This is a genomic window from Aliinostoc maniaoense, from assembly GCF_058172895.1.
In genome coordinates, this window is sequence record NZ_CP187952.1 from 4,208,402 (window position 1) to 4,323,744 (window position 115,343).

Below are 115,343 nucleotides of genomic sequence, written 5' to 3' on the forward strand. Positions count from 1 at the left end.
TAATTTATTGAATTTTTTGTTTTGGTTGATAATTGCTTTAGCTGTGGCGATAGTAATTTGGCGTTTATGGCGAGAATTTAGCCCTTATTTATATGCGTGGCTGGGAACTAACGTTAATTCTGTTAATTATCGGTCAAGGGTATCTACTGAAAATGTCTCAATCACAACTTTATTAGAGCGATCGCAAAAATTGTACAGTCAAGGTAACTACCGTGAAGCCTGTCGTTGTCTGTATTTAGCGATTTTGCAACATTTACACGATACCAAAATTCTCTTGCATCAACCTAGTCGCACTGATGCCGAATATCTACAATTGCTCAGATCATCTAGTCAAACTCCCATTCAACCCTACGAAACTTTGATTACGACTCATGAACAATTGTGTTTTGGCAATGGGGAGATGTTACCAGAAAATTATCAACAGTGTCGCCAAGCTTATCGGGAGATTACAGACAAATGAAATCCTCAAAACGTCAAGTTTGGTTAGGTGCGATCGCCATCGTCGTTATAGTTATATTAAGCTTTATTTCTGCTCCCAGCACTAAACTTTACATAGGTTCTAGCTATAGCCGCGCCCCTGATGGTTATGGTGCTTGGTATGCTTATATGCAGCAGCAAGGAACAAATATTCAACGTTGGCAAAAACCCCTAGAAAAACTCAAAACCGAAAAACAACCCGTTACCCTGCTGAGAGTGATGAGTTATTTAAGACAACCAGATTTATTACCTGATGAGCAGGAATGGTTAAAACAAGGCAATCATTTAGTAATTTTAGGTGTGCGATCGCGCGTTAGTCAAGCTGACTTTCACACCTCCCCAACATCACCAGTAGGCAAAGTCAAGATTGCTACACGCCGACGTTATCAAAAAGCCCAACCAGAAAACATTTCTTTAAGTGATAATTTCGGAGCTATAGTTTGGCATGATACATACAAACAAGGTAAAATCACCTTTGCAACTACTCCCTACATAGCCGCCAACGCCTACCAAGACGACTTAAATAATTTTCAATATCTAGCCAGTTTAGTTAACCAAAAAGGCAAAAAATTATTTATAGATGAATACATTCACGGCTACAAAGACGATGATATCAAACAAACAGAAGGTCAAACCAACCTCATTGATTATTTAGCCAAAACACCTTTATTACTCGTCTTAGTGCAGATAGGTATTTTATTGTTAGTCTTGATTTGGTCACAAAATCGCCGTTTTGGTCAACCAACAGCCTTACAGACACCAGTAGTAGATAATAGTGAAGCATATATCCAAGCTCTAGCAGGAGTATTACAAAAAGCCGAAACCAGCGACTTTGTAATTGAAATGATTGGCAAAGAAGAACAATTACAACTCCAAAAAGCCCTAGGCTTAGGCTCAGTCCCCCTAGAACCCCAAACCTTACTCAACCTTTGGGTAGAAAAAACAGGTAAAAACCCATTAGAGTTAGACACAGTATTAAAACTACAAACCCGCAAACGCCGACTAAGTCAGCAAGAATTATTTAACTGGCTAGCAAAATGGCGAATAATTAAAAAGGGTGTAGGGGTGTAGGGGTGTAAGGGTGTAGGGGTGTAAGGTTGTAGGGGTGTAGGGGTATAAGGGTGTAGGGGTGTAGGGGAAGAAAAAAGTGTTTCTTAGATTAAAAACAAATTAAACAAGCACAACAACAGGCTCAACGCGCCCAAAAGTTGGCAGAACAATTAAAAGCGTTAGGAATAGATCCTGATAATTTAGGTGAATGAGAAGAACTGCCAACAACATCAATTGCATTAGTCACAAAACTGAATCGTGTGGTGACTAAATCAATTGCATTAGTCACAAAACTGAATCGTGTGGTCACTAAATCAATTGCATTCGTCACAAAACTGAATTGTGTGGTCACTAAATCAATTGCATTAGTCACAAAACTGAATTGTGTGGTCACTAAATCAATTGCATTCGTCACAAAACCGAATTGTGTGGTCACTAAATCAATTGCATTCGTCACAAAACTGAATTGTGTGGTCACTAAATCAATTGCATTTGTCACAAAACTCAATTGTGTGGTGACTAAATCAATTGCATTAGTCACGAAACTGAATCGTGTGGTCACTAAATCAAGCTAATTCGTAATATTCGCAAAGCGAGTTCGCGGAGCGTTACGCAGTAAAGCAAGCTACGTAATTCGTAATTCGTAATTGGGCATTGAAAAATAATCTACCTTGTCTCCCTTGTCTCCCCTGTCTACCTTGTCTCCCCCTGCCTAGGCTGTTGACTTTGTTAAAATTTGGGCGGTTTTTAGTAATTTTGTACGCGATGTTTAATTTGTGCCTCAAAGCCTTCTCAAAACACAGTTTCAGCCATCGTAACTACGCACATTTTTTGCATGGACAAAATCCCAAAAAAGGTACAGAGTCAACAGCCTACCCCCTGCCCCCTGCCCCCCTGCCTAGGCTGTTGACTTTGTTGAAATTTGGGCGGTTTTTAGTAATTTTGTACGCGATGTTTAATTTGTGCCTCAAAGCCTTCTCAAAACACAGTTTCAGCCATCGTAACTACGCACATTTTTTGCATGGACAAAATCCCAAAAAAGGTACAGAGTCAACAGCCTGCCCCCTGCCCCCTGCTCCCCTGCCCCCTGCTCCCTGCCCCCTGCCCCCTGCCCAATTTGTCATAATTTATGCAAAGTTAAGGAACACACTGAGGTGAGAACAGCCATAATTGAAAGCGATTTTGACACTCTCCCCTTTGTGCCATCAAAATTTATGAGTGAAACCCATCAAGTCCTAATTCAGCTGGGCGAAAAGCTTAACCAAATCATTGTCGGACAATCTACCTTAGTACAGCAATTACTCATAGGACTATTATCAGGCGGACACATTATTTTAGAAGGTGTGCCGGGAACTGGTAAAACTCTCCTTGTGAAAGTATTAGCTCAACTCATCCAAGCTGAGTTCCGTCGGGTGCAACTCACACCAGATGTTTTACCTTCAGATATTACCGGGACAAATATTTTTGACTTAAATAGTCACAGTTTCACCTTGAAGAAAGGGCCTGTATTTACGGAAGTCTTATTAGCAGACGAAATTAACCGCACTCCCCCCAAGACACAAGCAGCTTTATTAGAAGCAATGGAAGAAATGCAAGTTACCTTGGATGGTGAAAGCTTGCCATTACCGGATTTATTTTGGGTGATTGCGACACAAAACCCTCTAGAATTTGAAGGGACTTATCCTTTACCAGAAGCGCAACTAGATAGGTTTTTATTCAAGCTAGTAGTAGATTATCCCGACCAAACTGCCGAAAAGCAAATGTTATTAAATCGTCAGAGTGGTTTTGCTGGAAGACGTTTAGAAATTAACCGTTTGCAAGCAGTAACAACGGTAGCAGAAATTTTACAAGCAAGACAAGCAGTTAAAAGCATTCAAGTCTCAGAGGCAATTATTGACTACTTATTAGCATTAGTGAGAACCTCGCGCCAGAATGCTGATTTAGCTTTGGGTGCATCACCCCGCGCTGCCGGTGCTTGGTTACAAACTTCCCAAGCTGCCGCTTGGTTAGCAGGGCGAGATTTTGTCACCCCAGATGATGTTAAAGCAGTTGCCTTACCTTTATTGCGCCATCGTTTAATTCTCAAGCCGGAAGCAATGTTAGATGGTTTACAAATTGATACTGTAATTGCTTCAGTCATGAACCAAGTACCTGTACCAAGGTAAGTAGGTTGGCGTTAAAAATTGTCGTTGGGATAAGGCAGGGGGCTTAATTAATTCAAAATTCAAAATTCAAAATTCAAAATTAGGGGGCAGGAGAGACAGGGGAGACAGGGGAGACAAGGGAGACAAGGGAAAGAATTTTAGATTTTAGATTTGGGATTTTAGATTGAAATCCAATCCAAAATTGAAAATCCAAAATCCAAAATTGAATTGCCCAATGCCCAATGCCCCATGCCCAATTTTTAATGAGTGTGAAAATCGAAGTTCTTAAGCATTTCCAGAAACTTGGACACAGCAGGAATATGTAAACAATGAGATAAAACTGCTATTCCTATGACGGTTTCTAAAGGTTGGGGTAAGCTATATACTTGCACTTCTGGAGGAATCGCTACAACTGCTAAATGTGGTAGGATGGCTGCGCTTAATCCTTGATTGACTAAATTGACAATGGTAGATTCATCTTGAATATTGCTTTTGGTATGAATGAAGGGTGCTACTTGCTTTAAGTGATCATGTAAAGCTTGTTCACCGGGTAAGCAAGTCAAGATAACTGGTGAATACCCTTCTATATCTTCCCAAGTAATTTTTAAATTGCTAATTTTGGCTGTTGGTGGGAGTAAAACTATATACTCATCCCGCATAATTTCCCACACTTTAAATTCATCGCTTGTAGGCAGATAAGTAATACCTAAATCAGCACGTCCATCACGTAAACATTGTTCTGCTTCAAGGTAAGAAAAACATTCGATAATGGTGACACAAACATCTGGGAATTGGTCATGAAACTGTGCGATCGCTTTTGGTAATAAATGAGTAGCTACACTGCGAAATGCTGCTATCCTGACATGGCCGCCACGCAAGCCTTTATGGATGTTGGCTTCTTGCTGCATCATCTCTAGATGCTGCATTGCTTGACGAGCATGATGTAAAACCCTCTCCCCCGCAGGTGTCAAAACTGCACCATAACGACCTCTAGCAAATAATGGTACACCTAGTTCATCCTCTAAAGTAGCGATCGCATGACTAACTGCCGGTTGAGTAAGTTGTAATTCTAAAGCTGCTTCACTGAAATTGCCGCGCTCCGCTACTGCAACTACGGCGCGAAGTTGGGAAATTTTCATGGACAATCTATGAGGTTAAATTTATACAATAATTTACTTGATTCCTATTCCAAATGAGTTTGAGAAAATTTGTTCCTGCCTGTATCCTTAATTTTCTTCTTAATACAAACTTTCTTGCAGTCATCTTAACTAAATAACAACCAGAAATCATCTTATGCAAGATGATATTAGATGTCTACAATCTAAAGACATAGAAACACCTAATACCATAATATTGATAAATAATCGCTGCCAGGAATTTCTACTAAAATTCCGGCAAGAATTACTAAAAATATTGCTGTTATATCTCAACAAAATTCATGTTAATCAAATAATTAATCATTAAACCGAGAAGAAAATCCACACCACTTTTACCTCCCGTAGTTCATACAGCAGATTCGATGTTTATGAGGTAAAGTAACTGATGGAAAAAGTAATAGCGTTTCTTGATGAAGATGCGCTTTATTCTGTACTGTAGAGACGTTGCATGCAACGTCTCTACATCATTTATTTGGCGCAAATTGATAGAGAATTAGTATAATCAGTAAAAAAATTAGATTATTTATTACTCATTACTCACTACTCATTACTCACTACTCATTACTCACTACTCATTACTCATTACTCATTACTCATTACTCACTACTCATTACTCACTACTCATTACTCATTACTCATTACTCATTACTCATTACTCATTACTCATTACTCATTACTCATGGTGTACGTCACTTACTTCAAAAGTGCTGTATGTACTCAGTGGAGTTACTAAACCATCAATACTAACAATATTTTTCTGTTGTTGATAATCTTTAACTCCCTGTTCTCCTTTTTTATCTGCCCAATTGACTAAAGTATCTCGTTGACCTTTATATTCATAAAGTGGCACACCAAAACCACAGGATGTCTGCACTCGTTCTACATCAACAACAATAATTTGACGAGTTCCCGGAATTGGAGGAAACAAAGCATACAAGGAATCCCAATCAGGGGAACTTGGTAAAATTGTCTTACCCTTGCCATAAAGACGTAAAATACAAGGGGGTTCTTCAAAAGCGCAAAACATCAAAGTAATCCGCCCGTTTTCTGCTAGATGGGCTGAAGTTTCGTTACCACTGCCTGTTAAATCAAGATAAGCGACTTGATGGGGAGAAATGAGGCGGAAACAATCTAATCCTTTAGGTGAGAGATTAACATGACAATCAGCACTTAAGGGTGCAGAAGCCACAAAAAATATTTGTTGAGTGGTAATAAACTCTTGCAGTTGTGGTGTAATACAGTCAAAAACTTTAGCCATACACTCAAAAAATAGAAAGTAGGGGATGATGAAGCTAGAAGTATTTTAAAGTGCGATCGCTAACTACTAAGTAGAATGAGGTAAATAATTAGAGGTTTGTAGTGAGAACTTTAGTTCTCTCTTCGAGACGCTCCGCGAACAAATAAGGACTAAAGTCCTTACTACAAACTCACTAGTTGCCTAACAAATCCGCTAGCATTCTATCAGGGGTAAGCCATAACATCAAAAAATCATGACTGATATTACTAAGACTCACAAAAAAGGCAAGTCTTTACCGCCAAAGCTGATCATTGGCATGGGAAAATTTGTTTGGACAACCCTTTGGCAGATCATGATGTCAAAACTTGCCCCCCGAAATCAATCAGGTGAGTATATTCGTCCTCCTAGCGAATTTAGGCATTTTATTCAATCTAGTGAAAATAGCCCCTATCCACCAGCAAGTGGACGTTATACCTTGTATGTAGGCATGGGTTGCCCTTGGGCGCACCGCACCCTAGTAGTTCGCGCCTTAAAGGGACTAGAATCAACTATATCAGTATCTGTAGTTTCTCCCTCTGCGGTTTCCGGTGGTTGGGTATTTGACACCCCAGAGGAAAATTGTTCTACTCTGGCTGAATTATATGCCCTAGGTCAACCCGGTTACAATGGACGCTCTACAGTGCCGGTATTATGGGACAAGCAAACTCAAACCATTGTGAATAATGAGAGTGCAGATATTATTGTCATGCTCAACTCTGAATTTAATCAGTTTGCTGTAAATCCTACCCTCAACCTTTACCCAGAGGAGTTAAAACAGAAAATTGACTCTTGGAATGAGAAAATTTACACCTATGTCAACAATGGAGTTTATCGTTGTGGTTTTGCTCAAACCCAAGCCGCTTATAACCAAGCTTGCGAGCAGCTATTTATCACTCTTGATGAAATTGAAGCGGTATTAGCTCATAGTAAATATCTTTGCGGTGAGCAGGTAACATTAGCGGATGTGCGACTATTCACCACTTTATTCCGGTTTGATATTGTTTATTACGGTTTGTTTAAATGTAACCTTCGTCGCATCCAAGATTATGAGTATTTGAGTGTATATTTACGTAATTTATATCAACTCCAAGGTGTCGCTGATACTTGCGATTTAGAAAGTGTCAAACGAGATTACTATGGAAATCTTTTCCCCCTCAATCCTGGTGGCATTATTCCTTCTGGCCCTGATATATCATACTTAAATTAAGCCGTGAAAAATATACATAGATAGTTTGTAATGTCTAAAGAATTTACCATTGGTAGTAAAGTCCGAGTTGTTACCTTGCCGCCGTATCTCAAAACAGCCGATCCCATGCCCATGTTACGCCCTGCTGATATCATTCAAGTAGGGGAAGAAGGTATAGTTCTTGACCGTCGTCCTGGTGGATATTGGGGTATTCGGTTTGCTAAGGGAGCTTTTCTTTTAGATAGTCAATATCTCGAAAGTACAGAGCCGTTAGCAAGTGATGATGGTAATACTGAGTGAGGGGCAGGGGGCTAATTAATTCAAAATTCAAAATTCAAAATTCAAAATTACAGAACTTTGGCGAGGGAGACAAGGGAGACAAGGGAGACAAGGGAGAATTTTTTCTTAATTCCCTAGTTCCTCATCCCTAATTCCCAGTACCCATTTTTTAGACAAGAATTGTAAACTTATGTAAAGTTGTCAATCTTGTCTATATCATGATTTTTCGTCGCCATTTTTTGAACATCTTATTAGTTAGTTGTTTTGCGGTGATTAGTTGGTTAAATTTTGCCCCTGTTGCTCATGCACTTGGCGGTACACTCCCAGCAATTAATCAACCTGCACCAGACTTTACCCTGCCGACAAATACAGGTGATGGTAAACTTGCTCTGTCTGATTTGCGTGGTAAGTGGGTAGTACTTTACTTTTATCCCAAAGACTTTACTTCTGGTTGCACTATTGAAGCTCGTCGGTTTCAGCAAGATTTACCAAAATATTTAGAGAAAAATGTGGAGATAGTTGGTGTCAGTGCTGATGATATTGATTCCCATGCTGAGTTTTGTGATTCTGAGGGGCTAAAATTTCCTCTTTTAGCTGATACTACTGGTGCTGTCAGTAAAGCTTACGGTTCTTGGTTGGGATTTTTATCCATGCGTCATAGTTTTATTATCGACCCCCAAGGCATCCTGCGGGAAACTTTTGTTAAAGTTAACCCTACTATCCACAGTACAGAGGTTTTGGCAAGGTTGGAGCAGTTACAATCTCAAGCTTCGTAATGAGTAATCAGTAAATATTAAGTAGGGTGTGTTACGGCTATGTAAGGATTTGAAGGTTTTACCAAATGATATGTAGCCGTAACGCACCGTATAATATTGGTGCGTTACGGCAAGTTGAATACATGGGTGATGTTTTAAATCTTATCGCTGCCGTCACACACCCTACGTCTACATCATTACGTCTATATCACTGATATCGTCATTTATATCTGCTTGGTGCGTGACGGCAAGTTGAATATATGAGTGATATTTTGAATCTTATCGCTGCCGTCACACACCCTACTTGAAGGGATTGTGTCACAATTTAAGATTTAATATTATTTATGTCACAATTGAGGAAAAGATTATATATCCCAATTCCCAGCAAGCTATAACTTGTTTCATAGTTTGTCAAATGTTGTCTAACTGCTATCGTGATATCCGGTTGTTTAGATTTGATGAAAAAACTGGAGATGTATATATTTTGGCAGGTGAGGACATACAAATTATCGTACCCTCTCATGAACCTTGGAGGTTTGTAGATGAAACCGAACTTTGAACAGATGAGTGTACCTGAGTTAAGAAAATATGTCTTAGCACACCGTGATGATATGGAAGCTGTGCGTGCGCTGTTTCATCATCCTAGTCTAAAATGGAAAACTATGCCTCCACTGGCTACAGCAGATGGAACACGAGTAGAGGAAAATATTCGCATAGCTGACGAAGTGATTAAACAGAGAATTGATGCGGGAAATAGTGACGATAAATAAGGCGTTACCGAGATAATTTAGGTTAATTTTTCTGTGTTTAACTCAATATGCAAAAAAGCTAACTCCAGACTCATAACTGGAATCGCCAGATTTTGATGGTTTTGTCTTAAATACCACTAGCTACGGTGATTTTATCCCGGTTCAAATTAATGATATCTGCTTGGTGCGTGACGGCAAGTTGAATATATGAGTGATGTTTTAAATCTTATCGCTGCCGTCACACACCCTACGTCTACTATACTTTGGTTACTCGTAATGAAAAAGATTTTGATCGGATAGAGATTATGGTTTTTAATCCTTTTGCAGAAACATGAGATTAAACCATTGCCAATTGCTATACTCACGTCTTGCACCTCGGTTAAAAACCGGGTTTCTTGCAAATCCCTCAGCTTAAAACCTTAATCTTTCGTTCAGAAACCCGGTTTTTTAGGGCTTTTTAGAATGGTGCAAGATATAAGGGCAATTCATACTTTCGCGCATACTCAAATCCTCACACTGCCGTAACACACCCTACTTAATATTTACTTTATAAATAGGCTCTTATATCTGTTTGGTGCGTGACGGCAAGTTGAATATATGGGTGATGTTTTTAATCTTATCGCTGCCGTCACACACCCTACGTTACTGAAAAAGTAAAGATTTATATTGCTTTTGCAAGATTAGCTTGGAATTTTTCAGATTCATTGATAAGATATACCCCAAATAACCACAGAACCTTGAAAATTTAATTCAAAAGTTTCCTATTACTTCTGTAAATTTTTGTTGCAGAAATGGCATTCGTGGGGGTAGGGCGATCGCTCAAACTCTGATTATTTCGTAGACCCCCGCGAATCGCTTGCTGTGCAAGGGTTTGAGTGGGTTAAACAGGTAGGTTATTATCAATAATTTCAGCTTGTTGACAGGTAATTTACACCCCCCGCAAAAATGACCCTTTCAAACTCAGTCACAGTAAGGTTTCTATAAAGGCAGGGTTTTCCACTTATTCCCCTTCACGGGGACGGAAACAGGAACACCTGCAAATGCAGGGGCAGAAACAACAAAAGTTTTCCACTTATTCCCCTTCACGGGGACGGAAACCGTACCATAATGAAAATCTCCTTATGAGATATAAGTTTCTAGTTTTCCACTTATTCCCCTTCACGGGGACGGAAACGTTTCCAACACAGATGTTAAGGAACTCGCTGCATCGGGCGATGTTTTCCAATTATTCCCCTTCACGGGGACGGAAACAACTTGAGTCATGGCTGAGAAAAAGGATAAAGAAACCTGTTTTCCACTTATTCCCCATCACGGGGACGGAAACCTTATAAACAACAAGTGGTATAATTACCCTAACTCAATGTTTTCCACTTATTCCCCTTCACGGGGACGGAAACATCGCTGCTTCATCAATGGCGTTTTTATCCGCCGTGTTTTCCATTTATTCCCCTTTGCGGGGACGGAAACCTGCTGTATCACCTAAGAAAAAGTTCATGGAGAGTGTTTGATTTTTCTACTGTATGGGAAACTAAAGTTAGAAACAATGGTCTTAGTGTGTGATAAAAACATCTCTAAAGATGTGCATCTGAGATTCTGTTAGATATGAAAAAACCACTGGCTTTATTTTCCTTGGGTTTGGGAATTGCACTTTTCAACCCGTTACCAATCGCTGTGAGTCAGGTAACACCCCAACCATCAGCACCACCATCTCAGGTAACGCCAGCGTTAAAACGAGTTGATATTGGTACTTGTCAACCTGCGCGTGCTTGTTTGGGTTGGGATGAGCAATTATTTTTTGGTCATGGCAGTTTAAAACGCGATCGCCAATCTCTATTAAAATCAATTGACAATAGTTTGAGTTATTTAAATACACCAAAAGCGATCGCAGCTTATAATAATTACCCTATCAAAGAAATCACCCTCGATAGAGTACGCCGCAGTTTAAGACGCTTTCGCCAGTTGGTAGCTACAGCCAAATCCCCTGCACAATTGCAAGCATCTGTTAGGCGTGAGTTTGCATTTTATAAATCAGTGGGTGATGATAATCAAGGTAGAGTCAAGTTTACTGCTTACTACGCACCGATTTATCAAGCCAGTCGCACCCGCACCGCACAATACAAATATCCCATTTATCGCCTACCCGCAGACTTTGAGCAATGGCCTAAACCTCATCCTAAACGGGTGGAATTAGAAGGAGTAGACGGCTTATTGGGGAAGAAAAGCCGATTAAATGGTTTAGAAATGTTTTGGTTACGCGATCGCTTTCAAGCATACATGATTCACATCCAAGGTTCAGCCAAACTTAACTTGACTGATGGAACTCAAACTAGCGTCGGCTTTGTACGCGGAACAGATTATCCTTGGACAAGTGTTGGCAGATTGTTATTTCAAGATGGCAAACTCTCCAAAGAAGAATTAAATATGCCAGGAATTATCCGTTATTTCCAGAAAAACCCCAAATCAATGGATAATTATCTACCACGCTGGGAAAGGTTTATTTTCTTCAAAGAAACGAGAGGCGAACCAGCTACAGGTAGTATTAGCGTGCCGCTAGTACCAGAACGTTCCATTGCGACAGATAAATCGATTATGCCTCCTGGGGCGTTAGCAGTAATTAATGCTACATTTCCCTATCCTGAACGGGGTAGAAAATTAGTCAATCGCAGAGTCAGCCGTTTTGTTTTAGATCAAGATACAGGCAGTGCTATCAAGGGGCCTGGCAGAGTAGATTATTTTTTAGGCTATGGTGACTTAGCAGGCGATCGCGCAGGCATTACGGTTACTACTGGTTCTATTTACTACCTCCTGTTAAAATAAATTCCAATTCGTAATTTTTAGCTCAGTAATAAGTAGTGAGTAATAAGTAATAAGTAATGAGTAATGAGTAATGAGTAATGAGTAAATTTATTACTCATTACTCATTACTTTTCCCAATCACTTGCTATACCTCATCAACATCAAATCTGCTGTAATTACGAATTACGAATTACGAATTACGAATTACGAATTACGAATTTGCCCCATATGCTGACTATCAAGACCTTGTTTAATCCATTTCAGACATTCATATTCTGATTTAAATAGTCTTGGTGCTGCAATGTTGTTTAACAACTCTGGTGGGTAATGATCGTAAAAATATCTGCCATTTTCATGGAAGAGGATGATTAAATTTTTACGATAAACGTAGCGAGATTGAAAAATATCTCGTTGACTAATAAAATCTCCATTTTGATCTATATGTTCTTTAGCAATCTCAACAATATTGCTACTGCTATTGCCGTAGATTTTTGCAGGATTATCTGTTTTATGAAACTGGCTTTTGCGTCCCACTTCTGACAAAAGTTTATACGAATAAATTTCGTACTGGTCTGCTTTGCCAAAAACAAATGGAATGATGAGATATCCTTTATGTGAAACCGAATTTTCATAAAGAAGACGACTCATCTGAACCTCCTTTGATATAACAGCTTCAACAGCGATTAGCTCAATAGTCTGCATCATCAAGTTGCAGAGTTGTTGAACAACTTTTTAGTAAATTTGACAAGAGGGGTGTCACCCCCTTTTTTGATGATGATAGTGAATAAGTTCTAATCAGAAAAAGATGACAATCACCATTATCTCTTTTTTTTAAATTACTCTTGATGAGATATATTGCAAAAGTCAAAAAACCATGAATTTAAATATGGTGATATGTATAGTAGTTGATAGTTGATATTTGAAAAAATTGAAAGTTTTTTAGAGGATTCCTAGTTGATTTTGGAACAGATATGCAGAGGAGGCAAATTGCAGTGTGGATTTTCCTCCGGTAATATTGCCGTTGTGTTATACCCTTTCTTGATGTAGCTTGCCTGGCGTAGCCATAGATGCAATTTATGCTGTACTGTAGAGACGTTGCATGCAACATCTCTACATCATTTATTTGGGGCAACTTCATACAGAATTGGTATTAGTAGCGAGAGTACAGCACCTACCACCAAGGCACTTGGTGCGTTACGGCTTATGCCTAACACACCCTACTGAACTGACAGAGTATAAAATACTTCAAATTTAATTGCGAGATTTTAACTTAGACCAACCAAGCCTTTGTCAAAAGACTACAATTTTGGTGGTAGCTACCCAGAAAAATATGTGTAACACTAAGAAGCTACCTCAAGCTATTTTAAAACGGGAGGTCAGGGAATGGCGATCGCCACTATCAATCCCGCCACTGGGGAGACGCTCAAAACCTTTGAGGCACTCAATGATACAGAAATTGCTGCTAAATTAAATTTGGCACAACAGGCTTTTGAAAATTACCGTCATACGAGTTTTAAAGAACGATCGCAGTGGTTAAATACAGCTGCGTCAATTTTAGAGCAAGACAAGGCTGATTTTGCTCAACTCATGACTATTGAAATGGGCAAGCCTTACAAAGCTGCGATCGCAGAAGTGGAAAAATGCGCTGCTGTGTGTCGTTACTACGCTCAAAATGCTGCCGATTTCTTGGGTGATGTGTCGGTAAAAACTGATGCTAGCCATAGTTTTGTGCGGTATCAACCTTTGGGTGTTATTCTCGCGGTGATGCCGTGGAATTTCCCATTTTGGCAGGTGTTTAGATTTGCTGCACCGGCACTGATGGCGGGAAATATCGGCTTACTCAAACACGCGTCTAATGTCCCCCAATGTGCTTTAGCAATTGAAGATATTATGCGCCGTGCTGGTTTTCCTGAAGGTGCATTTCAGACTCTATTAATCGGTGCGGCGCAAGTTGCCGATTTAATGGCAGATGACAGAGTCAAAGCTGCCACCTTAACCGGCAGTGAACCCGCAGGCGCATCGCTGGCGGCGGCGGCGGGAAAACAAATTAAAAAAACAGTTTTGGAATTAGGTGGAAGTGATCCATTTATTGTGCTAGAAAGTGCTGATTTAGCAGCAGCAACAGCAACAGCAACCACCGCCAGAATGTTAAATACTGGACAATCTTGTATTGCTGCCAAACGCTTTATTGTTACAGAAGCGATCGCTGATCAATTTGAGAAATTACTATTAGAAAAATTCACAGCCTTGAAAGTTGGTGATCCCATGCTTCCCGACACCGATTTAGGCCCCTTAGCCACACCAGGGATTCTGCAAGATTTAGATCAACAAGTACAAGCTGCCGTTAAAAGTGGGGGAAAAGTTTTAACAGGTGGACATCCTTTAGATATGCCTGGCAACTTTTATCCACCAACAATTATCATAGATATCCCTGCTGACTCACAAATTGCCCAAGAAGAATTTTTTGGGCCAGTCGCTTTATTATTCCGTGTGCCAAATATAGATACTGCGATTAAACTAGCAAATGCTACACCCTTTGGTTTAGGTGCGAGTGCTTGGACAAATAACGATCAAGAACGCGATCGCTTAATCACAGAAATCGAAGCAGGTGCAGTATTTATTAACGGCTTAGTTAAATCTGACCCCCGGCTACCATTTGGTGGTATTAAACGTTCTGGGTATGGCAGAGAACTAAGCATTCAAGGCATACACGAGTTCGTCAATGTTAAAACTGTTTGGGTTAAATAAATATTGGGAATGGGGTTAAGGGCATGGGGCATAGGGTATTAGTTAAACTACCTTGCCATCCCTAACAGTTCTTTAATTTTGAATTTTGAATTGATCTGTCCCCAGTCCCTAATACAAGTAATGAGGAATGGAAAATGAACACGGCAGAATTGTTAGTCAAGTGTTTAGAAAACGAAGGTGTCGAATATGTTTTCGGACTCCCTGGAGAAGAGAATTTACACGTATTAGAAGCACTTAAACATTCATCTATTAAATTTATTACTACGCGCCATGAACAGGGAGCAGCTTTCATGGCGGATGTCTACGGACGTTTAACTGGCAAAGCTGGAGTATGTCTTTCTACCCTTGGCCCGGGGGCAACAAATTTAATGACCGGTGTTGCAGATGCTAACTTAGACGGTGCGCCATTAGTAGCAATTACCGGACAGGTGGGAACAGATAGAATGCACATTGAATCCCACCAATATTTAGATTTAGTGGCAATGTTTGCCCCTGTAACTAAGTGGAATAAACAGATAGTTAGACCGAGTATTACACCAGAAGTAGTGCGAAAAGCCTTCAAGCGATCGCAAACCGAAAAACCCGGTGCTGTCCATATAGATTTACCAGAAAATATTGCTGCCATGCCCGTAGAGGGCAAACCATTACATAAAGATAATATCGAAAAAACCTACGCTGCTTTTGCTAGTATTCGCGCCGCCGCCGCCACCATTTCCCAAGCAGTAAATCCGATAATTTTAGTCGGAAATGGTGCAATTCGCGCTCAAGCTAGCGATGCTGTCACACAATTTGCCACCCAAATGAATATTCCCGTGGCTAATACTTTCATGGGTAAAGGTGTGATTCCTTACACTCATCCTTTAGCCTTATGGTCAGTGGGATTACAACAAAGAGACTTTATCACCTGTGGTTTTGATAATACAGATTTAGTCATTGCCATTGGTTATGACTTAATTGAATTTTCCCCTAAAAAATGGAATCCTGATGGTAAAATCCCCATCATCCATATTGGGGCAAATTCCGCCGAAATTGATAGCAGTTATATTCCCAAAGTAGAAGTTGTGGGAGATATTTCTGATTCTCTCATGGAGATTTTAAAAGTAGCAGATAGACAAGGTAAACCCAACCCCTACGCTATTAGTTTACGTCCAAACATTCGCTCTGATTATGAACAATATGCCAACGATGAAGGCTATCCCATCAAACCCCAAAAATTAATTTATGACTTGCGCCAAGTCATGGGGCCAGATGATATTGTGATTTCCGACGTAGGCGCGCATAAAATGTGGATTGCCCGCCATTATCATTGTCATAGCCCCAATACTTGCCTAATTTCCAATGGCTTCGCCGCAATGGGGATAGCAATTCCTGGTGCTTTAGCCGCCAAACTTGTCTATCCTAACCGCAAAGTTATCGCCGCTACCGGCGACGGTGGTTTTATGATGAATTGCCAAGAATTAGAAACAGCTTTGCGTGTAGGTACACCCTTTGTCACCTTAATTTTTAATGATGGTGGCTACGGTTTAATTGAGTGGAAACAAGAGAATCAATTTGGTAAAGGACAATCATCTTTCGTGCATTTTGGCAATCCAGATTTTGTCAAATTAGCTGAAAGTATGGGCTTAAAAGGTTATCGAGTAGAATCTACTTTAGATTTAATTCCTATCCTCAAAGAAGCCTTAGAACAGGATGTGCCTGCTGTCATTGATTGCCCTGTAGACTACAGAGAAAACCGCCGCTTTACTCAAAAAGCCGGTGAATTAAGTTGTGAACTCTAAATAGTTAAACGTTCTTACTAAGGACTTTAGTCCTTTCTTGAGAAATACAGCAGACTTGTTGAGTAATACAAATTTCATGTGAAGTTGCACACTAGATCCCCATCCACGACACTGAGGGAGTCGGGAAACCCTTTCGGTAGTTGCTCATAGTAGGGTGGTTTCATACGAAAAAAGAAAAATCTATAAGTTTTGATTTTTCGTTTTGTAGCCGAGATTTTGACCCCTCTCCAAACCTCTCCCCCACGGGGAGAGGCTTTGAAAGCTAGGTTTATTTTTTTCTCTGGTTGTATGAAACCACCCTGATTTTTTAAGGGCTAGGGGGGATCAAGTCACATTTTGCACTCAACACAAAGATGTGTGTACACAGTAGCCCTGCTCCTCCGCAATTGCTCGACTTGGGCAAAGCCAAGTGAAGCAATTGCTCTCCTCCTCTCCTGCACGGGTGAACGAAATTTTGTGTGGGATTTCTAGCTAAGTATCCAAAAAATTACCCTCCCCACACTCCCCACACCCCCCACACCCTACACCCTACACCCTGCTCATGGCTGGTTTGATGTCATTTGAGTCACTTCACCTTTAGTTTATCTTAAGTATTTATTAGTGTAAAAAAATGTGATACTTTAACCCTAAATATGTGTTTTTAGGCATTAAACTCTAGATAGTTTTCAGACATTGTGTAAAAAATGTTGAGGTTTACTTATCTGTATTAGCTGTATTTTAAATACATGATGATGTCAAAATACGGTCAACTAATTTAAAAATCTATAGGAATCCTATTTGACCTGGGAAAAACTGCTTTCCTATTTTCTGTTCCCTAACTAGACAAGTAAGTTGAGAAATCAAGGCGGACTACTATACACATCAACATATAGAGTAAACCAGTTGTTTGATTATGACTTATATTAAAAATGCCTTTCAAGAATTTTTCTTGACCCTGCCAGGTTTTGACCAATTGCCAGCCACAGAGATCAATAATTTATTAGAGCGAATCCAAGCATTTCGCTATCGGATTGGGCAAAAAATTATTAGCAAAGAAATAATTCCCGAACGGTTAACAATTATTTATGAAGGGCAGGTGCGGTTGTTGGGATTTGATCCCCAAACGCAAATGCCCAATACCCTGAAATTGATGCAACCAGGGGAAATTATTGGTGAAATTGGGTTATTGCGTCAGGTGGGTTGTGAAACAGCGATCGCTTCTACCGATGAAATGATCGGTTTAACCTTAGATGCTAGTGAATACTTGCGGCTGTTATCTACTTATCCTGCCTTTGCTAAAGCTCGTCAACAACCCACTCACCTAGTAGAAGTATTTGATATTCTGGCTTCACAGGTAGCAAACCAAGCCAGCGTCATCAATAATCTAGATGAATTAGCTCAACAAGCTTGGCAACAAGCCAAAATCCAATATCTTGCGCCAGGAAGAAATTACTTTCATCAACTAGATAAAGACAGCGTTTGGTTTGTCAGTAGCGGCACAATTAAAGAATTTCCCATTGGTTCTCGACTAGAACCGAAAGATGGACAAGAAACAATCATCGTCAGAGACGACTATCCGGCGCGATTACTGGGTTTAGCACCATCAGATTTATCATTTCTAGAAAGTAGTAGTCTTCAATCGCCATTGGCTATTAGTAGCAGCCCAAGCAACATCAGCACCACCCTAGAAATTCCCTACGCTGCCGAAGAAGACTATCCCCAGTCGTCAAAGTCCTCAGCTAATGTCCAAAAAAACCGCCAAAAATTCCCCTTTTTCGGTGGTAAAGGCGAATTAAATAGTACCTTTGCCTGCTTTCAAATGCTCACGAAGCATTTACAAATTCCCTTGCGGCGGGAAGTGGTGCGTCGCCTCTTATCTGAGCAAATCAAACGCCAAGGAACGATTTCTTTCCCAGCTTGTGCTTACATAGCAGAGTTAATTGGACTCAAAGCCAACTTAGTAGACATACCTGCAAGTGCAATTTCTCGCCTCCCCACACCAGCAATAGTGCGCTATGGCGATGGTTATGCGGTGTTATTCGCCGCCGATGCTCATCAGATAGTTTTAGCTGTACCATCCCAAGGGATAGTGCGCTGCAAACCCAGTCAGATAGTTGAACATTTAGAAGTTGTAGAAAATAGTTTTCCTCCCCAAGTCAGGGCATTACTATTAACTCATACCAAAGAAACACCACAAGAAAGGTTTGGCTTACGATGGTTTATTCCTTACTTGTTCCGTTATAAAAGGGTGCTGGCTGAAGTCTTTTTTGCATCATTTTTTGTACAGTTGGCACAGTTAGCTAACCCTCTAGTTATTCAGTTAATTATTGATAAAGTCATCGTCCAAAATAGCATCAGTACTCTAAATATTTTGGGGATGTTGTTGTTAGTAGTAGGGATATTTGAAGCTGTACTCACTACCTTAAGAACTTACTTATTTGTTGATACCACCAATCGGATTGATATGGGTTTAGGATCACAAATAATTGACCATTTATTAAGGCTACCACTGCGCTATTTTGAAAAGCGGCCTGTGGGTGAGTTGTCTACACGCATCAACGAATTAGAAAATATTCGGCAGTTTCTGACAGGTACAGCTTTAACAGTTGGTTTAGATGCCGTATTCTCGGTAGTTTATATCATTGTCATGCTGTTTTATAGTTGGCAGCTGACCTTGGTAGGTTTAGGTACAATTCCCATCTTTATAGTTATTACCTTAATTGCCTCCCCTACCGTTAGTAGACAGTTACGTAATAAAGCTGAACGCAACGCCTCCACTCAATCCTATTTAGTTGAGGTGATGTCTGGGATTCAAACAGTCAAGGCGCAAAATATCGAATTGCGATCGCGTTTTTCTTGGCAAGAGCGATATGCTCGTTATGTAGCGGCTGGATTTAAAACTGTTGTCACCTCCACCTTGGCTAACTCTACCGGTGACTTTCTCAATAAACTCAGTAGTTTATTAGTGTTGTGGGTGGGTGCTTATTTAGTCCTGCAAGGAGAATTAACCCTAGGGGAATTAATCGCCTTTAGAATCATCTCCGGTTATGTGACAGGCCCCATCTTACGCCTAGCTAGACTCTGGCAAAACTTCCAAGAAACAGCCTTATCTCTGGAAAGATTAAGCGATATTGTCGATACACCCCAAGAAGCAGAAATTGACCGCTATAATATCCCTCTACCAGAAATTCAAGGCTCTGTAAAATACGAAAACGTCTGCTTTAGATTTAATAGTGGCGGGCCATTGCAACTATCCAACGTCAACCTCGAAATTCCCCAAGGTAAATTTATCGGCATCGTTGGGCAAAGTGGCTCAGGCAAAAGTACGATGATGAAATTGCTACTACGGCTTTATGACGTAGAGTCCGGCAGAATTTTAATTGACGGTTACGACATCGCCAAAGTAGAACTATATTCCCTGCGTCGTCAAGTCGGTGTTGTTCCCCAAGAAACCCTGTTATTTGACGGTACAGTTCAAGAAAATATTGCCCTGACTAATCCCGATGCTACCACCGAAGAGATTATTGAAGCCGCGCGGATTGCTGCTGCCCATGAATTTATTATGACCTTACCGAACGGTTATAATACCAGAGTTGGAGAACGGGGTGCAGGGTTATCTGGTGGACAAAGACAAAGAATTGCGATCGCTCGTTCCATCCTCCAACGCCCAAAACTATTGGTTTTAGACGAAGCCACCAGCGCATTAGACTATCCCACCGAACGCCAAGTCTGCCTTAATCTCGCCAACGCCTTTAAAGGTAGTACAGTATTCTTTATTACCCACCGTCTCAACACCGTTAGTCATGCAGATGCGATCGTAGTCATGGATGCAGGCAAAATCATCGAACAAGGTAGCCATCAAGAACTGATGGCAGCAAAAGGTCATTATTTCTACTTATATCAACAACAAGAAGTGAATTTGTAGCCAGTCAAGTCGCTTCCCTCCAATTCAAAATTCAAAATTAAAGACAGCCACCCACTCATAGGCGGGGCTTGAACCCAACAAGCATTTTTCTTTCCTTCTGCCTTCTGCCCTCTGCCCTCTGCCTTTCTTTGTCAACCCTCAACAGTCAACCATTCCCAACTACTATGACTCAACTTAACGCTAATAATGGTAACGGCAAACAAGACAAAGCGATCGCCATCGATGCGCCAGTGATCACATCTGCTGCTAAGGGTAAAGATCAAGGATCAATTAAAAGCTACCATGAGGAATTTGACCAATCCGTTGTATTGCGTCAATCGCCTGTGTGGTCGCGTACTATCATGGTGACATTGATGGTATTAGCTTGTTTTGGGGTTACTTGGGCATATTTCGCCAAAATTGAACAAGTAGTACCCGCCACTGGTCAATTAAAACCAGAGGGAACAGTTAAAGAAGTACAATCACCAGTTAACGGAGTAGTCAAAGAAGTACATATCAAAGATGGCGATAAAGTCCTCAAAGGAGATTTATTAATCACCTTTGAAACCTCTGCAACTATTGCCCAATTAAATTCTTTAAATAAAATTCGCAGCACTTTAATTCAAGAAAATCAGTTATATCGTCAACTAATGAACTCTAGTTCAGGAATTAATTCGGAATTAGCATTTTCTAGAGTTAGATTGCCAAGAGATGCAGAATTTTTATTAAAAAGTCGGGTGGCTTTAGTTGGAGAAAATGAATTATTGCGTACTCAACTAAGAAACTCCATTACAGGTATAGGATTAGATCGTGATGAACAACAACAACTAGAAGTTGCTCAAACAGAACTAGATACCCGTGCCACTGCGGCACGCTTAGAAGTTGCCAAAATTGAAAAGCAACTATCTCAAACTAAAGTCAAACTCCAAGATACACAAGCAAGTTTGGCTATTCAACAGAAAATTTTAGATAAACTCAAAATCCTCTCAGAAGAAGGTGGCATTTCTCAGCTACAGTACCTCAACCAACAACAACAGGTACAAAACCTCACAGCAGAAGTAGAGCAATTAATTGAAGAAAAGAAACGCCTGGAATTTGATATAGAGAGAGGAAAACAACAAGCTTATAATACAGTTGCTGTTACTAATAAAAGCATTTTAGAAAAGATAGCAGATAATAAGCAACGTATTGCTGATATTGATAGCCAATTTATGAAAATTGTGCTAAATAACGAACAAAACCTAGCCGATGTCAATAGTAGAATTTCCCAAGCTCAGTTAGATTTAAAATATCAACAATTACGCGCCCCCGTCTCAGGAACTGTTTTTAATTTACAAGCAAAAAGCCCCGGTTTTGTGGCTAATCCCACCCAAAAAATCTTAGAAATTGTACCCAATGATAAATTTATCGCTGATATTTTTATCACCAATAAAGATATTGGTTTTGTCCGAAAAGGGATGAAAGCCGATGTCCGCATTGACTCATTCCCCTTTAGCGAATTTGGTGATATTAAAGGGGAATTAATTGATATTGGCTCAGATGCACTACCACCAGATCAAACATATCAGTTTTATAGATTCCCTGCCAGAATTAGCTTAGATAAGCAATATCTAGAAATTAAAGATAAAAAAATCGCTTTACAATCAGGTATGTCCCTGAGTGCTAACATCAAAGTAAGAGAAGAACGAACAGTAATGAGTTTATTTACTGAGTTGTTTACTAATCAAGTTGAGAGTTTGAAAAAAGTAAGATAGGGTAATTCGTAATTCGTAATTCGTAATTCGTAATTCCGCTACGCGGAAGGAAGCAACGGGCAACAGGGAAAACAACTGACTTTTCACGGCATCTCGAAAAACCCTCTCTAAAGACGCGGAGCGGCTACTCTACAAGAACGCTAAGAGCGAACTCGTTAGAGTACCTCTCCCCTACCAATGTAGAGACGTTTCATGAAACGTCTCTACATATTCCCCATTCCCTACCCAAGCCCTAAAAAACTGGGTTTCTGAACGAAAGATTAAGGTTTTAAGCTGAGGGATTTGCAAAAAACCCGGTTTTTAACCGAGGTGCAAGACAAGGGCGATCAAATTTTGTTACCAACGATATCTTAAATTCGCAAGCCCATAATTATTAAATCCCGTTCTACTCCATCTAGTTCTGCAACTTGGGGTAAATGTCCCCACTTTGTAAAGCCTAAAGATTGAAATAACTTTAAACTTGGTTGATTGTGAGCAAAAATAAACCCCAATAAAGTTTTTAAACCTAATTTGGGACTTTCATGAATTGCTGTAGCTAACAGTTGCTTTCCTAAGCCGCGCTGATGGAAAGGTGGGGCAATATAAATACTAATTTCAGCCGTTGCATGATAAGCTGGTCGTCCGTAAAATGATTGGAAACTCAGCCAACCAGCAATTACGCCATCTTGTTCGATTACCCATAAAGGACGTACATGAGGCGATCGCCCCTGAAACCAAGCGCGGCGACTTTCTACAGAAACAGGTTCTAAATCAGCAGTGGCAAGGCGGCTAGGAATTGCCGCATTATAAATTGCTACGATTGCAGATAAGTCAGTCTCATTCGCATGACGGATGGTCATTGCTGGGGTTTTCACGAAAATTTTGATCAAAGATTCACAAATAATACAGCTTTCATCACCATAATTCTATGTCTCCTACAGTAATTATCACAGGTGCTTCTCAAGGAATTGGTAAGGCAACAGCATTGTTATTTGCTCAAAAAGGTTACGATGTGGTTTTAGCGGCTCGGAACAGCGAACGTTTACAGGTGGTAGCGGCTGAGGTGCAAAAATTAGGGCAGAAAGCACTACCTATCCCTACAGATGTCAGCAAAGTTGAACAGGTAAACGATCTGATACAAAAAGCTTTAAATTTTTATCCTCACATTGATGTACTGGTGAATAATGCTGGTATCTGTATGACAGGGCCAATGGAATATACCTCATTGGCTGATTGGCAACAGATGATGGAGACAAATTTTTGGGCTTATCTGTACACAATTCAAGCTTTGTTACCTCATTTTCTCCAAAGAGGTATGGGAACAATAGTAAATGTGGGTTCTATCGGGGGGAAAGTTCCGTTACCTAATATGACTGCCTACTGTACCAGTAAATATGCAGTTACAGGTTTAACAGATACTTTACGCCTGGAATTAGAGCCAAAAGGTATTCATGTGTGTGCAGTACAACCCAGCATTACCAACAGCGATTTTATGGAGCGATCGCAATTTCGGGGTAAAGATGAACAAGAAGCGCAAAAGTATCGCCAGCAAATGAGCGATGTCTTAACTTCTCAAATAGCCAGTCAGCCGCAAGATGTAGCGCAAGCTATTTGGGATGTAGTGAAAAATCGCAAAGATGAGGCGATCGTTGGTTCAGGCTCAATTCTCGCCAATATTTACCGATTTTTTCCAGCTTTAACCCAACGACTGATGCAGCGATCGACATCAAATTAAATCAATTCGCAATTCACAATGGATTGTTGGTGCGTGACGCTATCAATCTCATGACTACGTTCAAATACTTTCGTAGCGTCACACACCCTACATAACTACTGCACCCACAAGGGGATGGAGTTTCCCGTTGCTTTCAATAAATCATCTTTTGGTTGTAATTTTGTCTTTTAAAATTATGCTCTAAATTAGAGAACTTACTAATTCATTTTTACCTATAGATAGAGTTAATCTTGATTGTCGGTCATTACCATTAATCAAGTGATTAATCTATTTTTTATGACTAAAAATTATCATGAACAGCAACAGAATGAATATACTTCTATAGATATTGAAATTTACCAATTTATCAATAAATTCAAAATTGGAGTTTGGTTTTTTGGTATTCCCTCTTGGATTTTTGGCATAACCGATAGAAGTATGGCAGCTTTTGCTGATGGTTATGTATCTCCTATAGAACTTGTACAATTGTTGATCACATCTTTCTTTTTTATAACTTGGCTGTATTTAAAACCAGCAGATAAATTTGATCAAAATATTGATATTAACGAAAATAAAGGATATTTGTGTCTATCTCAAGGACAGATAAAGAAAAGGCACATGATTAGTCAAGAGTATATTTTGCCTTTTCCTTATCTGTGTCAAATTTATCATCTTTTAAATCTCAAGCATTTAGAAACTGTTCACAATTTCAGTTTAAATAACTTGAAAGTTTTGAATGTTAGTGATTTTCAAACCACTAATATTGGTGGTGTCATCAAATTTGAAACCCTGTTAGATTCTCCTGTTAATCCTCTAAAAATTTGGAGACAGCCTGTAGTTGAAGTTGATTTAATATTACATAGTCCTCATACTATTGAATTAAGTATTCCAGTTTATAATAATAAAAGAATAATTGTCATATTTTATGCTTTTCCATTAACGGAGAAAGAACACCGATTATTTATAGAGATTTATAGTGACCTGAAATGGCCTAAACCAATATTGCAAATACTTTTGCATTTTGCTTCTTGCTTAACTCTCTTTGAAGATTTACCTTATCTGCGTAAGTTGGCTGAACTAGATATTGAGCGTTTATTTAAATTGAGTCGGTTATCAAAACAAGCGAATATGTTGCTGTTTAAAAGATTTGTGGAACTATATGGCTCAAGTCGAGAAAACATGAAATTAATTGAAGGTGGCGATTGAAAGGTTCGTAGTCAGGACTTCAGTCCTGATTGTTCTGACTACAGCGATCATATAACCTGCGGCGATCGCTAAGACTAAAAAACCGGGTTTCTGAACGAAAGATTAAGGTTTTAAGCTGAGGAATTTGAAGACTAAAAAACCGGGTTTCTGAACGAAAGATTAAGGTTTTAAGCTGAGGAATTTGCAAGAAACCCGGTTTTTAACCGAGGTGCAAGACTTTTTTCTCTGTTGAGAAACTGTTATGCTGAGAAAAATCAGTATAATCTCGCAATATTATTGTTAAATTATGGAAGCAGTAACATTAACAGCCGTAGGAACTGCGATCGCTACTATAGTTTTAACTAAGGCTTTAGAAAAAACAGGCGAAAAGCTGGGAGAAGCAGCAATAGAAAAAAGTAACGAGTTAATTGCAAAGCTACGCCAAAAAAATAAGCTGCCCTTATTAGCGAATACGTCAGAGGAAGACACACAGCAGCCGTTAGATTATGGTCAAGCTGTGTTGGAATTGAAAGCCGCAGCCGATAAAGATGACGATATTGCTCAATCGGTGCGCGAAGTAGAAGCCACAATCAATCAAGATAAATCCCCCAAAGCAGAGGAAATTCAAAAATTAGCCGCAGAAATTCAAGCGCAGCCAGCAGTTGTTAATAACTTTGCCAAGTTAGCAGAAAGTATCCAAGCTGAAAAAGGGGCAATGGTTGCCCAACAAATCACAATTGAGGAACAGCACAACACATACAACTGACTACAGTCGCCCGGACAGGAACGGGTAAAGTTAAATCCTGAAATACCGCAAAATTTACCCCTGAGTGGGGTAGTGAAATTTGTCGGACGTGATGAAGAACTGCAACAACTCCATCAACTTTTGCAGGAAAATAACCAAGTAGCCATTGCGGCTATTTTGGGAATGGGTGGACTGGGTAAAACAGAACTCGCCTTGCAATATGCCATGACACAGCGCGAAAACTACAAAGGTGGACTGTGCTGGTTACAGGCGAAAGTTGAGGATGTGGGGGTTCAAGTGGTGCGGTTTGCCAGAACTCAGCTTGATTTAAAGCCACCAGAAGAATTTGATTTACCTGAACAAGTACAATACTGCTGGCGGAATTGGCGTGAGGGTAATGTGCTGCTGGTGGTGGATGATGTTACAGATTACCAGCAAGTCAAACCTTACCTACAGGGCGTATCTTCCAGGTTTAAAGTGTTGATGACTACGCGCAAAAAGTTGGGTGCAGCTATCAAGCAATTACCTTTAGATGTATTACAACCAGATGCAGCCTTGGATTTGTTACGGTCTTTGCTAGCAGAAACACCAGGGCGAATTGAGAGAGAATTAGATGTAGCAAAACAGTTGTGTGAATGGCTGGGGTATTTGCCTTTGGGTTTAGAGTTGGTGGGGCGATATTTGGCGAAAAAACAAGATTTGTCCCTATCGAAAATGATGGGGCGATTAAAGCAAAAGCGACTAGAACAACCTGCAACTGTCAACCCAGAAGCCGATATGACAGCACAACGGGGAATAAAAGCCGCCTTTGAGTTGAGTTGGCAGGAATTAGCAGAGGATGATCAGTTCTTAGGCTGTGTACTCAGTTTATTTGCAGCCGCACCCATACCCTGGAACTTTGTAGAACAGTGTTTAACAGATAAAGATGAGGATGAGTTAGAAGAAATTCGGGATGATAAATTATTGAATCTGCATCTACTCCAGCGCAAAGGTGAAGGAATCTATCAACTACATCCCCTACTGCGGGAATTTTTCCAATCTAAGTTTACAGGTGTAGAACAAGCAGAGGAATTTAAGCGATCGTTTTGCGGTGTAATGTTAGCAGTTGCTAAAAAAATTCCTCATACTCCTACCCTTGAAGAAATTAACGCTGTTTCCTTTGCAATATCACACATAGCTGAAGTAGCAAACAATCTCATTCAATACCTCAGTGATGAAGATTTAATCTGGCCTTTCCTCGGCTTGAGTCGCTTCTATGCAGGACAAGGGTTATATACCCAAGCCGAACCTTGGAATCAACAGTGTTTATCAACAGTACAAAACCGCTTGGGAGACAATCATCCCTCAGTCGCCACCAGCCTCAACAACTTGGCATATCTCTACTATTCTCAAGGAAAGTACGACCAAGCCGAACCCCTGTATCTCCATGCTTTAGAACTTTTGAAACGTCTGCGGGGAGACAATCATCGTCATGTCGCCACCAGTCTCAACAACTTGGCATATCTCTACTATTCCCAAGGAAAATACGACCAAGCCGAACCCCTGTATCTTCAAGCTTTAGAACTCAGACAACGCCTGCTGGGAGACAATCATCCCGATGTCGCCACCAGCCTCAACAACTTGGCAAATCTCTACTATTCCCAAGGAAAGTACGACCAAGCCGAACCCCTGTATCTTCAAGCTTTAGAACTCAGACAACGCCTGCTGGGAAACAATCGCCCCGATGTCGCCACTAGCCTCAACAACTTGGCATTACTCTACAAATCTCAAGGAAAGTACGATCAAGCCGAACCCCTGTATCTCCAAACTTTAGAACTCAGACAACGCCTGTTGGGAGACAATCATCCCGATATCGCCCAAAGTCTCAACAACTTGGCAGGACTCTACCGTTCCCAAGGAAAGTACAACCAAGCCGAACCTCTGTTACTCCAAGCTTTAGAACTCAGACAACGCCTGCTGGGAGACAATCATCCCGATGTTGCCACTAGCTTCAACAACTTGGCATTACTCTACAAATCTCAAGGAAAGTACAACCAAGCCAAACCCCTATATCTCGAAGCTTTAGAACTCAGACAACGCCTGCTGGGAGACAATCATCCCGATGTCGCCAACAGCCTCAACAACTTGGCAAATCTCTACAATTCCCAAGGAAAGTACGACCAAGCCGAACCCCTGTTTCTCCAAGCTTTAGAACTCAGACAACGCCTGCTAGGAGGCAATCATCCCGATGTTGCCCAAAGCCTCAACAACTTGGCAAATCTCTACAATTCCCAAGGAAAGTACGACCAAGCCGAACCCCTGTATCTCCAAGCTTTGAATATTTGGGAGCAAAGTTTAGGAGCTAATCATCCTAATACTGTGACTTGTCGTGAGAATTTAGCAAATTTACGCGATTCTCTCTCATGAGAACACAAAAATTTACCTTCCCAACCTCATCAATCAAGCTTTTATCTCCAAGTTTCCTGTTTTGAACTCAAAGTTTCATGTTCAGAACCCGAACTTTCGTGTTGCAAACGAGAATGTTCCTGTTTTTAACTCAAGTATTCTTGTTTCCAGTGAGAACGTTCTTGTTCTAAACGAGAATGTTTCTGTTTCAAACGAGAATCTTCCTGTTTTCAGTGAAAATGTTCTTGCTGCAAAGGAGAATCTTCTAGTTCTGAGGTTGAATGATGGTGTTTTGAATATAGCACTTCTCGTTTGTATGCAATACACTGCTATAAAAAACTGACCTAAACTTAGTCAAACTAGGTTTAGATGTAGGTTGGGTTGAGGGACGAAACCCAACACCTCAAAGCCTTGTATATGTTGGGTTTCACTTCGTTCTACCCAACCTACGCATCTGGGAAACACCAAAAAATAAATTATCCCAAATTGATGGTTGGGTAGGGTGCGTCAGTATGAATAATTTCTGAGTATAGTTAGGTTCTATCGCACTGACGCACCCTACAATTTGGATATTTTTTTATCTGGAAGTCCCCTGCGCTACTGTTTGTGAGAAATGCGGCTTTACTCCCCTTCCCTTGTAGGGAAGGGGTTGGGGGTTAGGTCTGTATCTGACTGAATCACCGCAAACGCTGATTCTAACGCCTGTATGCGGCTTTCCACCTGATGAATTTGGGCTGACAAGGTGAAAGAGGACTCATGGTTATGCTGACAGAATCGCTGCAAGTCAAGCTGGGTAATGCGCCGTTCCACTTGTCCACGGGTAACGACTATCCAAACATGACGATGATGTGCGATCGCATCTTCTACTATAGATTCAATTGCTAGGGCAGCTGTTACCCCGATACTAGGAACTTCACTCAAATCTAAAACTAGTGCATGATAGTTCTGCACCATTAACACCCTGCGGGAAAGACTTTTAGCTGCCCCAAAGCTCATTGGCCCTCCCAATTTCAGCAGTAAAATCTCCCCTGCCGCTTGGGTGAGGATTTCTTGCTCAGTGGGAGTAAGATTATGATTTCCTGTAGAGTCAGTAATAACTTGAATATTATCACTTTGAACATCGGTTAAGCGTTTAATTGTCAGTACATTGGCAATAAACGCGCCTACTAGTACCGCCGTAATTAAATCTACAAATACCGTTAAAAATAACACCAAGTACATTAATCCCGTACCTTTCAAAGAAAGACGGGGCGCACGTTTGATAAATCCCCAATCGAGAATATCAATACCTACCTTTAATAACAGTCCCGCCAACACTGCATTAGGAATCTGTGCTGTTAATGGACTTGCCCAAAACACAACTAACAGCAGTACCAAAGCATGAATCATCCCAGATAAGGGTGTTTTCCCCCCAGCTTGGACATTGACAACTGTCCGCATGGTTGCGCCTGCACCGGGTAATCCGCCAAATAACCCCGCTAACATATTGCCAATTCCTTGCCCTATTAATTCCTTGTCAGAATCATGCTGAGTACGGGAAATATTATCAGCTACCAAGGAAGTTAACAGCGAATCTATCGATCCCAACACCCCTAACATCAACCCATACCTGAGCATATCTGCTAACTCGCGGAGATTAAAGGTAGGCTTGTGGAAAGTGGGGAATCCGCTAGGAATCTTCCCAATGCGTGCTATATTGGCATCTTTGAATACCACCACTGAAATAATTGTTACCGCCACCAATGCTAATAAAGGGGACGGGATAATCCGATTTAGTTTGGGTGGAGCAGCGAAGACAATGATCAAAGTCAGCAATCCCAGCCCGACAGCCACCCAGTTAGGATTACTTAGGTAGGCGGGTAGTTTTTGCAGAGTTGTGACTACGCCACCCGTGCCGGCATAACCCAACAAGGGGGGTAATTGGAGGAAAATGATAATTACACCAATCCCTGACATGAAGCCAGAAATGACGGTGTAGGGCAGGAGGGTGATATATTGTCCCAGACGCATCACCCCAAACAGGATTTGCATTAGTCCGCCCAACATGACAACGGTAAATGCAATTTCTAACCCCGTATCGGGATAACGCCCCATCAAGGTAGCAATCACGGTTGTTACTACCACAGTCATTGGCCCTGTGGGGCCAGAAACTTGGGCTGGTGTTCCCCCAAACAGAGCCGCAAAAAAGCCGACGATGATCGCGCCATAAAGTCCGGCGATCGCTCCTGCACGGGAAGCGACACCAAAGGCTAGGGCTAAGGGTAGAGCCACAATCGCCGCAGTTAAGCCCCCAAATAGATCGCCGCGCCAATTGCGAAAGTGAATTTTGTTGATAGGGTTAATGGACACCGCATTATTACTCTCAATTAGAATTTTTGATCAACGAAAGACCAGTACGGGAATATTGCTGCTGCGTAGAATTTGAGTTGTGGTGCTACCAATAATCAAATGACGAATGCGGCTATGTCCGTAAGCCCCCATCATCAGTAAATTAATGTTGTTTTCTTGCACATATCGAGCGATCGCTTTTTCTGGTTCACCTTCTAGGAGGCTACAAATCGGCTCAAATCTAGCTTTTTGCAACCATTGTTTAGCTTCATTCAGTCTTGTAGATGCTGTTTGTTCTGAGTTACTTTTAGCTACGGTCAGTAAATGTACTTCTAAACTTTGAAAGACAGGATAATCTACTAAAAATTCTAGTATTTTCTTCCCAGTTAAACTAGCATCATACGTTACTAAAATGCGATCAATTATTTTAAATTCGCGGGGAGTAACTAAGCACGGCTTACTACTACTACGAATAATCCGATCTAAATTTGCCCCTAAATGTCCCGATGCAAAATCTGCGGCTTCTCCCCGTTTACCTAAAACAATTAAGTCATGATTCTCTGCAAATTCATGAAAACAATCTACTAAAAATCCTGTTTTATTCGTTAACTTAAAATCTTCTATACCCTCAGCTTTAAGAGTTGCGGCAGCATTTTGTAAAATCAATTTTGCCCGTTGATTATTCAACTTGGCTTTTTCATGTTCTAAGTTAACTAAATCATGCAGTAATTGTTCTGAAGCTCCCAGCCCAATGCTACCACTTAAGTTACCAGTAGAAACTACTTTTTGGCTGCGAATATCAGTGACAAATAAAACATTAATTTTGGCTTGGAATTGACTAGCAAACCAAGCTCCATATCGATATACATTTTCAGCATAAGCTGAACCATCAGTACAAAGTAAAATATTTTTCATGGTGGTTTTAGCCCCTGTTAAGCAAAGGATGTAAAGGCAATCTACTGTTTATTCACAGCATCAGATTTTTGATGGGGTGCTAATTTATTTAGCAAGGTAGCACTCGCTGCATTCAGCCCAATTAATTTTACTTCTGCCCCATTGCGGCGAAATTTTAATACAGCTCTATCAAGTACCTCTACAGCCCCTTGATCCCAGAGATGAGCATGAGTTAAATCAATAGTGACGCGCTCCACCAGTTCTGTAAAATCAAAAAATCCGAGAAATTCATCTCTAGATAAAAAGAAAATTTGTCCCGCTACTTTATAGATGCGATGTGTACCATCTTCACTTAGCACTTTATCGACAAATACCAATTGAGCAATCTTGTTAGAGAAAAATACTGTACTCATAACGATACCTGTGACTACACCAAGGGCAAAATTACGGGTGAAGATTGTCACAAACATCGTCGTTAACATCACAGCCGTTTCCGTGCGGGGAATGCGGGGGATATTTTTAAAAGATGTCCAGCGAAATGTCCCAATTGACACCATAATCATTACAGCGACTAATGCGGCCATGGGCATTTGTTTCACCCAATCCTGTAAAAATAAAATGGCAATTAATAGGAACACTCCAGCCGCCAGGGTTGATAATCTCCCCCTGCCGCCAGATTGGACATTAATCACCGATTGCCCAATCATCCCACATCCAGCCATGCCCCCAAAAAATGCCGTAACTATATTTGCAATCCCTTGCCCTTTAGCTTCTTGATTTTTATCGCTGGGGGTATCTGTGAGTTCATCTACTAGTGAAGCGGTTAAGAATGAAGCCAACAAACCCACGATCGCCAATGTTAAAGAATAAGGCAGAATAATCTTTAATGTTTCTAGAGTTAACGGCACTTGGGGCAAAGCAAAACTTGGTAATGCAGTCGGTAACTCTCCCATATCCCCCACTCTGGGAACTTTTAGCTTGAGTGCGATCGCAGCTATAGTCATCACCGCCAACGCCACTAAGGGAGAGGGAACTGCTTTAGTAAAACGCGGCAGAATGTAAATAATCCCCAAGGAAAGGAGAGTCAATATATATACAGTCGGGGGAACATTCGTCAGTTGGGGTAACTGGGCGAGGAAAATTAACACCGCTAGGGCATTAATATAACCAATCATCACCGCCCTAGGCACAAATCTCATTTGACGGCCTAGTTGCAGGAATCCAAACACAACTTGAAAGACCCCGGTTAACAACGTGGCGGCGAATAAATACTGCAAATCATGATTTTTGACTAAATCAATCATCAACAAAGCCATCGCCCCTGTAGCGGCGGAAATTGACCCAGGCCTACCGCCTAAAAAGGCTGTCATGACGGCGATAATAAATGAGGCATATAGCCCCACTTTGGGATCAACCCCAGCAATAATTGAAAAGGCGATCGCCTCTGGAATGAGTGCTAGTCCCACAACTGCACCCGCCATAATGTCTCGCTGAGTGTTAAAAAACCACTCTCGCCTCAAAATTGTTCGGTTCAATTTTCCTCCTATCTCCGCTTATTTATCGAAAGTTGGCAGTGTGTAATTCACACCTAAAATAGCCCATTTGTCAATTTAATTTAGTAATTAATAATTCGTAATTTCCTGTTGTAAGCTGCTCTGATTACGAATTAACGCCGTGTCCAAGTTTCTCTCAAACCTAACCCCCAACCCCTTCCCTACAAGGGAAGGGGAGCAAGATTTAAAGCCTTTCTTTCATCTAATTTTGAGGTAATTTGGTTGATTTTCTAAGCTCGTGCTAGTAAAGGAGCAGCAGCTAAAAGAGTTTGGGTGTAGGGATGTTGTGGGTTAGCAAAAATTTCTTTTGTTGCACCCAGTTCGACAATTTTACCACCGTGCATAACGGCAATGCGATCGCACAAAAATCTCGCTAACCACAAGTCATGGGTAATAAACAAATAAGTTAACTCAAACTCATCTTTTAATTGCAACATCAAATCCAGCACTTGCGACTGGACACTTGCATCTAACATACTCACGGGTTCATCGCAGATTACTAGTTTAGGACGAGTAATGAGCGCACGGGCGATCGCTACCCGTTGCTGTTGTCCCCCAGACAAGTCAGATGGGTAACGTTGATAATATAATTCTGGTGGTGTTAAGCCGACTTTCTCCAACATCCATAAAACTTGTTCTTTGGCTTTCGCTGCATCAGCTAAATTGTGGATTAATAAAGGATCACCGATACTTTGTCCGACTGTCATCGCTGGGTTAAGACAAGCGTGGGGATCTTGAAACACCATTTGAATTTGTCGCCGGGAAGCACGAATTTCTTGACGCGACAGTTTAGTTAAATCCTGTCCTAAAAATTCCACTTTGCCAGATGTGGGACGAATTAACTGTAAAATTGTCCGCGACAGTGTACTTTTACCGCATCCCGATTCACCAACTAATCCCAGAATTTCCCCTGGATATAATTCCAGATTAATCCCATCTACTGCTTTGATGGTTTGACTTTCTCCCTTAAACAATCGCTCAATAAAGTTAGGCTCGATGGTGTAATACTGCTTCAGTTCAGTGACTCGCAAAATTGGGGACTGGGGACTGGGGACTGGGGACTGGGAAATATTTTCAGTCCCCACCTCATCAACAGATTGAATATGTAACGCTGCTTGCAATAGCGATCGCGTATACTCATGCTGGGGATTCTTAAACACCGCATCAGTAGTACCCATCTCTACCATTTTGCCTTGGTACATTACCCCAATGCGATCGCAATACTCTGCCACCATTGCTAAATCGTGAGAAATTAGTAGCAACGCCATATTTTCCTCACTACAAAGACGGGTTAATTCTTGTAAAATTTGGGCAGAAACCGTCACATCTAGACTAGTGGTAGGCTCATCTGCGACAATTAATTTAGGATTGAGGAGAAGGGCTAGTGCGATCGCTACCCTCTGACGCATCCCCCCGCTAAACTCGTGGGGATACTGATTCCACCGACTCGCCGGAATTTTCACTTTCTCTAAAGTCGCCAGTGCTTTTTCCTTGGCTTCCTTAGCTGATAACTCTGGTAAATGCGCTTGCAAAGTTTCAATACAGTGATTCCCAATCGTCATCAGAGGATCAAGTCGCGTCATCGGATCTTGGAAGATTAATGCTACAGCCTCCCCCCGAAATTTCCGCAATTGAGGCAGAGTTAAATCAAATACCGATTCCCCTTGAAATGTTACCCGCCCTTCCACACGGCTAGAACTTGGTAATAGACGCATTGCCGCCCGCCCCAAGGTAGACTTACCACAACCAGATTCACCAACCAACCCCATTCTTTCCCCAGGTTGCAATGTAAAAGATACGTCATCAACTGCCCACTGTATTCCTTCGCCACTACGCTGGGGATAGGCGACGCGCAAATTTTCGATACAAAATAAGTCTTTACTCATAGTTTAGTTATCAGCCCAAAGGCACTAGCTGGGATAATTTTAAATTTAAGTTAGTGTATCAAATTCTTCACTAGACTACTGCCCATAAATAAAATAGATCCCAGACTTGTAGGAAAAGTCCGGGATCTTATTTCTGAAAACTTATTTAACTTATATCTTGCACCATTCTCAACAAGCCTAAAAAGACCTAAAAAACCCGGTTTCTGAACGAAAGATTAAGGTTTTAAGCTGAGGGATTTGCAAGAAACCCGGTTTTTAACCGAGTTAATTTGAGTGCAAAAAAGCTAATTATCTGGCTTGTCTGATAAAAATTACTTGACAATTACTGCCACCGTAACGCTGACAGGTGCTAACAGCAAACCTTTCTGCTAAAGCTTGGCTAGTTCCCCATCCTGTACCATAACTACCATCAGCACCTACAGCTAACGCACCCCAAGCATTTTTGAACCATAGAGGAACTGTGCAATCTTCAGCCTGACTATCACGTACACAATTCTTCAAAGCCCCATTAATAGCTGCTTGCTTGGAAGTAGCAAGTGCTGATGAGTAAGTTTGGGTAGAAGGAGAGTAAGAAATTGCCCCAAATACGTTTCTAGATTGTGCATTGGCAGACTGAGTTACTCCTGATAATAAGGAAAATACTGTCAGGGCTGCTAATACACTTTTCTGAAAATAGTTTTTCCGCATTATGCCTTAATTCCCAAATTATATAAGTGAAGTCTATTACTGAGAGAATCGCTACTATACCCTGGTGAGTATTACAACTATTATTAGCTAAATTCACTAGCTTCTGGATTCGCATTTATACTAATTTTTATATAAAGGTGTCATTTATAAAATCATCAATTTTATTTAATTCTTATGTAGAAAAATAAGTCTCCAAAAAACAAATTCCTTGTTGTCAGCATTTAGTTTTGGTTTTTTGATTTGTTGATTCTATTGCGAGAAAGTACGGAGGTGCGTACAAGTATTAAAATAGACAATATTAATTGTAATCAAACATTAGCTCATAGCGGTAGGAGTATCAAATGCAACTCTTTAAGAAGTATTTAGCTGTGATGCGATCGCCCATAGTAATTTTATATCTTGAACAATCAACTGTTCAATGTCAAACCTAAGCAATAACACTGATTTTAGGAACAGCAAAAAATAAATTATCCGAAATTAATCATTGGGTAGGGTGCGTCAGTATGGATAATTTATGAGTATATTTATGTTCTATCGCACTCACGCACCTTAGAGTTTGGATATTTTTTTATCTGAAAGTTCTTTACCGAATCAGCATAACAACAATAAAATCTCATTTCTGTATATTTTTAATATGTTTCCAAAGCTAGATATTCAAGCAATACTTTTTAAATTATTTTCTCGAATATTTAAACTGCGTCCATCTCAGTTAATCACTGTTACAGTTGTACTAACTCTGTTCTTATTTGTACCTCAAACATGGATTACTTGGCGAGCTTATCATAATTTTAATCAAATCATTAATCATGAATTAAAACTACAAAATCTCAGTGACCAAATTAAGTATTACGATGAAGTTTTAACAATGTCAGCCCGGATGAATGCTGCTACAGGTAATTCTATTTGGGAAACAAGATATCGTAAATTTGAACCTTTACTAGATGCGACAATTAAAGAATCTATTCGACTCGCACCCCAAGCTTATGATAGTCAAGATGTTAAAGAAACCGATGCGGCTAATCAACGCTTGGTTGCAATGGAATATAAATCTTTTGAATTAGTTAAAAAAGGACAAACCCTAGAAGCAAGAACACTTTTATCAGGACTAGAATACGAGTCTGAAAAACAAAACTACGCATCAGGCGTTAAAAAAATTAATCAGCGCATTTCTAGTTTAATAGAAAATAGAGTCTTCCAATATCGCAGATACCTACTATGGTCAATTGGGTTCTCATTTACTAGTTTAGGTTTTCTTATCCCTTCATGGTTTTTAGTGTTGCGTTTATTAAAAAAATATTTGAAAACTAGCAATTTAGCCCAAAAAGTACTAAAAAACGTCAATTATGAATTAGAATTGCGTGTAGAACAAAGGTCAGAGGAACTACGAAATAAAAACACTGAACTTACTCAAACATTGCAACGACTACAACAAGCTCAAATCCAATTAATTCAGACAGAAAAAATGTCTTCATTAGGTGAAATGGTAGCTGGTATTGCCCATGAAATAAATAATCCTATCACTTTTGTTAAATGTAACATTAAGTATGTTAAAGAATATTCATCAAATATATTAAAACTGATAGATAATTATCAGCTACATTATCCCCAACCTCCAGATGATATTCAATCACAAATTCAAGAAATTGATTTACAATTCATCCAAGAAGATTTTATTAAAATACTAAAATCTATAGAAATTGGCACTGATAGAGTTGAAAATATTGTCAAATCTCTACGTAATTTTTCCCGCCTAGATGAAGCAGAAATCAAAGCAGTAGATATTCACGAAGGTATTGATGGTACTTTAATGATTTTATCTCATCGGCTCAAAGCTATAGATAAACAGCCAGCAATTTCCATTATTAAAGAATATAGTTTATTACCATTAATTGAATGTTATCCTGGTTTACTCAATCAGGTATTTATGAATATTCTTGCTAATGCCATAGATGCTTTACATGAATACAACTTGCAACGCACAACTGAAGAAATTAAAAATAACCCCTCTGTAATTCGTATTTGTACCCATCAACTCAATCAATCTTGGATACAAATAAGGATTATTGATAATGGTATAGGTATTCCAGAAAACATTCGTGAGAAACTATTTGATCCATTTTTCACAACTAAGCCAGTAGGCAAGGGTACAGGGTTAGGATTATCAATTAGTTACCAGATTATTGTCGAGAAACATTCTGGAAAGCTGTATTGTAATTCCACTCAATATAAAGGTATAGAATTTATCATTGAAATTCCCATAACCCAGCGTTCAACCTAAAACCATCAACTCCACGAAAAAATACTCCGCGCACCTACCCTGCGGGTTTCGCCCTTGGCGGTATGCGCCTACCTTAGCTAGCCTCTGCGTTAAATTTTCACCCTCGCCAAATTTTTGGGAACTATAAACTTACAGTCTTGTTATCCAGCAACACTGTAAAAATTTGCTTAATTTATCTATCCAACATTGGAAATGTATGATCTACATCCTGTAGAAGCATTAATCACTGTGAATAGGAGGGGACAAGGTTGTGAAGCTTTTCTGGAATACAACATTTTACGCGATATTTTGGCTGTGGAACTTAACATTTTTGATGTTTGTCTATTTTGGCATCCTCCCTTGGATAGCTGTGCCATTATTCCAAGCTACCGTACAAGGTGAAATCCCCGCCGAATTTTCTCTAACGTTAGTTGCCTTAATCGCCATACCAACAGTTTGTTCAATTATTGGTGGCAAGTTCTTAATCAAAAAACCTCTACAACTTATCCGCTTATTTTATGGCGTAGAAGCACCACTATTTGTTTTGTGTTTACTACGTTTATTTGTAATTCGGGAATTAACACCAGCTAGCACTCAAATTCTTGCCACAATTAGTATTTGTATTTTGGCATTTAGCGGCGAATTATTTTTTGGTTATGCTTCTAGAAGGAAAAACTATCTGCAATGGGTGCAAATGGTAGCACATACTTTAATGTTGCTGTTTGGCATTTATGCAGGTGTGATTTTACTATTTTATGCCTTGCCCTTAGCTGTGTTGTTGCTGCAAGAGTTCATTAAATTTGAGTGGTTGAAAGCTTTACCTTATGTGTTTACTAATTTTTGGGAAGTGACTCTTGGCTTACTAATGTTAACTTTTAGTGCCACTTTCTTTATTTTCATGCCTTCAGCACTAGCAGCCATGTATGTAAATTCTGGCTATAGAATTTTACAAGCTTTTGCTAGAGACTACGGAATTAAAAAGAGTATAGCTGGTGCTAGTGCTGTTTTAATTGCCTTTGTCATTAGCTTTGTATCCTTACAACAACAACCGCAAGTTTTAGCTTTTTCCCTATTAGGAAATGCTACCAATAATGATAGCGATCGCCAAACTATTCTCACCAAATCAAATCAAATTCGTGATGGTTTAGTTAACGCTTATTTATCTTCTTATCGCTACCTCAGCAGTAGAGAAGAAAATAATCATATCAGTGCCATGTATCAGCAAGTTTTAGGCTTGAATAAAGGTGTAGCTAATAATATCCAAAATAGCTATAACTTCCTCATGTCACCATTTTTATATGATGGTACAAGTAAAGATAGTGATAAAGCCGAAAAACTTTATGCAGAATTTTTTGATACACCACTCCAAAAAGCTGAAAAAGCAGCCGTGAGTCATGCTGTCCAATCTACATTTAACCAGCAAGAAGTCAAAGCCGGGTTATTAAATATCAACGAGAAAAAAGTTTGGTTAGCATCACAAAAAGTCACAGTTAAAGAACATGGTGATTGGGCGGATGTAGAATTGTACGAAGTTTACAAAAACCAAACTCCAGAAGTACAAGAAGTTTTTTACTCCTTTTCTTTGCCTGAAAGTGCTGTAATTACTGGGTTATGGTTGGGAGATACTAACAAATTATCCCAACGCTTTGCTTTTCGGGTTTCCCCCCGTGGTGCTGCCCAAAAAGTGTATAATTCCCAGGTGAGAAGACAACGCCCTATAGATCCCGCTTTACTAGAACAAGTAGGGACAAGACATTATCGCCTCAGAGCCTTTCCCATTCCTCCCAACAACGTACAGCAAATTCAGGGACAACCACCACGCCCTACAGAAATGCACCTTTGGCTAACCTACAAGGTGATGGCTAAAGATAAAGGTTGGGCAATGCCGAATTTAGGAGAAAAACGCAATATTTTCTGGAGTCAAGATACTAAACGCACCCGCAACGGTAAAACCTTGAAGTTGCAACAAGATGCTTGGCTAGAAACATTTGTCCCTGCCAGTAGGAAGATACAACCTGCACTGCATGAAGTAAATTTAGAAAATGGGGATCAAATTGTCATTAAGCCTTTATCCTCAAAAGATTACTCCTTACCCAAAAATCAACGCATTGCCTTAGTTTTAGATACTTCCCGTAGTATGGGCAACCATATCAAGGAATTATCGCAAACTTGGGATTGGTTAAAACAGCATGGCTTTGCAGACAAAGATTTAACTAATAATGATGCCGATTTATACATCAGCGTTGCTAAGGGTGCAGCCCCCACAAGGCTAGATGATATCCAACAATTTCAAGCTGAAAAAACTACCTTTTACGGTACGCTGCAACCCCAACAAATGCTGGAACAGTTTAATCAACTGCGTGGTGATACAGCCTATGATGCAGTGTTACTGATTAGTGATGAGGGGAGTTATGAGTTATCCCGCAAGAATAAGACTGTAGTTGCTGCACCTGCACCTTTATGGATGGTGCATTTAGGTGGACTACCAGCAGCATACAACGATGGCATCATTAAATCTATGCAAGATACTGGCGGTGGTGTGGGAGAAGATATCGCCGAGGTATTAGGAAGAATTACCACCAAATCAGCGTTAGGTGATTCTGTAGTAAGTGTAGTAGATAATTATGCGTGGTATGTGCAGAAAAATGCTACCGCAGACGTAAATAACCCTCAACAGTCAGCAGATTTACAACCATTAGCCGCCCGACAATTGATTTTAAGCTTGAGTAAACAAATCAAATTAGACAACCTCGAAAGCTTAGATGCAATTCACGCTATCGCCAAAAAATATCAAATTGTTAGCCCATACTCTTCCATGTTGGTATTAGTCAACGATGAGCAAAGACAATTACTCAAAGAAGCCGAAGCCGCAAGCGATCGCTTTGACCGTAAAGTAGAAGATGGTAAAGAAAATCTCACTAAACCCAATAATCCCTTTAAAACCAGCGTCCCCGAACCCTCCGGTGGCTGGTTTTTAGTTATTGGTGCAGCCGCTATATTCATTCTGAAACGGCAAAAGATTAGGGTATAGGGCATTGGGCATGGGGCATGGGGTATGGGTAGACAAGGTAGACAAGGTAGAATTTATTTCCCCTACACCCCTACACCCCTACACCCCTACACCCTCATTCCTGTGTCCCCTGTTACAGTACGGACTGACAATATTGAATTAAAAAGTCAGTTATTAGGGTGCGTAAGTATCAGAAAACCTAACTACTAAATCAAGCAACTATGGAAATATACCTAAACGAATCCATAGTTGGCGCGCCATGATTTGTGGCTGACTGTTCATTTCCAAAGCGTGAACAGTGACTCTACCAATAGAAGTTATGCCTTGAATATTTCCCGATTCTATATCTGCTAAAAAATGATCACTCCATTTATCTTGTCGCGGATGAAAAAACCGAACTTCCATATTTGATTGGGGATCATTTCCACTAATTCGAGTTCCCTTGCGAAGATTACAGGAGCGACAAGCAAGGGCTAAATTGGCATCAGCATCTGTACCTTTTCTGCAAAGCGGAATAATGTGTTCAACTTCAAAGGCAAGATTAAAAATCAATTCAGGCGCATGACAATATTCACAACGATGATTAGCCCGGTCTGCAACTAAGTTATAGTAGGGATTCATGGGCTGATTTGTTGTAGTAGAGATGCTGTCCGTGCTGTAGAAGCTCTGAGTTCAGCATCGACAAGACTGTCTAATTCTGCTTGTTCTTCACAAGAAAGCTCTTGTCCTTTGTCGCGTGCTGTGCGCCATAAACTCATCAGTTCAGATAAGCGTTTTTGTTGCTCGGCACTAAAAAACTGATCAGGGCGAAAACTTTGAATAACCAACAAAGCACTAAATTCAGTTTCACCTAACTCAGCAGTTAAAGCATCTAGAGCTTGTCCCGCAGTTTTACATACAGAAGACTTATCACCAGCGATCGCTTGATAACATTTCTCACCACTAGCATCTGATATCGGCAAGATAAAAACTGTAGTCATACATTCTATTCCTGCTCAACCCCTAATTGTAGCACCAAAAGACTAGCTAATAGCTCATTGGCTAATATTTAGCCTACACCCTGCCCCCTGCCTCACTGTGTCCCCTGCCCCCTGCCCCCTGCCCCCTGCCTCACTGTGTCCCCTGTTGCAGTACGGCCTGACAATATTGAACTAAAGTAGAAAGGCGATCGCTAATTGTTTTGAGTCTGGTTTGCACTGTCGATGTTTGCCGCGCCCCTTGCAGAAACATCACATCTACTTCCAACAGGCGCAACTGCTTACTCATCTCTGTCTGGTAAGATTGTTCTCGTGAGTTGGCATTTACACCTAAAGGAATAATTTCTTGCCCAAAGAATTTTTGCAAGGCGGAGACACGCTCTTTGAGTTCAGGCGTACTAACTTGAAGATTGCTAATATCTGTACGCAATTGTTCAAGTAAATTTACTAGTGATTGATATTTATCAGAACTTAAAGACATTCACTGCTATTTAAGATAGTATTAATGTCAAGAAAATTTTCTTCTACAACCATCTATCTTACGCTCTCAATTGTACTCTCAGCCTCAAAACCTGCTTTGAGGCTGTGTTTGCCATCTACATTATTTCACAAATATGATCATGAAAATCCGTAGTGGATGAGTACCATAGGCATATAGGACATCATCCTAATACCAATTTTCTCCCCCACCAAGACAGCAACATCACCCACATGATGATGCTGGTAGTTGCATCTATTCTTCATTTATCTAGAGACCACCTCTTGTATTGTATGAGCAGTATAGCTATTAGTTCCCCAACTGATCTTTCCCTTCCTGAATGGCTCAAGAAATGTTTGCGGGAAACATCAGCCCAACACAACCCAGCCGCAGATGATCGCCTTTATAGTGATAACACGTTAATCTGTCGGGCGTTTGAATTTGCCTATGAGCTACATAAAGGTCAATATCGCAAGTCAGGAGAATTATATATTAGCCATCCTGTGGCTGTAGCAGGCTTGCTGCGCGATTTAGGAGGTAGTGCTGCTATGATAGCAGCTGGATTTCTCCATGATGTAGTGGAAGATACAGATGTCACAATTGAAGAGATAGAACAGCGATTTGGCGCGGAAGTGCGTCAATTGGTGGAAGGTGTCACCAAGCTTTCTAAAATTAACTTCAAAAGCAAAACTGAAAGTCAAGCCGAAAACTTTCGCCGGATGTTTTTGGCGATGGCGCAGGATATCCGGGTAATTGTAGTCAAGTTAGCAGACCGTTTGCATAATATGCGAACTCTGCAATATATGTCAGAAGACAGCCGCCGCCGTTCTGCCCAGGAAACTAGAGATATCTTTGCACCTTTAGCTAATCGCTTGGGGATCTGGCGGATTAAGTGGGAATTAGAGGATTTAGCTTTTAAGTATCTAGAACCGGAAGCTTTCCGTCAAATGCAAAAGTATGTAGCCGAAAAACGCGATTCACGGGAAGAAAAATTAGTTAAAGCTACGACAATTTTACGGGAACGGTTACATCAAGCGGGAGTTCGTTGTTTAGATATTAGTGGTCGCCCGAAGCATCTGTATAGCATTTACCAGAAGATGCAGCGACAGCAAAAAGAATTTCATGAAATTTATGATTTGGCAGCCCTACGGATTATTGTAGAAACAAATGAGGAATGTTATCGGGCTTTAGCTGTCGTTCACGATGCTTTCCGTCCCATCCCTGGCAGATTTAAAGATTACATTGGCTTACCTAAACCGAACCGCTATCAATCCTTGCATACAGGCGTTATTGGCTTAACTGGTCGCCCTTTAGAAGTACAAATTCGCACAATGGAAATGCACCGCATTGCGGAGTACGGGATTGCAGCCCATTGGAAATATAAAGAAACGGGCGGATCTAATAGCCAACTGACAACTAGTGATGAGAAATTTACTTGGTTGCGGCAACTGTTGGAATGGCAAAGCGACATGAAGGACGCGCAAGAGTATCTTGATAGCGTTAAAGATAATTTATTTGAAGATGATGTTTATGTCTTCACCCCTAAGGGGGATGTTATTTCTTTAAATCCAGCTTCCACAACTGTAGATTTTGCTTATCGTATCCATACAGAAGTAGGAAACCACTGTGCAGGAGCGCGGGTAAATGGCAGAATTGTTCCTCTGTCAACACGACTACAAAACGGGGATATTGTCGATATTATTACCCAAAAGAATAGCCACCCCACTTTAGATTGGCTGAATTTTGTCAGGACTTCTACCGCGAAGTATCGGATTAAACAATGGTACAAGCGATCGCGCCGGGAAGAAAATGTGGCGCGCGGGCGAGAGTTATTAGAAAAAGAACTAGGTAAAACCGGTTTTGACAATCTGCTCAAGTCAGAATCTATGCAGACCGTATCAGAAAAATGCAACTATCATAGTACAGAAGATTTACTAGCTGGTTTAGGCTACGGGGAAATTACCTTAAATTTAGTGCTAAATCGTTGGCGAGAAGTAGTCAAAGCCCAAGAACCAACAGCAGAAGTCATCCCCTTAATACCAAAAGAGTCATCCACACCCAAAACCCATCCAACTACCTCCCGCTCTACAGACTCCCCCATTATCGGCGTAGAAGGGTTAGTATATTATCTGGCTGGTTGTTGTACCCCCATACCTGGAGAACCGATTATTGGGGCAGTTACCAGGGGTAGAGGAATTTCCATCCATCGTCAAGGATGTCATAATTTAGAATCAGTAGAAGGCGATCGCTTAGTGCCAGTCAGCTGGAATCCCACTGTGGAAAATAGTGGTCGTCCCCACACCTACCCAGTCAGTATTCAAATTGAAGCCCTCGATAGAGTCGGCGTACTAAAAGATATTCTCTCCAGATTAAGCGACCAAGGGATTAATGTCCGTCATGCCCAAGTCAAAACATCCATTGGTCAACCAGCATTAATGGACTTAGGAATAGAAATACGCGATCGACCCCAACTAGAACAAGTATTCACCCAAATTAAAAAAATGAGCGATATCCTCAACATCCGCCGCGTCGGCCAAACAGAAGATTGATTAAAGGTTTGTAGTGAGAACTTTAGTTCTCTCTGCGTTCTCTCCCTTCGCGGAGCGTCCCGCAGGGAACAAATAAGGACTAAAGTCCTTACTACGAACTCAATGCGAGTCTTTTTAAATGAATTAACACAACTTGTTCTAATTAGTATTATGAAATCCCAGGATTATCTAATGTTTTGATCTGTTGTAAAATTTGTTCGACTTGATAAACTCTCTCGTTTCTGTTTTGAGATTTAAAGATGCTTAATGCTTTTTCAAAGGAAACTCGTGCTTGCTCCTTTTGATTTGTTTGCCATAATGCCTGACCATAATTAACCAATGCTTCACCATAATCAGGATTAATTTCTAAAGCTTTTTTATATTCAGCGATCGCATCTTCCCAACGACTTTGACTAGCATAAACTACACCAATCCCATTATAAGCTAAGGCATATTTTGAATTGCGGCGAATTGCTTCTCTGTAGGCACTAATTGCCGCTTCTGGTTGATTGAGACGTGCAAATACATTGCCTAGTTGAAAGTTGACAAAAGTATCCTGGGGAGATTTTTTCAGCAGTTGACACAGGGTTTTGGCTGCGCCTTGAAAGTCTCGCTGATTATATAAATTATTGGCTTGTTGGATTAGTTGCGATCGCTCTTGTGATGTATCCGTAAACTGTGCTAACTTCTGTACTTGTTTAGCTTGCGGTTTTTGTTCCGTGGTGTTTAAAGCGGTTTGGCAGGCTAACTTTACAACTGATTGTTCCTGTGCTTCAACAGGAATTGGCAAACATAGGGTGATGATACTTAAAGATATGCAGCTAAAAACTGTAAGAAATCCTGTTTTCTGTTGACTATTTGACTTCATCACCCTCATCCTTAAATCAGTTATCAGTTATCAGTTATCAGTTATCAGTTATCCAGGGTATGGTGGGCGATTAAGAATCGCCACCAAGAGATTCTACTAATTGCTAGGGAACTCTAACCCAGGGGTTTACTGTTCACTGTTAAATCATGTCCTGATACCTATGATAAACCGAAGTAGAGCAGTAGACACTTCAACGAACACAATATGAACTATTGCATGGGAATTTGAATGCAAAATTCTGTTCCTAGCTCGCTATTAGAGTTACATATTAACTGCCCTCTGTGCATTTCTACCACTATTTGATAGCTAATAAATAACCCAAGTCCAGTTCCTTGCCCAACAGGTTTGGTTGTAAAAAACGGCTCAAATATTTTAGAAATTATAGATTCGGGAATACCCAAACCATTATTTTTAATGCGAATATTTACCCACGTTTCCTTAATTATTTCACTAGTAATCCAAATAGTAGGAACTAAATTTTGAGATTGAGTATTGATATCCTGTAAAGCATAAATGGCGTTTTCAATAATATTCATAAATACTTGATTTATCTGTGTCGGATAGCACTTTACTAGAGGAATTGCACCATAGTTTTTAATTACTTGAATTACCTGATTTGTTGAGTTGATTTTCAGCCGATGATTAAGAAATGTGATGGTGTCATCAATCCCCGTATGAATATCAAAATTTTTCGCTTCTGCTTCATCCCAGTGGTGAAAATTGCGTAGCGATCGCAAAACTTGCATAACTCGATTGCTAGCAACTTGCATGGATGTCAGAATCTTGGGTAAGTCTTCTTGAATAAATTCCAAATCACATTTAATTATTGCTTCTTGAATATGTGATGGCGGAACTGGATAGGTTTGCTGATAAAGCTGTAAAATGTGTAATATTTCTTCTATATACTCAGATACAAAAGTGAAATTCCCCTCAATAAAACCACTTGGCCCCTGAATTGCATGAGCAACTCCTGCAACTAATTGCTTAAGACTTGACATTTTTTCAGTTTGCACAAGTTGAGCTTGACTAGATTTGAGTTTATCTAGGGCAGCTTTTAGTTCGTGGTTAGCTTGAAGTAGCTGAGTATTATTTTCTTCTAACATAGCTATTTTTTAATACAAAAAAATTGGTGTATTCATGTTAATTTATTTCTGTATTCGTACCAATTGTTAACTAGTGAAACAATATTATCTATAGCTTGATCATCGAGTTTTTTTAGCTCATTATTGTCATGGAATTGTAAACCTAGATTGTTGTCTGGTTTAATAATAGGTTCTAAAATCCATCTATAGTAACCTTGATCATTATCTAATGTAAAGAAAAATAGGCACACTGGAAATGGTAAATCTCTCAATAAACTTTGATGACTATGACTATTTTTTAATTTAAAAACTTCGCCATTTTGTGTTAAGCTATCTGAGGAAATTTTAGCTTTGACTTCGACACCAAAGAGCCTACCACTATACATACTATCTTTAGTGATGGTGACAAGGAAGTCTAAACCTGCTGTATTTTTTTGTGCCTGAGAAACAATCAAATCATCACGACGAGTTAAATATACCATCGCCAAAGCTTCTGAACGTAAACCAATATACCAAGGTTGTTCTGTTTGCATTGATTCCAAAAATTATTGACTTCATTCCAAAGAATTTGTCTATTTTGTTTATTAATTTTATCAAGATAATATAGGGTAATAAATTTTACTTACCCTATATTATTTTTACGCATTCATCGTAAACTAAGCACCTTCCCGTAATTTATCTAAGACGCTTCTATCTTCTAATGTTGAAGTATCCCCAGATACCTCTTGACCTGCGGCTAGATTGCGTAGTAAGCGGCGCATAATTTTACCCGATCGCGTTTTGGGTAATGCGTCAGTAAAGCGGATTTCTCCGGGACGAGCGATCGCACCAATTTCTCCTACTACGTGTTTTTTCAGTTCTTTGCTTAACTCTTCACTGGCGTGATAAGTGCCTTCTAAAGTAACAAAAGCTACAACTTCCTCGCCTTTGAGTTCATCCGGCTTACCTACTACTGCCGCCTCAGCCACGGCTGGGTGAGAAACTAAGGCTGATTCGATTTCCATTGTACCGAGGCGGTGTCCTGAAACATTCAGTACATCGTCTACTCGTCCCATCACCCAAAAATAACCGTCTGTGTCTTTTCTTGCTCCATCTCCAGCAAAGTATGTATATTTACCATCTTTGGGGGGGATATGTTCCCAGTAGGTGCGGCGGAAGCGTTCAGGATCACCGTAGACATTCCGCATCATTCCTGGCCAGGGATGGCTTACCGCTAAGTAACCGCCTTCGTTATTACCGACAGAGTTACCTTCTAAATCCACGATATCGGCTAGAATCCCAGGGAAGGGAAGGGTAGCTGAACCGGGTTTAGTAGGAATTGCGCCTGGTAGGGGTGTAATCATAATTCCACCGGTTTCAGTTTGCCACCAAGTATCTACAATTGGGCAACGTTCCCCACCAATAATCCGGTAATACCACATCCAAGCTTCGGGGTTAATTGGTTCACCGACAGTTCCCAATAAGCGCAAGGAAGACAAGTTACGGGCGTTGGGATGGTGTTCACCCATTTTGATAAATGCCCGAATTGCTGTTGGTGCGGTGTAGAAAATATTTACACCGTATTTTTCAATTACATCCCAGAAACAACCAGGGTTAGAAGCACGGGGCGCGCCTTCATACATCAGTGTAGTTGCACCATTGGACAAGGGGCCGTAAACAATATAACTGTGTCCGGTAATCCAACCTACATCGGCGGTACACCAATAAACGTCTGTATCTTGCAAATCGAAGATCCATTTGGTGGTCATGTGGGCGTATAGGTTGTAACCACCTGTGGTATGAACTACACCCTTGGGTTTGCCTGTACTACCGGAAGTGTAGAGAATGAATAGCATATCTTCACTATCCATTGGTTCGGCGGGACAGTCAGCAGACACACCTTTTTGTAAATCATGCCACCAATGGTCACGTCCTGCTTCCATGTGGGTTTTTTGCCCAGTCCGTTGCACTACCAAAACATCAGTAACACTGGGAACAAGGCCATCAGCGATCGCTTTATCTACCTGTTCCTTCAGGGGAACGATCGCATCTTTACGCCAACCGCCATCGGCTGTAATCACTAATTTCGCTTGGGCATCATTTAAGCGATCGCGCAATGCTTCCGCACTGAAACCACCAAACACTACACTATGGGGTGCGCCAATTCTGGCACAGGCTAACATAGCGATCGCCGCTTCAGGAATCATTGGCATATAAATGCCGATGCGATCGCCTTTTTTAACACCCAATTGTTTCAACACATTCGCAAACTGGCAAACTTCCCGATGTAATTGGGCATAAGTTAAAGTCCGGGAATCCCCTGGCTCTCCTTCCCAAATCAGGGCGGCTTTGTTTTTGCGCCAAGTTGTCAGGTGTCTGTCAAGACAATTGTAAGAAATATTGATCTTGCCACCGACAAACCACTTGGCAAACGGTGGTTGCCAATCTAGAACTGTGTCCCATTTTTCAAACCAATTTAACTCTGACTCAGCCAAATCTGCCCAAAACTTCTGCGGATCAGCTTTAGCTTGGTCATAAATACGCTGGTAATCTTCTAGGCTTTTAATATGGGCAGCTTGGGAAAACTCGCTAGAGGGTTGAAATAAACGCTGCTCTTGCAGTATTGATTCTATGGTTGATTCAGACATAACAATTGCAGTCAATAATATTGTGACTGACAACTATTCTGTACTCAAAGTTACGCAAAAGAGCTTTGATTTTTTTTAAGCAAGGGTATGGGGTGTAAATTAATTTCCTCGAGAATTTTGAGGGCGATCGCAATTTTTTCCTCAATTACACACTTATAGAGTATAATCAGAACCGATAACTTCTGCATCTACCTAAGTCGGTTCAGAGTCGAGTTACTTATCGTAGTATTGCAGGATACCCTAATAAATATAAAATATTAATTAATTTTTGGGGTGGCAGTATAATATCAATCGGTCGAAGTATTGCTGATGGTGGCAAAAAGCTATAGTAATAGTAAAGTAGGCGATCGTTTGCAAGCAAAAGAGATCAAAGATAAATTGAAATTATTGATCGAGCAAGCATCCTCGATAGATTCTAATTTAGCCAAAAAATTAGATGAAATAAACCGTTGGGTAAAAGATATCAAACCTGGTTCTCTGACTGCTAAACCCTTTGTTCTGGCTTTTTTGTTGGAGGTAATTACGGATTCGACAATTTGGTTGATCATTCAATCCCTACCTTCAGAAGCCGAAAAAACAGCAAAATTTGCCCAAATGACAGCCAATGAAAGGTACTGGTACGGGTATCTGTTTCCTAAGTGGATTAACGCTAGTGACTCGAAGTTTTATATCTGGAAACAAAAATTAATGGCAGGAGAGTTTAATCAAGAAGATGATGATATCATTAAAGCTATAGCGCAACATATTGCCAGTAGAAACGGAAATGTTTGGCAACGCTATATTGCAGACCTGTCTATGGCCACAGATTTAATTGTTAGTAATCATCAGCAACAACCACTCTGCATTCAAGTGACCAGTGTTAGTGAAGAACTAAATCACCAAAAATACCAAGCATGGGAAAGCACGCTACGTTCTTGGGAAATCGAGAGAGGATTATTCTTAAGTTACAATCCTCAAGATGCAAATTTTATCAACCAATTAGTGAACATCACACTATACAACAGTGACTCTTTGGTTAATGGGAAATATTTAAAATTTTCTTAATTTTTGTTTGAAATCACATAATTTATTCATTTGCCAATGATGGCTTAACATGGCTAACCCAAAAAAAACTAATAGTTACAATAACCAGATGGAAACATTTACTGAAGCGTTAGCAACAGCCAGACAAATGCAGCAAGACTGGCTAAGTTATGGGTTAAATTTTGTCCATCTCTACGTTGATGATGTAGATGGAGATTGGCTAGAAACATGGGAAAACGATGAGATATTTGCTAACCCAGTGCTAGATCAGATTAAAGAGTTTTTAGTCAGCGATGATCTTGTAGCGGTGAGATTAAGAGATTATGTAGGTGATCGCTCACTATTTGACATCGCCGTAAACTTAGAAGAAATGTGGAGGATTACTCCTGTAGGAGACAGATTAGAGACTGTGACAAATATTTTAGCGATCGGCGAAACAGATCATGTAGAGGTATCCGATTTAGCCGATAGCTTGTTAAAAAAGTTAACAGAAATGCTGTGAAAATATAAACAGTACAAATCAGAGTTTAGCGCACAGGCACGGCTTGCAATTGTTGTACATGGCGTTTAAAGATATACCATGTTTGACTTTGCTGATTGCAAGCCAATGTTTTATCAAAAGTTACAGTATAGTAATCTTTGAGTCTTTCCACCCGATTACCTTCACGGAACTCTGTATTACTATTACGATTATCATTAATAGACGCAACAAAAAATTTATCTCCTGATCCGACAGGACACTTTTTATTATTTTCTTTAATTTCAGTTGATTGGCGAAACCAGTTTTCTTGTAACTTGAAAGTAGTACCACCATTAGCAGTAACCCTTAAAATTCTGATCACGGGTATACTTTGAGTTTGAGAATAAACAGCGTTAGGGACTAATAAACCCAACCCTAGACTTAAACCAACAAGTAAAGGTTTTGGATACAACTGCCTTTTACCCATAGCCATTGAGAATATCCTTAATCTTCAGTATGATTTACATTGTCAATGGCATGATTTTACACGAATATTCCCTCTAAGCAAATGTAGTTTGAGTAGTTATCACTATTTCTTGTAGTGGCGTGGCAAGCCTTAAATGTTGCAAAAAAATTGTAGGTTGGGTTGACGAAAGGAAACCCAACACCAACATCTATATTGAGTTTCCGAGATCAATGTTGGGTTGCGCTCCGCTTAACCCAACCTACATTTAATGCACTATTTTAGCCTTGACACGCCAGTAGGGTGTGTTAGGCGCAAGCCGTAACGCACCAAAGGCCTTGGTGCTAGGTGTTGTACTCTCGCTGCTAACACAACGGCAATATTGCAAGAGGAAAATCCACACTGCAATTTGCCTTCCCTGCGTATCTACGTATCTCATTTAATTTTTGGTATTCCCTAAACAGATTTTTGATAGCTCACGCACCCTACTTAATATGTTAGGCGCGTAAATATTGAGTAGTGTATAATACTGAGGACAATTATTTTTGTTTGCTCACGTTGGATGACACATTAATGTAAACTGCTGATGTATCCGGCATATATTGCTTTAATTTAGCCTTATGCAAGCAAATTTATTGACTAACGTGATTTTACCCTTATCCTTAGTGATTATCATGCTGGGAATGGGTTTATCCTTGCAGTTAGCAGACTTTCAACGTGTCACTAAATATCCGAAAGCAGTCTCCGTAGGCTTGGTAAGCCAGTTAGTAGTTTTACCCATGATTGGCTTTACCATTGCCAAAATTTTACCTATGCAGCCTGCGATCGCAGTAGGATTAATCATCGTTACATTATGTCCCGGTGCTACATCATCAAATATCGTTACATATTTAGCCGGTGGTGATACAGCACTATCAATTACTCTCACAGTTTTTAGCAGTATTATCACCATATTTACCATTCCTGTGCTGACTAATTTAGCACTGCAACATTTTTTTGAGCAAGGTGCAGCGATCGCCCTACCGATTGGTAAGACAATGTTACAGATATTCCTAATTACAATCATGCCGATTGGGTTAGGGATGTATATTCGTCAGAGGTTTAAAGATACGGCTTTGCGTTTAGAAAAAGCAACCAGTCGGCTGGGGATGTCCCTACTGGTGAGCATTATTGTGTTGCTTGTGATTCAAGAATGGAATCGTTTACCAGAATATATTTTACAAGTAGGTTTAGGGGCGATCGCGTTAAATTTGACCTCAACCCTAGCAGGATTTTTCATCGCCAAACTATGCCGACTCAATATTCGCCAGCAAATATGTATTGCGATAGAAGTTGGATTTCAAAATACCTCCTTAGCATTCGCCATCACAGCAGGACTTTTGAACAATCCAAATATGGGAATTGCTGCTGCTATTTACGGACTATTTATGTTTTTTACAGGCTTTGCCATTATTAGATACGGGAAGAAATTGTTACCCAAGACTGCCAGGAGTCGGGATTTAGCCAGTAGATTCTGATAGAAATATCTTAGCTAGGCGATCGCACAGATGCAAAATTAGGCGATCGCCCAGTAACAATTCACCAGAAAAGTTCAATTCACGCCGATATTTGGGAAATATAAGCTTATTAAAGCTGATACAAATTAGGCAATGGACACAATAGCACTTGTTGAGCAGCTAGTTCAAGAGATTGTAGCGATTAATCATGCTTGGAAAGTTGCTCGTGAATTATTTGGACAAAATTCACCTCTATCTACTTCCTCACGGGATCTCAAAACCTGCTTACAGGTACGTTTATTGCAAAACTATGCACCTGAGCTAGTGTATCTGGTTGAGGATAAAGAAGCAGAAGGGGAAAAACTGTATAGTTTACGCTTGAGAACACCTATAGGAAACCGCCAGGATGTAGAACATCTACCAGTACGGGTAGCACATCAGGTTTTTAATAGTGCGGAATTACAACGATTCACCAATCAATAATCTGATCAGGAGTGCTTTGTGAGTATAGCAAACATCTGGAACATCGTTTGGGCTAACGATTTTTTTCACTGGGCTATTGTTTTTGTTTTCGCTATCGCCTTCATTACTGAGGTTGTGACAGTATGGCAATATTGGCAGCAAGAATGTAGTGAAACTGCAACTGCAATTAAATTTTTGCATAAGTACAAAGATAATCAAAGTATCCCAGCATCAAAGAATATTCGTTCATGGTTACGAGAACATTTAGGAACTTATGAACCAATACAAGATAAAACATCCAAATTCATACTCATACAATATCCTGCTGTTTTAGCTCGACCAATACCTCGTAGTTCCTTGCGCTTTGTCACAACTTTGTGTACAGCACTCGGTATTTTGGGAACTTTTTACGGTATTCAACAGGGATTACAAGGAATTAGCCTCGATACCTCCAACTCTCAACAGTTGATGGAATCTAGCACTAAGCTACTCATGGGAATGAAAACAGCTTTTTCTACTTCTTTGATGGGGCTTGGTTCTGGTAGTCTATTTACTTTAATTTTGTTTGTTGGTGATACTACGCGTCAAGCACGGCGTAATGGGTTACGGAAAAAATTGCAGGCGATCGCCACTTTCAAGACAACAGAAAATTCTAACGGTGATGTCGCTGAAGCACTCAGTCTTGTAGCCAAAAATTTAACGGGATTAAAACACTTAAATGGAGAAAGTATTGGACAAGCTGTAGGTAGAAGTATAGCAGAACAGTTCACCAGCTTAAACCAATTATCAGCCCAAAATATTGGTCAAGCCGTAGGCCAACAAATGTTACCAGCCTTAAAAGCCATCTTCCAAGAACAGAAAACACTCCGAGAACTCCAAGAAAGTCAGGGACAGAGAGTTTTAGAATCACTAATAAATGATTTGCGAAGTCAGGTACTTGAACCAATTGCAAATCGACTAGATGAAAGTGCAAAGCTAACTCAACAAGCATCACAAGCTGTGTTAAATCTGCACCAAGAATTAGGGGGAATTTCTCAAAGTTTAGCAACTTCCATCGAGACAATTCAAAGCTTTCAAAAAGAAACATTAGTTGAACTTCAGAAATTTGCTCACAATCTTGGAAAAACTTTAAGCCAATTCCAAACTGAAACAAAAGGAGTTTTACAACAAACAGCAGTAGAAATTAATCGCGCTGTTGATCAAAGCATCCAAGGCATGACAAACCAGCGTACTGCTTTTCAAGCAAGTGCAGAACAAGCTGCTGCTACTTTTAGAGGTATTCGTGGGGAATTAGAGCAAGCATTACAATCAAGAGCCGAAGCAGAACAGCAAATGCTGCAAAGTACAAAAACGGGAATTATGCAAATTCTCAATCAAGCTAATACAGCCTTTCAACAACAAACACATACTTTAGCAGCAGTAGGTAATCAATCTGCTGAATTGATGAGTAATGCTCAAAATAATCTCCTAACTACTTTAGAAAATATTGATCAAACACTCACAGCAACTAGCCAAAGTGTCCAACAAGATTTGACACAATTCCGTCAAGAATATCAAGCTAACCTACAAACTTTTTTTGTACAACAAAATCATCTATTAGAAGGAATGTTACAACAAACAGCAGTAGAAATTAATCGTGCTGTTGATCAAAGTATCCAAGGAATGACAACCCAGCGTACTGCTTTTCAAGCAAGTGCAGAACAAGCTGCTGCTACTTTTAGAGGTATTCGAGAGGAATTGGAAATAGCATTACAATCAAGAGCCGAAGCAGAACAGCAGATGTTGCAAAGTACAAAAACGGGCATCATTCATATTCTCACCGAAGCTAATAGAGCTTTTCATGAACAAACAAATACTTTAACAGCAGTGGGTAATCAAGCTTCTGAGTTGATGAATAATGCTCAAAACAATCTCCTAACTACTTTAGGAAATATTGACACCACACTCACAGCAACTCGTCAAACTGTGCAAGATGATTTGACGCAATTCCGTGAAGAATATCAAGCTAACCTACAAGCTTTCTTTCTACAACAAAATCATCTACTGGAGGGAACTTTAGGTGAACAACGTGATGGACTAGCTGAAGTAGTGAACAATCTAGATTTAGTCTTCCAAAAAGAAGCTCAAAGGCGTAGTCAATTGTCTCAAGAAGTTGACAAAAGTATGATTCAAATTCAACACGCTGCTAGAGAAGTTGGTCAACTAGTTACAGCAGTCGGCTTAAATTCAAGTCATAGGTTAGTACAACTAGAAGAACTTTCCCGTGGTATTGGTGAACAAGTAGAAGGTGTCAGACAAGAATATAGAGAATTATCGATAAGTTTTAAAGAATCTTTTGAGGCTTGGCAAGGTCATTTTGAAGCATCACGGCAAGAATTTTTTAAGGAGGCTGATAGTTCTATGGCTCACGTGTGTAGTAGTTTGTTAGACGCAGCTAATCTCTTAGTGATGGCAAATGATGACAGGAAAAATTACAATGGATAATTTGATATTTGATGAAATTGAAACAGACAATATAGAAGATGAAGATGCGAGTATTTACCTGTCAATTGGTGATCTCATGTCAGGGGTATTAATGTTTTTTGCTTTGCTATTTATTACTGCATTACTTCAGCTTGCAGAAAAAGATACCCCAAAACGTATGGTAATCGGCAACGTTGTAGGGGAAATGAAAAGTAATAATATTAATGTCAAAGTTAATCCAGATACAGGTGATATTAGCATCCAAGAATCAATCTTATTTGCTAAGGGAAGTAACGAACTCAAACCTGAAGGTAAAGCTTTTCTACGCAGATTTATTCCTGTTTATAGTGGGGTGATTTTTTCTAAGCCAGAATATGAGAAAGAAATTAGCCGGGTAGTTATAGAAGGTCATACTAGCTCAGATGGCGATGACAAGACCAACTTAAAACTTAGTGTTTTGCGCTCTGCATCAGTTTATAACTACATTTTTTACGATATGAATTTTGCTACCAAAGCACCTTTAAGTAAAAAAATATTGGCGGCTGGTCGTGGAGAAATAGAAGCTGATCAGCAAACAGATAACCCGACTGATCGGAAAGTTCTTTTTCGCTTTCAATTTCGTACTGATGAATTAACTGAACGTTCTCGTAAAAGTATCTCGTTACCGGAGCAAAAGCTGTGAATTATGAATTTCCGATTCCTTCTAAACTTGAAACTAAGCAGTATATCCCTGAAAAACTGACTCAGCTTAGTAGCAAATTACCAGATACAAAAAATTCTATCCCAACTGTTGATAGAGTTTTGGAAAAAATTTCCCAGGGTCAGTCTACTCAAATCACTCCTTTAGAGTGGGTGTATTGTATTCATGCTAAAGCTGATTGGGATGAACAGCATTTAGATTCTTCCAGAGAAACATCCGCATCTATCTGGAAGGTAGCAATTAATAATAGTTGGTTACAACAGCGATTGATTTGGAATTTAGCTATTTATTATAGTGATAAAACCGAGAAGGTATTAGCAAAATCCCTAGTCGAATCATTTGATATATTTGCTAATGATGCTAAAAATGTTGAGCTACTTACTGTAAGAATTATTCAGGCTATCAGCAATTCTAATTCATGTCAAACCTTGGCTAGAATTGCTTGTAATTCTAATTTAACTAGAACTGAATTACTAAACACAATTAAAGAAGAAATGCCTGTTTGGCTTTCCGTATTTAGCGAATTTGTAAATTATATTGCACCTCATTTTACGAAAATTTATCATCCAACTCAACAGCATATTAATTGGTTGTTACGCTGTTTAGATGAAATGTCATTACAGGAGAAAATAAAAGCTGTTAATTATTTATTGGAGAACATATCTCAATACATAGCTACAAATAATCCACAGCTAGTTGATTGGTTCAGAATACACTATCGAAATGGTGAGGCGTGGTATTTACTTTCAGCACGCGCCAAGCAGAGATTACGAGAGTGGATTGGCTCTATTAACTATGGAGATTTTCAAAAGCTAGTAGAAGCAATTTTACCTACCTTATCAGACAGTGATAGACCCAAGCAACTAAAAGCAAGAAGAGATTTTTGGAGTAATTACAGCGATCGCTTTGAAAGACTTCGGATTTTGTTACCTCAAACATCACTCAATCCTATCAAACATAAGCTACAAGGTGATATTCATTTCCTAGAGAATGATGGTAGCGATCGCACTGAAGTTTGTATTTTTGATTTTGGTGAGTGGTTGGTAGTAGAATTTTTTCGTGGAAGAGGTAGTGAAACACGCTTGTTGGAGAATAACTTGAGAAATCAGCAAATTCTTTTTGGTGATTCTCCGCTATCTGTTAAAAAAATTCGCTGTTTAGGTGGTGATAAGCACGATCACGTTTATCTTTGGCAAGAATATTGTCCAAAATGGTTGGAACATAGAGCAATTATTCCCAACACAGGTATTTTATCTAACAAAGTACTAAAACCCGAAAAATTACGAATCCGTGAAGAGCAGATGAAACATTGGAACAGGGAAATTTTCAAACTTGAACAAGAAGCAAAAGATTACTGTTATGGGATTGGTTTTTGCATAACTTGAAATATCAACACTGAATCTTCCTGTTTATCTGTATATTAAATTACATTAAACTTGAACAGAAATTACTCCATCGCTGAACCCCTAAGATTTTCAAAATGCAGCACCTACACGTTAAGCTGAATGAAGGTAGCAATTTGTTGCGGTTTTTAGATTAAACTGGCTATCCCTGTTAATTTTTTATTTTCCACTGCTTGAGAAACCTGGAATGCTAGACCAAATTTTTGACTACCTGCACTTTCATCTCAGCGTTGAAGCTTCTATAGTCCTGCTGATCTTGATATTTTTAGAAGCAGTGCTATCTGCTGATAATGCGATCGCACTTGCAGCCATAGCCCAAGGACTAGATGATAAAAAACTGGAACGTCAGGCACTCAACATTGGTTTAGTCGTTGCCTATGTGCTGCGAATTACCTTACTGTTGACGGCCACTGAAGTCCAAAAGTTTTGGCAATTTGAACTCCTCGGTGCTGCATACTTGTTGTGGTTGGTATTCCAACACTTTACCTCAGAAGATGCAGACAACGAACATCATCATGGGCCACGTTTTAATTCACTGTGGCAAGCAATACCAGTAATTGCCTTTACTGACTTAGCATTTTCTTTAGATAGCGTCACAACTGCGATCGCTGTATCTCAAGAAAAGTGGCTAGTGCTGACAGGAACTACCATCGGGATCATCACCCTCCGCTTCATGGCGGGCTTATTTATTCGATGGTTAGACGAATTTGAAAACCTAGAAGACGCAGGATATATTACAGTTGCCCTAGTGGGATTACGCCTGTTATTGAAAGTAGTAAACGATGATTTTGTCCCACCAGAATGGGTAATGATTACCGCGATCGCCCTAATTTTAACTTGGGGATTTTCCAAACGTACTCTCACCGAAGAGTGAGGGAATGAGGGCTGGAAGGTAGACAAGGGGACAGGGGAGCAGGGAGCAAGGGAGCAGGGGGAGTAAAACTCTCTCTTCAATTTTGAATTTTGAATTTTGAATTTTGAATTGAATTGCCCCATGCCCCCTGCTCCATGCCCCATGCCCCATCTAACTATTCATGCAACCAAGGTGTTAAATCAGGTTGCCAGTTGACTAATTCTGCATCTGTGAACCAGAGGCTGACTTCTCGTACAGCAGTTTCTGGTGCGTCAGAACCGTGGATGAGGTTACGACCAATATTAATGCCAAAATCACCCCGAATTGTTCCTGGTTCTGCGGTTAGGGGATTGGTTGCACCAATCATTTTTCTGGCAGCAGCAATCACACCATCACCTTCCCAAACCATCGCTACTACTGGGCCGGAGGTGATAAATTCCACTAGACTGGGGAAGAATGGTCTTTGACGGTGGACATCATAGTGTTTTTCGGCCAATTCCTGACTGACTTGTAAAAACTTTAAACCAACAAGGGTAAAACCTTTGGTTTCAAAGCGACGGATAATTTCGCCTACCAGTCCACGTTGTACGCCATCAGGCTTAATTGCTAAGAATGTGCGCTCCATTGCTATCTCCCAAAACTTAATCAAATTTTTATCTAGTCCCAAGTCAAAAGCCAAAAGTCCATAGTCTAGAGCCTCAGAGTTTTTTGCTACCGACTTTTGACTAGTCACTAATAACTGATGACGAACGACCAATCAGAGTTTATCTCAGAAATTATCTCTAAGTGCATATACGTTGCCAAATGAATGCGTTAAATTGTTTATTCGTGGGTGAAACACAGAGGTCAGACATGGGTGTTGAATCAACTGCTACATCAGACGAGGTGGTAAAAGTACCGTCCAACGTTAATAAACTGGAAGGAAAAGGTCACAAACACAAAAAGCTGTTACCACCAAGTACAGGAGATGTATCTCGCGCTTGGAAAATTGAGGATAGCGAAGATTTATATCGGATTGAAGGTTGGGGACAACCTTATTTTTCGATTAATGCGGCTGGTCATGTGACTGTTTCTCCCAAAGGAGATCGGGGCGGTTCTCTTGATTTGTTTGAACTCGTCAACGCCTTGAAACAGCGTAATTTGGGGCTTCCTCTCCTGATTCGTTTTTCAGATATTTTAGAAGACCGTATTGAACGGTTAAATGCTTGTTTTGCAAAGGCGATCGCCCGTTATAATTACCCTGGTGTATATCGTGGCGTGTTTCCTGTCAAGTGTAATCAACAACGGCACTTAATTGAGGATTTAGTCAAATTTGGCAAACCCCATCAGTTTGGTTTAGAAGCTGGTTCTAAACCAGAATTAATGATCGCCTTGGCTTTATTGGATACCCCAGGCGCATTGCTCGTTTGCAACGGCTACAAAGACCGGGAATACATCGAAACAGCAATGTTAGCCCAAAGACTAGGACAAACCCCAATTATCGTCTTAGAACAGATTGAAGAAGTCGATTTGGTAATTGCTGCTAGCCAACAATTAGGTATTAAACCTATTTTGGGAGTACGGGCTAAATTAAGTACTCAAGGCATGGGACGTTGGGGGACATCCACAGGCGATCGCGCTAAATTTGGGCTGACTATTCCTGAAATTATCCACGCCGTGGACAAATTGCGCGATGCTGATTTATTGGGTTCTTTGCAGTTGTTGCACTTCCATATCGGTTCGCAAATCTCCGCCATTAACGTCATTAAAGATGCCATCCAAGAAGCTAGCCGCATCTACGTGGAACTAGCAGATCAAGGCGCAGATATGAAATACCTCGATGTTGGTGGAGGCTTGGGTGTAGATTATGACGGTTCTCAGACCAACTTCTACGCTTCCAAAAATTACAATATGCAGAACTATGCTAACGACATCGTAGCAGAGTTAAAAGATACCTGTGCGGAACGTCAGATACCTGTACCTACCCTGCTCAGTGAAAGTGGTCGAGCGATCGCCTCCCATCAGTCGGTACTAATTTTTGATGTCCTCAGTACCAGCGATGTCCCCCTAGATTTACCAGAACCGCCCCAGGAAGGTGAATCTCCAGTCATTAATTATCTGTGGGAAACCTACCAATCGATTAACAAAGAGAACTATCAAGAGTTCTATCACGACGCAACCCAATTTAAAGAAGAAGCTATCAGCCGCTTTAACTTGGGAATTTTACGGCTGAGAGAACGGGCTAAAGCCGAACGTCTATACTGGGCTTGCTGTCAGAAAATTTTAAACATTATCAGACAGCATGATTACGTACCCGATGAACTGGAAGACCTAGAGAAAATCATGGCTTCCATCTACTACATCAATCTTTCAGTGTTTCAATCAGCACCAGATTGTTGGGCGATCGATCAGCTATTTCCCATTATGCCCATCCATCGCCTAGACGAAGAACCAACCAGGCGAGGAATTTTAGCTGACCTCACCTGTGATAGTGACGGCAAAATTGACCGTTTTATTGACCTGCGGGATGTCAAATCAGTCTTAGAACTGCACCCCTTCCAACCAGGAGAACCCTATTACTTGGGAATGTTCCTCAATGGTGCTTACCAAGAAATTATGGGCAATTTACACAACCTCTTTGGCGACACCAACGCAGTTCATATTCAACTAACCCCCAAAGGCTACCAAATTGAACACGTAGTCAAAGGCGACACCATGAGCGAAGTAGTTAGCTACGTGCAGTATGACTCTGAGGATATGGTAGAGAACATCCGCCAGCGTTGTGAAAAAGCCCTAGAAGAAAAGCACATCACCCTCGCTGAGTCCCAAAGACTGCTACAAACCTACGAACAAAGTCTCAGAAGATACACGTATTTGAATAGCTAGGATTTGGGGACTGGGGACTGGGGACTGGGGATTGGGGACTGGGGCATGGGGCATGGGGCATTGGAGAATCATGCTCCCTTGTCTCCCTTGTCTCCCTTGTCTCCCTTGTCTCCTCCTGCTCCCTGCTCCCCAGCCCCATGCCCCCCAGCCCCATGCCCTCCAGCCCCTGCCCTAAATCACATTTGTCCCTAGCAACTCCTCAATTGCTTGGCGTTCTACGGGAGTATGTTCTGGTGGTGTTTGGCGGGCATCGGTAATCAACCAATCTAGAGAAGCAGCTTGTACATCAATCGCTGATCCGGTTTTATCTACGCAGTAACGTCCAAAGACCAACTTATCAACTAACCGCACTCCAGGCCCTAAACGTGACCATTCAAAGATGACGCTGTTATCGACTGTTGCGCCACTGCATATCCAACAGTTGGGGCCAATCATCGCTGGGCCAACGATTTTTGCTCCGTCTTCTATTCTAGTCATGCCCCCAATATAAACTGGGCCTGTGATATCTACCTTGTCCCAATTCACAGCCACATTTAAGCCAGTGTAGATACCGGGTGCGACTTCATGACCAGGAATTTGCACATTTTTAATTTCACCCGATAACACACCGCGAATTGCTCGCCAGTAGTCAGGGACTTTACCAATATCCACCCATTCAAAATCCATTGCAATGGCGTAGAATGGCGCACCAATTTCTACTAATTTGGGAAATAATTGGCTACCAATGTCATATTCCACTCCAGAAGGTATGTATTTAAATACTTCTGGCTCAAAGATGTAAATACCTGTGTTGATATTGGTGCTAAGTGCCTCCTCTACAGAGGGTTTTTCTTGGAAGGCTTTAACCCGGCTATCTTCATCAGTTACTACTACCCCGTAACTGGAAACTTCTTCTTTTGGAACGGATTTGGTAATAATGGTGGCAATTGAACCTTTGGATTTATGCCACTTCACCGCTTCAGTCAAATCGAGATCAATTAAAGCGTCACCGCACAATACCACAAAGGTATCATCAAAAAATGGTGAAAAATCTTGGATGCGGCGCATTCCTCCCGCCGAACCAACAGCTTCCCCTACGAGTTTACCATTGTCATCAATTTTGCCTTCAAAAGAATAGGCAATCTGTACACCAAACCGTTGACCATCACGGAAATAGTTTTCAATTTCTTCTGCCAAATGGCTGACATTGACCATAATCTGGTCAAATCCATGTTGGCGGAGAAGTTCCAGTAAAAATTCCATCACTGGCTTTTGCAGGATAGGAATCATCGGTTTGGGAATTGTATAGGTAATAGGACGAACACGAGTACCTTTACCTGCTGCGAGAATCATCGCTTTCATAAAAATCTATTCCTCAACCACCAGCCAGTTTACATTTATTGAATGATACTTAATCATTAGTTTTGATGTTTGTTCTAAGTAACCTGTGATTAACCTCTGTCAACAGGGATAACAGGAATCTACTGATTAATGCAAGCAGAGGTACGGACAAATGACAAGCGATCGCTTATCTTTATTTAAGATAATCGGATTTTAGCTTTGACTAAAGCTGTCGTCTGTAGATTCCCTGCTTGTCAAGTTGAGCCATGTTAGCTTTGTGTAATTAATCGAATTTTAATATCTTGGTAAAACTCCTCCTGAAACAGCTCCACTTTAGATTGAGCCGATAGCAGCAGTAAAGCCCAGAAAACACTAACGACGTGACTATTTTCTGATTCATGGTGAGAGTTATTTTCAAGTCCTGGCTTGTTCTGAGTCCATAATTGTACAAGTTGTTCTAAATGTAAATAATTTTGCTCTAAAAGTAACTCTTGTGCGGATGAAAGCAATACTTGTTCTAGTTCACCAGCCACCTCTGTTAAATTTTCTTGGTGCGCTAACTCTAGTGCCTCACGCATACTTTTGACACTGGGTTGGCGTTTGAGACGAGGAGGTTTACTGACTTTCTGCACCAGCTTCAGCTGGTTGGCCATGATTTGTAGTTGCTCAATTAACTCTTGCTGTGTCACACGGCGTTTTGGTGGTGGCATTGCTGCGGGACGACGACGCAAATAACGCTCTAACTGTAAACGATGACCTTGATGCAATAATCCGTTTTCACCCTCTACTAAAGCATCATCGATTACATCTTCTAGTTCATTGACTGCTGTTGACAATTGCATCAAGGTATTAGCTTTAAATAAAACTAGCATGGATGCTGATAAAAACGCTTGTCCCGACTGAGACAAGTCAGCTTCGTAACCTCTGGCTGTTGTCTTGGGTGTCATCAGTTCTAAGTAACGGTCGATAACTTCAATGACTTGAACATCCCAAGGATCTATTTCTCCTTGTTCAGCTTGCTCAATTAAGAGTGTGATTGTTTCTAATAGTTCGGAAGCATCCATGAATTAATTCACAATTCAAAATTCAAAATTATTGCATTCAATAGAGCCATCCACTTGCGAGTGGGGTTTCTATGGGCGTTGCTTTAACAGTTATCAGTTATCAGTTATCAGTCAAGAGTGATGTGTTTATCATTGGTGAAACACCACACCATGCGCCTTGATAACTGTTCACCCAACACTGTTCACTGATTTAAGGTAGCCTATTTTCTTGATCAATCATCTCTTAGGAAGGGTGAACACATAAACAAATTCTTATCAAAAGAAAGATGATTTATCCTTAATCATCTCGTGAAATAAAACTACATAATTTAGTTTTACTTCTGGTTGGTCAGAATTTAATCCTATGGCACTACCATCTATTGATGAATTAAAAACTTTGGTTGAGAATAGCCAAACGCCTTGTATATCTCTGTATATACCAATGCAAAAATTAGGAGCAGAGACTAGACAAAATCCAATTCGGTTTAAAAATGTCATCCGTGAAGCTGAAGAACGTTTGAATGCAATCGGGATGCGTTCTACAGAAGTGATCAATTTTCTTAAACCTGCGATCGCATTGGATGATAATGATTTTTGGGAACACCAAGACCGAGGATTAGCAATCTTTATTTCTCCACAGATATTTCGGTATTATTGTTTACCAATGGAATTACCAGAGTTGGTAGTAGTTGGTGATCAATTTCACATTAAGCCATTACTGCATTTGATTAATAGCGATCGCCAATTCTATCTTTTAGCATTGAGTCAAAAAGATGTCCACTTCTTTGAGGGCAACCACTATGAAATTAAAGAAGTGGCAGTGGAAAATATGCCGCCAAATTTAGAAGCAGTTCTGCTCATACAGGATAACTCACAAAAAGGCGTACAGCACAGAATTGCGACATCAAGAGGGGGAACAGTTAATCCTGTTCAGCAACCTGGTCAATTTCATGGACAGGGAAGTCCAGAGCAAGATAGACATCAAGCAGGTATTTTACAATTTTGCTATGCAGTTGATCAGGCATTACATGAAAAATTACGGGACAAACAAGCACCTTTAATTGTGGCAGGAGTTGAGCATCTTCATCCTCTTTATGAAGAGGCGAATACTTATCCCCATCTGCTGACAGAGGGTATTACTGGCAATCAGGAAGTGACAAACCTAGAAGAATTACACCATCAAGCTTGGTCTATTGTATCCCCGTTAATCCAACAACAACAGCAGCAGGCGATCGCACTTTATCAACAGCTAGCGGGAGAGAATATGGCTCAAGCCTCTGGTGATATCAAAGAAATTGTCCCAGCCGCCTATTATCAAAAGGTAGATACTTTATTTGTATCTCTCAGACAACAAGTTTGGGGTAAATTTGAACCTGAAACCATGAGTGTAGATTTACACTCCCAACCCCAGCCCCAAGATAACGATATGTTAGATTTTGCGGCTGCTCACACATTCCTCAATGGTGGTCAAGTTTACACTCTTGACCTAGAACAAATGCCTAATAAGCAACCAGTAGCAGCGATTTTCCGATATTGATATGGAGGGAGAGGGCAGGGGGGCAGGGGGGCAGGGGAGCAGGGGAGCAGGGGAGCAGGGAGCAGGGGGCAGGGGAGCAGGGGAGACAAGGGAGACAAGGGGGACAAGGGGGACAAGGGGGACAAGGGGGACAAGGGAGGGGGGAGTGTGGGGAGAGAGGGGAGTGTGGGGGGAAAGATTTGTTCTCCACCATCCCACACCTCCCACACCTCCCACACCCTGCCCCATGCCCAATTCGCAATGCCCAATGCCCAATGCCCAATGCCCAATGCCCAAAATTCTTGAATTTAATGCAGTTTTTGCCGTGCTGCTGCTAATATTAAACGTTTTTCAGCACGAGCGATCGCTTGATATGTTGTCTCTACTGCTTCCGGTTCTACAGAAATGGCAGTAATGCCCCATTTTACTAGTTGATCAATTATTTCTGGATAAATAGCTGGTGCTTGACCACAAATGGAACAAGGTATGCCGGCATCTGTTGACATTTTGATTAGTTGGGAAATTGCGGCCATGACAGCCGGATGAAGCTCATTTAATACTTTAGTTAATTGTGCTTGTTCGCGGTCTACTCCTAACAATAATTGGGTGAGATCGTTAGTACCAATGGAAATACCTGCAACTCCGGCTTTGATATATTCTGGCAGCAAAAACAAGACGCTGGGAACTTCTGCCATCATCCACAATTGAAACTGGGGTACTTGGGTTAGCCCTATTTGCTGAACTTTTTGTTGACAGTAACTAAATTCAGGCACACTGCGAACAAAGGGTAAAATCAGGTGAATGTTGCTATAACCGGCTTTTTGCACGTTGGCTATGGCTGTTAGTTCTAAATCAAAAACTGCGGAATTTTGAATATAGCTGAATGTGCCGCGATCGCCTAAAATTGATTGCTGTGTAGATGGTATATTATTTGCTGATAATTCGTGCGATCGCCAATCTAAGGAGCGGTAAAAAACTGGTCTGGGAGCAAAAGCACGAGCAAATTGCATGATTTGTTCAGACAAGTAGGCTAATAATTCTGAGTCTCGTCCCTCTATCACCCAAAAATGGGGATGTTCCCCTTTGAGGAGTGAGAGTAGCATCAGTTCTGAACGTAATAATCCTACGCCATCTACAGGTAATTTTTGGACTTGCTCTATTAAACTAGCTTGACTGAGATTCACCAACAGTTGGGTAGCAATCATTGGCAAGTGGGAAGTAATAACGGTTTGCTGTGAGGGAGTCGGGGGTTGCAGTGGTGTATTTGGCTGTGAAATTACTACCTCACTCACTTCATCTTCCCTCAGACGATACACTTCACCGCGATCGCCATCTACAAGTAGGCGTTCTCCGTTGTGAATGATGACTGTTGCATCTGCTGCACTGACTACGGCGGGAATACCCAATTCTCTGGCTAAAATTGCGGCATGGCTAGTCAAGCCTCCCTGTGCTGTTACTAAACCCACTGCTTGTTCAATGAGTGGCAACCAATCGGGTGTAATTTTTGGTACTACTAAAATTACACCTTTGGGTATTTTATCTGGTTTGGCTTGAGTGTTGACGACTACGTGAGCATTTGCTGTCACCCGTCCCCCGGCTGCACCAACGCCTTTAATAAACTGTAAATTGGGAATTGCTGAGTGGGGGGTGCTAACTTGGGTAATGTCAATATGGGGGACTGAGTTTTCCTGAGCAATTGTCCACTCAATGGTAAAATTTTTACCTAACTCACTGACGAGTTGATGCCCTAGGGTAATTATTTGTTGGAGTAATTCTTCTTCTAAAGAGTACTGTTGTTGTTGGGCTTCCTCAACTAAATATACATTGGGAATATTACGATCAATAGTGATACCTGCCCCATTTTCATTGAGGCGATAAGCTAGGATTTTGTTGCCTAGATGCCTTTCTAATACCACACCTGTTTCTGGTTGAATGTGGTATGTATCTGGTAGTACCTCACCGTGAGCGATCGCATTTCCTAAACCCCAAGTGGCTTCGATTGTCCAGCTTGTAGGGTTCACCTTGAGTAAACCACTAGCAATAGCATTACTGACTGGTTGGATGAGAATTGCTAAGTTAACTTGTTCCAGGTTAACTCCCATCCGTCGCCAATATAGTAAACTTCTGGCGCGAAACAGTTGACTCCAGATGTGTTTTAATGAGGATGCGATCGCCACTTCATCACAACTACAAAAACTAGACTCCAGCAATCCAGAAGTATTTCTGACTTTTGGTGTAGCTAGAGTTGGTCGTAAAATTACATACTGAGATTGCCATTGTTGAGTTGCGTTTAGAATTGTACTCACCCATTGGGATGGTACATGAGCATTGATAATTTCCTGACGCAAACGACTAGCCACTTCCTGGAGTTGTCGCCAGTTTCCTACATCCAAATGCAAGGAAGAATTGGGTAAATTAGCAACTAATGACTCGGAAGTGTTGAGAGTTTCTAAAAATAGTCGTAGTAAATCTTCTGGAACTACAAAACCAGGGACAACCGGGTAGCCACGCTGTTTAAGTTTACTTAAGTAAAAAGCTTTATCACCTACTTTGGTGCGGTCTTGTAGTTTAATTTGATCTAGCCAGTAGAGTCTATCCACTCAATTTTCTTGATTGCCATTTGCTTAGTTTACACTACAGTCATCCCACCTACTAACTATCTACAAGGAAGAATGCCTGATCAATTCAGTGTCGTAATTCTACCAACTTAATATACTAGTACCAGCCGGCAGGCAATTATAACAAAGAAAAATACTCACAATTCCGTACATTTCTCAGTCCCTGCTACACTAACAGTATTGATCATCTTATTCAACAGAATCACGATTTTTGACATGATTTAATTTGTAAATAGTTACATTCAATTTTACATTTTTGTCTGTTTACTTTGACATTTTCTACAGATTTCCCCTTGAATAATGGTTCAAAATGAACGGCTTTTTTCTATATACATCTGTGATTGATAATTTTTTGGGGTTCATTAAAAATTATAAGACTTCATCTATTCATCCAGAATACAATTTTTCTTATCTCAGATATAAAAGCGTTAAACACTTACCACGTTTAACCCCATGATTTGAGCAATATTATTTACTCTTATGCCTATGCAAATAACTCAATCCGCATATCTTCCCTAAATCAAGTCGCTTCTCTCCAATTCAAAATACCCTGTGGAAAGCAAGCTACAAAATTCAAGAGTTTTACTCCCCCTGCCCCCTACTCCCTGCCCCCCTGCTCCTTTGTCTTTTTCCCCTTTCCCTCCTGCGTCATTTTATACGTTAAATAATTCTAAAGCTCTAGCAAAAATTGCTTCTTCTGCTCTCGTTCCGAGGATAGATTTTACCAAATCAATAAATTCATTATCTGTTTTAATATCATTTTCAATTGTTTTACTAGCTGCATAAAAGCTAGCATCATTAATACTTAATTCATTAGTCATACCTGTTTGTAATTGCTGTTTTTTACGATCCCATGAAACTGATTTACCCCTTAATGTCAATTCAAACCATATTAGTTCATCATGCTCTAATTCAAAGAAAACATCAAAATAAGGTTCTTCTCCTTGAAACCAAATTTTCTGCTTACCTTCAGTATGTTTTTGTTTAAGCAGTTTTTGTTCAATTTTTCGCAGTGATGCCCCTAAAGATGCTATTTCCTGGGGATTTAATATAAGTTTTGGTTCTGGGATATACATTTTTTTACTCAAAGTTAATCAGTAACAATATTAGTGTTTAAGTTAAATAGAATTTACCATTTACGCCGACTGATTTATGTTTCCTGCTTGCACACCAAGAATTTGAGACGAGTTTAACCACTGAGCATCAAAAGAACTCAGGTGAGTTGTGGTAATTAAAGTTTGAAACCGATCTTGAATCGCATCTAGTAATTGATTTTGGCGAGAAGGATCTAATTCCGCTAACACATCATCAAGTAGAAGTAACGGCGGTTCTTGAATCACTTCTTCAATTAGTTGTAATTCTGCGAGTTTTAGAGCTAGTACTAAAGTGCGCTGCTGACCCTGAGAACCGTATTGACGCGCCGGAGTTTGATTAATGGTTAATTCTACTTCATCACGATGGGGGCCAACTAGAGTAGTATTTCGGTGGAGTTCCGCAACGGCTCGCTGCTGTATTTTGTTAAGAAATGCTTGCTGTATTTCTTCGGGATGAGTTTGGGTGAGGGGAACATTGGGAGTATATGTAATTTCTAAAACTTCGGTACTGCCACTAATACTAGCGTGCCAGGCGGCAGCCAGAGGCGCAAGTCTTTTGAGAGCGCGATCGCGTCTTCTAATTACTCTTGTCCCTGTAATGGCTAATTGTGTATCCCAAATAGCCAGTGTTGATTGGTGGGTGGTAGTTACCGAGTCTGGAAGGCTTTTTAAGTAAGCGTTACGTTGACGTAACACATGGTTATATTGGTGGAGAATGTGAGCATAAACTGGCTCTAGTTGAATCAGAAGTGTGTCTAACCAGTTACGCCGAACTTCAGGACTACCACGGACTAATTCTAAATCTAAGCTGGAAAACTGGACGGCATTAATCACACCGAGAAAGTCCATTTGTCGCCGTAAAGTTTCCCCATTTAATGCGACACTGCGGCGACCATTACGACGGAGAGTTAAACTTAGGTCACTCACGCCAGTTTGCCGTTCAACGCTAGCATCAATTTTGGCTACTGGTTCACCTTCCTGGACGATATCACGATCGCGCGCCATCCGATGCGATCGCAATGTTGCCAATAACTCGACTGCTTCCAACAAATTAGACTTCCCCTGAGCATTATTCCCTACCAAAATAGTTTTAGCCGCAGTAAATTCGACTTCTTGGTCTTGGTAATTGCGAAAATGACGCAGGTGTAGGGTTTTGAGGTACATAAATGGGGAATGGGGAATGGGGAATGGGGAATGGGGCATGGGGAATGGGGCATTGGGCATTGGGAATGGGGCTAATCAATTCAAAATTCAAAATTCAAAATTCAAAATTCAAAATTCAAGAGTTTCTCCCTTGTCTCCCTTGTCTCCCTTGTCCCCCCTGCTCCCCTGCCCCCTGCCCCCTGCCCCCCTGCCCCCTGCTTGTTTCACACGCTTTTCTTGCCGATAAAGCGGAAGAAAAGTTTCTCCATTTCAATCCAAACAAACATTAAGGCACTAAAACCAAAACAAATGGCTAATTCGTTGGGTGGTAGCCAGTGAGTGCCAAAGAATGCCCGCAGGGGTGGAACATAAATCAGCATTAGTTGCAAAATTGTGGTGACAATTACAGCACCCAAGACAAACATATTAGAGAAGGGATTCATCTCAATAGTCAATCGATTATTCGAGCGAATTGCTATGGCGTGACCCATCTGAGCTACACATAAAGCCGTGAAGACCATTGTTTTCCACCGCTCAGGGTCAAGTCCTCCGGTTGTGTAGCCTCTGGCATGATGATATGCCCATTCCATCAAAATAATTGTGATGATGGCGAACACAATGCCAATCCGCACCATATAAGAACCCAAACCCCTAGAAAAAATGCTTTCACGGGGACTGAATGGGGGACGCTTCATTACATCTGGTTCTGGGGGTTCTACTGCTAAGGCTAAAGCGGGTAAACCGTCTGTGACTAAGTTCATCCACAGAATTTGTAGGGGTGTGAGGGGAACATCACCCAACCCTAAAAGCGGGGCGGCGGCAATGGTGAGAACTTCGCCAATGTTACTGCCGAGGATGTATTTAATAAAACGGCGGATGTTGGTATAAACCACCCTACCTTCCTTGGTGGCGGCGACGATGGTAGCAAAGTTGTCATCCATTAGCACCATATCACTGGCTTCTTTACTGACATCAGTACCAGTAATACCCATTGCAATGCCAATATCAGCTTGTTTTAAAGCGGGGGCATCGTTGACACCATCTCCAGTCATGGCTACAAATCTACCCCGGCGTTGTAATGCTTGCACAATCCGTAGTTTGTGTTCTGGGGCTACCCGTGCATAAATGCTGACTAAGTCAACTTGCTGTTCTAGTTCTTGGTCGCTCATGCGTTGCAATTCTTGACCAGTGAGAACTCTGTCACCTGTTTGGGCAATACCCAAATCAGTAGCGATCGCTCGTGCAGTTAGTTGATGGTCGCCTGTAATCATCACGGGACGAATCCCGGCTTCTCGACACTCTTGTACTGCTGCTCTCACTTCTGGACGGGGTGCATCTAGCATTCCCACTAACCCCAACCAAACTAAGTTTTGTTCTGAGGTTTCGTCACTACCTTCTGGGGGTACTTCCCACAGGGGTTTATAAGCAAAGCCTAACACCCGTAGACCGTTGCTAGCCATTTGGTCATTTTCAGCCAAAATTTGGCTACGTTGCTCGTCGTTGAGTGGTGCTGAGTTTGTACCTAAATAAATCTCACTGCAACGAGCCAAGATTAATTCTGGTGAACCTTTGGTAAACATGATGTAAGGTTCAGTGTTAATTAATCCCGCCAGTTGGGGGTCAACATATGTAAAAGACTGTTCCCCTGTGGCTACTTGCTCCACTTGAGCAATCACACTCATCCGTTTACGTTCTGAGGAAAACGGAAATTCGCCGACACGCGGTAATTTACTAGACCATTGGTCTTTTTCAATACCTATTTTCCCCGCCAAGGTGACTAATGCTCCCTCGGTGGGGTCGCCTAAAATCGCCCATTCTCCTTGTTCTTTTTGTAGTACTGAGTCGTTACAAACAGCACAAGCCACTAATAAAGCGGAGATGGCGGGATATTCATCTGGGGCGATGGCATTATCTGGTTCACCATCTAAATAAAACTCACCCACAGGGGCATAACCTTCGCCTGTAACCCGGAAGCTAGTAAGATTAGTGGCAATCGATTGCACCACCATTTTATTTTGAGTTAATGTCCCAGTTTTATCAGAACAGATAGTGGTGACAGAACCCAAAGTTTCTACTGCTGGTAGTTTGCGAATTAACGCATGGCGGCGTACCATGCGCTGAGTTCCCAATGCTAAGGTGACGGTAATTACAGCAGGTAGACCTTCAGGGACAACAGCCACCGCCATACTTAAAGAAACTTCTAAGAGGTCTTGGAGATTGCTAAAACCTCTAGCTTGAATAATACCGCCAATGACAACGATCGCCACCAATACCAAAGAACCCGTTACCAGGACATTACCCAGTTGAGTCATGCGTTGCTGCAAGGGGGTAGGTTCACTTTCTACCGACTGCAACATAGCAGCAATTTTACCTAGCTCGGTAGTCATCCCAGTATTAGTGACTAGTACCTTACCGCGCCCTTGGACAACTTCTGTACCTTGAAAAACTAAATTAATGCGATCGCCTAAAGATGTTTCTTCTGGTAGTTGTATATTAGCTTGTTTATTAACTGCTTCCGCTTCACCGGTCAGTGCTGACTCCCGTATCTGTAAATTCGCTTGTTCAACCAAGCGTCCATCAGCAGATATTTGCACCCCAGCTTCCACTAGCATCACATCCCCTGGGACTATCTCCTTGCCTGCTACATCCAGCAGTTTGCCATTGCGGATGACACGCACTAAAGGAGAAGCCATTTTTTTCAATGCGGCTAGGGCTTGTTCCGCCCGGCTTTCCTGGACGTATCCCAGGATACCATTGAGAATGACAATTGCTAAAATAGCGATCGTATCTTTAAATGGTACTTCCCCAGGCTTAAGCTGATTAGTTTGCCAAGCAATCAAATCTAGAAATCCAGAAATGAAAGCGACTGCAATCAGCATCAATAACATAATATTCTTGAACTGATCTAGCAGAATTTCCCAAGCACTACGTCCTCCGTGTTCCTCTAGTTCATTGAGTCCGTATTTTTGCAACCGCCTTTCAACTTCTGGAGTTGTTAAGCCACTATCAGCATGACTATCAAGCAGTTCTATTGCTTGCTCAACTTCCAAACTATGCCAAATGGCGACACCTTCAGGCAGAGAATTAGCAGACATTGTGTAAGTTACAGGAAAAGGTTACAAAATTCGATCATAATTGAGTCATGGCAGGAAAACCATCAATTAAGGGACTTCCAATTTAAAAAATATCGTATCACTGTGTGGGCAAGGGGGCAGGGGGCAGGGAGTAGGGGGCAGGGAGCAGGGAGCAGGGGGAGACAAGGGAGACAAGGGAGACAAGGGAGACAAGGGAGACAAGGGAGATTTTTACCCCAATGCCCCATGCCCAATGCCCCATGCCCCATGCCCCATGCCCCATGCCCCATGCCCAATTCCCAATTCCTAGTTAAAGATATGGCACAATTAATTCTAGGTGTGCTAAACCGTTGCCAATTATGCTTAATATGAGTTTTGCACCCACTAGTTTGACACCTAGCCAAATGTTTGGGCAAAGGACAATTCGACCGTTGACTGCTGCCATGTTATGTGGCATCGCGTTTATCCAAGATAAACTGATTGCAATTGACACGATTAAGGGGCATTTATTAGAAATTGACCCTCATACCGATAACAGTAAAATTCTCAACCCTCACCAAACTAGAGAATTTAGTGAGGTGACAGGTTTAGCTGTCTGGGAAGATACTCTGTGGGTAACTCGTGATCATAGTGTTTATGTATCGAAACTGCCGTCTTTAGGTTTAGAGCATTTTGCTACCTTGCCCTATCCTGCTGATGGTGTTGCTGTCTGGGATTCCACTGTTTATGTTAGTTGCCAAAAACTTGGCTATATTCTGATATATGACCGTGATACCCGCAAGGAAATTACTAGATTTTATACGCCTGGCGTGGGGGTAGAAAATTTAGCGGTGAATCGAGAAACTCTCTGGATTTGCGATCGCACCGAACAAACAGTCTACTCTATGGATAGGGGAACTGGGGAAGTGAGATTTAGTGTTTTAACTCCCTTTGATTCCCCTACAGGCATAGCAGTACACCTAGATACGCAAACGGGTAATGAAAGTCTGTTGGTGGCTTATGCTTCGGAAGAGCCTTACATTCGGGATAATCCTAATGCCGATCCTAATCATGAGTTAACATACCGCGATCGCACTTTCATTCATCCCCTGTATTATCATCACGAGCCGGATAAAAAATACGCCCTTTCTAATGGCTATCTGATTGAAATGTCCTATGCTGAGGAAATAGCCCCCTTAGAAGAGGTGTATTTGCCTGATGTGGAATGGCGTATTGCTCTCCCCTCGGAAACGGAACGCCAAAAAGTTAGACACATCGAACCCATTGGTATCCCCTTCACTGAAGAAGTTATTGATGGGCAACGGGTAGCTTTGTTTAAATTTGATGCTCTCACCCCTGGCGAACGTCATATATTTGGCTGGAAGGCACAATTAGAAGTACGGGGAATTAAGTACCGCATCACACCTAAAGATGTGGAAGATATTCCCGAAATATCCCCGGAAATTCAAGCTCGTTATCTGGTAGATAATGATGATTTAGCAATGGATACCCCCATTGTGCGGCGTTCTGCCCGTGATGCCGTTGGTTCAGAAACAAATCTGCTGCGGAAAATGTACAGCATCCGCAACTATGTTTATGATGAATTATCCTATGGCATTAAACCCTACATTGATACCCCAGATATTGTTTTAGAACGGGGTGTAGGTTCTTGTGGTGAGTATGTGGGTGTATTGTTGGCACTGTGTCGTTTAAATGGCATTCCTTGCCGTACCGTCGGTAGATACAAATGCCCCCCTAATAGCGACTATAAAGGAGTGCCTCTACAACCAGATTTTAATCATGTGTGGTTAGAATTTTATATACCTGGTCTGGGTTGGTTGCCAATGGAATCTAATCCTGATGATTTGGGTAATGATGGCCCTTATCCGACACGCTTTTTCATGGGCTTATGCTGGTATCACATTGAAATTGGCAAAGGCATCTCTTTTGAAACATTAAGTAGTGAAGGTAAGCGGTTAACTAAGGAAGATATCCCTATAGGTGACTTAGCCATTAATCATATTCGCTTTACAATTCTTGAGGAGTTGCCACCGTTTTAGCTTGTAGTAGGGTGCGTCAGGAGGAGTCAAAGATAGTAACCTGGGGTGGGGAGTGTGGGGAGTGTGGGGAGTGTGGGGTGTAGGAATACTATTTCTGAAAGAAACTTAGTATTAATAGTCACTTAGGGGAACAGAAGATAATTAATGCCCCATGCCCCATGCCCCATGCCCCATGCCCCCTATACTAAACAGGCGGCTAAATCTTGTTCTGGGGTGGTAATAAGTTGCAGATTGTAAGTTTGGGAGAGTAACTTGACAATATTAGGTGTGAAGAAAGCTGGTAGTGTGGGGCCGATGCGGATATTTTGGATACCGAGGTGTAGGAGTGTTAGCAGCACTGCGATCGCTTTTTGTTCATACCAAGATAATACTAAAGATAGTGGTAATTGGTTCACCTCAACCCCAAAGGCATCTGCTAAAGCTACAGCAATTTTAATTGCAGAATAAGCATCATTACATTGACCTAAATCTAATAGGCGCGGAATACCAGCAATTTCGCCTAAATTTTTGTCAAAAAAGCGGAATTTACCACAACCTAAAGTTAAAACAATACAATCATCTGGCATCTGTTCGACTAATTCAGTGTAATAATTACGTCCCGATTTAGCACCATCACAACCCCCAATCAAGAAGAAGTGCCGGATTTTACCTTGCTTTACACCATCAATTACAGTATCAGCAACACTCAACACCGCATTACGAGCAAAACCTGTAGTTACTGTCCCGCCATCGGTTGCATCAGTAAATCCCGGTAGTTCTAAAGCTTTCTCAATTATCGGTGAAACATCACGAATACTGATATTTTCCAACCCAGGATAACCAACTGGCCCCAGTGTAAATACCTTATGTTTATAAGATTCATGAGGAGGCATGAGGCAGTTTGTAGTCATGGCGATCGCACCAGGAAAACGTTCAAATTCATGTGTTTGATTTTGCCATGCAGTACCGTAATGTCCGTAAAGATGCGGATAAACCTGTTTTAATTTGGGATAGCCATGTGCAGGCAACAGTTCACCGTGGGTATAAACCTTAATATCAGTTCCCAGGGTTTGCTCTAAGATGGCTTTCAATGCCAGTAAATCGTGTCCTGATACGAGAATGGCTTTACCTGTGATCTGTCCCAGAGGTACAACTGTAGGTGTAGGATGACCAAAAGTTTCAGTATTGCCAGCATCCAGTAATTCCATCGCTTTCAGATTCATTTGCCCGACTTGCAGGGTGATATCTAACCAATCTGATAAACTTTTATCTTGGTCATCCAGGTGTGCCAAAACTTCATGGAAAAATCTATATAAGTCTTCATCATGTTGCCCAAGCTCCAAAGCGTGGAAAGCATAGGCGGCTACACCCTTGATACCATATAATACAGTGAGCTTGAGAGAGAAAATATCTACATTTTTCGCAGATTGACTGATAAACTCAAATTCTAAGTCTTTTCCCTGCTGAATTTGTGCTTGTAGATTACTAGCAGGCTGAAAATTAGCGATCGCAGATGCTACAACACTGTTACCTGTAGCTTGAATTTGTAACTTGAGACTATCACGTAAAGCGATCGCACGATTCACGAAAGCCACAAAATCAGCCGGAGCAAAATTTACATTTGTTAGTGTAGAAAAGAGCATCTCACAGGTAAACTCATCAGTATCACGGGTAGTAATTCCTAGAGACTTTGCTTGTAACGACACCTGGGATAATCCCCGCAAACAATGCACCAACAAATCCTGCAAAGCATCAACTTCAGGACTTTTACCACACGCGCCCCACTGATGGCACACATCACCACGGGTTGTTTGTTCACACTGGTTACAGAACATAATTTATAACTCCAATCTTCATGCTTCCAGCGTATGATTTACCTTTAAGTAAATCCTTGATCTAAGTCAAAAGTTGGGCATGGAGCATTGGGCATTGGGCATTGGGCATGGAGCATTAGGGTAAATATTTCTTCCTTGTCTCCCTTGTCCCCCTTCCCTTGTCTCCCTTGTCTCCCTTGTCTCCCTTGTCTCCCCCTGCTCCCCTGCCCCCTGCCCCCTGCCCCCTGCCCCCTGCCCCCTGCCCCCACTCCCCATCATGTCTTTCAACGAACGTGTATTAGAAGTCAAACAATTTTTGCAACAGACACCGATTTTTCAAGGTGTCTTAGATGAACAATTGCAAGCATTAGCGAATATTGCTATTCCCCAAACCTATAAGAAAGGAGAAACCCTATTTTGGGAAGGAGATGCAGGTACAGGATTTTTTATCGTCAAATCTGGCAGAATTAAGGTTTTTAAACTCGCTAATGCTGGTAAAGAACAAATTTTGCATATTTTTGGCGTAGATGAACACTTTGCAGAAGTACCCGCCTTCGATGGAGGAAATTTCCCCGCTTCCGCCGCCGCCCTAGAAAATTCTGAAGTGGTGTTTATTCCTAGGACAGCATTTTTGATGGTTTTACAGCAACATCCTACATTAGCGATCGCTATGTTGGGAACATTTGCCCGTCACTTACGCAGATTAACCCATTTAGTTGATACCCTTTCCTTTCAAGAAGTCCCAGAACGCTTACAAAACTACTTATTCATGTTAAGCGATCGTAATGGTAATGCTGATGTAGTTGAACTCGATTTACCTAAAGGACAACTAGCTGCACTCCTAGGAACAATTCCTGAAACTCTCTCCCGCGCTTTTTATAAACTCTCTCAAGAGGGAATCATTGAGATGAATGGTACAAAAATTAGATTGATAGCTGCAAGATGACACGCCACTAGTTAATATTTAGTTTATACTCCCTAATAATTTACAAAAAAAGGCTCGGTTAAGCCAAGCCTTTATATATACCAAGCATTTACTACACCAAGATTAATGTAAACTGACTCTTACTTTAGTTCATCTTTCTCTAGAGTGAATACAAATTATCTCAAAACTGATATGTGCTAACTTAGTTATTAATAAATCAAGTCAAAAATTTATAATTTTTTATAAAAAAGGTTTGGTTTTTAGCCAAACCTCGGTAATTGCTGTGCTTAACAACGTACAAAATTAATTTAAAATTACTTTTTTGAGATATCATCTTTCTTGAGTATGTATCAATATATTAATATAAGTGGTAGGTTGATACCTTTTACAAACTTAACTTTTTAACTCTGAATTTCACGCCCTAATTAAATAAAAAGAGGCTTGAGTCATAACTCAGCCCCTAGGTATACCAGGTGTTTACCATATATCCTTAATTTATGCTTCATGCAAGAATAATTCATCTCTCCAAAAGATGTGTACAAAATCTTAAAAATCTGTTATGCAATCCTAGTCATATTAATAATTGCAAAAAAAAGACCCTGGCCTATATTCCAGGGTATACACACGTTTTTCAGGCATTAACAGGGTTAATTCTAGCTAGCCAAGAAATTTATTTCCACCATCTATAGAAAGATGCTAATTGAGAATTTACTTGATAATTAGCAGGTTGCTTTAAATAAATTATTTATATAAAAAAAGTCTAGATAATCCCCACACCATGATGTAGAGATGAGGGATATTGCATCTTGCAACAGCAATTATTGATAACAATAAACCTTAACTGAATCTTATTCATTTATATAAGGTAATATTTGAAAATTTGTAAATATTAAATTTAAATTTATTTACATATTTTTTGACAAAATAGGCTTGGTTATTATCCAAGCCTATAAATACCAAGAGTTTACCATATGCTAGGTAATATATTCAGAATCTTACTTTAGTTCATCTATCTATAGGTATGTGAGTATCTCCTAAAATATACTTTAGACAGTTTTTAATTATACATTGATCCTAAAAAGTATAAATTTTCCAATTATAAAGGAAATTTTTTTAGCGATAAAAAAGGTTTAGCAGTTGCTAAACCTCCATAGAAAGCAGTTATTCGACACACCAGACTTAATTTAAAACTACTGTTGTTTTAGGTCATCTTCCTAAAGGATGTGTTGAAATTTTTCATTATTTGATATCTGTGATGATTTATCAAGTAAACCTTAAATTGTAGGGTGCGTTCAAGCAACGCGTAACGCACCATATAATATTGGTGTGCTGCGGCTATATATCATTGGGTAAAATCCACAAATCCTTAGAGAGCCGTAACATAATGGCGACAATAAAAGCCTTTTAAGTGTGTTAGCTGATAACTGTAAAACGGAGAGGGGGGGATTCGAACCCCCGTTGAGTTTCCCCAAAACGCATTTCGAGTGCGTCACCATCAACCACTCGGACACCTCTCCAGGTATAAAATTATGGGTTTGAGTCTGTGAAAAGTTCAAACCTAGTCAACTCAGGAAACTATTGAGACAAAGTTTCCTGTTGTCATGATAGCATCTTTGAAGCAAGAGCGATCGCTGCTATGTTGTTGAGTAAATTTAGCAGGCATATTTACACAGAAAGTTCATCTAACTGTCATCTCTGCGTCAAATGCTTATGTAACATTTAATCCAGGCTAAAAGATAAGCTATGTACCAAGGTAGGATTTCCTGCCTTTTATCTATTTTTTAAGTCAAAACTAAATTATCTCGGTGTATGACTGTTTCTGCACCGACATAACCCAAGATTGTGGGAATATCTCTAGAATGACACCCACGAATCTTTTGCAAGTCGCTGCTACTATAGTTAACTAGTCCTCTGGCAATTTCTTGACCATTGATGTGACATAATTGTACAGCATCTTGAGCGTCAAATTCACCTTCAACAGCTTTAATACCAGCTGGTAGTAAAGATTTACCTGCTTCTACAATAGCAGCGATCGCCCCAGTATCTAAGTATAATTTCCCAGCAGGTACAAGACCATAGGCAATCCAGCGTTTTCGGGCTGAGGTTGGTTCTGGTTGGGGTTGAAAATGCGTACCAATACTTTCACCTTGTAAAATTTTTTCGATATTTTGGGGATATCTTCCCTGGGTAATTACGGTACGTACTCCTGCGGCAATGGCAATTCTGGCCGCAGAAATTTTTGTTACCATCCCACCAGTACCCCATTGAGAACCTTGAGAGCCTGTTTGTATTTGTAGTTCTGCCAATTCTTTCATGCTACTGACTAAAGAAATTGGTTGAGCGTCAGGCACAGAGCGAGGATCGGCAGAGTATAATTTATCAACATCGGTGAGTAAAAATAACCAATCTGCTTCTACAAGGCTAGCTACTAATGCTGAGAGGGTATCATTGTCCCCAAATTTGAGTTCATCCACGGCGACAGTATCATTTTCATTGACTACAGGGATAACTCCTAATCCCAGCAGTTCCCCAAAGGTGTTGTAAACATTGAGGTAGCGACTACGCTGTACTAAATCGCTGCGAGTCAGTAAGACTTGAGCAATGGGCTGTTGCAAGGTGGTAAATAAGTCATCATACACCCGCATTAATCTGCCTTGTCCAACGGCTGCTACTGCCTGTTTAAGCGCGATCGCTTTCGGACGTTCCGTTAAACCCAAACGCGCACAACCCACTCCCACCGCTCCCGAAGATACTAAAATCACCCGATTACCCTGTTGTCTTAAATAAGTCAGGGTTTCTGCTAAAGTGGCGATCGTGGAAAGTGCGAGTTGTCCAGTCTGCGGTTGAGTAAGGCTAGATGTGCCGATTTTGACAACAATTGTTTTGGTCATTAATCAACCCCTGCGGGGAATTAAAAATTCAAAATTAAAACTTCAAAACTAAATAGCAAAACGCCAGTCCTTCTATAAGTGAAGGCTGACGCTTTACTAGTTTATATTTATTTGTTATCTTCTAGGGTCTTTTTTGGCTGACCCCATGTTATTAATACCTATATTCTCCGATTTTGTCTCCATAGTGATTTTTTTTAATTATTTTTTTAGATTTCGATTTTTTAAGCATTTATCAATCTTTGTGAACTTTTGTATGATTGGAAATAATCGAAGCTCCCAGCATTTCTGAAAACCAAACTTCAAAGTTGCGAATAGGATGGGAACGCAAAGCTGCATCAGGATGGACAATAGGTTCTACCAAGATTGTAAACATACCTAAACGATTTCCGGCCAAGACATCAGTAAATAAGCGATCGCCCACCATCCCCACTTGATGCACAGGTAAATCCATTGCTTCGAGTGCCGAACGGATTTTTCTGCGGGAAGGCTTGGCTGCACCTAGGTAGTATGGCAAATTCAGAGAACGCGCAATGCTACCAATCCGTGCTTCACTCAAATTATTGCTCACCAACCACAAAGACGTGCAGGTACGTACTTGCTCTACCCATTCCCTGAGTTCTGGGGAAGCTGCACCTACTCGAATCGGCACTAAGGTTTCATCTACATCCAACACCAATCCTTTCAACTGGTAATGTTGAATCATCTCTGGTGTTAGGTTTAATACAGAACCATCCAAAATCAAATCAGGCTGTAAGAACTTGTTCCAAGTCATAGTCAATAGTCATTAATCATTACTTATTGTTCCCTTTATTTATATCTTGCACCATTCTCAATAAGCCCTAAAAAGCCCTTAAAAACCGGGTTTATGAACGAAATTAAGGTTTTAAGCTGAGGGATTTGCAAGAAACCCGGTTTTTAACCGAGGTGCAAGATGTGTATTTACCTTATCTACCCTGCTCCCCTACTCCCATGATCTTGATTTTCCGCCTAAATTAATTGCATAACAAAGCAACCATCAGCCATGATAACTGCTTGACTTGGGAATGAGAATTTTTCTGTTCTCTGGAAAAATATTAATTAAAAATTTAAAAATGCCAGATTTTAATTTTTAATTGTCAACTTCTCATTTTATTCCACTTCATTAAAGAGTTGCTCTTCTAAAAGCGGCTGCACTTGGCGGAACTCTTCTGGAGAGAGTAATACAGGTTCACCTGTTTTAGATAATCTCGCAAAAAATAGCAGAGGATCAACAGGTGTATAAATAGAGTACTCCTGCTCTTGATAATAGAAAGTAGTGAGTAATTGCAATTGCTCTGGTTCTAAATCAGCCTCTTCTTCTTCGATTTCTAAAGTAAAAAGTTCTCCATCTTCTACTGGTGGTAATTCGCCTGCAACTGTCAAAGCGTAAGCAGTATTTTTGAGTGCCAAATTTTGCTCGGCTAATACAGCTTTAGCTGTACTAAAAATTTCGTCAATAATGGCATCATCTTCTACCAGAACTGCTTCTTCTTCCTCTTGTTTTTTTTCCCAAGCAAAAATTTCTATAGGTGAGTCTACAGGCAGTAACAAAACATATTCTTGTCCATCTACTGAAAGTGAATGTTCTACATAACATTCAAGGGTTCGTCCCTTATCATCAGTCAAAATGATGGAACCTGTGGAAGCTTGATCGTCATTTTCAGAAAATGGAGAAGAAAACATAGCTAATGGATGAAACTTGATAAGTACCAACACTAGTGAAAATCGCTTTGCTGTTTGATGACTAATGATGTCAAGCAAATAGCTTTAGATTTAAATACAACTGCTGTGTAATAGCTTTCAGGATATCATGTTCAAAGGTATTAATACTCTAGAGATACCTGTGAACTCTGCTGAATACGTCGTCTATTATCCAGCCACTGCTGCAAAATTAGCGATGCAGCTTTGCGATCAATTAAACCTTTATGACGTGAAGGTGAACGATTTTCAGCAATGAGTAATTGCTCCGCTTGAAAAGAAGTTAGTCGCTCGTCAACATACTCTATAGGTAGTTGTAGAACTTTAGCCAGTCTGTTGGCAAACTTTTGTATTTGACGAGCTTGAAAGCCTAGAGAACCATCCATTGAATAGGGTAAACCCACAACCAGCACTTCTACTTGACGTTCTTCCACTAAGTTACGAATGTTCACGACATCTTGCTCAAAGGATGTACGCTCCAGAGTAGTGATTCCTGTAGCAATTAATCCTGTGCGATCGCATCCCGCAATGCCAATCCGCTTACGCCCTACATCTAATCCCAGTGCTGATATATACTTTGTTGTCATTATATTTACTTGTTAGTCATTAGTCATAGGGCATTGGGCATCGGGCATTGGGCATTGGGCATCGGGGTAAAATCTCCTGTACTTCCTTGTCTCCCTTGTCTTCCTTGTCTCCCTTGTCTCCCTTGCTCCCCTGCTCCCTGCCCCCTGCAACCTGCTCCCAATCCCTAATTCTCCTCCTGCTCATCTGCCAATTCCTGGAGACAATTCGGCTCAATGTGACAATTTTTACAGCCAAATGGCAGGGATTCAGATTGGTGTTTGACGGGGATTTCTGGGGTTTGCTGTTGTCTGACTTCTGCCCAGGACATTCCGCCAGGTATGGGTTTACGGGCTGGTTGTAAGCCTTGCAACACGTCAGTCCATTGAATACCTTCTAAAGACACAAATTTCGATTCCCGGAGTTTGTGCCACACAGAACGGGACATGATTAAGGTATGTTCTATACGTTTTGCGCCAATCCGTTCTAAATATTCTTCTCTTTCTGGCTGATAGTCAGAGGAGGCGAGTTTTAAGCCTTGTTGGGGGAAATCTTGGGCAATGCGAGCTAATTGAGCTAGTAGCTCTGGATATAGCCAAGTATAGGCAGGATGAACGGTGAGGGTGGCGACGTGGGGAGTTTCACCTTTGCGATCGAGTTGTACTTGAAAATAACCTATTGCGGCTTTGCGTTGGGGTTCAAACACGTAGCCACTGACTACCTCGGTTTTTGTTACCCATTGCTTGACAGCATCAGCTAATGCCCCAAATAAGCTGGTTTTAAAATCGCGGTTGTTGCGATCAAATACTTGACGCACTAAAGGCGGCATTGAGGCAGTATCTAGTTGATAAAGCAACTGAGCATCAGCATTGCTCACTGGTAGGAGGTTAGGCAAGTCTGGTTCAGCTTTTGCTAGTTCGGTGAGCAATTCCGGCTCTATTTCCCAGTAAGTCATTTCTGCTAGACGCTGAAATCCATTTTGACGATAAAGTGCCAGTGCGTCTAGATCGTTGACATTAACTTCTAATAACCAAGTCCGAGCTTCTAAAATTGACTCAAAGCAATGGCGTAAGAGTTGCGAACCTATTCCTTGTTTATCAGCACCTCGATCCAACATCACCTGTTCAACTCGCCAAGTGCTACGTGTCCGATTGAATGGTGATACTTGAATCATTCCTAAGAGCATTCGTCCCTGTTCCGCTACATAGGCACAGAAACGATGTTGTAGAGGGTTGGGAAACCAACTTAAAAATCTCAGTAACCCATACCAGCGATGTAACAATTGCATTTGCTGGTTGATGAAGTTAGCCCCTTTGGGAGACGAGGCGGCGAATGACTCTTGAGATATGCGCTCAATTCCGTCCAGATCCCGGTATTGGACTGGCCGAATGACAACGCTGAGGTTTTGCGGAAGTAAGGAGTTCATTTTTATTTGGGCTGCCATGTAGCCTTAACTAACTGGGAACAGAGGAACTGCTGCAATTATCTTAACGGCTTTTTGTCGTTTGCTATTGCTCCAAAAGGGTGATTTCCGTCGGGAAATACAGCAAAAATAGAGAAAGCAGACTTTTTGAGTACACTGTTGGTGTTCACCCAAGATCATCTGCTTTTATTTTATTTGCTTTTTTTATTAATTATATTTTTTCTTAATTATAAACCCTGACGAGAAGCCAGCTTTTCAAAGGTGGCTTGGGTTTGATGTAACAATTGTTCTCTACTATCTTCCTGTGTTGGCTTAAGGGTTGGAACCAGATTGCGAGCTTGTAAAGTCATGTGCAACTGTAGATGGGCTACGTATTCACTGATATCTTCGTTGGTTAAAACTACGCCCTTGGATAAATTTGATTCCATTGCCAATGTATTCTCCTTATCTTAGCGTGCTATTGGTTCACACCATAGAAACTTATCATGTTGTTTCGTTAGGCTTCTTAATTCGCAATGAAGTTTAACGGTTCTTTGTCAACTGGGTAGAGAGATAAGCACAAGGCTTTATTGCCGTTGTGTTACGGCAGCGTGAGGATTTGAGTATGAGCGAAAGTATAAATTGCCGTAACGCACCATCACACGATGCGTTACGCGTTGCTTTAACGCACCCTACTGGCGTGGCAAGGCTAAAATAGTGCAAAAAATTGTAGGTTGGGTTGACGTTAGGAAACCCAACTTTGATCGTGGTGTTGGGTTTGCCTACGGCACGCTACGCGAACGCAAAGCCCCAACCCAACCTACCCCTAATCCACAATTTAAGGCTTGACACGCCACTATTGCCTATACAGTTTTAGTATGATCATCTTAACTTATTACTTATAATTGATTTGTATCTAAAGTTTACCCTGCCCAGTCTCCTAATTGTGTGGCGAGGAAATAACGCACATGATCAACAAAATTTATACCCCATTGTCTAGTTCCGTGTCCCATTCCTGGAACTATATAACAAGCTCCATCGGGGAATTTTTGGGCGCAGGTTTGAGCATCTTTAATATTTACCATTGGATCGTTCGCACCAATCAAAAAGCGGACTCGCCGGGGTAATTTTACTTGTTCAATATAATTGATGGGATTGCATTCCCATGCGAATTGATCTTGATATTTGAGATTTTTGGCTAGTTGCAAAAGTTTGACGACGGGTGTTAAATCAGGTTGCAATCTGTCTAAAATTGACTCGGCTATTCCACCGAAAGGGGAAGCTGCAATATCTGGTAAGAAAGTATATCCCCAACTTTTGGCAAAAGATTGCAAATCTGCATGACCAATAGTTCCCAGTAGTCTGTCTCCTAAATTATTGGCTGTAAAAGCGTAGGCGGATAGTAATACACCCATACTTACTCCAAATAATGCCAGTCTAGAGTCACAAAGTCCATAGCGATCGCTACAAAATTCTCTCACTCTAGCGATATCATTGGCTGTGCTGCGAAATATCGCCAACAGCATGGCTGTATCAAAGGCAATTCCTCGCTCAAGTAAGGGTTTAATTTCATTTTGTGCCAAACTTGTAAAGGTACGTACTAAACTCCGTTCACCCGCTAATGGTGTATCGAATAAGGCTACTGCGATACCCATTTGGGTGAGTGTGGGGACAATAAACGCATTCCAGCCATAGGGCGCACACATCCCTTGTAAACCGATAACTAAGGGTGTGTGCTGTCTGGGGCGATGCTGTGGTAAAAATACTGCCACAGGAAAGCCGCTTAATTGTTCGTCGATATCACTCAGCCCACTATAACTATAAGGCTCATAGAACCAATAGCGATCGCCTCTCACCCCTTCAAAGGTAATCTCATCTGACCCGTAAATCGGCATATTATGGTAGATAAAAACATAAAAGGTTAATACTGGTTGACTGAGATTAATTTACTTTGTTTCCATCCAGTTTTCACCGGCTTTCACTTCTACTAGCAACGGTACGCTTAAATTTACTGCACCTTCCATCACAGATTTAATTTGTGGTTGTAATTCTTCCCATTCATCAGGGGGAACTTCAAAGACTAATTCGTCGTGAACTTGTAATAGTAACCGCGCTTGATAACTTTGCAAAACTTCATGGAGTTGCACCATAGCAATTTTGATAATATCTGCACTTGAACCTTGAATTGGTGCATTGGCGGCGGCACGTAGTAAGCCTGCGTCGTAAGCACCTAAGTTTTTTAATTTACTTAAATCAATATCTGCTGGATTGCTACCTTTAAGTTTGCGTAAACTGTTGGTGGTAAACTCAAAGTAACGGCGACGACCGAGGATAGTTTCTACGTAGCCTTGAGATATGGCTTGTTTTTTTACACCTTCTAAATAAGCAAAAACTTGCGGATAGCGATCGCTAAATCGTTTAATAAATTCATTAGCTGTAGTTTTATCAATTCCTGTAGAACGAGAAAATTTCAATGAACCCATGCCGTAAATTACACCAAAGTTAATAGTTTTGGCTATTCTGCGTTCATCGGCTGTAATCTCTTCTTTATCAAAAACTAACTTGGCGGTTACAGTATGAATATCTTCGTTCTGTTGATAAGCTCGCACTAAAACAGGTTCTTGACTCAAATGTGCTAAAATTCTTAACTCAATTTGGGAGTAATCGGCAGCTACCATTAACCAACCTGATTCCGGTAAAAATGCTTTCCGAATTTGACGACTGAAAGCTGTGCGAATGGGGATATTTTGTAAGTTGGGATTCGAGGAAGATAGTCTACCAGTTGATGTGGCTGTTTGATTGAAATTAGTATGTACTCTATGGGTATCGGCACGGACTAATGCAGGTAACGCATCTACATAAGTAGACTTTAATTTTGAGAGAGTTCGATACTCAATAATCGCATTCACAAAACCAGTTTCATCAACTTCTTGCAGTTTTTCCAATGTTGCTGCATCGGTAGAGTAACCAGTCTGAATTTTCCGCGAATATTTGGTACTCAAACCTAATTTCTCAAACAAAATATGACTCAATTGCTTCGGAGAACCCAAATTAAAATTCTCTCCAGCGATTTCTGTAGCTTGTTCATGTAATTTGGCTAAATCCGTTTCTAATTGCTGGGAAAGTTCTTTTAAGTAATCAGAATCAATCCGCACTCCCGTATATTCTACTGCTGCTAAAACAGCCTCTAGTGGCTGTTCTACGTCTGTCAATAACTGAGATAATGCTGGAATTTTCTCTAATTCTGCCTGCATTTTGGGTACAAGTTGTAATGTTGCATAAACTTGTAAACAACAGTAATTAGCTACAGATGCAATATTAATATCCCCAATAGTTTTACCCTTGGGAACTAAATCAACATAATTCGTGAGTTTTAACCCCAAATAACGGAAAGCTAAATCAGTGAGGTTATGGCTAGTATCTGGATTTAACACATAACTAGCTAACATAGTGTCAAAGACAATACCCGCTAAATTAATTCCTTGAGTGCGAAAAACTAAGCGGTCAAATTTACCATTTTGGAAAGTTTTAGGATATTGAGTATTTTCCAAAATTGGCCGCAGTGCTTGGAGTGTAATATCTTTATCTAAATTATCGCCAGTTTTATGTGCTAAGGGAATATAAGCTAATTCATCTGGTGCAGTTCCCCAACAGCAACCAATTCCTACTAATTCCGCATCTCTTGGTTCTAAATCACTGGTTTCTGTGTCCCAAGCAATAGGGTATTTGGGGTTAGTGAATTTCTGTAATATCTCAACTAATTCTCTAAGTTTTCCTTCAGTATTAATGATGCGCGGTTGAATGGGAGAATCAAGTTTTTGTTCTTCCTGTGCAGCTTGTGTTTCTGCCAAAGAATAAAAATCTGTATCATCTCCAAAGCTTGCGTCTATATCAATTGTTGTAACTTGTGAATTTTCCTCGACTTGTCCACCAAACTTTTGCTGTAGGGCATTAATTTTATTGAGATAGGTGTTAAACTCTAATTTTTCTAAAATCGGGATGAGAAGGCTATGATCAAACCCTTGAAGTTTACTATCTTCTAAATTTACTTCTAGGGGAACTTCTAAAACTATTTTGGCTAAATATTGAGATTTATATGCGTCTTCTTTGCCTTCTATGAGCTTTTTCTGGGTTGCGCCTTTAATTTCATTTATAGAGGCGTAAATTTGATCTAAAGACTCGTAAGTATTAAGTAATTGAACTGCGGTTTTTTCGCCAATTCCTCTCACACCGGGAATATTATCTGATTTATCACCACACAAGGCTTTAAAATCAACTACTTGTGTAGGTAAAATACCAAGTTTTTCTTTAACTTGTTCTGTGCTGAACTCAGTAATGCCATTTGTAGTGCGTTTCAGTGCATCAGGACTAAAATTTAAGACAGTGATTTCCTTGGCGGGGTCGATGAGTTGAAATAAATCGCGATCGCCTGTTAAAATCTTCACCTTATACCCAGCAACCGTTGCTTTTTGCGCCAATGTCCCCAACACGTCATCAGCTTCATAACCAGGCGCAGTGTAAATTGGCAGATTAAAACCTTGCAGCAACTCATGCAGATTTTTTAAATCTGGGACAAAATCCTCTGGTGTTCCAGGACGGTCAGCTTTATAGGTATCATCAGCTTCATGGCGAAAAGTTGGTAAACCCAAATCAAAAGCCACAGCCATTGCTTGCGGCTGTTGTGTATCCATGACTTCCAACAGTGTTTTCACAAAGCCAAAACATACACTAGTAGGAATACCGGTTTTAGTACGCAGTCCGCCATCTCGTCCCTTAGCAAAAGCAAAGTAAGAACGAAAAGCTAAAGAGTGTCCGTCTACAAGGATGAAGGTAGGACGGGTAGTAGTTTGAGCAACAGAAGTTTGAGACATAGCCATATTGTAGCCAGAACCTTGAACCACAACACCAGTGAAGAAGAAAAGGGGCAGGGGGCAGGGGGCAGGGGGAGACAAGGGAGCAGGGGGAGTGTGGGGAGAGAGGGGAGTGTGGGGGGAAAGATTTGTTCTCCACCATCCCACACCTCCTACACCCCTACACCCCTACACCCTTACACCCTTACACCCTTACACCCTTACACCCCTACACCCTTACACCCCTACACCCGCCCCCTGCCTCTTATCACTCCCCCGCTTACCCTCAACTTTAATAATTTTTTTGACCTCTCCCCGGACTAAAGACACGGGGATTCTAAACTGTTGCTACGGGCTGAGGCTAAAGCCACTTCGCTCCGCTTTTTAGTTTTGGTTTCCCAGATACGAAATCTGGTAGGCACGGTCAATAATGCCCTACAGACCTTGACTAGGCTTAAACCTAATTGTGTCTCTACTTTTCTAAGAATGTTTGCTGCACCATTTAAATCGGCGTTGATGAATTTACCTGTTCGAGTACGATACATTCCTCGTTTCACTCGTTTTCCTGATGGTTTCCACGTTTCGGGTTTTTCACCGTAGGTTGGTAGAAAATCACCATCTAAAAAACTAGCTTTGCTGGTATAGGATTCTTCAGTTTCAATAAACTGGATACCGTAGTAGTCACATAACTGCTCAACTCTCTTTTTTAGTTTTGCTGTTGGTATCTGAACAAAAGATTGAGTTGTTTTACCTAATTGGGCTTCTTGTTTTTGCCCTTGATTCCATCCAAAAACAACCACACCAATTTGATGTTTAATGCAATAATCAACAATTAAGCTAGCTGCTTTATTTACAGCATGACGCATTTGTCGGTTACGCTTCTCTGTTATGTTTGCTAAATGATCATCCCAGTAGCCCTGTGGTTTACCTTCTTTTAGGGTTGAGACACGTTTGTTATACCACTGATTAAGGGATTTAACTTTGTGTCCATCAACAATAAAGCTAGTTCCAAGATTAGAGACACAACTTAACCAGTTATTGATACCTGGATCAATTGCTAAAGCATATTGGGGATTTAGTTGTAACTCTTGTGCTGGTTCTTGCTCATAGACAAATTCAGCATAAAAGCATTGATTTCTTGGTAGTATTCTTAGTTCTTTAATATCTGCAAACTTCAAGTTTGAAGGCATTGGTAGCAGGAAACTATCAAGTTTAAACCAACGTTTAATAGTATTACCCAAGGGTATTTTTATATTATTACCAACAAGCTTTAATGCCTGTCTAGGATAAGTTACAAGAGCATAACCATTGCCCTTGCGATACTTAGGCAACTTTGGTTTAAAAGGCAAATTACCTTTACTATATTTCTTGTCTAGTTCCTTAAAAGATTTAAATGACTCAGCAACGGATCTAAGTATTTGTTGCGCTGCTTGAGAGTGCAAAACCTGATAATGTTTGTTAGTCTTGTACTCCTTTTCTAAGTCGTATTTACCAATTAACTTGCCAGTTTTGAAATATAGTTGACGAGCATAGTAGATACCACAATTAGTTAGTTTATGCGACTCAGAGCAAATAAACTCAAGAACTGCTTTTAATTCATTGTTAGGATTGATTAGATTTTGCTGACAACCATACAATGCTTTTCACCTCCTTGAGATATAATAACACTAAATACTAACAATGTATGTACAAAATGAAAGGAAAAACATTAACAATACGTTTATCTGAGCGTAGAAGAAATAAACTTTATTTATATGCTGCTCAAAAAGATAAAACTATCACATCCTTGATTGAAGATTGGATTGACAGCCTAATACTTGAAAAAGACACAGCAGCATCTTAGCCTGCCGTGTCGCGTTTCATCTCCTGTCTGAAGCACGAAGTACGCAACTGCGTTGCTGCTTCTCAGGAGCTTTCACGCTCCCGTTAAATCTTTTGTAAAAACTTTATAAAAAATTAAGTATATTCCTCAACCCTGTTTATAAAGTTTCAGAGTTAGAAATTAGGTGAGAAATCTTACTCCAATCAATCTTTAAAAAGATTATCACTTATGACAACAACACTTTTTAAGATTCTAGGCACTGCTACAACCTTGGTAGGAATTATTGCTAGTGCTGGTACTGCTAATGCTGCTTCCCTGACGAAAACAGCTAGCACTAATTTTGCACCCACAAACATTAATGAATCTATTGCCATTCAACAATTTAACTCGTCCCTCGGCACTCTTCAAAGTGTAACTATAGACTTTACTGGTGACATCAAAGGAGATGCAGGGTTTGAAAATATCAGCCCAAACCCTGATGAAATAACCGTTACACTTGGTGGTAATTTAAGTTTATCTCTCAACAATCAGTCTCTATTGACATTAAATCCGCAAAATGTTTCTGACTACCAAACTGGTGCATATGATGGCACAATTAATTTTGGTGGTACTTCTGGACAGACAATAGCAGGACTAATGGCCTCGCAATCTGGTACTTTTACTTCTACTGATAGCCAGTTTTTACAATCTTTCATCGGTAATAGTAATGTAAACTTTGCCTTCTCAGCTTTAGGTAAATCAGTAGTTGCAGGTTCAGGTAATACTAGCTTTTTTGTGGCGACATTAGCTAAAGCAAATATCCAGGTTACGTATGAATATGACGCTGCTCAGACTATACCTGAAGGTTCTACTTTGTTGGGATTAGGTTTAATTTTCGGTCTTGGTTTATTAGTTAAGACGAGTAGTAGCAGTGGCGTGGCAAGCCTGAAATGTTGCATTAAAAAATAGATTTTATTTTGAATTGATTCATCCGCGTACCCTGGGGGTACGCGTTTTCCTATTGCCTGTTGCCCCAAGCCTTTTACCTGCCTTAACGAATGAATTTAATTGTGTCCAACTATTTAACTGATAACTGTTTTAAAACACTATTATTCCATCTAATTCTGACATCATTTGCTCTAGCATATCTTCCATCATTTCCTCACTAAATGAGTGTAGAGTTGCTGGGCCACTGAGAAATTCTTTAATTGTCAATTTCTGGTCACGGAATTTCTGGACAAAATCACGAATTTGTGTGACTATATTAATTTGATGTTCTATTGTTTGTAGCATCACATCAACCGCATCAATGCCTTGTTTAGCAGCTTTACGGGCATCAGCAACCATTGCTCCTTCTGGAGTATTTTTTGCTTGGCGTAATTCTCGCTTCAAGTTCTCATATTGATTGACGAGAATTTCATTTTGTTGTTCTAGGATTCTACATTTGCGAGTCAAATCATCCTCGCTGTTATTATCGATAGATTCCCCTACCTGATGCTTTTGCTCAATTTCTAATAGTCTTGCTAAATCTCCTTCTTGGTAAGCTTTATTAATTTCCTTCATGATTTCGGTATGAGACTGAAGGGTTTCGTTATCCTTGACTTTATCAGGGTGAAAAATTTCTGCTAACCTCAAAAATGTTTGACGAATTTTTCGAGATTCGTCTGTTCTACTAGCAGATGGAGATTCTATCGGTTCTTGTCTTTCCCAATCTTGATGATCGTGTTTATTAGCATCTTGAAAAGTTTCATTTCGAGAACGAATCTCTTCAAATAATTCATCTAATTCTGTATCTTCATCAGGCTGATTAAATTTTAAACTAATGATTCCTGTTAACTGGAGTTGCTGATAAACAGATTCTATATTTTTTTTAGTTTGTTTACCAAACTTTCTTTTGGTCAAAAGTTCATGGAACAAAGCATGAATTTCTTGGTCAAGTTCTGCCATTTTTTGGAAGTTTGGAGTTGCTTTGTGAAATATCTCCGTCGCTAAAGAACGCATTTGTTCGACAAAATTCTTGAGTTCTGTCCGCTTTCTCTTAATCTGCTTGAGTAGGGATTGATGTTCTTTTTCTAAAACCTCTAAGCGGATATGTAATTCAGACAGTGCCAAGGGTGTTGTTTTGCTAACAGGAGGTGGAGATGCTATTTTGCGAGGCATGGGAGGTGTAGGTAAGTTGAGTGCTTACAGCAGGATAACTGTCAGAGTATGTATAAATCAACAGACACAAGATACATTTAGTTTATCAGTACTTGATAGTACAGGAATACTAAGTGTATGATTAAAAGTTGCCTCTGTTATTAAAACTATTTAACAAGCGGGTGCTATGGCGAAACGTCTTCTAGTCGTCGAATCTCCTGGTAAAGTTAAAAAACTCAGTCAAATTCTTGGTACAGATTGGATTGTCCGTGCTAGTTGTGGTCACATTCGAGAACTCAGTAATGAAGGGGAAGATTCACTGGGGTTCAGTATGGATGGGGGGAGTGTGAGATGCAACTACGTGCCGCGTGACCAAAGGGCTAAGGAGACTATTCAGCAGCTAAAAGCATTTACTAAGCAGGTTGATGAAGTTGTTTTAGCAACTGACCCAGACCGGGAAGGAGAGACGATCGCCTGGCATATCAAAGAAGTGCTAGGATTACGTGATGCTAAACGAGTTATCTACACTGAGATTACACCATCAGCAGTCAGATCAGCGATCGCGCACCCCAGAAAACTAGACTTTAATTTAGTCGGTGCGGGATTATGCCGTGACTGTTTAGATAAGTTAGTAGGTTACAAGGGCAGCCCCCTGGTTTGGGCATTGAATAACGGTGCAAAAAGTGTCGGTCGAGTTCAAAGTGCTACCTTACACCTGATTTGTCAGCGAGAAAGAGAAATTCAAACCTTTGTTCCCCAAGATTATTGGAATGTCTGGGCAGATTATCAAGAGGGTTTCCGGGCGTTTTACAAGGGTTTGGCGGACTCAACCCCACAAGCAGAAACACAAACAGCAGAAATTCATGATGATGCTGCTGACAATACAACAAAAGCACCAGAATCTAAACGGGTGTTGTCAGAAGCAGAGGCAATAAAGTTAGTCGAAGCCGCCCGCAACTATCCCCACCAAGTCATTCAAGTGGAAGGGAAGACAGTACAACGCCAACCACCCCCACCCTTCACTACCTCAACTTTGCAACAAGCTGCCGGTTCTAAGCTGAAATTCTCCCCAGATAAAACTATGCAGGTAGCGCAAAAATTGTATGAGGCGGGGCTAATTACTTATATGCGAACCGATTCAGTTATACTCAGTCCTGAATTTTGTGCCAGTGCGCGTCAGTGGTTAGAACAACATGACCCCCAAAATGTACCGCCCCAAGTAGCCAAGCATCGTAGCAGTAAATCAGCCCAAGAAGCCCATGAAGCAATTCGTCCGACAGATGTGTTTCGTCCTTCCGTACAATTGCGTGAAGAAATACCAGCAGATGAGTTTAATTTATACGTGATGATTTGGAAACGGGCAATGGCTTCTCAGTGTCGTTCCGCCCAACTCCGTAAAACTCAAATAGTCACTCAGTCCGGGAATTTGTTATGGGAAGCTAGAGGGCAAGTCATTGAATTTTATGGTTATGCTAAGTATTGGCCTAATCTCAGCAAGGATTCAGTTTTACCCTCTGTGCAGCCAGGACAGCCTCTAACGCTGGAAAATGCCAATTTTGAAAAAAAACAGACACAACCACCGCCACGCTACAGCGAACCCAAATTGGTGCAGCTAATGGAGCGTAAAGGTATTGGTCGTCCTAGTACCTATGCTCCCACCGTCGCCACCCTCAAGCATCGGGGTTATGTGGAATTAGCGAAGGGTAATCTGCAACCCACAGCTTTAGGATTAGAAGTTGATGCTTTTTTACAGAAAGCACTGCCAGATTTACTAGAAGCACAATTCACCGCTAAGATGGAAGACGCTCTAGATGCGATCGCTCATGGTAAACAAGGTTGGCAAGAATATCTCACCACTTGGAATCAAGATTATTTTGTCCCCGCACTCACTAAAGCCAAAACTGTAGTAGTTGGTGTCTCCAATAGTACGATATCTGCCCCCCGTCAATACGAAACCTCCAAGACTCGTTGTCCTGAATGTCACAATTTTCTCTCCAAAATTAAAAGTACTAAGCTCAAGAAAAAATATTTCCTCAAGTGTACTAGCGGCTGTGACAACATTGTACTGTTTTGGAGCGATCGCACTCACACTTGGCAAGCACCTAAAAATCAAGCCACCCCAGCAAATAATCCACAAAAACCCCCTGCAAAGATAACTTCCTATCCTTGCCCTGTATGCAAACAACCTTTAGAAGAGTACTCTTACACCAAAGATGGACAGCCTAAAACAATGTTGCGCTGTTCTAGTCCCCAGTCACGCCAAGACAAGAAACACAAAGATGTTGCCTATTTCAGCACTCAAAAAGGCTGGTGGAGTCCCAAATTTGGCGAATTAAAGTCCTGAACAGTCATAGCAATTCAAAATTCAAAATTCAAACCATGATTCTATCGTTGCCTGAAACTCCTATGATTTCGTATAACTAGCAACGAAATTGTCTTAACCCGAACTGACGTTGGTATTAACTCAATCTACCTCTGCTTTAAAATAAAGTCATCAGCGATCGCTCAATTTCTTGACTAACTAACTTATTGCCTTCTAAGTTCAAATGAATATGGTCTTGGTATAAGCTTTTAGGGTTAGCAGTAGCGTTAAATATCGGCAGGAAATCTATATAGATAATTTCTCTTGATTGAGTAAAATTCTGGAGGCGTTGACGGGCTTTAATTTCATAATCACGGGGGCCTGGTTCGCCAATTTCTCGTAATAAAGGAGTCATCAACAACAGCAATTTGCTATTATTAGCACGAGTTAATTCTTCAATTTTGGCAATGGCTTCTAGATTAAAACCGACACGATCGCCTGGTTCTTTCTGCACAGCTTTCATTTCAGGAATCGCCTGGGGTTTTTCTAGGTAACGCTGCCATAATTCTATATAGGCTAAGGCTGGTTTTTGGTTGGGGTAATTGCGATCGCGTCCCACTGGTAAAGAGGTGGGTGCAGTAGCAAATAAATCATCTGTATTAAGTAATAGTACAACTGCTTGAGATTGAAAAGTCCCAAATTTCTGGAGATAAGCTAATTCATTTCTTGGCCCCCAGGAGTTAGCGGAAGCATTCATCACTTCGGTGGGCTGATGACCAGATAAACTAACCATCAGTAAGTTAGAAATAGTATAATCTTGATCTGTCCACCAACCACCATTAGCAATGGAGTCACCCAACAGTAAGACTCGCCGGGTTGAAGGTGCAGGTGTTTCGGATATAGGCGCGCTCCGCATAGAATACTGATTAATTTCAATGCGATTACCAAAACGACGAGTGCGTTGATTAGGTGCTAACAAATAACCTATTTGCTCATCAGCAATATAAGTCAGGGGATTACCAAAACCAAACAGCGATCGCAATCCGATTTCCCCTAGCACTAAAGCTACCACCACCACCCCAAAAATTACCAATACTAATTTCACCTGCAAACATCCTCGCTAGCTGCACGATTATTGGTATCATTGCTAACTATCAACACTGGGCGGCGTTTAGCCATCTCAGAGCCTAGAGCCGGACTGAGATTAGCGTAATAAATATCACCACGCTTCATCAGTTAATCCATCTCTAATAGTCATTTCCCAATCATTGTCAACTTCAGCAGATGCTTCTCGGTAAGCCTGTTCTAGCTCCTGTGTTCGCAATAACTGCAATGCTTTTTCAATAACTTGGGAACGAGATTTACTGTCATGGGCTACTTTGTAACCTTCAATAAATTGCACCAGGGAAGCTGGTAAGGAAATTGATAGTTTTTCAACTTGCATAGTCTTACCAAATGGTAGCAAGAATATTCTTACTCAATACTACTCTAGAAAGTAGTAATTAATTGCAGAAAGAATATTTGTATAAATTTAAATAGCAAAATAATCACAAACTTTTATTTCACCATTCGCGTAATTGACTCAGGAAATAAAGAATTAAGTCATACATGAATAAAATGCCGAACAAATTCCTCCCCTTGATTCACCTAGTGGTAATGGCGATGATCTCTGGTCGGCTGGAAGTCTTATTCAACTAAATGAATCCAAGGCAAAAAAGAATGAATCGTATTAAACAGGCGTTTATCACCTGTGTAAAAATCTGCCTGAAATCTTTGAGCTAATGCTAAATAATGAGCATCATAAGTAGCTGGGAGGTGAAATTGTTGGGAAATGTTCCAAGCTTCTTGATGAAGTTGTTGATCGCTGTAAAATTCAATGGGTAAATTTAGCGCATTATTGAGAGATTCTTGGGCTTCTGTATTCAATAATTGTTTGGCTAGTTGCATTCTATGAAATACATTTGTAACTTCGTAACATAAAAGAGTAGGAGCAATAATCTGGATTTGGTTTTGTTCCCAGTTATCCCACAATGTTAGATAGGACGATGTTTCTGAGTGATTGTTGATTAATTTAACTACAAAACTAGCATCTACACAAATAATTTGTCCTGTCATAATTGTTCTTCACCAGGAAACAAATCTGCTATCAATTGTTGGTCGCGTTCTTCTCGCATTTGATGAATAATTAGGTCAATATCTGGTTGCAAGGGTTGACTACTACGCCGTTGCTGGATAGCTTGAGCATTAGCTAAAATTCTTGGTCGTAAGTTTTGCCAATTAGATTGATGTGTTAATTTTTGGTTTAATAACTCTCGTTCTTCAATAGACAAAGCTTTGATGGCATTGACTAAGGATTCAACTAGCTGAATATTCATAGATTTAGATTCCTAATATTTTCTTTGATTGTAATCAGTTTTAGCAAAATTTCCTATCGCTTGCTTCAACTGTAATATCCGCACAGATGCGATACTTGCGGCTCTTATACCATTTCTCTAAATCCCGGCTACAGATCATTCTTCCCCTGCCCCCTGCCCCCTGCTCCCTGCCCCCTGCTCCCTGCCCCCTGCCGTCTATGTGTAGGTTTATTTTGGAGAATTGGTATTACCGCATACCCTGCCTAAAAAGAGAACTTTGTAATTTACTGAATGTGAGAAACTTTGCAAAGCTTAAACAAAATATTATCTATAAGATCGTCCCATCTGCATAGAGAAAGACTAAAATCAAAACGGACAAATTAGCACTGTAATAAAGGGAGAACTACAAAGCTATGTCCGACTTAAATCGAGGAATTATGAAATTTGACGGGGCAGATACCCCCAAAGTAGTCACCATCTCTACTGTGTTACTATTGGGATCGATCGCTGTCCTGATTATTTGGGCGTTACAGTCTGCTTACGCTCTTAATTGAGCCGATAGCAGCCTAGGAGGACGTTGGTTACACGCCAGTGTCCTCTAAGAAAAATTAGCTGTGCGCCCTAAAAATTAGCAAAATATTGCGGAAAAGCTCTAAAATTTTAGATTTGAGATTTTAGGTGCAAGTAAATCTAAAATCCAAAATCCATAATGAGAGAACTTTGGGGTGCTTTGGCTATTTTAATCGTCTGTCCCTTGTTGGGTGCGTTACCTGTAATCGCTTGGATTACTTACGCACTGAAAAGGAGACGATTGGCTCAAATTGGAACGAAAAATATCAGTGTCTCCGCCGCTTTCTATCACGGTGGAACAATAGCTGGGGTTTTGGCTGTTTTGTCAGAAGCCCTTAAAGGTATAGCTGCTATTTTTCTAGCTCGTGCTTTTTTCCCAGAGGGATCATTTTGGGAACTGCTGGCGTTAATTACCTTAGTATTTGGTAGATACTTGGTGGGGCGAGGCGCAGGGACAACCAACGTGGTTTGGGGGTTGCTGGTACATGATCCCCTGTTATCGTTATTTATTGGGTTACTAGCAATTATCACCTTTACCCTGTTGCAGTCGAGAATTTTGGTGAAGTATGGAGTTTTAGTTGTGTTTCCCTTATTTGTGGTGATTCTCCATGCTGAAGATTTCCCGAAAATTTTCGCAGCTGTTGCCCTCGCTGGGTTATTGGCGTGGATTTATAAACAGATCCCCGATGATTTGAACTTACCAGCCCCAGGGGTTGATGCTCAATCCCAAGCAGTCTTTGAATATTTGCGTGGCGATCGCGTTATTCTATCTCTAGATGATGAGTTAGATATCGCCCTCGTAGGACAAAAAGCCGCCACCCTATCGCAAATTAAGCGTTGGGGTTACTCAGTTCCCAAAGGCTGGGTACTTGTTCCCGGTGATGATCCTGAAAAATTATTAAATTTCCTCCAACCTTCTGATTTATCTCCCTTAGTCGTGCGTTCTTCTGCCATTGGGGAAGATTCAGAACAAGCTTCGGCGGCTGGGCAATATCAAACATTGCTCCACGTTACGAGTAAAGAGCAATTACAGCAAGCCATTGCCATTGTCAGGGAATCTTATGATTATCCAGCTGCGGTGCAGTATCGGCGCGATCGCGGTTTACCAGATTCAGCAATGGCGGTGCTAATTCAACAGCAAGTACAAAGTGCCTATTCAGGAGTTGCTTTTAGTCGTGATCCTATCACCCAGCAAGGCGATGCAGTGGTAATTGAAGCCTTACCTGGTAGCCCCACACAAGTAGTTTCCGGGAAAGTCACACCAGAACAATATCGGGCATTTGTAGTAGAAACAGATAATCTTTCTTCAGTACAGTTGGAAGGGACAGGACGAGTTCCCCAAGCGATTATTAAACAAGTAGCATATTTAGCCCGCCGCATTGAAAAACGTTACCTTGGTGTTCCCCAGGATATTGAATGGAGTTACGACGGTCAAACCCTCTGGTTACTGCAAGCTAGACCTATCACTACTTTACTGCCGATTTGGACAAGGAAAATCGCAGCTGAAGTTATCCCTGGTGTAGTTCATCCCCTCACTTGGTCGATTAATCGTCCTTTGACTTGTGGAGTTTGGGGAGATATTTTTAGTATAGTCTTAGGCGATCGCGCCACCGGATTAGATTTTACAGCAACTGCAACTCTGCATTACTCTAGAGCTTATTTTAATGCCTCCCTCCTAGGAGAGATTTTCTTAAGGATGGGATTACCACCAGAAAGCCTAGAATTTCTCACCAGGGGCGCAAAAATGACCAAACCACCCTTGCAGTCTACCTTGAAAAATCTGCCAGGGTTATGGAAACTACTCCAGCAAGAATTAAATTTAGAAAAGGACTTTAAACGGGACTACCAAAAAGTCTTCATTCCTGGTTTGTCAAGATTAGCCAATGAAAGCACCGAAGAATTAGAAGCGGCGCAAATCTTAGAAAGAATAGATTTTAACCTAGAATTACTGCGTATTGGTACTTACTACAGCATTTTAGCCCCCTTAAGTGCCGCCATCAGACAGGGAATATTTAAGGTAAAAGACGAGCAAATTGATAACAGCGTCACCCCAGAAGTAGCCGCCATGCGTTCCCTGAGAACCCTAGCCGCCGATGCCAAACAGATATTAATCGAATGTGAACCAGAGCAAGTATTTGATTCATTGGCGCAAACCCCAGAAGGTGAAAAAGTTCTCTATGAATTGGATGAATTATTAGAAGATTACGGTTATTTAAGTGATGTGGGTACAAATATCGCCATTCCCACCTGGAAGGAAGAACCCCAACCCATCAAGCAATTATTTGTGCAGTTAATTCAATTGAGTGAACCCGAAAAAGTTAATTTAGAACCCAGTAAACGCAAACGGGGAATAGTACAGAAGCGGATAGATATTAAAGGACGAGTTACAGAGGTATATTCTCGGTTATTAGCCCTATTAAGGTGGAATTTCTTGGCTTTAGAACGAATTTGTTTAGACGCTGGCTGGCTCAAACAACCAGGGGATATCTTCTTTTTGGAATTAGAGGAAGTGAAGTTATTAGCCACCGATGCTAACGCCGAATTGTTGCAACACTTAAACTCCATGATCCAATTTAGGCGATCGCAATTCTACCAAGATAGCCAAATTGAACAAATCCCCCTCGTCGTCTACGGTGATATCCCACCCCATCCCATCACCGCCGTTGGTGTTTACTCAGACCAAATTTTACAAGGCATTCCCGCTAGCCACGGACAAGCCGAAGGGAAAATTAAGGTAGTGCGAAATTTACAAAACCTCCCAGAGATAGACAAAGACACAATCCTAGTAGTACCTTATACAGACTCTGGCTGGGCCCCTTTATTAGTCAGGGCGGGAGGCTTAATTGCTGAAGCTGGTGGCAGACTTTCCCACGGTGCGATCGTCGCCCGTGAATACGGGATTCCCGCAGTCATGGATGTTAAAGGTGCTACTTGGATTTTACAAGACGACCAACGAGTTAGGATTGACGGTTCTAGGGGTATCGTGGAACTATCTAACGATTTAAGACCGAGTTGAAAGAGGCAGGGAGCAGGGGGCAGGGAGCAGGGAGTAGGGAGCAGGGAGCAGGGAGCAGGGAGCAGGGAGCAGGGAGCAGGGAGCAGGGGAGACAAGGTAGACAAGGTAGACAAGGTAAAAATATTTACCCCAATGCCCAATGCCCAATGCCCCATGCCCAATGCCCCATACCTATTGAGTACTAACAAAATAATCGACTTTCCCTAGCCAAAACACCCCAGGAACTTTGTATGGCTGAAAATGCAGATTATCTAAACCACCAAATTTAACTAGGTGAGTTAAAAAATGTAAAGAACCAGTCAGTAAATCAGTAGCATTGGGGACATTGTTGTTTTCTGGTGCTAATTGTGGTTGTAACTTGACTAAGTTTTTTACAGATTTATAAACATCAGTTGCCACACCAGACAATTGAATATATGTAGATACAGTCCGGCGAATCTCAGCTTCTACGGTTTCAGGATTCTCTAGTTTATTACCTAAAATCTTTGCGCCAAGGCGTTTGGTGAGAAATGTTTGAACATGGACTGCATATTCCGTAGTATTATACTGGACAATTGCTTGGGAAATAGTGGCTTTGCGATCGCAATTTAACCTATTCCCAATCACATAAGCCGCAATATTCGCCGTATAATCAAGATCACTTGCAAGTCTTTTGAGTGCTTCATCTAAAGTAATTTTCCCAGTATTTGCAGATTGAGAGCGATAAAACACAATCGCTGAACCAATATCCCCTGCCCATGAAGTATGATCCCCTGTCCAACTAGTTAAATCAGACTTACGTATTCCCTGCTGATTAATTTGGTCTGACAGGGAAGCAATGAAGTGAGCAAAATCAATCTTCTCACCACTTAAGACTAATTCCTGATTGAGTTTCCCTGCAAACTCTCCCTCAATATATTTTTGGTTATACCCTGTTGCTACAGTCCATAACTTCGTTGTGTATTGTGGTTTGGTATAGCCACGTAGCTTATTGGCTATCTCATAAGTAGATTGACCAAGGTTGTCAGTTTCTATGTTTTGAATAAATCTCAATATCTCTGGGAAATTAACCATAAGTTTAGCTATTGTATTTAAGGTAGTTTGTGAATTTTATACCTTAATCTACCCAATGCCAGCCAAGATTTCCAAATAGGTATTTAGTTTTACCTGTAATTATTCTTTACTTGCTACTCCCCAATCCCTAACTACACAATCAAGTATACCTACGCCAGCCTAGACTTATAAAAATCAAAGTAAATGACTACGCCTGATTTTTTGGCAGATGATCGATAATTCTTAACTCTGATAAAATTAAGGTAGAGTTAGCACAATATAAATATAAAAATATTAATTACTTAATACAGCAGAGCAAAAATAAAGTTACTATCGAGAATAAGTAAAAAGCTGAAAACATAATCAGTTTTATGTCTTTTTACTTTTAATTTTGGCATGATCCTCCTAGTCCTGATTTTCAGTAAACAACTCATCACTGAAGTCACGGACAGATTGCTCAGAGAGTTACACAGGTAAAATGATGGAAGTCAGAGAAATTAAGAAGCCCTACAAACCAAGACACCAAGACAACGAAATCAAAAATTTTCAACACGTTAAAATCCTGGACTGTAATCAGCCAGTGCATCGCATCATTTTTGAGTGTTGGCACTGTAAACAAGGTTTATTAAGTGAAGTAGAAGGGGTGTCATCACAAACTCTAGATGTACCTTGTCCTAGTTGTGGTAGAACCGCTATCAAGTTAATGGCAAATAAAGTCATTTCTACAACACCAATTCCCTCACCTTGGCAATCATAAAACATCTCCTCTAACCATCTGCTATTTTTCTCATCATTTATCACCCCAGTTGTTCCAAGCAACTGGGGTGATAAATTAATGCAAAATTTAAAATTCCCTGCGGTATCTTCCTAAAAAATTTTTGTATTAAAAAAAATCTAGGGATTTATAGCTGTGATTAAAGCGTAGCGGGATGTACCCCTCCAGGAAACCAAGCTACGGGTTAGCGTTTGTCTACGAAACGCTCCACGAACGGAGAGAAGTCCATTGCGAATTGCGAATTGGTTTAACGTAGCTTTTCTAGGTAAAACCCTAAACACATAGGCTGACAATTCTGTCAACTATCACCCGTCGTATCAATTAAAAATATCATTTGGGAATGCCAAAGGCGTACAAAATTTAAAATTTAAAATTCAAAAATAAGTATTTCTTATTTCTAAAGGTTTTAGAGTTGGGCTGTTACTCAATTTTAGAGAATTGGTATCAACCGACAACTCTCAACTCTCCACTCTCCAAGGTGTTTAAGCAGTTATTAATGCTTACATATATTTTGTTGTTTCTGATTGATAGCCAGTTGTGTGAAGCGATAAACTAGGGCTTAACTTTACCGTTTCAACTATGTAAAGCCATTATCGAACCCTTGGTCAACAACTGGCAATGGGCTAGGAATATGGAGACTAGGATTGATCCCTGCCTTGTATCGATGTCTCACTATATTCGCTATCCCTGTTGATATGTCTATTAAAACTGCTCTGGTAAAAATCAGGTTGCCAAATTGCCAAAACCTCTCTTTGTCTACATTATTAAGGTAACAACTTCAAGATATAACGAAAAATTACCTATACATACAAACTTGCTTATCTTACCCTGCCAGTTTACGGCTGAAATAATACGATTACTCCTCAAAATTAAGTGTTATTAAGATGTATAAGTTTTTCTTGATGCTTATGATTTAATTTTATTTTAATAATTCAGGAACTAAATTAACAATATTGTCTCGAAACCTTGTAAGCTATTTTCATCAAAAATTAATTTAGCTATAAGCAAAACTTACAGATAATGTAAGAGGTCTATATAGCTTTTTTTGTACCTGTCGTTTCCCAGACAAGAAAACGCAGTTTTTTTGTCTAAACATTTCATCACTATGAAATCAAAAATTTACTAAAGGCTGCTCAAAATTTTCTTAACCATCCAAACTTTGCTTGTTTTAGGAACCCAAAATGTCCTTGACCAATACAATTAATTTTAGAAACCTGCGAGGGGATATATTCGGCGGTGTAACTGCTGCAATTGTCTCTCTCCCGTTAGCTTTGGCTTTTGCTGCTGCCTCTGGTGCGGGGCCAGCATCTGGTCTTTATGGTGCTGTTTGTGTCGGTTTTTTTGCCGCACTATTTGGTGGTACACCCACCCTAATTTCTGAACCTACAGGCCCGATGACTGTAGTTATGACTGCCGTTGTTAGTTCGATGATTGCGGCGGCTGGTGGTGATGAAAAAACCGGTTTAGCGATGGCTTTTACTGTAGTCATGCTAGCGGGTTTATTTCAAATTCTGTTTGGCATATTTAAACTGGGTAAATATATTACCCTCATGCCCTACAGCGTCATTTCTGGCTTCATGTCAGGGATTGGGGTAATTCTGGTTATTTTGCAAATCGCCCCCTTTGTTGGGCAACCCAACCCTAAAGGTGGGGTATTGGGGATAGTGCAGAATTTACCCGATTTATTGACAAAAATTAACCCTGCCGAAACTGCTTTGGGTGTGCTGACGTTGGCAATTATTTTCTTGATGCCATCTAAAATTAAGCGTGTTGTACCACCCCAGTTAGTCGCGTTAATTGTTGGGACTGTAGTGTCTCTGGTCTTTTTCGGCAATGTCGAAATTAGACGCATCGGTGAAATCCCGATGGGATTACCAGAATTGCAACTGCCTACTTTCACTGCATCACAAATCACAACCATGATGATTGATGGTGCAATGTTGGGGATGTTGGGTTGTATTGACACCCTACTAACGGCAGTGATTGCAGATAGTTTAACCCGCACCGAACATAAATCTGACAAAGAATTAATTGGTCAAGGCATTGGTAACTTAGTATCTGGTTTGTGTGGTGGGCTACCTGGTGCTGGTGCGACAATGGGAACAGTAGTTAATATCCAAACTGGTGCCAGAACTGCTGTATCTGGTTTAACTCGTGCCTTAGTTTTGTTAGTTGTAGTTTTGTGGGCAGCAAATCTTACCGAAAGCATCCCAATGGCGGTGTTGGCTGGTATTGCTTTAAAAGTCGGGATTGACATTCTAGACTGGAGTTTCCTCCAACGCGCTCACAAGGTTTCTTGGAAAGGTACACTGATCATGTACGGTGTGTTATTCCTCACCGTGTTTGTAGACTTGATTGTAGCCGTAGGTATTGGAGTTTTTATTGCCAACATCTTGACTATTGAGCGTCTTTCTCAATTACAAGCTCAAGAAGTGAAAACTATTACTGATGCTGACGATGCGATCATTTTGAATGATGAAGAGAAGCAGTTGCTCGATCAAGCCGAGGGACGCATTCTGCTATTTTACTTGAGTGGGCCGATGATTTTTGGAGTTTCCAAAGCGATCGCTCGTGAACATTCAGCAATGGCAGACTCCGATGTGTTAATTGTGGATCTTAGCGATGTACCTATGTTGGGTGTAACTGCCTCTTTAGCCATTGAAAACGCCATCAAAGACGCTGCTGAACAAGGTCGTCACGTTCTCATAGTCGGTGCAACAGGCAAAGTCAAACGCCGCTTAGAAAATTTTGGTGTTTCTAGATTTGTACCGCCCCACTATATGTTTGTAGACCGTGTAGAAGCCCTAAAACAAGCTGTTGCTTTAGTGAAAACAGACACTACTACTAGTGTCTACTAAAAGCTGTAAACCCTTACCCCTTCCCTGGGTCAAATAGTAGCTTATCCCTTACTTCCTTAACCCAGCTGATCAAATCACGCTAAACTCAAGCAAAAGATACAACTAATTTGGACAGGCACAAACCTGTCCAATTATTTGCAATCAAATCGATGAATAATTGATCCCACCACGATAGATAAAGATGATTTTCATAGAACCAATCCTTAATTCGATGACTTCTTTGATACCCTTAATCTCTGCATCACCACCTTTGTTGTTGACAACAGAAACTAATGCCGAAAATGCTCCCATTATCCTAACTGGTGTATTACTCACTTTAGTAGTCATTTATCTGGCTAGTAAAATTGGCGGTGAGTTGTCTAGGATGATGGACTTACCTCCAGTTTTAGGGGAATTAGTTGGTGGTGTAGTGGTGGGTGCTTCTGCATTACATTTGGTCGTATTTCCTGAAACCGGTGCAGTAGCTGGTGACTCCATGATTATGACTGTGCTGCAATTTATTAACAACCTCACCCCAGATGCAGCGACAGCGATTTTTAACAGTCAGAGTGAAGCAATTTCCATTCTGGCTGAATTGGGTGTGATTATTCTGTTGTTTGAAATTGGTTTGGAGTCAGATTTACAAGAACTGCAAAAAGTTGGTTATCAAGCGACTATTGTTGCTTGTGTCGGGGTAGCAGTTCCCTTTGCGGCGGGTACAGGTGGACTGATTTGGTTATTTAATGCCCCAGTAATTCCTGCGATTTTCGCCGGTGCAGCCTTGACAGCTACCAGTATTGGTATTACCTCCAAAGTTCTCTCAGAAATTGGCTACCTCAAATCTAAAGAAGGTCAAATTATTGTTGGTGCAGCAGTAATTGACGATATCTTAGGCATCATTGTCTTAGCAGTGGTTGCTAGTCTAGCGAAAACTGGGGAAGTTGATGTTTTCAATGTCATTTATTTGATTGTCAGTGCCACTGTTTTTCTCATTGGCTCGATTTTACTGGGTAAATTTTTCAATCAAAGCTTTGTAGCCATTGCCGATAAATTACAAACACGCGGGAATTTAGTGATTCCAGCCTTTATATTTGCATTCTTTATGGCATTCTTGGGTAATGCGATTCACTTAGAAGCTATCTTAGGTGCATTTGCAGCAGGTTTAGTTTTAGATGAAACCGACAAACGCAAGGAATTAGACGAGCAGGTTAAACCCATTGCTGATATTCTTGTACCTGTTTTCTTTGTGACAGTCGGAGCTAAAGTAGACTTGGGTGTGCTGAATCCTGTACTGCCTGAAAATCGAGAAGGATTAATAATTGCAGCCTTTTTAATTGTGGTGGCAATTATTGGTAAAGTTGTCACTGGTTGGTCTATCTTTGGTCAGCCTGGCATCAACCGTTTAGCCGTTGGTGTAGGTATGATTCCCCGTGGTGAAGTTGGTCTAGTCTTTGCTGGTATTGGTGCAGCTAGTGGTACTTTAGATAAACCTCTGCAAGCAGCAATTGTAATTATGGTGATTTTAACTACCTTCTTAGCACCACCTTTGCTACGGTTGGCCTTCAAAAAATCTGCTGATTCTCCAGAGAATTTAGAAAAAGCCGATTTATTAAGTTAATTAGGGCTTGCTGAATAAGACTTCTGTAATCGAGCAAAAAGCTTGCGGACAGACCCACCTCTGGCATGATTAGTGGAAGAACCAAGAATCCCACGGCTTGCAGCCGTGGGAGTTTCCATCCAATGCCCAATTTGTTCTACTTCTCAGCCACAGCCTTAACCAAATTTAAATCATAGGGACGTTCCGTATCATCCTCGCCCAAATATTCACCATTTTGAATTTCCAGAATAACTAGGGGAATCGATCCTGGGTTTTCAACTTTATGTAAGGTTGCTGCTGGTACATAAGTTGATTGGTTACGGTTTAGTAAGACTTCTTCTTCTCCACAAGTCACCTTAGCCACACCAGAGACTACAACCCAGTGTTCATTGCGGTGATAATGGATTTGTGGTTTAATACTATGTCTGGGCTTAATTTCAATCCGACTAATTCTATAGGTTTCTCCCTCTTCGATGACCTCTACATTACCCCAGTAACGCGCGCCTGAATGAGAGGAAGACTCGTTGCCATTTACTTGAGTATTATCTTCATTCTGAGTCATAACTAAAATCTTTAAGCTAAAAGAATATTACTGTTTTCAGCAAACCTAACTCAAACCAGAGAAAACTTAGAGCAAGTACCAAAAAATGCTATGCCAACATTATCCATATGGAAAAATTGTTGTCACCTACCCTGAGATTATAAATTGTATCGAATTATTAACTAGTTATGATTTTTTATGTTCCGGGGACTGGCAAAAATTAAATTAAGTAGATGACAAAGTTCTTTGTGTAGGCTGGGTGTGGCTTTTGTAGGTGTGGGGTGTAGTGAAAGACTTGGATTGATAAGTCGCTATAAACGTTAATGAGCATGAGTAAATTCAATCTATCGCCATCAGGAAGCTATGATTGATCTAATGACTATTAACCATTGACCTTTGGATAAACTCTTCAACCCACCGTAAATATTGTAACCCTGCAACTTCTGCTGAGTTGTTATGTTCTCCCCCTTGAACTAAAATTATCTTTTTAGGCTCAGGCGCAAGAGCATACAATTTCTGACTCATAAACGCAGGTATTGTAGAATCAGCAGTGCCATGAATGAATAAAATTGGCATTTGCAATTGGGAGATTTTTTGAATAGATTCAAATCTTTGTGTTAAAAGTAAATTTATCGGAAATAACCGAAAAGTATGGCGATAATTTATAACATCCCGCACAGAAGTAAAAGTTCCCTCTACAATTAGTCCTCCAGCTTTTGGTTGTTTTAAAGCTAAATCAATCGCTATCGCACCCCCTAAAGAATGACCATAGATAAAAATCTGATCAGGGGGAATTTGCCTCTGTTGTACTAAATAATTCCAGGCAGTTTCAGCATCTTGATAAACATTCATTTCACTGGGAAACGAACCTTTGCTACGCCCGTAACCTCGGTAATCAATGAGTAATACTGAAAATCCTAGTTGATAAAATCTATGGGCATGACCTACATTAGCACTAATATTCTTCGCATTGCCGTGTAAATAAAGTAACACTTTGTTATTGCCGTGTTTAGGACTCATCCACCAACCGTGTAAACTTTCTATCTCTCCAGACTTTCCCGTCACAGGCAACCAAATATCTTCGTAGGGCATATTAAAATACTCTGGTGTCACATCAATGACGCTGGAGGGAAAAAATATTAAACGAGTTTGTTGCCGTGAGAGCAATATACACATTGTCACATATGCGATCGCTACCACTGTTGTTACTAAAGGTAGCAATTTGAAACACATTTGTAACACTAGTGGTAATTTGTTGATGATGATGGACATAATTGTGAGCATTTAACAAAGATTGATAAAGACAATAATTTTCTAATAACCAAAAAAGGTTAATATTTTCCAATTAGAATTTCTAATTAGAATTAAAATCCTCGCAAAACTCCCTTATTTCATGGAATAGTAATAATATTTACTTTGATTAAGTAGTCTCACTAATGAATAATAAACATTAGCTACAACTAGGAGCATCCCGTGACGCTATTAAATGAGACACAAAAAGAACAATTGCTGGAAATAAGTAGATATTTACGACAAGCAAGAGAAGAAAAATCTATACGTATAGAAGAAGTAGCTGCTAAAACACATATTAGATTATCATTCTTAAAAGCTCTAGACGCAGCATACTTTGAAGACTTGCCAGAACCAGTTTATGTACAAGGATTCATCCGTCGTTATGCAGATATTGTGGGATTAGATGGTACAGCTATAGCTAATTCTTTTACAGTCAATGCTTCACCTCCAAAATCTCAGATAGATGCCAAACATGAGCCAGCAAATGCAGACAAAAAGCCTAAAATTCGCATACCTCTTGTTGTACCCTATATTTTGTTATTAGGTGTTGCTTGCACTGGCCTAATTTATCTACTTAATCCTAGACTAATAGCCCAATCTTCGGCAAATAAAAAAAACTCATCAGCCGATGAAGTCACATCTTTACCCAAAGATGAAAGTCAAGCTAATCAACAAAATCCTCTATCCCCAGAGGCATCACCAACCACCACGCCATCCTCTATAAGTACAGCATTCCCAACTTTATCTAACACCACAGATAACTCCCAGGTGAGAGTCACCTTAGAATTGCAAGGGGAATCATGGTTACAAATCACAGCAGATGGTAAGACAGAGTTTGTAGGTAATCTTACCAAGGGAGAACGCAGAACTTGGGTAGCTCAACAACAGTTGACAGTCCGTTCTGGCAACGCTGGGGCTGTGTTGGTGGGTGTAAATAATCAGCCTGCACAACTTTTAGGCGGACAAGGTGAAGTTAAACAAGTAACATATGAGGCTGAGGTTAATGCTCAATAGTCATTTTTTGTGTTCTTTAAGTAACAAGTAACAAGTAATAAGTAATAGGTATTTACTCATTACTTATTACTCATTACTCATTTAATTTTGAATTGATTCATACTGACGTATCCTATTTAAATTAAGCGCATTGAAATTTCTGGCTGACGTAAATGCCAAGTAGTTGCTTGCTCATAAGCATAAGCTATTTGAAGTAGTTGGTCTTCTCGTAGAACTTTGCCAATTAGTTGCAAGCCGATGGGTAGTCCTTGTTCATCAAAACCACAGGGAATACTAATACCTGGTAAACCGGCTAGGTTGACAGGAATAGTCATTAGGTCATTTAAATACATACTCAAAGGATCAGTAGTTTTTTCCCCGGCTTTAAATGCTGTGGTGGGTGCAGTGGGAGTTATTAAAACATCAACGGTTTCAAAGGCTCGCTCAAAGTCCTGTTTAATCAGGGTGCGGACTTTTTGGGCTTTCAGGTAGTAGGCATCATAATAACCAGCTGAAAGGGCATATGTACCAATCATGATGCGGCGTTTGACTTCTGCACCAAATCCAGTAGCACGGGTAGTTTTATACATTGACAGGAGATTATCAGCATCCGGCGCACGCCAGCCATATTTCACACCATCATATCGGGCTAGGTTGGCTGATGCTTCTGACGGGGCGATAATGTAATAACTAGGTAAGCCATACCGGAAGTTAGGACAGGAAATGACATGAATTTCTGCGCCTAAGCTTTGTAGTTTTTCAATGGCTTTGGTGACAGCTTTTTCCACAACAGCATCTAAACCTTCGCCAAAGGTTTCTTTGATGATCCCAACTCTTAATTTGCTTCTAGCTTTTAAGTCTGGTTTTAAACTGGCGGCGTAATCAGGAATTTCGACTTTCAGACTGGTGGAATCTTTGGGATCATAGCCTGCGATCGCATTTAATAATATCGCAGTATCTTCTACTGAGCGTCCAAAGGGGCCGATTTGATCCAATGATGAGGCATAAGCCACTAAACCATAACGGGAAATCAACCCGTAAGTCGGCTTTAGTCCCACTACACCACAAAAAGATGCCGGTTGGCGAATTGAACCCCCCGTATCAGAACCTAGTGCTACAACACATTCACTGGCGGCTACGGCTGCGGCTGAACCTCCAGAAGAACCTCCAGGCACTCTAGACACATCCCAAGGGTTAGCTGTGACTTGATAGGCAGAGTTCTCTGTGGAACTACCCATTGCAAACTCATCTAAGTTGGTTTTGCCTACAATGACAGCCCCAGCATCAATTAATTTTTGTGACACCGTTGATTCATAAGGCGGGACAAAATTCTCTAAAATCCTAGAACCGCAAGTAGTGGGAATCCCTTTAGTACACATATTGTCTTTCACACCAATGGGAATGCCCGCCAGTAACCCAATTTCTTCCCCCGCAGCAATTTTGGCATCCACGGCACTAGCCTGTTGTAAAGCTGTTTCTGCGGTTATGTGTAAGAAACTGTGTAATTTCGGTTCTAAAGCTTGAATGCGGTTTAAAGCTTCTTGGGTGATTTCAACCGCAGAACGTTCTTTTTTAATTAGTTGTTCGTGCAACTCGCGGATGGATGCCATGATTGCTCTCTTAGTGACTCAAGTGATTGATTTTAGTACATATTGATGGTTTGTGGGTACTGGGAATTGGGCATTGGGCATTGGGAATGGGGTATTGGGCATGGGGCATGGGGCATTGGTGAAATAACTTATAATCATCTCTATTCCCCAGTCCCTAGTCCCCAGTCCCCAATCCCAACTATGGTTAAAATTGTTACTCGCAGGTACATTGGTACAGAAAATGTCTACGATATAGGCGTTGAGCGTGATCACAATTTTGTGATTAAAAATGGCTGCATAGCCTCTAATTGTTTCAATAAATCACACTCAACAGCCTATGGATATGTAACTTATCAAACTGCATATCTGAAAGCTAATTACCCACTGGAATATATGGCTGCACTACTGACAGCTAATAGTAGTGACACAGACAAGGTGCAGAAATATATTTCCACCTGTATGAGTATGAATATTCAAATAGAACCACCAGATATTAATCGTTCTGGGGTGGATTTTACGCCAGTGGGGGGAAAGATTTTATTTGGGTTTTCGGCGGTGCGAAATGTCGGGCAGAATGCGATCGCTGCTATTCTAGAAGCACGTAATGAAGGTAGTGTATTTAAATCCTTGGCTGATTTTTGCGATCGCGTTGATCTTCGCACTGTCAACCGTCGGACTTTAGAATCATTGATTTACTGTGGAGCTTTTGACAAAATTGAATCAAATCGTCAGCAATTAATTCAAGATTTAGAATTAGTCTACGAATGGGCGCAATCCCGTGCTAGAGATAGAGCATCAGGTCAAGGAAATCTATTTGATTTATTAGGTGGATTTTCTGCAACCAATGAGCAAAAAACTAATAATGCCTTTGAAACTGCCCCTAAAGCTAAACCTGTAAATGACTATCCACCCCAAGAAAAACTGCGGATGGAAAAAGAATTATTGGGTTTTTACGTTTCTGATCATCCTTTGAAATCCTTAAGACAAGTTGCACCACTTTTAACTCCTATTAACCTTTCCCAACTTGGTGAACAAAGAGAAGACACAAAACTCTGTGTAGTGATTATGCTCAATGGAGTCAAAAAAGTGATGACCAAAAAAGGTGATCCAATGGCTATTTTACAAATAGAAGATTTAACATCCCAAACTGAAGCTGTGGTGTTTCCCAAAACCTATGAACGCATTAGTTTCCTCTTACAAGTTGATGCCAGATTAATCATTTGGGGAAAACTTGACCGTCGAGATGAACAAGTGCAATTAATAGTTGAAGATGCAGAACCCGTAGAGACAGTACAAATGGTCATGGTGGAATTAAATCCCCAACAAGTCAGCAATATTGAAGAATTACACAGGTTGAAAACAATTTTACAGGAACAGTCAGGCGATAAAGAGAAATCAAAAATGCCAGTGATAGGAATTATACAAACTGAAAACTCTCGTAAATTAGTCCGTTTAGGATGGCAATTTTGTGTACAAGATGCCCGAATTACCGTTCAAGCACTACAAAATGCCAGATTTCCCGCACATCTAAGACCCCTAACTGGTAGTTGAACAAGACAACTAGAACCAGGTAGATTTACTTTCTGATAGCTACTCCTCAGTCCTCAGCCTTTGATGCCTAGTAAATTACCGTAGTATTCATTAAAATTAATACTTTTTTTTAGTCAGTTATGCGGATGATGATTTCCTCTGGCTAATGGTATTTTTTTATGCCATGACAACTTCGGCAAGAGGTAGGGGAAGGAGCTAAAACTTAATGATCGCTAATGATTTAAGTAAGTTTGTATGTTATTGCAAAAAAATTCAACCCCAAAAGCACGAAGACATTAAACAATTTTTTGAAGGGGTGATTGTATTTCCTTACGATAAAGAATTACTTTTGCAAGCTTATCTATTTTTAAATATTCGGACTTTGTTTCCAGCTTGTTATGAGTTATTGTTGTTTGAAAAGTCTCCAATCGCAGACTATACAGACTTAGGTAAATGTGATTTTGTCTATTTAACATTTCATGGCAGTTTGTTTTTAATTGAGACAAAATTTATTGATACAGAAGCGACAGGCGCAACTGAGAGAAAACGCAGAAACAAGCATAGAAACAAAGTTTTTGAACAAGTAATTACTTTAAAAAGCCGATTTAGTCAATATTGGGATATTCATCCTGAACATTTGGAATGTGGCGTTTTTACTACAGATTCTGAGATTGATTGGCGAGGTGATTCTGTAAATGTCGTCACTCAGTCGATATCGATAGATAATCTGGAAAAATGGCGGAGAAGTTATAAGAAAAATAAATTTTAAGAATGCAGGTGATCAGGAAGTTTTCAAGTGTTGACTATCGACTTAGCCGATCGCAACACTGCATCTAGTAAACCAGGAAACAGCACTTCTAAATCTTCTCTTCGCAATCTGTTAATGTGTTGTGTTCCTTCCTTACGACTCAGTACAACCCCTGACTCCCGCAAAATCTTAAAATGATTGGACATGGTAGACTTAGCGATCGCAAAATCAAAGTCTCCACAACATTGCTCACCTTCGCTGGCTAGCAAGCGCACGACCTCTAACCGGACAGGATCTCCCAAGGCGTACAACACTCCGGCTAAAGTAATATCTTTTCGGTCTGGATGATATAAAAATTTCATAACTTGCATTATCTCTTAAATTGGCATATATTTTGTTTATTCGATAATATCGAATAATAGAATTAAATAAAGAAACTATGTCATCCGTCATCAATGTTACAGAAGCCACCTTTAAACAAGAGGTGCTGGACAGTGAAATTCCAGTCTTAGTGGATTTTTGGGCCCCTTGGTGTGGCCCTTGTCGGATGGTAGCCCCAGTGGTTGATGAAATTGCTAGTGAATACGTAGAACAGGTAAAAGTGGTAAAGTTGAACACAGATCAAAATCCCACAGTTGCCAGTCATTACGGAATCCGTAGCATTCCTACTCTGATGGTATTTAAGGGAGGGCGACAAGTTGATATAGTCGTCGGGGCTGTGGCTAAAACTAGTTTAATTAAGACCTTAACCCAGCACATTCAACAAGAGTAATAGGTAATAGGTAATAGGTGACAGGTGACATCAAAAGTCAACAGTCACCACTCTTTCAGAGCG

99 protein-coding genes and 1 tRNA gene (1 of these 100 cut by a window edge) are annotated in these 115,343 nt (G+C 40.6%); 49 read left to right on the top strand and 51 right to left on the bottom strand.

All coding sequences use genetic code 11. The features are described 5' to 3' along the window. Positions 1-460, top strand: partial view of a DUF4129 domain-containing protein gene (locus ACPZ3T_RS18230; protein WP_490270879.1) — the 3' portion only. Its footprint begins 152 nt before the window's first position; only the last 460 of its 612 coding nucleotides appear in the window; its start codon lies off the left edge, out of view; its stop codon occupies positions 458-460. Further along, complete coding sequence (locus ACPZ3T_RS18235) at positions 457-1,548, top strand: DUF4350 domain-containing protein (protein WP_490270880.1); 1,092 nt, start codon at positions 457-459, stop codon at positions 1,546-1,548. Before ACPZ3T_RS18230 ends, ACPZ3T_RS18235 begins: the two co-directional genes overlap by 4 nt. 121 nt (positions 1,549-1,669) lie before the next feature. On the opposite strand, the gene ACPZ3T_RS18240 is transcribed toward ACPZ3T_RS18235, so the two are convergent. Together ACPZ3T_RS18240 and ACPZ3T_RS18245 are read right to left on the bottom strand one after the other, a co-directional pair. Further along, positions 1,670-2,068, bottom strand: a complete 399-nt coding sequence (locus tag ACPZ3T_RS18240) for a hypothetical protein (RefSeq protein ID WP_490270882.1) — start codon at positions 2,066-2,068, stop codon at positions 1,670-1,672. 67 nt (positions 2,069-2,135) lie between these two features. Next, entirely contained in the window at positions 2,136-2,312 is a 177-nt protein-coding gene (locus ACPZ3T_RS18245) for a hypothetical protein (RefSeq protein WP_490270883.1), read from the bottom strand. 429 nt (positions 2,313-2,741) lie between these two features. Between ACPZ3T_RS18245 and ACPZ3T_RS18250 the strand changes: the two genes are divergently transcribed. Beyond that, positions 2,742-3,692, top strand: coding sequence for an AAA family ATPase (locus tag ACPZ3T_RS18250; RefSeq protein ID WP_490277263.1), 951 nt, complete (start codon positions 2,742-2,744; stop codon positions 3,690-3,692). A gap of 239 nt (positions 3,693-3,931) precedes the next feature. Here ACPZ3T_RS18250 and ACPZ3T_RS18255 read toward each other — a convergent pair whose 3' ends face one another. Then, positions 3,932-4,810, bottom strand: coding sequence for a LysR family transcriptional regulator (locus ACPZ3T_RS18255; protein WP_490270884.1), 879 nt, complete (start codon positions 4,808-4,810; stop codon positions 3,932-3,934). Between the two features lie 691 nt (positions 4,811-5,501). Then, positions 5,502-6,086 (bottom strand): pyridoxamine 5'-phosphate oxidase family protein, encoded by a 585-nt coding sequence (locus ACPZ3T_RS18260; RefSeq protein ID WP_490270885.1) that lies wholly within the window; start codon positions 6,084-6,086, stop codon positions 5,502-5,504. 232 nt (positions 6,087-6,318) lie between these two features. Between ACPZ3T_RS18260 and ACPZ3T_RS18265 the strand changes: the two genes are divergently transcribed. The 7 genes from ACPZ3T_RS18265 (at position 6,319) to mltA (ending at position 11,890) form a co-directional block, all read left to right on the top strand. Beyond that, the gene (locus ACPZ3T_RS18265) at positions 6,319-7,311 is read left to right on the top strand and encodes a glutathione S-transferase family protein (protein ID WP_490270887.1); all 993 of its coding nucleotides are present in this window, start codon (positions 6,319-6,321) and stop codon (positions 7,309-7,311) included. A gap of 30 nt (positions 7,312-7,341) precedes the next feature. Then, a complete protein-coding gene (sipA, locus tag ACPZ3T_RS18270) occupies positions 7,342-7,590 on the top strand; it encodes a regulatory protein SipA (RefSeq protein ID WP_490270888.1) in 249 nt (82 codons plus the stop codon). Then, a complete protein-coding gene (locus ACPZ3T_RS18275) occupies positions 7,587-7,721 on the top strand; it encodes a hypothetical protein (protein ID WP_490270890.1) in 135 nt (44 codons plus the stop codon). The genes sipA and ACPZ3T_RS18275 overlap by 4 nt, the downstream gene beginning before the upstream one ends. A 66-nt stretch (positions 7,722-7,787) precedes the next feature. Next, positions 7,788-8,345 carry a peroxiredoxin gene (locus ACPZ3T_RS18280; protein WP_490270892.1) on the top strand — a complete coding sequence of 186 codons (558 nt, stop codon included), beginning with the start codon at positions 7,788-7,790 and terminating at the stop codon, positions 8,343-8,345. Positions 8,346-8,739: 394 nt separating this feature from the next. Further along, the gene (locus tag ACPZ3T_RS18285; protein ID WP_490270893.1) at positions 8,740-8,883 is read left to right on the top strand and encodes a DUF6888 family protein; all 144 of its coding nucleotides are present in this window, start codon (positions 8,740-8,742) and stop codon (positions 8,881-8,883) included. Further along, the gene (locus ACPZ3T_RS18290) at positions 8,867-9,094 is read left to right on the top strand and encodes a DUF6887 family protein (RefSeq protein ID WP_490270895.1); all 228 of its coding nucleotides are present in this window, start codon (positions 8,867-8,869) and stop codon (positions 9,092-9,094) included. Before ACPZ3T_RS18285 ends, ACPZ3T_RS18290 begins: the two co-directional genes overlap by 17 nt. Before the next feature lie 1,581 nt (positions 9,095-10,675). After that, the gene (gene mltA / locus ACPZ3T_RS18295) at positions 10,676-11,890 is read left to right on the top strand and encodes a murein transglycosylase A (protein ID WP_490270897.1); all 1,215 of its coding nucleotides are present in this window, start codon (positions 10,676-10,678) and stop codon (positions 11,888-11,890) included. A gap of 183 nt (positions 11,891-12,073) precedes the next feature. Here mltA and ACPZ3T_RS18300 read toward each other — a convergent pair whose 3' ends face one another. Beyond that, positions 12,074-12,517, bottom strand: a complete 444-nt coding sequence (locus ACPZ3T_RS18300) for a hypothetical protein (protein WP_490270899.1) — start codon at positions 12,515-12,517, stop codon at positions 12,074-12,076. 735 nt (positions 12,518-13,252) lie between these two features. On the opposite strand from ACPZ3T_RS18300, the gene ACPZ3T_RS18305 reads away from it, so the two are divergent. The 4 genes from ACPZ3T_RS18305 to ACPZ3T_RS18320 all read left to right on the top strand — a co-directional run bounded on the left by ACPZ3T_RS18305 (position 13,253) and on the right by ACPZ3T_RS18320 (position 22,032). Beyond that, complete coding sequence (locus tag ACPZ3T_RS18305) at positions 13,253-14,617, top strand: NAD-dependent succinate-semialdehyde dehydrogenase (RefSeq protein WP_490270901.1); 1,365 nt, start codon at positions 13,253-13,255, stop codon at positions 14,615-14,617. A gap of 134 nt (positions 14,618-14,751) precedes the next feature. After that, positions 14,752-16,395, top strand: a complete 1,644-nt coding sequence (locus ACPZ3T_RS18310; RefSeq protein ID WP_490270902.1) for an acetolactate synthase large subunit — start codon at positions 14,752-14,754, stop codon at positions 16,393-16,395. Positions 16,396-17,287: 892 nt separating this feature from the next. Beyond that, complete coding sequence (locus ACPZ3T_RS18315; protein ID WP_490270903.1) at positions 17,288-20,299, top strand: peptidase domain-containing ABC transporter; 3,012 nt, start codon at positions 17,288-17,290, stop codon at positions 20,297-20,299. A gap of 164 nt (positions 20,300-20,463) precedes the next feature. Next, positions 20,464-22,032: a beta-barrel domain-containing protein gene (locus ACPZ3T_RS18320; protein WP_490270904.1), complete on the top strand. Its 1,569-nt coding sequence runs from the start codon at positions 20,464-20,466 to the stop codon at positions 22,030-22,032. Positions 22,033-22,382: 350 nt separating this feature from the next. On the opposite strand, the gene ACPZ3T_RS18325 is transcribed toward ACPZ3T_RS18320, so the two are convergent. Next, positions 22,383-22,871: a GNAT family N-acetyltransferase gene (locus tag ACPZ3T_RS18325; RefSeq protein ID WP_490277264.1), complete on the bottom strand. Its 489-nt coding sequence runs from the start codon at positions 22,869-22,871 to the stop codon at positions 22,383-22,385. A 68-nt stretch (positions 22,872-22,939) separates the two neighbouring features. Here ACPZ3T_RS18325 and ACPZ3T_RS18330 point away from each other — a divergent pair, with 68 nt between their 5' ends. The 4 genes from ACPZ3T_RS18330 (at position 22,940) to ACPZ3T_RS18345 (ending at position 28,061) form a co-directional block, all read left to right on the top strand. Beyond that, positions 22,940-23,746 carry an SDR family NAD(P)-dependent oxidoreductase gene (locus ACPZ3T_RS18330; protein ID WP_490270905.1) on the top strand — a complete coding sequence of 269 codons (807 nt, stop codon included), beginning with the start codon at positions 22,940-22,942 and terminating at the stop codon, positions 23,744-23,746. A 276-nt stretch (positions 23,747-24,022) separates the two neighbouring features. Beyond that, positions 24,023-24,931 carry a hypothetical protein gene (locus ACPZ3T_RS18335; protein WP_490277265.1) on the top strand — a complete coding sequence of 303 codons (909 nt, stop codon included), beginning with the start codon at positions 24,023-24,025 and terminating at the stop codon, positions 24,929-24,931. A gap of 286 nt (positions 24,932-25,217) precedes the next feature. Further along, complete coding sequence (locus ACPZ3T_RS18340; protein ID WP_490270906.1) at positions 25,218-25,676, top strand: hypothetical protein; 459 nt, start codon at positions 25,218-25,220, stop codon at positions 25,674-25,676. A 72-nt stretch (positions 25,677-25,748) separates the two neighbouring features. After that, on the top strand, positions 25,749-28,061 hold the full coding sequence (locus ACPZ3T_RS18345) for a tetratricopeptide repeat protein (RefSeq protein WP_490270907.1): 2,313 nt from the start codon (positions 25,749-25,751) through the stop codon (positions 28,059-28,061). A gap of 600 nt (positions 28,062-28,661) precedes the next feature. Here ACPZ3T_RS18345 and ACPZ3T_RS18350 read toward each other — a convergent pair. The 5 genes from ACPZ3T_RS18350 to ACPZ3T_RS18370 all read right to left on the bottom strand — a co-directional run bounded on the left by ACPZ3T_RS18350 (position 28,662) and on the right by ACPZ3T_RS18370 (position 35,388). Beyond that, on the bottom strand, positions 28,662-30,383 hold the full coding sequence (locus tag ACPZ3T_RS18350) for a SulP family inorganic anion transporter (RefSeq protein WP_490277266.1): 1,722 nt from the start codon (positions 30,381-30,383) through the stop codon (positions 28,662-28,664). 36 nt (positions 30,384-30,419) lie between these two features. Then, positions 30,420-31,283 carry a universal stress protein gene (locus ACPZ3T_RS18355; RefSeq protein WP_490270908.1) on the bottom strand — a complete coding sequence of 288 codons (864 nt, stop codon included), beginning with the start codon at positions 31,281-31,283 and terminating at the stop codon, positions 30,420-30,422. A gap of 41 nt (positions 31,284-31,324) precedes the next feature. Then, positions 31,325-32,743, bottom strand: coding sequence for a SulP family inorganic anion transporter (locus tag ACPZ3T_RS18360; RefSeq protein WP_490277267.1), 1,419 nt, complete (start codon positions 32,741-32,743; stop codon positions 31,325-31,327). 302 nt (positions 32,744-33,045) lie between these two features. Continuing rightward, entirely contained in the window at positions 33,046-34,701 is a 1,656-nt protein-coding gene (locus ACPZ3T_RS18365; protein WP_490270909.1) for a dipeptide ABC transporter ATP-binding protein, read from the bottom strand. Positions 34,702-34,989: 288 nt separating this feature from the next. Then, on the bottom strand, positions 34,990-35,388 hold the full coding sequence (locus tag ACPZ3T_RS18370; RefSeq protein ID WP_490270910.1) for a DUF4189 domain-containing protein: 399 nt from the start codon (positions 35,386-35,388) through the stop codon (positions 34,990-34,992). Positions 35,389-36,022: 634 nt separating this feature from the next. On the opposite strand from ACPZ3T_RS18370, the gene ACPZ3T_RS18375 reads away from it, so the two are divergent. The 3 genes from ACPZ3T_RS18375 (at position 36,023) to ACPZ3T_RS18385 (ending at position 40,818) form a co-directional block, all read left to right on the top strand. After that, complete coding sequence (locus tag ACPZ3T_RS18375; RefSeq protein ID WP_490270911.1) at positions 36,023-37,666, top strand: sensor histidine kinase; 1,644 nt, start codon at positions 36,023-36,025, stop codon at positions 37,664-37,666. A 250-nt stretch (positions 37,667-37,916) separates the two neighbouring features. Next, the gene (locus ACPZ3T_RS18380) at positions 37,917-40,676 is read left to right on the top strand and encodes a TIGR02921 family PEP-CTERM protein (RefSeq protein WP_490270912.1); all 2,760 of its coding nucleotides are present in this window, start codon (positions 37,917-37,919) and stop codon (positions 40,674-40,676) included. Positions 40,677-40,686: 10 nt separating this feature from the next. Then, positions 40,687-40,818 (top strand): hypothetical protein, encoded by a 132-nt coding sequence (locus ACPZ3T_RS18385; RefSeq protein ID WP_490270913.1) that lies wholly within the window; start codon positions 40,687-40,689, stop codon positions 40,816-40,818. Positions 40,819-40,874: 56 nt separating this feature from the next. Here ACPZ3T_RS18385 and ACPZ3T_RS18390 read toward each other — a convergent pair whose 3' ends face one another. From ACPZ3T_RS18390 to patD, 3 genes are all read right to left on the bottom strand, one after another. Continuing rightward, positions 40,875-41,276: an HNH endonuclease gene (locus tag ACPZ3T_RS18390; protein ID WP_490270914.1), complete on the bottom strand. Its 402-nt coding sequence runs from the start codon at positions 41,274-41,276 to the stop codon at positions 40,875-40,877. Next, positions 41,273-41,635: a hypothetical protein gene (locus ACPZ3T_RS18395; protein ID WP_490270915.1), complete on the bottom strand. Its 363-nt coding sequence runs from the start codon at positions 41,633-41,635 to the stop codon at positions 41,273-41,275. Before ACPZ3T_RS18395 ends, ACPZ3T_RS18390 begins: the two co-directional genes overlap by 4 nt. Positions 41,636-41,765: 130 nt before the next feature. Next, positions 41,766-42,113 carry a heterocyst frequency control protein PatD gene (patD, locus tag ACPZ3T_RS18400; protein ID WP_490270916.1) on the bottom strand — a complete coding sequence of 116 codons (348 nt, stop codon included), beginning with the start codon at positions 42,111-42,113 and terminating at the stop codon, positions 41,766-41,768. Between the two features lie 290 nt (positions 42,114-42,403). Between patD and ACPZ3T_RS18405 the strand changes: the two genes are divergently transcribed. Beyond that, positions 42,404-44,659: a RelA/SpoT family protein gene (locus ACPZ3T_RS18405; RefSeq protein WP_490277268.1), complete on the top strand. Its 2,256-nt coding sequence runs from the start codon at positions 42,404-42,406 to the stop codon at positions 44,657-44,659. 148 nt (positions 44,660-44,807) lie between these two features. Here ACPZ3T_RS18405 and ACPZ3T_RS18410 read toward each other — a convergent pair whose 3' ends face one another. From ACPZ3T_RS18410 to acs, 4 genes are all read right to left on the bottom strand, one after another. Then, on the bottom strand, positions 44,808-45,506 hold the full coding sequence (locus tag ACPZ3T_RS18410; RefSeq protein WP_490270917.1) for a tetratricopeptide repeat protein: 699 nt from the start codon (positions 45,504-45,506) through the stop codon (positions 44,808-44,810). Positions 45,507-45,715: 209 nt separating this feature from the next. Further along, positions 45,716-46,609: a sensor histidine kinase gene (locus ACPZ3T_RS18415; RefSeq protein ID WP_490270918.1), complete on the bottom strand. Its 894-nt coding sequence runs from the start codon at positions 46,607-46,609 to the stop codon at positions 45,716-45,718. A gap of 32 nt (positions 46,610-46,641) precedes the next feature. Continuing rightward, on the bottom strand, positions 46,642-47,121 hold the full coding sequence (locus ACPZ3T_RS18420) for a DUF4365 domain-containing protein (RefSeq protein ID WP_490270919.1): 480 nt from the start codon (positions 47,119-47,121) through the stop codon (positions 46,642-46,644). A 123-nt stretch (positions 47,122-47,244) separates the two neighbouring features. Further along, on the bottom strand, positions 47,245-49,215 hold the full coding sequence (acs, locus tag ACPZ3T_RS18425; RefSeq protein ID WP_490270920.1) for an acetate--CoA ligase: 1,971 nt from the start codon (positions 49,213-49,215) through the stop codon (positions 47,245-47,247). 351 nt (positions 49,216-49,566) lie between these two features. Between acs and ACPZ3T_RS18430 the strand changes: the two genes are divergently transcribed. Both ACPZ3T_RS18430 and ACPZ3T_RS18435 read left to right on the top strand, forming a co-directional pair. Continuing rightward, positions 49,567-50,259 carry a hypothetical protein gene (locus ACPZ3T_RS18430; RefSeq protein ID WP_490277269.1) on the top strand — a complete coding sequence of 231 codons (693 nt, stop codon included), beginning with the start codon at positions 49,567-49,569 and terminating at the stop codon, positions 50,257-50,259. A 49-nt stretch (positions 50,260-50,308) separates the two neighbouring features. Further along, positions 50,309-50,740 (top strand): hypothetical protein, encoded by a 432-nt coding sequence (locus ACPZ3T_RS18435; RefSeq protein ID WP_490270921.1) that lies wholly within the window; start codon positions 50,309-50,311, stop codon positions 50,738-50,740. A 25-nt stretch (positions 50,741-50,765) separates the two neighbouring features. On the opposite strand, the gene ACPZ3T_RS18440 is transcribed toward ACPZ3T_RS18435, so the two are convergent. Next, positions 50,766-51,191 carry a hypothetical protein gene (locus tag ACPZ3T_RS18440; protein WP_490270922.1) on the bottom strand — a complete coding sequence of 142 codons (426 nt, stop codon included), beginning with the start codon at positions 51,189-51,191 and terminating at the stop codon, positions 50,766-50,768. A 590-nt stretch (positions 51,192-51,781) separates the two neighbouring features. On the opposite strand from ACPZ3T_RS18440, the gene ACPZ3T_RS18445 reads away from it, so the two are divergent. The 6 genes from ACPZ3T_RS18445 (at position 51,782) to ACPZ3T_RS18470 (ending at position 58,559) form a co-directional block, all read left to right on the top strand. Continuing rightward, a complete protein-coding gene (locus ACPZ3T_RS18445) occupies positions 51,782-52,678 on the top strand; it encodes a bile acid:sodium symporter family protein (protein ID WP_490270923.1) in 897 nt (298 codons plus the stop codon). Positions 52,679-52,810: 132 nt separating this feature from the next. Then, positions 52,811-53,140 (top strand): hypothetical protein, encoded by a 330-nt coding sequence (locus ACPZ3T_RS18450; protein WP_490270924.1) that lies wholly within the window; start codon positions 52,811-52,813, stop codon positions 53,138-53,140. Positions 53,141-53,158: 18 nt separating this feature from the next. Further along, entirely contained in the window at positions 53,159-55,603 is a 2,445-nt protein-coding gene (locus ACPZ3T_RS18455; RefSeq protein ID WP_490270925.1) for a hypothetical protein, read from the top strand. Beyond that, the gene (locus ACPZ3T_RS18460) at positions 55,596-56,264 is read left to right on the top strand and encodes an OmpA/MotB family protein (RefSeq protein WP_490270926.1); all 669 of its coding nucleotides are present in this window, start codon (positions 55,596-55,598) and stop codon (positions 56,262-56,264) included. Before ACPZ3T_RS18455 ends, ACPZ3T_RS18460 begins: the two co-directional genes overlap by 8 nt. Beyond that, positions 56,261-57,667 (top strand): EH signature domain-containing protein, encoded by a 1,407-nt coding sequence (locus ACPZ3T_RS18465; protein WP_490270927.1) that lies wholly within the window; start codon positions 56,261-56,263, stop codon positions 57,665-57,667. The genes ACPZ3T_RS18460 and ACPZ3T_RS18465 overlap by 4 nt, the downstream gene beginning before the upstream one ends. A gap of 205 nt (positions 57,668-57,872) precedes the next feature. Then, positions 57,873-58,559, top strand: coding sequence for a TerC family protein (locus ACPZ3T_RS18470; protein ID WP_490270928.1), 687 nt, complete (start codon positions 57,873-57,875; stop codon positions 58,557-58,559). A 154-nt stretch (positions 58,560-58,713) separates the two neighbouring features. On the opposite strand, the gene ndk is transcribed toward ACPZ3T_RS18470, so the two are convergent. Then, positions 58,714-59,163, bottom strand: a complete 450-nt coding sequence (gene ndk, locus ACPZ3T_RS18475; RefSeq protein ID WP_490277270.1) for a nucleoside-diphosphate kinase — start codon at positions 59,161-59,163, stop codon at positions 58,714-58,716. A gap of 227 nt (positions 59,164-59,390) precedes the next feature. On the opposite strand from ndk, the gene speA reads away from it, so the two are divergent. Beyond that, positions 59,391-61,403 (top strand): biosynthetic arginine decarboxylase, encoded by a 2,013-nt coding sequence (speA, locus tag ACPZ3T_RS18480; RefSeq protein ID WP_490270929.1) that lies wholly within the window; start codon positions 59,391-59,393, stop codon positions 61,401-61,403. Here the strand turns inward: speA and ACPZ3T_RS18485 are convergent. The 3 genes from ACPZ3T_RS18485 to ACPZ3T_RS18495 form a co-directional block, all read right to left on the bottom strand. Then, on the bottom strand, positions 61,375-61,557 hold the full coding sequence (locus ACPZ3T_RS18485) for a hypothetical protein (RefSeq protein WP_490270930.1): 183 nt from the start codon (positions 61,555-61,557) through the stop codon (positions 61,375-61,377). The genes speA and ACPZ3T_RS18485 overlap by 29 nt on opposite strands. A gap of 17 nt (positions 61,558-61,574) precedes the next feature. Next, a complete protein-coding gene (locus tag ACPZ3T_RS18490; RefSeq protein ID WP_490270931.1) occupies positions 61,575-62,744 on the bottom strand; it encodes a nucleotidyltransferase family protein in 1,170 nt (389 codons plus the stop codon). Positions 62,745-62,992: 248 nt separating this feature from the next. After that, entirely contained in the window at positions 62,993-63,787 is a 795-nt protein-coding gene (locus tag ACPZ3T_RS18495; protein WP_490270932.1) for a segregation/condensation protein A, read from the bottom strand. Positions 63,788-64,130: 343 nt separating this feature from the next. Here ACPZ3T_RS18495 and ACPZ3T_RS18500 point away from each other — a divergent pair, with 343 nt between their 5' ends. Both ACPZ3T_RS18500 and ACPZ3T_RS18505 read left to right on the top strand, forming a co-directional pair. Continuing rightward, positions 64,131-65,303: a baeRF7 domain-containing protein gene (locus ACPZ3T_RS18500; RefSeq protein WP_490270933.1), complete on the top strand. Its 1,173-nt coding sequence runs from the start codon at positions 64,131-64,133 to the stop codon at positions 65,301-65,303. Next, positions 65,300-65,620: a hypothetical protein gene (locus ACPZ3T_RS18505; protein ID WP_490270934.1), complete on the top strand. Its 321-nt coding sequence runs from the start codon at positions 65,300-65,302 to the stop codon at positions 65,618-65,620. The genes ACPZ3T_RS18500 and ACPZ3T_RS18505 overlap by 4 nt, the downstream gene beginning before the upstream one ends. Here the strand turns inward: ACPZ3T_RS18505 and ACPZ3T_RS18510 are convergent. The 4 genes from ACPZ3T_RS18510 to ACPZ3T_RS18525 all read right to left on the bottom strand — a co-directional run bounded on the left by ACPZ3T_RS18510 (position 65,591) and on the right by ACPZ3T_RS18525 (position 73,232). Then, positions 65,591-67,882 (bottom strand): putative PEP-binding protein, encoded by a 2,292-nt coding sequence (locus ACPZ3T_RS18510; RefSeq protein WP_490270935.1) that lies wholly within the window; start codon positions 67,880-67,882, stop codon positions 65,591-65,593. The two genes, ACPZ3T_RS18505 and ACPZ3T_RS18510, sit on opposite strands and share 30 nt — an antisense overlap. 671 nt (positions 67,883-68,553) lie before the next feature. Then, the gene (locus ACPZ3T_RS18515; protein WP_490270936.1) at positions 68,554-68,976 is read right to left on the bottom strand and encodes a hypothetical protein; all 423 of its coding nucleotides are present in this window, start codon (positions 68,974-68,976) and stop codon (positions 68,554-68,556) included. Positions 68,977-69,036: 60 nt separating this feature from the next. After that, positions 69,037-70,158 (bottom strand): DNA replication/repair protein RecF, encoded by a 1,122-nt coding sequence (gene recF, locus ACPZ3T_RS18520; protein ID WP_490277271.1) that lies wholly within the window; start codon positions 70,156-70,158, stop codon positions 69,037-69,039. 203 nt (positions 70,159-70,361) lie between these two features. Beyond that, a complete protein-coding gene (locus ACPZ3T_RS18525; RefSeq protein WP_490270937.1) occupies positions 70,362-73,232 on the bottom strand; it encodes a cation-translocating P-type ATPase in 2,871 nt (956 codons plus the stop codon). Between the two features lie 102 nt (positions 73,233-73,334). Here ACPZ3T_RS18525 and ACPZ3T_RS18530 point away from each other — a divergent pair, with 102 nt between their 5' ends. Next, positions 73,335-73,583: a hypothetical protein gene (locus ACPZ3T_RS18530; RefSeq protein ID WP_490270938.1), complete on the top strand. Its 249-nt coding sequence runs from the start codon at positions 73,335-73,337 to the stop codon at positions 73,581-73,583. Continuing rightward, positions 73,580-75,250, top strand: coding sequence for a transglutaminase domain-containing protein (locus tag ACPZ3T_RS18535; protein ID WP_490270939.1), 1,671 nt, complete (start codon positions 73,580-73,582; stop codon positions 75,248-75,250). The genes ACPZ3T_RS18530 and ACPZ3T_RS18535 overlap by 4 nt, the downstream gene beginning before the upstream one ends. Before the next feature lie 179 nt (positions 75,251-75,429). Here ACPZ3T_RS18535 and hcp read toward each other — a convergent pair whose 3' ends face one another. Next, positions 75,430-77,064: a hydroxylamine reductase gene (gene hcp, locus ACPZ3T_RS18540; protein WP_490270940.1), complete on the bottom strand. Its 1,635-nt coding sequence runs from the start codon at positions 77,062-77,064 to the stop codon at positions 75,430-75,432. Positions 77,065-77,108: 44 nt separating this feature from the next. Next, entirely contained in the window at positions 77,109-77,312 is a 204-nt protein-coding gene (locus tag ACPZ3T_RS18545) for a hypothetical protein (RefSeq protein WP_490270941.1), read from the bottom strand. Between the two features lie 8 nt (positions 77,313-77,320). Between ACPZ3T_RS18545 and ACPZ3T_RS18550 the strand changes: the two genes are divergently transcribed. Next, positions 77,321-77,989 (top strand): Crp/Fnr family transcriptional regulator, encoded by a 669-nt coding sequence (locus ACPZ3T_RS18550; RefSeq protein WP_490270942.1) that lies wholly within the window; start codon positions 77,321-77,323, stop codon positions 77,987-77,989. A gap of 1,411 nt (positions 77,990-79,400) precedes the next feature. On the opposite strand, the gene ACPZ3T_RS18555 is transcribed toward ACPZ3T_RS18550, so the two are convergent. The 10 genes from ACPZ3T_RS18555 to polA form a co-directional block, all read right to left on the bottom strand. Next, a tRNA-Ser gene (locus tag ACPZ3T_RS18555) sits at positions 79,401-79,485 on the bottom strand. Between the two features lie 264 nt (positions 79,486-79,749). Continuing rightward, positions 79,750-80,859, bottom strand: a complete 1,110-nt coding sequence (proB, locus tag ACPZ3T_RS18560) for a glutamate 5-kinase (protein WP_490270943.1) — start codon at positions 80,857-80,859, stop codon at positions 79,750-79,752. 232 nt (positions 80,860-81,091) lie between these two features. Beyond that, positions 81,092-81,631 (bottom strand): YqeG family HAD IIIA-type phosphatase, encoded by a 540-nt coding sequence (locus tag ACPZ3T_RS18565; RefSeq protein ID WP_490270944.1) that lies wholly within the window; start codon positions 81,629-81,631, stop codon positions 81,092-81,094. A gap of 356 nt (positions 81,632-81,987) precedes the next feature. Beyond that, positions 81,988-82,560 (bottom strand): DUF3727 domain-containing protein, encoded by a 573-nt coding sequence (locus tag ACPZ3T_RS18570; protein ID WP_490270945.1) that lies wholly within the window; start codon positions 82,558-82,560, stop codon positions 81,988-81,990. A gap of 140 nt (positions 82,561-82,700) precedes the next feature. Further along, the gene (gene ruvX / locus ACPZ3T_RS18575) at positions 82,701-83,162 is read right to left on the bottom strand and encodes a Holliday junction resolvase RuvX (protein WP_490270946.1); all 462 of its coding nucleotides are present in this window, start codon (positions 83,160-83,162) and stop codon (positions 82,701-82,703) included. Positions 83,163-83,181: 19 nt separating this feature from the next. Next, positions 83,182-83,346, bottom strand: a complete 165-nt coding sequence (locus ACPZ3T_RS18580) for a hypothetical protein (RefSeq protein ID WP_490270947.1) — start codon at positions 83,344-83,346, stop codon at positions 83,182-83,184. Next, positions 83,327-84,583, bottom strand: coding sequence for a GNAT family N-acetyltransferase (locus ACPZ3T_RS18585; protein ID WP_490270948.1), 1,257 nt, complete (start codon positions 84,581-84,583; stop codon positions 83,327-83,329). Before ACPZ3T_RS18585 ends, ACPZ3T_RS18580 begins: the two co-directional genes overlap by 20 nt. Before the next feature lie 206 nt (positions 84,584-84,789). Beyond that, complete coding sequence (locus tag ACPZ3T_RS18590; protein WP_490270949.1) at positions 84,790-84,990, bottom strand: hypothetical protein; 201 nt, start codon at positions 84,988-84,990, stop codon at positions 84,790-84,792. 474 nt (positions 84,991-85,464) lie between these two features. Continuing rightward, complete coding sequence (locus ACPZ3T_RS18595; RefSeq protein WP_490270950.1) at positions 85,465-86,436, bottom strand: alpha/beta fold hydrolase; 972 nt, start codon at positions 86,434-86,436, stop codon at positions 85,465-85,467. Between the two features lie 51 nt (positions 86,437-86,487). After that, positions 86,488-89,412 carry a DNA polymerase I gene (gene polA / locus ACPZ3T_RS18600; RefSeq protein ID WP_490270951.1) on the bottom strand — a complete coding sequence of 975 codons (2,925 nt, stop codon included), beginning with the start codon at positions 89,410-89,412 and terminating at the stop codon, positions 86,488-86,490. On the opposite strand from polA, the gene ACPZ3T_RS18605 reads away from it, so the two are divergent. Next, complete coding sequence (locus ACPZ3T_RS18605) at positions 89,404-89,715, top strand: hypothetical protein (protein ID WP_490270952.1); 312 nt, start codon at positions 89,404-89,406, stop codon at positions 89,713-89,715. The genes polA and ACPZ3T_RS18605 overlap by 9 nt on opposite strands. On the opposite strand, the gene ACPZ3T_RS18610 is transcribed toward ACPZ3T_RS18605, so the two are convergent. After that, positions 89,712-91,028, bottom strand: coding sequence for an RNA-guided endonuclease InsQ/TnpB family protein (locus ACPZ3T_RS18610; RefSeq protein ID WP_490270953.1), 1,317 nt, complete (start codon positions 91,026-91,028; stop codon positions 89,712-89,714). The two genes, ACPZ3T_RS18605 and ACPZ3T_RS18610, sit on opposite strands and share 4 nt — an antisense overlap. A 56-nt stretch (positions 91,029-91,084) precedes the next feature. Between ACPZ3T_RS18610 and ACPZ3T_RS18615 the strand changes: the two genes are divergently transcribed. Then, positions 91,085-91,234: a hypothetical protein gene (locus tag ACPZ3T_RS18615; RefSeq protein WP_490270954.1), complete on the top strand. Its 150-nt coding sequence runs from the start codon at positions 91,085-91,087 to the stop codon at positions 91,232-91,234. 207 nt (positions 91,235-91,441) lie between these two features. Then, the gene (locus tag ACPZ3T_RS18620; RefSeq protein ID WP_490270955.1) at positions 91,442-92,161 is read left to right on the top strand and encodes a choice-of-anchor E domain-containing protein; all 720 of its coding nucleotides are present in this window, start codon (positions 91,442-91,444) and stop codon (positions 92,159-92,161) included. 129 nt (positions 92,162-92,290) lie between these two features. Here the strand turns inward: ACPZ3T_RS18620 and ACPZ3T_RS18625 are convergent, their stop codons facing one another. Next, positions 92,291-93,352: a molecular chaperone DnaJ gene (locus ACPZ3T_RS18625; protein ID WP_490270956.1), complete on the bottom strand. Its 1,062-nt coding sequence runs from the start codon at positions 93,350-93,352 to the stop codon at positions 92,291-92,293. Positions 93,353-93,518: 166 nt separating this feature from the next. Here ACPZ3T_RS18625 and topA point away from each other — a divergent pair, with 166 nt between their 5' ends. After that, the gene (topA, locus tag ACPZ3T_RS18630) at positions 93,519-95,675 is read left to right on the top strand and encodes a type I DNA topoisomerase (protein ID WP_490270957.1); all 2,157 of its coding nucleotides are present in this window, start codon (positions 93,519-93,521) and stop codon (positions 95,673-95,675) included. A 136-nt stretch (positions 95,676-95,811) separates the two neighbouring features. Here the strand turns inward: topA and ACPZ3T_RS18635 are convergent, their stop codons facing one another. The 5 genes from ACPZ3T_RS18635 to ACPZ3T_RS18655 form a co-directional block, all read right to left on the bottom strand. Further along, positions 95,812-96,738 (bottom strand): SGNH/GDSL hydrolase family protein, encoded by a 927-nt coding sequence (locus ACPZ3T_RS18635; protein ID WP_490270958.1) that lies wholly within the window; start codon positions 96,736-96,738, stop codon positions 95,812-95,814. Continuing rightward, a complete protein-coding gene (locus ACPZ3T_RS18640) occupies positions 96,735-96,866 on the bottom strand; it encodes a type II toxin-antitoxin system PemK/MazF family toxin (protein ID WP_490270959.1) in 132 nt (43 codons plus the stop codon). Before ACPZ3T_RS18640 ends, ACPZ3T_RS18635 begins: the two co-directional genes overlap by 4 nt. Next, entirely contained in the window at positions 96,853-97,077 is a 225-nt protein-coding gene (locus ACPZ3T_RS18645) for a CopG family transcriptional regulator (RefSeq protein WP_490270960.1), read from the bottom strand. Before ACPZ3T_RS18645 ends, ACPZ3T_RS18640 begins: the two co-directional genes overlap by 14 nt. 242 nt (positions 97,078-97,319) lie before the next feature. Then, the gene (locus ACPZ3T_RS18650; RefSeq protein WP_490270961.1) at positions 97,320-97,748 is read right to left on the bottom strand and encodes a type II toxin-antitoxin system VapC family toxin; all 429 of its coding nucleotides are present in this window, start codon (positions 97,746-97,748) and stop codon (positions 97,320-97,322) included. Further along, the gene (locus ACPZ3T_RS18655) at positions 97,745-98,008 is read right to left on the bottom strand and encodes a hypothetical protein (protein ID WP_490270962.1); all 264 of its coding nucleotides are present in this window, start codon (positions 98,006-98,008) and stop codon (positions 97,745-97,747) included. Before ACPZ3T_RS18655 ends, ACPZ3T_RS18650 begins: the two co-directional genes overlap by 4 nt. A 688-nt stretch (positions 98,009-98,696) precedes the next feature. Here ACPZ3T_RS18655 and ACPZ3T_RS18660 point away from each other — a divergent pair. After that, positions 98,697-101,573: a glycerol-3-phosphate acyltransferase gene (locus ACPZ3T_RS18660; protein WP_490270963.1), complete on the top strand. Its 2,877-nt coding sequence runs from the start codon at positions 98,697-98,699 to the stop codon at positions 101,571-101,573. Then, positions 101,570-101,758, top strand: coding sequence for a hypothetical protein (locus ACPZ3T_RS18665; protein WP_490270964.1), 189 nt, complete (start codon positions 101,570-101,572; stop codon positions 101,756-101,758). Before ACPZ3T_RS18660 ends, ACPZ3T_RS18665 begins: the two co-directional genes overlap by 4 nt. Here ACPZ3T_RS18665 and ACPZ3T_RS18670 read toward each other — a convergent pair. Next, the gene (locus ACPZ3T_RS18670) at positions 101,745-102,626 is read right to left on the bottom strand and encodes a hypothetical protein (protein ID WP_490270965.1); all 882 of its coding nucleotides are present in this window, start codon (positions 102,624-102,626) and stop codon (positions 101,745-101,747) included. The two genes, ACPZ3T_RS18665 and ACPZ3T_RS18670, sit on opposite strands and share 14 nt — an antisense overlap. Before the next feature lie 460 nt (positions 102,627-103,086). Here ACPZ3T_RS18670 and ACPZ3T_RS18675 point away from each other — a divergent pair, with 460 nt between their 5' ends. The 3 genes from ACPZ3T_RS18675 to ACPZ3T_RS18685 all read left to right on the top strand — a co-directional run bounded on the left by ACPZ3T_RS18675 (position 103,087) and on the right by ACPZ3T_RS18685 (position 107,835). Beyond that, positions 103,087-103,362 (top strand): hypothetical protein, encoded by a 276-nt coding sequence (locus tag ACPZ3T_RS18675; RefSeq protein WP_490277272.1) that lies wholly within the window; start codon positions 103,087-103,089, stop codon positions 103,360-103,362. A 1,199-nt stretch (positions 103,363-104,561) separates the two neighbouring features. Further along, complete coding sequence (gene bicA, locus ACPZ3T_RS18680; RefSeq protein WP_490270966.1) at positions 104,562-106,238, top strand: bicarbonate transporter BicA; 1,677 nt, start codon at positions 104,562-104,564, stop codon at positions 106,236-106,238. Between the two features lie 181 nt (positions 106,239-106,419). Beyond that, entirely contained in the window at positions 106,420-107,835 is a 1,416-nt protein-coding gene (locus ACPZ3T_RS18685) for a cation:proton antiporter (RefSeq protein ID WP_490270967.1), read from the top strand. Positions 107,836-107,971: 136 nt separating this feature from the next. On the opposite strand, the gene ACPZ3T_RS18690 is transcribed toward ACPZ3T_RS18685, so the two are convergent. Together ACPZ3T_RS18690 and ACPZ3T_RS18695 are read right to left on the bottom strand one after the other, a co-directional pair. Next, positions 107,972-108,376 carry a phosphomannose isomerase type II C-terminal cupin domain gene (locus tag ACPZ3T_RS18690; protein ID WP_490270968.1) on the bottom strand — a complete coding sequence of 135 codons (405 nt, stop codon included), beginning with the start codon at positions 108,374-108,376 and terminating at the stop codon, positions 107,972-107,974. A 351-nt stretch (positions 108,377-108,727) separates the two neighbouring features. Continuing rightward, complete coding sequence (locus ACPZ3T_RS18695; RefSeq protein ID WP_490270969.1) at positions 108,728-109,627, bottom strand: alpha/beta hydrolase; 900 nt, start codon at positions 109,625-109,627, stop codon at positions 108,728-108,730. 201 nt (positions 109,628-109,828) lie between these two features. Between ACPZ3T_RS18695 and ACPZ3T_RS18700 the strand changes: the two genes are divergently transcribed. Continuing rightward, on the top strand, positions 109,829-110,662 hold the full coding sequence (locus ACPZ3T_RS18700; RefSeq protein ID WP_490270970.1) for a helix-turn-helix domain-containing protein: 834 nt from the start codon (positions 109,829-109,831) through the stop codon (positions 110,660-110,662). A gap of 116 nt (positions 110,663-110,778) precedes the next feature. Here ACPZ3T_RS18700 and gatA read toward each other — a convergent pair whose 3' ends face one another. Further along, on the bottom strand, positions 110,779-112,251 hold the full coding sequence (gene gatA / locus ACPZ3T_RS18705) for an Asp-tRNA(Asn)/Glu-tRNA(Gln) amidotransferase subunit GatA (RefSeq protein ID WP_490270971.1): 1,473 nt from the start codon (positions 112,249-112,251) through the stop codon (positions 110,779-110,781). A gap of 180 nt (positions 112,252-112,431) precedes the next feature. On the opposite strand from gatA, the gene ACPZ3T_RS18710 reads away from it, so the two are divergent. Together ACPZ3T_RS18710 and ACPZ3T_RS18715 are read left to right on the top strand one after the other, a co-directional pair. Beyond that, on the top strand, positions 112,432-113,781 hold the full coding sequence (locus ACPZ3T_RS18710) for a helix-hairpin-helix domain-containing protein (RefSeq protein ID WP_490270972.1): 1,350 nt from the start codon (positions 112,432-112,434) through the stop codon (positions 113,779-113,781). Between the two features lie 205 nt (positions 113,782-113,986). Beyond that, a complete protein-coding gene (locus tag ACPZ3T_RS18715; protein ID WP_490270973.1) occupies positions 113,987-114,529 on the top strand; it encodes a hypothetical protein in 543 nt (180 codons plus the stop codon). Positions 114,530-114,552: 23 nt separating this feature from the next. Here the strand turns inward: ACPZ3T_RS18715 and ACPZ3T_RS18720 are convergent, their stop codons facing one another. Then, positions 114,553-114,870 carry an ArsR/SmtB family transcription factor gene (locus ACPZ3T_RS18720; RefSeq protein WP_490270974.1) on the bottom strand — a complete coding sequence of 106 codons (318 nt, stop codon included), beginning with the start codon at positions 114,868-114,870 and terminating at the stop codon, positions 114,553-114,555. A gap of 77 nt (positions 114,871-114,947) precedes the next feature. Between ACPZ3T_RS18720 and trxA the strand changes: the two genes are divergently transcribed. Next, complete coding sequence (gene trxA / locus ACPZ3T_RS18725; protein WP_490270975.1) at positions 114,948-115,280, top strand: thioredoxin; 333 nt, start codon at positions 114,948-114,950, stop codon at positions 115,278-115,280. The last annotated feature ends 63 nt before the right edge of the window (positions 115,281-115,343 follow it).

Excerpts from the sequence above, each read along its gene's own strand:
- ACPZ3T_RS18235 (WP_490270880.1), top strand. The coding sequence starts at position 457 with ATGAAATCCTCAAAACGTCAAGTTTGGTTAGGTGCGATCGCCATCGTC.
- ACPZ3T_RS18250 (WP_490277263.1), top strand. The coding sequence starts at position 2,742 with ATGAGTGAAACCCATCAAGTCCTAATTCAGCTGGGCGAAAAGCTTAAC.
- ACPZ3T_RS18255 (WP_490270884.1), bottom strand. The coding sequence starts at position 4,810 with ATGAAAATTTCCCAACTTCGCGCCGTAGTTGCAGTAGCGGAGCGCGGC.
- ACPZ3T_RS18260 (WP_490270885.1), bottom strand. The coding sequence starts at position 6,086 with ATGGCTAAAGTTTTTGACTGTATTACACCACAACTGCAAGAGTTTATT.
- ACPZ3T_RS18265 (WP_490270887.1), top strand. The coding sequence starts at position 6,319 with ATGACTGATATTACTAAGACTCACAAAAAAGGCAAGTCTTTACCGCCA.
- sipA (WP_490270888.1), top strand. The coding sequence starts at position 7,342 with ATGTCTAAAGAATTTACCATTGGTAGTAAAGTCCGAGTTGTTACCTTG.
- ACPZ3T_RS18280 (WP_490270892.1), top strand. The coding sequence starts at position 7,788 with ATGATTTTTCGTCGCCATTTTTTGAACATCTTATTAGTTAGTTGTTTT.
- ACPZ3T_RS18285 (WP_490270893.1), top strand. The coding sequence starts at position 8,740 with ATGTTGTCTAACTGCTATCGTGATATCCGGTTGTTTAGATTTGATGAA.
- ACPZ3T_RS18290 (WP_490270895.1), top strand. The coding sequence starts at position 8,867 with ATGAAACCGAACTTTGAACAGATGAGTGTACCTGAGTTAAGAAAATAT.
- mltA (WP_490270897.1), top strand. The coding sequence starts at position 10,676 with ATGAAAAAACCACTGGCTTTATTTTCCTTGGGTTTGGGAATTGCACTT.
- ACPZ3T_RS18300 (WP_490270899.1), bottom strand. The coding sequence starts at position 12,517 with ATGAGTCGTCTTCTTTATGAAAATTCGGTTTCACATAAAGGATATCTC.
- ACPZ3T_RS18305 (WP_490270901.1), top strand. The coding sequence starts at position 13,253 with ATGGCGATCGCCACTATCAATCCCGCCACTGGGGAGACGCTCAAAACC.
- ACPZ3T_RS18310 (WP_490270902.1), top strand. The coding sequence starts at position 14,752 with ATGAACACGGCAGAATTGTTAGTCAAGTGTTTAGAAAACGAAGGTGTC.
- ACPZ3T_RS18315 (WP_490270903.1), top strand. The coding sequence starts at position 17,288 with ATGACTTATATTAAAAATGCCTTTCAAGAATTTTTCTTGACCCTGCCA.
- ACPZ3T_RS18320 (WP_490270904.1), top strand. The coding sequence starts at position 20,464 with ATGACTCAACTTAACGCTAATAATGGTAACGGCAAACAAGACAAAGCG.
- ACPZ3T_RS18325 (WP_490277264.1), bottom strand. The coding sequence starts at position 22,871 with ATGACCATCCGTCATGCGAATGAGACTGACTTATCTGCAATCGTAGCA.
- ACPZ3T_RS18330 (WP_490270905.1), top strand. The coding sequence starts at position 22,940 with ATGTCTCCTACAGTAATTATCACAGGTGCTTCTCAAGGAATTGGTAAG.
- ACPZ3T_RS18335 (WP_490277265.1), top strand. The coding sequence starts at position 24,023 with ATGACTAAAAATTATCATGAACAGCAACAGAATGAATATACTTCTATA.
- ACPZ3T_RS18340 (WP_490270906.1), top strand. The coding sequence starts at position 25,218 with ATGGAAGCAGTAACATTAACAGCCGTAGGAACTGCGATCGCTACTATA.
- ACPZ3T_RS18355 (WP_490270908.1), bottom strand. The coding sequence starts at position 31,283 with ATGAAAAATATTTTACTTTGTACTGATGGTTCAGCTTATGCTGAAAAT.
- ACPZ3T_RS18360 (WP_490277267.1), bottom strand. The coding sequence starts at position 32,743 with ATGGCGGGTGCAGTTGTGGGACTAGCACTCATTCCAGAGGCGATCGCC.
- ACPZ3T_RS18365 (WP_490270909.1), bottom strand. The coding sequence starts at position 34,701 with ATGAGTAAAGACTTATTTTGTATCGAAAATTTGCGCGTCGCCTATCCC.
- ACPZ3T_RS18370 (WP_490270910.1), bottom strand. The coding sequence starts at position 35,388 with ATGCGGAAAAACTATTTTCAGAAAAGTGTATTAGCAGCCCTGACAGTA.
- ACPZ3T_RS18375 (WP_490270911.1), top strand. The coding sequence starts at position 36,023 with ATGTTTCCAAAGCTAGATATTCAAGCAATACTTTTTAAATTATTTTCT.
- ACPZ3T_RS18385 (WP_490270913.1), top strand. The coding sequence starts at position 40,687 with ATGGGGCATGGGGTATGGGTAGACAAGGTAGACAAGGTAGAATTTATT.
- ACPZ3T_RS18390 (WP_490270914.1), bottom strand. The coding sequence starts at position 41,276 with ATGAATCCCTACTATAACTTAGTTGCAGACCGGGCTAATCATCGTTGT.
- ACPZ3T_RS18395 (WP_490270915.1), bottom strand. The coding sequence starts at position 41,635 with ATGACTACAGTTTTTATCTTGCCGATATCAGATGCTAGTGGTGAGAAA.
- patD (WP_490270916.1), bottom strand. The coding sequence starts at position 42,113 with ATGTCTTTAAGTTCTGATAAATATCAATCACTAGTAAATTTACTTGAA.
- ACPZ3T_RS18405 (WP_490277268.1), top strand. The coding sequence starts at position 42,404 with ATGAGCAGTATAGCTATTAGTTCCCCAACTGATCTTTCCCTTCCTGAA.
- ACPZ3T_RS18410 (WP_490270917.1), bottom strand. The coding sequence starts at position 45,506 with ATGAAGTCAAATAGTCAACAGAAAACAGGATTTCTTACAGTTTTTAGC.
- ACPZ3T_RS18415 (WP_490270918.1), bottom strand. The coding sequence starts at position 46,609 with ATGTTAGAAGAAAATAATACTCAGCTACTTCAAGCTAACCACGAACTA.
- ACPZ3T_RS18420 (WP_490270919.1), bottom strand. The coding sequence starts at position 47,121 with ATGCAAACAGAACAACCTTGGTATATTGGTTTACGTTCAGAAGCTTTG.
- acs (WP_490270920.1), bottom strand. The coding sequence starts at position 49,215 with ATGTCTGAATCAACCATAGAATCAATACTGCAAGAGCAGCGTTTATTT.
- ACPZ3T_RS18435 (WP_490270921.1), top strand. The coding sequence starts at position 50,309 with ATGGCTAACCCAAAAAAAACTAATAGTTACAATAACCAGATGGAAACA.
- ACPZ3T_RS18440 (WP_490270922.1), bottom strand. The coding sequence starts at position 51,191 with ATGGCTATGGGTAAAAGGCAGTTGTATCCAAAACCTTTACTTGTTGGT.
- ACPZ3T_RS18445 (WP_490270923.1), top strand. The coding sequence starts at position 51,782 with ATGCAAGCAAATTTATTGACTAACGTGATTTTACCCTTATCCTTAGTG.
- ACPZ3T_RS18450 (WP_490270924.1), top strand. The coding sequence starts at position 52,811 with ATGGACACAATAGCACTTGTTGAGCAGCTAGTTCAAGAGATTGTAGCG.
- ACPZ3T_RS18460 (WP_490270926.1), top strand. The coding sequence starts at position 55,596 with ATGGATAATTTGATATTTGATGAAATTGAAACAGACAATATAGAAGAT.
- ACPZ3T_RS18470 (WP_490270928.1), top strand. The coding sequence starts at position 57,873 with ATGCTAGACCAAATTTTTGACTACCTGCACTTTCATCTCAGCGTTGAA.
- ndk (WP_490277270.1), bottom strand. The coding sequence starts at position 59,163 with ATGGAGCGCACATTCTTAGCAATTAAGCCTGATGGCGTACAACGTGGA.
- speA (WP_490270929.1), top strand. The coding sequence starts at position 59,391 with ATGGGTGTTGAATCAACTGCTACATCAGACGAGGTGGTAAAAGTACCG.
- ACPZ3T_RS18485 (WP_490270930.1), bottom strand. The coding sequence starts at position 61,557 with ATGGGGCTGGGGGGCATGGGGCTGGGGAGCAGGGAGCAGGAGGAGACA.
- ACPZ3T_RS18490 (WP_490270931.1), bottom strand. The coding sequence starts at position 62,744 with ATGAAAGCGATGATTCTCGCAGCAGGTAAAGGTACTCGTGTTCGTCCT.
- ACPZ3T_RS18495 (WP_490270932.1), bottom strand. The coding sequence starts at position 63,787 with ATGGATGCTTCCGAACTATTAGAAACAATCACACTCTTAATTGAGCAA.
- ACPZ3T_RS18500 (WP_490270933.1), top strand. The coding sequence starts at position 64,131 with ATGGCACTACCATCTATTGATGAATTAAAAACTTTGGTTGAGAATAGC.
- ACPZ3T_RS18515 (WP_490270936.1), bottom strand. The coding sequence starts at position 68,976 with ATGTATATCCCAGAACCAAAACTTATATTAAATCCCCAGGAAATAGCA.
- recF (WP_490277271.1), bottom strand. The coding sequence starts at position 70,158 with ATGTACCTCAAAACCCTACACCTGCGTCATTTTCGCAATTACCAAGAC.
- ACPZ3T_RS18525 (WP_490270937.1), bottom strand. The coding sequence starts at position 73,232 with ATGTCTGCTAATTCTCTGCCTGAAGGTGTCGCCATTTGGCATAGTTTG.
- ACPZ3T_RS18535 (WP_490270939.1), top strand. The coding sequence starts at position 73,580 with ATGAGTTTTGCACCCACTAGTTTGACACCTAGCCAAATGTTTGGGCAA.
- hcp (WP_490270940.1), bottom strand. The coding sequence starts at position 77,064 with ATGTTCTGTAACCAGTGTGAACAAACAACCCGTGGTGATGTGTGCCAT.
- ACPZ3T_RS18550 (WP_490270942.1), top strand. The coding sequence starts at position 77,321 with ATGTCTTTCAACGAACGTGTATTAGAAGTCAAACAATTTTTGCAACAG.
- proB (WP_490270943.1), bottom strand. The coding sequence starts at position 80,859 with ATGACCAAAACAATTGTTGTCAAAATCGGCACATCTAGCCTTACTCAA.
- ACPZ3T_RS18565 (WP_490270944.1), bottom strand. The coding sequence starts at position 81,631 with ATGACTTGGAACAAGTTCTTACAGCCTGATTTGATTTTGGATGGTTCT.
- ACPZ3T_RS18570 (WP_490270945.1), bottom strand. The coding sequence starts at position 82,560 with ATGTTTTCTTCTCCATTTTCTGAAAATGACGATCAAGCTTCCACAGGT.
- ruvX (WP_490270946.1), bottom strand. The coding sequence starts at position 83,162 with ATGACAACAAAGTATATATCAGCACTGGGATTAGATGTAGGGCGTAAG.
- ACPZ3T_RS18580 (WP_490270947.1), bottom strand. The coding sequence starts at position 83,346 with ATGAGCAGGAGGAGAATTAGGGATTGGGAGCAGGTTGCAGGGGGCAGG.
- ACPZ3T_RS18585 (WP_490270948.1), bottom strand. The coding sequence starts at position 84,583 with ATGGCAGCCCAAATAAAAATGAACTCCTTACTTCCGCAAAACCTCAGC.
- ACPZ3T_RS18590 (WP_490270949.1), bottom strand. The coding sequence starts at position 84,990 with ATGGAATCAAATTTATCCAAGGGCGTAGTTTTAACCAACGAAGATATC.
- ACPZ3T_RS18595 (WP_490270950.1), bottom strand. The coding sequence starts at position 86,436 with ATGCCGATTTACGGGTCAGATGAGATTACCTTTGAAGGGGTGAGAGGC.
- polA (WP_490270951.1), bottom strand. The coding sequence starts at position 89,412 with ATGTCTCAAACTTCTGTTGCTCAAACTACTACCCGTCCTACCTTCATC.
- ACPZ3T_RS18615 (WP_490270954.1), top strand. The coding sequence starts at position 91,085 with ATGAAAGGAAAAACATTAACAATACGTTTATCTGAGCGTAGAAGAAAT.
- ACPZ3T_RS18620 (WP_490270955.1), top strand. The coding sequence starts at position 91,442 with ATGACAACAACACTTTTTAAGATTCTAGGCACTGCTACAACCTTGGTA.
- ACPZ3T_RS18625 (WP_490270956.1), bottom strand. The coding sequence starts at position 93,352 with ATGCCTCGCAAAATAGCATCTCCACCTCCTGTTAGCAAAACAACACCC.
- topA (WP_490270957.1), top strand. The coding sequence starts at position 93,519 with ATGGCGAAACGTCTTCTAGTCGTCGAATCTCCTGGTAAAGTTAAAAAA.
- ACPZ3T_RS18640 (WP_490270959.1), bottom strand. The coding sequence starts at position 96,866 with ATGAAGCGTGGTGATATTTATTACGCTAATCTCAGTCCGGCTCTAGGC.
- ACPZ3T_RS18645 (WP_490270960.1), bottom strand. The coding sequence starts at position 97,077 with ATGCAAGTTGAAAAACTATCAATTTCCTTACCAGCTTCCCTGGTGCAA.
- ACPZ3T_RS18650 (WP_490270961.1), bottom strand. The coding sequence starts at position 97,748 with ATGACAGGACAAATTATTTGTGTAGATGCTAGTTTTGTAGTTAAATTA.
- ACPZ3T_RS18655 (WP_490270962.1), bottom strand. The coding sequence starts at position 98,008 with ATGAATATTCAGCTAGTTGAATCCTTAGTCAATGCCATCAAAGCTTTG.
- ACPZ3T_RS18660 (WP_490270963.1), top strand. The coding sequence starts at position 98,697 with ATGAGAGAACTTTGGGGTGCTTTGGCTATTTTAATCGTCTGTCCCTTG.
- ACPZ3T_RS18670 (WP_490270965.1), bottom strand. The coding sequence starts at position 102,626 with ATGGTTAATTTCCCAGAGATATTGAGATTTATTCAAAACATAGAAACT.
- ACPZ3T_RS18675 (WP_490277272.1), top strand. The coding sequence starts at position 103,087 with ATGGAAGTCAGAGAAATTAAGAAGCCCTACAAACCAAGACACCAAGAC.
- bicA (WP_490270966.1), top strand. The coding sequence starts at position 104,562 with ATGTCCTTGACCAATACAATTAATTTTAGAAACCTGCGAGGGGATATA.
- ACPZ3T_RS18685 (WP_490270967.1), top strand. The coding sequence starts at position 106,420 with ATGATTTTCATAGAACCAATCCTTAATTCGATGACTTCTTTGATACCC.
- ACPZ3T_RS18690 (WP_490270968.1), bottom strand. The coding sequence starts at position 108,376 with ATGACTCAGAATGAAGATAATACTCAAGTAAATGGCAACGAGTCTTCC.
- ACPZ3T_RS18695 (WP_490270969.1), bottom strand. The coding sequence starts at position 109,627 with ATGTCCATCATCATCAACAAATTACCACTAGTGTTACAAATGTGTTTC.
- gatA (WP_490270971.1), bottom strand. The coding sequence starts at position 112,251 with ATGGCATCCATCCGCGAGTTGCACGAACAACTAATTAAAAAAGAACGT.
- ACPZ3T_RS18710 (WP_490270972.1), top strand. The coding sequence starts at position 112,432 with ATGGTTAAAATTGTTACTCGCAGGTACATTGGTACAGAAAATGTCTAC.
- ACPZ3T_RS18715 (WP_490270973.1), top strand. The coding sequence starts at position 113,987 with ATGATCGCTAATGATTTAAGTAAGTTTGTATGTTATTGCAAAAAAATT.
- ACPZ3T_RS18720 (WP_490270974.1), bottom strand. The coding sequence starts at position 114,870 with ATGAAATTTTTATATCATCCAGACCGAAAAGATATTACTTTAGCCGGA.
- trxA (WP_490270975.1), top strand. The coding sequence starts at position 114,948 with ATGTCATCCGTCATCAATGTTACAGAAGCCACCTTTAAACAAGAGGTG.